Consider the following 113050-nt stretch of genomic DNA (forward strand, 5'->3'; position numbering starts at 1 on the left):
CGTGCCGAGATCGAGAACTCCGACTCGGACTACGACCGCGAGAAGCTCCAGGAGCGCCTCGCGAAGCTGGCCGGCGGCGTGGCCGTCATCAAGGCCGGCGCCGCGACCGAGGTCGAGCTCAAGGAGCGCAAGCACCGCATCGAGGACGCGGTGCGCAACGCCAAGGCCGCCGTCGAGGAGGGCATCGTCGCCGGTGGTGGCGTGGCTCTGCTCCAGGCGACTTCGGTCTTCGAGAAGCTCGACCTCGAGGGTGACGAGGCGACCGGCGCCAACGCCGTGAAGCTCGCGCTCGAGGCTCCGCTCAAGCAGATCGCCGTCAACGGTGGTCTCGAGGGTGGCGTCGTCGTCGAGAAGGTGCGCAACCTGGCCGTCGGCCACGGTCTGAACGCCGCGACCGGCGAGTACGTCGACATGATCGCCGAGGGCATCATCGACCCCGCGAAGGTGACCCGCTCTGCTCTGCAGAACGCCGCCTCCATCGCGGCGCTGTTCCTCACCACCGAGGCCGTCATCGCCGACAAGCCCGAGAAGGCCGGTGCCCCCGCGGGCGGCGGCATGCCGGGTGGTGACATGGACTTCTGAGCCTCGGCTCGGTAAGCCCGGTTACGCGACCGAAGGCGGCATCCCTGACAGGGGTGCCGCCTTCGGGCGTTTCAGCGCGTGGTCACACGGCGACCTCTCGGCCGCTCAGGTCCCGCAGACGTCAGGCGACGCCGGAGCCCGAGATGGTGATCTTGGCCTTGGTGCGGCCGCTCTGCGAGCCGTAGCTCTCGATCTTCTTGACCAGGGCCATGCCGGCCTCGTCGGCGACCTCGCCGAACACGACGTGCTTGCCGTCCAGCCACGGCGTCAGCACGGTGGTGATGAAGAACTGGGAGCCGTTGCTGTTCGGCCCGGCGTTGGCCATCGAGAGCAGGCCCGGCTTGTTGTGCGTGAGCTTGAAGTTCTCGTCGGCGAACTTCTCGCCGTAGATGCTCTTGCCGCCGGTGCCGTCACCGCGGGTGAAGTCGCCGCCCTGCAGCATGAAGTCGGGGATGACCCGGTGGAACGAGGACCCCTCGTACCCGAAGCCCTTCTCGCCGGTGGCGAGCGCGCGGAAGTTCTCCGCCGTCTTGGGCACGACGTCGTCGTACAGGTTGAAGTTGATCCGCCCGGCGGGGGCGTCATTGATGGTGATGTCGAAGTAGACCTTGGTCGTCATAGGGCCATCCTGACATCCCCGGCAGGCGGGGGCACGACGGGCGCCCCGGTCCCCGCGTCGGTGGGCGAGCGATGGCATGGGTGTCCGAGTGCCCGAGGTGCCGAACCGGGGGAGCGGCACGGGCATCTGCCCGGGGAGCTGTCCGGCGGGCAGCGGCAGCGCGTGGCGATCGCGCGTGCGCTGGTCGAGCGGCCCGCGGTGCTGCTGGCCGACGAACCCACCGGGAATCTCGACGAGTCGATGCGCGACGAGATCATGGATCTGCTGGAGGGGCTGTGCGAGGGGCACACCCTGGCCTTCGTGATGGTCACGCACGACTCGGCGCCGGCGCGCAGGGCTCCTCGGCCGACCGTCATCAGCAAGGGACGGGTGACGATCAAGGAGCAGGCGGCGGGGGCGGCGTAGGCCGGGCCGGGGCTCCGCCCCGGACCCCGCTCCTCGATCGCCGGACGCGCGTGATTGTCCGGCGATCGAGGACACGCCCGAAGGGCGCACGGGCATCAGGGCGTGGCCGACGCGGGCTCCTTCGGCGGGGCGGGGGAGCCCGAGGCCACCGGGGACACGGACTCCTCCGGAGCCACGTTCAGCTCCTGGAGCATCGGGCCGGTGAAGCCGAACCAGTACGTGGCCAGGAAACCCACGACGTAACCGACCAGCAGGCCGGCCGCGTAGACCCCGATCGTCTCGCCCGGGCCCTTGTTGCCGTCGAGCAGCGGGAACAGCGCCCAGCCCGAGGGGCCGATCGCCGTGGAGCCGACCTTGTCGCCCAGCATGTTGAACAGCCCTACGAAGCCGCCGCCGAACGCGCCGCCGACGCAGGCCGTGACGAACGGGCGGCCCAGCGGGAGCGAGACGCCGTAGATCAGCGGCTCGCCGACGCCCAGAAAGCCCGCCGGGAGCGCGGACCTGATGGTGCTGCGGATCGAGGTGTTGCGGGGCAGCCGGAGGTAGACCGCGGCCGCCGCGCCGACCTGGCCGGCCCCCGCCATCGCGAGGATCGGGAGCAGGACCGTATAACTCTGCTGCTCGATGAGTGTGGTGTGGATCGGGATCAGCGCCTGGTGCAGGCCCAGCATCACCAGCGGCAGGAAGAGACCGCCGAGGACGAAGCCCGCGGCCGCGCCGCCGCCTGCCAGCAGCCGGTTCGCGAAGTCGCCGATGGCGGTGGAGATCTCACCGGCCACGAACATCACGCCGAAGAGGGTCACCAGGCCGGAGACGAGGACGGTGAGGGCCGGGGTGACCAGGACGTCCAGGGCCTCCGGCACCCAGCGGCGGCACCACTTCTCCACGTACACCGCGAGCAGCGCCGCGCCGAGCGCGCCCAGGACGCCGCCCTGTCCCGGGGAGAGGTGGACACCGAAAGCGGTGATCTTCGCGACGCCGGGGAAGACGATGATCGCGGCGACCGCGCCGCCCAGGATCGGCGTACCGCCGAACTCCTTCGCGGTGTTGTAGCCGACGAAGACCGCGATGAGCGACATGAAGCCGGAGGCGATCGCGGCGATCGCGGGCACCACGGCCGGGGCCCAGCCGAGATTGGTCAGCAGACCGTTGAGTCCGGCGATGATTCCGCAGCCGATGAGGGCCGGGATCAGCGGGACGAAGATGTTCGCGATACGGCGCAGGAAGAGTTTGAAGGGCGTCGAATTCCGCGCCTTCCGGGCCGCCTTGATGGCGGCGCCCCGATCGGCGAGGTCACCGGCGGTCCTGGGGGCCGCTGCCACGAGCGCCTCGAACTGCGGGGTGACCCGGGCGACCGTGCCCGGCCCGAGCACGATCTGGTACGTGTCGTCCTCGACCACGCCCATGACCGCGGGAAGTGCCTTCAGGGCCTCTTCCTGTACGAGGGAGGGGTCGCGCAGGCCGAGGCGGAGGCGGGTCATGCAGTGCGCGACGGTGGTGATGTTCCGGGCGCCGCCGACCAGGGGGAGGATGGCGGCGGCGATGGCGCTGTTCTTGTCCGGGGAGCCCGGGGAGCCCGGGGCGTCGGGGGAGGCGGGGGAGTCCGGGGCGTCTGTTGCCATGGTGCGGAGTGCCTTGCTGTGGGGGGACGTTCGTGCTGCGGGGGATGTTCGGTCGGTGGTTACGGGCGGGCGGACTGCAGTGCCGCGCGCAGATGGCCCCTGCTCTCCGTCAGGAGCCGTGCGGCGGTGGGGCCGTCGACCGATCCGAGGATGGTGAGGATGGCGTTCTTCACCTCACCGTCGGTCGCGGCGAGGGCGGCCTCGATCTCCTCGTCCGACGCGCCGGTGGCGAGCGCGACGATCCGGCGCGAGCGGGCGCGCAGTTTCTCGTTGGAGGCGCGGACGTCCACCATCAGATTCCCGTACGTCTTGCCGAGCCGGATCATCGTGATCGTCGAGATCATGTTGAGGACCAGCTTCTGCGCCGTACCGGCCTTCAACCGGGTGGAGCCGGTGAGCAGTTCGGGGCCGACGACCACCTCGATGCCGTGGTCGGCGGCCGCGCCGAGTGCGCTGTCCGCGTTGCAGGACAGGCCGATGGTGAGCGCTCCGAGGGATCGGGCGTGCTCGACCGCGCCGATCGCGTACGGAGTACGGCCGGAGGCGGAGATCCCGACCACGGTGTCGTCGGCGGTCAGCTTCAGCGCGTCCAGGTCGGCGGCGGCCAGCTCCTTGCTGTCCTCGGCCCCCTCGACCGCCTTGACCATGGCGGACGGGCCGCCCGCGATCAGGCCCAGGACCTCGGCCGGGTCGGTGTTGAAGGTGGGCGGGCACTCGCTCGCGTCCAGTACGCCGAGGCGTCCGGCCGTGCCGGCGCCCGCGTAGACCAGCCGGCCGCCGCGGGACATCCGCCCGGCGGTGTCGTCGATCGCGGCGGCGATCCGCGGCAGCTGCGCGGCGACGGCGGCGGGGACGGTCTCGTCCTCGCTGTTCATGATCCTGGCGATCTCGAGGGTGGGGAGCTGGTCGATGTCGGCGAGCTCGGGCCGGAAAGCCTCGGTGGTGAGGGTGGCCAGCTCGGCGCGGAGTTCACCGTAGGAGAAGGTCATGAAGCGCGGCTCTGCTTTCTCGGTCCGTGGGGGGCGGGTTCGGGCTGCTCGGCGGGGACGAGGTGCTCAGCGGGTGCGGGTGCGGGGGCTGTGCCGGTGGGCGAGCGCCTCGTACGAAGCGGCCAGAGCGGGGGCAGCTGTCTCGTACGTGCGCTGCGCCACGCCTATGAACAGGCAGTCCACGACGAGGAGTTGGCTGGTGCGGGACGACATGGCGGCCGGCCGCAGCTCGCTCTCGCGGGCGGTGGAGGTGGTCAGCACATGGTCGGCGTACTGCGACACGGGACCGTCCGGGCGGCCGGTGATCGCGACCGTCGTCGCACCGCGGTCGAAAGCGACGCGCAGCGGCTCGATGACGTCGCCGGTGGAGCCGGAGTGGGTGATGGCGATGGCGACATCTCCGGAGCGCAGCTGCACGGCGTTGGTGACGGCGAGGTGCGGATCGGTGTGGGCGTGCGCGATCAGGCCGATGCGCAGCAGCTTCTGGGCCAGGTCCATGCCGACGAGGGAGGACGCGCCGGCGCCGTAGATGTCTATACGCCGGGCGGTTGCGGCGGCGGTCACGGCGGCGCCCAGCTGTACGGTGTCGAGCCCTGCGGCCGTGTCGGCGAGGGTCTGCTGCTCGTCGTACGCGAGCTTGGCGACGACATCCGCGATGGGGTCGTCGACGGCGATGTCGGCCGTGACGGCGGGCGCGCGGCCGGACTGCTGGTGGGCGGCGAGCCCGGCGAGGGCGAGCCGCAGGTCGCGGTAGCCGGGATAGCCGAGGAGCCGGGCGGTGCGGACCACCGTGGCCTCGCTGGTGCCGGTGAGCTCGGCGAGGCCGGTGACCGTGAGGGCCGCGCAGCCGGCGGGGTCGTCGGCGACGGCTTCGGCGACCCGCTGCATGGAGCGGGTCATGGACGGCGCGAGGGTCCGGACCTTGGCCGCGAGTGCGGCAGGGGCGGGCGGAGCGTCGCCGCTGAAAATTTCCTTCACTGGATTGGTCACCCTTGAAAGATATTTTCGGTGTTCGTTCATCGTCAACCCCCCTTGGCCCGGCGGGGACCGGCGGCCGGGAGCGGACCGCCGGCCGTCGCCGCAACGGGTGGGGTGACAATGGCTTCATGGACGACGCGAACCCTCTCGAGCAGGCACTGCACGCGGCGCGGGCGCTGGTCCTCGCCGACCTGGCCGCGCGGGATGTGGCCGACGCCGGGGTCGTCTCGCTGGTCGAGGACGCGGTGACGCACCGCCGTTGGTGGGTCGAACAGTGGCCGGAGGGCATCGAGTACATCGCGGGCCTGGTGGCTCAGGACGTCCAGGACGCGCTGCTCGAACGGTACGGCAGATGGCCGCTCTGCCCGGTCTGCGACGTCGGCGACCCGCACGCGCTGGACGTCGAACCGGAGCTCGGCCCGGATCCGCACTGGGTCTGCGCCAAGGCGGGCGTCGTGGTGGCGCCGGTCGGTGGCCTCTCGTGACGGTGTACATCGACCCGCCGACCTGGCCGGGCCACGGCCGGCTGTGGTCGCACCTGGTCAGCGACGTGTCGTACGAGGAACTGCACGCGTTCGCGGCATCGGTCGGCTGCCCGCCGCGGGCCTTCGAGCGGGACCACTACGACGTGCCGTCGCACCGGTATGCCGATGCGGTGCGGGCGGGCGCGGTGGAGGTGTCCAGCCGCGAGGTGGTCGTGCTGCTGACGAAGGCGGGGCTGCGCAGACGCAAGGTTGCCCGGCCCCGGCAGGGCTGATGACCGGGCCGGGCACTCCCGGCCACCGTGCGCTCCCGGCCACCGTGCCCTCTCCCGCGCGGGTCAGGACGCCAGCAGCTTGAGCTCTGTCGCCAGGTTGTGCCGCGCACGCGCCTCCCACTCCCGCTCCCCGTACGGCGTGCGGAACAGTCGCGGCAGGCCGAGCAGCTGGCGCAGCACCGCCGCGCGGCCCTCGCGGAAGGGCTCGTCCGGGACAAAGGCGTACTCCTCCCGTACCGCCGCGCTGTACGCGGCGTACGGCTCCGGACCCGACGCCAGGATGGCCAGATCCGCGTCGCACAGGACCTGGCCGTTGGCGTCGGACTCCTCGGCGGCGTGGGTGACGGTGAGGCGGACCAGGCGGGCGACCTCGGCGGTGGCGGCGGGGGTCAACCCTGCCTCGGGGAGGGCGCGTTCCGCCAGGCGGGCGGAGCGTTCCTCGTTTTCGGAGCGGTCCGGGAGGTAGACCGCGTCGTGGAACCAGGCCGCGAGGCGGACCAGGTCCGGATCCGCGGCGTGCTCCTCCAGTACGTCGATGTGGTTCAGCACCGCCGCCAGGTGATCGACCGTGTGATAGCGGCGCTGCGGCTCCGACCAGCGGGTGAGCAGGTCGTCGGCGTACGGCAGCGGGTCCGGTGCGCTCGCGCCGTGGCGGGCGGCGATGAGGGTCTTGGTCCAGCGTGCGCGCAGGTCCACGGAGTTGTCGGTCATGGGGCGACTCTAGAACGCCCCGATCCGCTGCGGCGCGCCCGCCCCGACGAGCATTTCGCCCTCCTTGCCCGCTGTCCCGGCCGGACGGCGGGCACGGCACCGCCGCTCCTGGAGCGAACGACGAGGAGCTGGGTCTTCTTCGGCTGAAGTGGTGGTGAGGGGCGATAATGGGGGAAAGGGTATGCGTGCCATTCCGGTCCGCGGAGGCAGACATCATGAGCGTCCTGACGTTCGCCCAGAACAGCCCGGTTTCCGACATCGCGGTCGCTGAGCAGCTGAAGGGAGCCGCTCCCTTCATCTTCGGAATCTTCCTCATCGCGCTCCTGGCGGGCGCCATGTGGTGGGACGGCAGACGACGGGAGCAGCAGGTCCCGCCGCGCCCCGAGGAGCAGCCGAAGCGGCCCGATCACCCGGCGCACATCGAAGAGGTCCGCGAGCCGGACGAGGACGACTTTCCGCATGACGGCGGGCGGCTCCTCCCGTACAACCTGAAGACCCACAGCACGCACAGCCCGAGCAGGAAGCCCGAGGCCGCGCCTCCGCCCGGGGAGGACAGCGGCGGCGCGCCCGGAAGCGGCGGCCCGGGCGGCTGAGCCTTGAAGTACCTCCTGGCGGGTATCCGGTCCGGGGTCCTGTCTGTCCCCCGTCCGGATACGACGCACGTGGTGATCCTGTGCGAAAGCCCCGCGCGGAAGCCCGGTACGGCTGCGTTCGTCATACATGCGCATTAGGCTGCGTATTGGACTAGACCTGTATGGGCCGTAGCCGTCTGCCTGGAGGAATGGGGTTCCATGAGTAACCGTGCAGTCCTGGAGGTGATCGCTCTCGACGCCGAGGACGCGGTCGCCGCCCAGTCCGGAGGGGCCGACAGGCTCGAGCTCGTCACCGACATGGCGGCGGACGGGCTGACCCCGACCCGGGAGACATACGCCCGGATCCGCGAGGCCGTCGACATCCCGCTGCGCGTGATGCTGCGCCTCGCCGACGGGTTCGCGGCGGGTGACGTCGACGCGCTGGTACGTGCCGCACGGGAGCTGCGCGTCGAGGGCGCCGACGAGTTCGTGCTCGGGTTCCTGGAGGAGGACGGCACGCCCGACCTCGTCACGGTCGAGCGGCTCGTCGCCGAACTGGACGGCTGCCGGTGGACGTTCCACCGGGCGATCGACCGGTCGGCGGACCGCGACGCCCTGCGCAAGCAGCTCGCGGACCTGCCCGGCCTGGACACCTACTTGACGGCGGGGTCGGCTGCCGGAGTCGACGAAGGCCTGCCGACCCTGCTGGCGGAGGCGGCGCGGCGCGGAGAGCCGGCGTACGAACCGCAGATCCTGGTCGGCGGTGGACTGCGCCTGGACCATGTGCCGGTGCTGCGGTCGGCGGGCGTGGACGCGTTCCATATCGGCGGCGCCGCCCGGCCGGGCGGCTGGTCGGCCCCGGTGGCTGCGCCGGCGGTGCGGGAGTGGCGGGAGGCGCTGGACGCGTAGCGCGGGGCTCAGCCCCCGCTCCTCGACCGCCGGACAGGGACTGAACAACACCCCGTCCGGCGGTCGAGGGTACGCCCGACAGGCGTCCGGGGGCGCGCCGGACAAGGCCGGGGTGGCCCCGCCCTAGCTGCCGAGCTGCGCGGGCAGCGGGGCGGCGTGCAGCACGGTCAGGCCCGACACGGCCCGGGTCAGGGCCACATACAGCCGGCGCAGGCCGGTCCGCTCGTCGGGCTCGCCGTCGACGACCGCGGCGGGCTCGTCCAGTACCACGTAGTCGTATTCCAGGCCCTTGGCGAGCGACGCCGGGACCAGGGTGAGGCGGGACTCGGCGGTCGTCTCGTCGCCGGGTGACAGATACGCGTGGCCGGCCGCCGTCAGGGCCTCGGCCAGCGCCGGGATGCGGGCATCCGCGGCGATCAGGCCGATCGAGCCCTCCTGGCGCAGAGAGTCGGCACAGGCCCTCACCACCGCCGGGTCCAGGCCGGCGACGTCCGTCACCTTCCGTACCTCCAGCGAGCCCGGCGACTCACGGACCGACCGGACCTCCGCCAGGCCCGGTGAGATGTGCGGCAGCAGCCGGGAGGCGTACGCGATCACCTCGCGCGGCACCCGGAAACCGGCTGTCAGCTCCTCCACCACCGCGTCCGCCTTGCCCAGATGCCCGAGCGCGTCGGCCCAACTCGCCGTCGCCCAGGGCGTGGTGCCCTGTGCCAGATCGCCGAGCACCGTCGCCGAGCCCGTCGTGCAGCGCCGGCCCACCGCGCGGTACTGCATCGGGGACAGATCCTGCGCCTCGTCCAGCACGACATGGCCGAGCGAGTGCGTGCGCTGCACCAGATCGTTCGCCTCGTCGATCAGCACGGCATCCGCGGAAGACCATGCGGCGGCCCGCACGCTGCGCGCCGGCTTCGCCCACAGCACCGTCTTCTGCTCGTCGGCAGTCAGCAGCCCCTCCGCGTGCTCGGCCAGGAACTCCGCGTCGGACAGCAGCCGCAGCACCAGCTTCGCCGGGTCGACCGGCGGCCACACCGCCTTCACCGCCGCCTTCACCGCGGGATTGCGCGCCACCGCGTCCTGCACCCGGTCGTCCGGCGCCTCGCCGGCCTGTTCCATCCGGACCAGGACCGCATGCGCGAGCCGCTGCGGAAGAGCCTCGCGCGCCGCGCCGTAGCGGATGTCGCGGTCGAGCAACTCCCGCACGATCTCCTGGAGTTCGTACGCGGGCACCCGCCACCGCCGCGAGCCGCGCACCACCATCAGCGGCTCGGCCGGCATGGTCACATGGGCGCGGACCGCCCGGCTCAGCACCTGAGCCATCCGGGCATCGCCCTTGATGACCGCCGCGTCCGCCGTATCCGTGCCGCGTACCTCCACATGGGCCACCAGGTCGTCGACCGTCGACTGTTTGACCTCCAACTCTCCCAGCGCGGGCAGCACTTGCTCGATGTAGTGGAGGAAGGAACGGTTCGGTCCGATGACCAGCGTCCCGGTCCGCGCCAGCCGCTCCCGGTGCGCGTACAGCAGATACGCCACCCGGTGCAGGCCCACCGCCGTCTTTCCGGTGCCCGGACCGCCCTGGACACACACCGTGCCGCCGAGCCCGGACCGTACGATCTCGTCCTGCTCCGGCTGGATCGTGGCGACGATGTCCCGCATCGGGCCGACGCGCGGGCGCTCGATCTCGGCCTGGAGCAGCTTGCTCGTCCGATGCCCGCCGGCCGAGCCGGAAAACGTCTCGGTGGCCGGGTCGGACAGATGCTCGTCCTCGTACGCCGTGAGGTCGCCGCCCGTGTAGCCGAAGCGCCGCCGCAGGCCGACGTCCAGCGGGTCCTTCTTCGACGCCCGGTAGAACGGCTGCGAGACGGGCGCGCGCCAGTCGATGACCATCGGATCACCGTCCGCGTCGTGGACATGGCGGCGGCCGATGTAGAAGCGCTCTCCCGCCGCACCCTCCGCCTGTTCCGCGCCGACCGTACGCAGATAGTCCAGCCGGCCGAAGAAGAGCGGCGTGTGGGAGAAGTCGGCGAGCGCTTTGATGCGCTCCTCGATCTGCGCCCCCAGGACGGCGGCGTTGACCCAGTTCGCGGTGACATCGCGGATATCGAGTGCCTGGACGTCCTCGCGCATCGCGCGCAGCGCGGCACGCGAATCGGCGAGATGGGCGCGCTCGCGTCCGAGCGGGTCGGCGGAGTCGGGGTCTGCGGAGCTGGGGTCGGCGGGTTCAGGGACGTGCGCGGGCACGGGTTGCCTCCGGCGGCTACGGCGTGGATCAGGATCACGGCATGGATCCCGGCACGGGGCACGGCAGGGATCACGGCATGGCGGACCGGCCGGTTTCCGTCCGGGCGGCGGCGCTCCCCAGGGGAGGCGGGCAAGACGGGCGATTGTAGTCAGAGCGCGGATCGCGGGCGAATGGTTTTTCACCGGGGAGGAGCCGCCGCCGTCCTCCCCGTAGGGGATGACGTATGCCTGGAGTCGTACGCGAGCGGTCTCACGGTTCGGTCCGTGGTCCGATGCGAGGAGCAGGCCCGGAAACCATCATGGAGACATGAGTACTGCAACCTTTACCCCAGGCCACGTCCCCCACCCCGGTCACGGCGCCACGGCCACCGGCGCCGCCCCCCACTCCCCGCACCATGTCGGCAACGCGCTCCGCGCGGTCAAGGTCTTCGCCGGCGCCGTCTTCAGCGTCGCCGTCCTCGGTGAGTACGCCGAGGAGGCCGGAGTCCGCCCGCCGCTGAGGAGCTCCGACCGACCTGATCCACCTGTCCGGCCTGCTCAATCTGCTTGACCTGCCCGGCCCGCTCGACCTGCTCCAGCTGATCCACTAGTAGGGTCGCGGCCGTGAAGTACCGGAACGTGACCCCTCGTTTACTCACCGCAGTATCCGTCGGCGCACTGGCGCTCTCGCTCGCCGCGCTCATCGCGCTCTGCGTCGCCCAGCGCATCCCCGTGGCCGACACCCTCGTGTACCGGGTCGAGGGGGCAGCCGTCGCCAACGGCGCCGATCTTTACGGATTCACCGCCACGGAGTGGCCACTGCCCGCCACCTCTCCGCCCTTCGCCGCGATCCTCTTCGTGCCGACCACCTGGCTGCCCGTCCCGGCGCTCAAGGTGGTCTTCGTCGCCGGGAACGCGATTCTGCTCGCCCTGCTTGTGCGCCTCTCCTGCCGGTTCGCCGGGCTCCCGGCGCGGACCCCGCTGGTCATTTCCGCGATCGCCGCAGGCCTCTGGCTCGAACCGGTCTTCCAGACCCTCCTCGTCGGGCAGCTGAACCTCGCACTCGTCTGCCTGGTGCTGTGGGATCTGTCGCGGGACGAGGAAGCCATCGGCAAGGGCTTCGCGCTCGGCGTCGCGGCCGGAGTGAAGCCGACGGCAGCCGTGTTCATCGTCCATCTCCTGATCACCGGCCGGGTACGGGCAGGGCTCACCGCCCTGGCCTCCTTCACCGGTACGGTGCTGCTGGGCGCACTCGTACTCCCGCACGCCAGCGCCGAATTCTGGACCCGGCGCATCTTCGGGACCGGCCGGGCAGGCCACGCCTGGACGGTCGAGAACCAGTCGCTGCAAGGCCTGTTCGCCCGGGTGCTGCACACCTCGGAGCCGGGCGCGGCCTGGGTGCTCGCCGTCGCGCTCACCGCGGTCGCAGGCCTGTGGACCGCCCGCAGAGCCGCCCCGGAGTGGGGTGTCCTGGTCGCCGCCACGACCGCGCTGCTCGTCTCGCCGGTCAGCCCGTCGCATCACTGGGTGTGGTGCGTACCGCTGCTGGCGGTACTGATCGCGGAGGGCCGGACCCGTACCGCGGCGGTGGTGGCCGCGGTCCTCGTGGTCCGCACGCTCCGGCTGGTCCCGCACAGCGACAGCCTGGACCTCCAACTGCCTTGGTGGCAACAGCCGTTGGCGTCGCCCTATCCGCTCCTTGGACTGGCGCTGCTGGCCTTCGCGGGCTGGCGGACCGCGCCCGCCCTCACTCTCCCCGGGCCCCGCGGTGAGTACCCGCGCACGGACGATCTGAGTACGTCACCGGAGGTGCCGGCCGGACGCCCGGAGGTTGACTGTCGTCCATGACCAACCGCACCGGGACGACCCCCGGCCTCTGGCTCCCCGGCGCTCTGCCGCCGGCGCGCGACCCGCGCACACACGACGGCAAGGCCGTCGTGGTGCGGATCGTCGCGGGCGTCCTCCTCGTCCCCCTGCTGATGATCGACATGTTCTTCGTCGGGCTCTCGCCGATGGCCACCGACAGCTGCGGCCCCGACCACTGCTCGGACGCGCTCAACCAGTCGCTCATCGCCGCACCCGTCTTCTGGCTCGCCGCGGTGGTCATGCTGCTGGTGACATGGGGGCTGCCCGCGCGTCCCCGCTTCCGGGCGGCGCGCGGCTGGCTGGCGGTTGGCTCCGGAGTCAGCGGGCTCGCGACGATCGCCATCCTCGCGAACCTCCCGACCGGCTAGTCGTTCGCCAGCAGCTCGTCCGCGTCCACGATCCGGTACGCGTACCCCTGCTCCGCCAGGAACCGCTGCCGGTGCGCCGCGAAGTCCTGGTCGATCGTGTCCCGCGCCACCACCGAGTAGAAGTGGGCCTGGTGGCCGTCCGCCTTCGGGCGGAGTACCCGGCCGAGACGCTGGGCCTCCTCCTGCCGGGAGCCGAAGGTGCCCGACACCTGGATGGCGACGGTCGCCTCCGGCAGGTCGATCGAGAAGTTCGCGACCTTGGAGACGACCAGCACGGAGATCTCGCCCTGCCGGAACGCCTCGAAGAGCTTCTCGCGCTGGGCGTTGGACGTCTCGCCCTTGATGACCGGTGCGTCCAGATGCTCGCCCAGCTCGTCGAGCTGGTCGATGTACTGGCCGATGACAAGGATCTGCTGGCCCGCGAACCTCCGTACCAGCGCCTCGGTCACCTTGCGCTTGGTCTCGGTCGTCGCGCAGTAGCGGTACTTCTCCTCCGTCTCGGCGGTCGCGTACGCGAGCCGCTCGGCGTCGGTGAGATTGACCCTTACCTCCACACAGTCCGCGGGCGCGATGTAGCCCTGCGCCTCGATCTCCTTCCAGGGCGCGTCGAAACGCTTCGGCCCGATGAGCGAGAAGACGTCCGACTCGCGGCCGTCCTCGCGTACGAGCGTCGCGGTCAGCCCGAGCCGACGCCTGGCCTGCAGATCCGCCGTGAACTTGAAGACCGGCGCGGGCAGCAGATGCACCTCGTCGTAGATGACCAGGCCCCAGTCGCGGGAGTCGAAGAGCTCCAGATGGGGATAGATCCCCTTCCGCTTCGTCGTCAGCACCTGGTACGTGGCGATCGTGACCGGGCGGATCTCCTTGCGCGTACCGCTGTACTCGCCGATCTCGTCCTCGGTCAGCGAGGTGCGCTTCACCAGTTCGTGCTTCCACTGCCGAGCCGAGACGGTGTTCGTCACCAGGATCAGCGTCGTCGCCTTCGCCTGCGCCATCGCACCGGCTCCGACCAGCGTCTTTCCGGCGCCGCAGGGCAGTACGACGACACCCGAGCCGCCGTGCCAGAAGCCCTCGACGGCCTGCTTCTGGTAGGGGCGCAGCCCCCAGCCCGTCTCGTCCAGATCGATACTGTGAGCCTCGCCGTCGACGTAACCGGCGAGGTCCTCGGCAGGCCAGCCCAGCTTCAGCAGCGTCTGCTTGATCTGGCCGCGCTCGGAGGGATGCACGGCGACCGAGTCCGGGTCGATCCGGGCCCCGACCAGCGGCTGGACCTTCCTGGACCGCAGGATCTCTTCGAGCACCGGGCGGTCGGTGGTGGTCAGCACGAGCCCGTGGACGGGGTGTTTGGAGAGGGTGAGCCGGCCGTAGCGGGCCATCGTCTCGGCGACATCGACGAGGAGGGCGTGCGGGACGGGGTAGCGGGAGTACGCCACGAGCGCGTCGACGACCTGCTCGGCGTCGTGCCCGGCGGCGCGGGCGTTCCACAGGCCGAGCGGGGTGACCCGGTAGGTGTGGATGTGCTCGGGGGCACGCTCCAGTTCCGCGAAGGGCGCGATGGCACGCCGACAGGCGTCCGCCTGCTCGTGGTCCACCTCGAGGAGGAGGGTTTTGTCGCTCTGGACGATGAGGGGTCCGTTCACACCTGCGCCTTTCGGTACGGCCAAACCTCCAGTGTGCCGTACGGAGCGGCGGGACCGGAGGGGATGAGTGCGCGCATGTGCCGGTGCGGCGGTGCGGAGCGGTTGGGTGATGGCACGTGGTGGCCCTGCAGACGGGCCATGTGTCGTCGTAACACTGCTGCGTGACCGCGGTGTCCGGGGGCATCCGGGGAGACATGACTGCAGAAACGGAAGACGCAGTGGTCGGCACAGCCCCGGCACGTGCCTCATGGGGCAGAACCGTCCTACGTGTGCTGATCATGGTGGTGGGGTTCGTCGCGCTTGTCGCCTTCTCCGCCGTCCTGGCCAAACTGACCCTCACGCCCTCGCCGGCGTCGGCGGATGTGGCGGGCTCCAACCTCCGGCCGGGGCACTCGCTCCGGCAGTACGCCGAGGACTACACCTTCCTCGCCGCGTGCAAGCAGGTCGGCGGCAATCTGGTGCTCGGAGCGCCGTTCGGGCTGATCCTGCCGGTGCTCGTGCCGCGCAGACTGCGGATGATCCGGGTCGTCGTGCTGGCCGCTCTGGTGATGATCCTCGTGGAGATGGCGCAGGGGGCGATCGTCGAGGGACGCGCCTTCGACGTGGACGACGTCATCCTGAACACCAGTGGCGCGCTGATCGCGTACGTCCTGCTGGGGCGAAGGATCGGACATCGCTTCCACACCCTTGCCGAGCCGGGCCGCCGGGCGCTGGAGCGGCGGGAGCGAGCGGAGCTGGAGCGGGAGGAGCGGGAGCGGGAGGAGCGCAGGCGCGAGCGCAAGGCACGCCGGGCGCGGGGCGGTACCCGCCCATGGGCGGGATGGACGGCATCGCGGACGAAGCTCGCGGAACGGTTCAGGCGGGGTCGTCCGCGAGTTCCGCGACGCCGGTGATGCGGTGCAGCGGGTACGTACGGACCTCGTCCGCGGTGTGGTCGTACGCCGTCACGAAGCCGCCCTCGACGCGCACCGGCGCGATGACGCGCTGGCTGGCCGCGCCGTCCGCGTTGACGTAGCCGATCCACAGGGCGGAGCCGGTCATCGCCGCGGCCTGCACGGTGGCGAGCGTCTCGGCGGAGGTCGTACGGGGGAGCTCGCCGTTCCTGGCCGGTTCCGGGACGGGCTTGCGTACGACGGTGGCCGCGAGGTCGCCCGCCCTGATCGCCTTCACCGCGGTGCCGAGCAGCGTGCCGTGGGGCAGGGGCGGTCCGTCCGGGACCGGGACGGGCGGGGTACGGGGCGGGGTGCGGCGGGCATGGGCGCGGGTGATCAGCACATCGCCCTGCGCGGACTCGGCGGCCGGCGCGTAGCCCATGGCGCGCAGCCCGTCGAGGAGTGTGGCGGGATCGGCATGCGCCGCCAGCACGGTGGGGGCGAGCCGGCGCAGCCGCAGGCCCTGGGACCGCTTGTCGGCGAGGATCTCGCCGAGCAGCGCGTCGTCGTCGCAGCGTACGTAGGCGGAGGCGGAGCCGACCCGCAGATGGCCGTGCCGGCGGGCGACATCGTCGATGAGGTAGCTGAGCGGCTGCGGCACCGGGGTGCGGGAGTGGGTGGCGAGGAAGGTGTGCAGATCGGAGGCGGACCGTCCGGCGTCGAGTGCGCGGCGTACGGAGCCGGGCGTGAAGCGGTAGACCGTCGCGCCGCCCTTGGACTCGATGTCGGCGAGCACGGAGAGGGTCTCGGCGAGCGGCCGGTCCAGGGGCCCGGGGGCGACGGCCGTGAGGTCGGCCTGCAGGAGGACATGATCGAGCGGCGCGGGGAGGAGCGGCGCGAGGGCGCGGGCGGCGGCGTGCATGTCGGGCTCGCCGGTGAAGCCGGGTGTGGCCGTGCCGTGAGTGCCGCTTCCACCGGACGCGCTTTCGGCCGGCGAGGCCGGCGACGCGGGCGACACGGCGTCGTACGGGGCGTTGTAGGGGGCTTGGCGGACGGAGCCGGCGCCTGACGTGCCGCCTGTCCCCGTATCCGCCTCGGCGCCGGCTCCGACGCCCGCCGCGGCCGTTCCCGCGGGCGAAGGGGCCCCGGTCTGCCCGGCGCCGGCCGGCGCCCGGGCGCCGTCACCCGACCCCGCCGGGCCCGCGCCGCCCATCAGCACCCGGCCGTGCGTCGACAGCGCCCCGCGTCCCGTGACGCCCAGCACCTCGGCCTCCATCAGCGTCCACGCCGCGATCCGCGAGCGCAGATCGGTCGGGCCGCCGCCCACCGCGTTCCGGGCCGCGTTCGCATCCTGGCCCGCCGCGCCGCCGCCCCGCAGCGGGCGTTCCCAGCGCAGCCGGGCCAGCAGCGTCTCCGGGTCGGGTGCCGTGCCCTCCGGGAGTGCGGCCAGGAGGTCGAGGACCCGGCGGCGGACCTCCAGTGCCGCCGAGCGGTCCAGATCCGGGCCGAGGGCGGAGAGCGTACGGCCCTTGGTGTCCTGGCTGCCGACCAGGCCCGGTGTGCGGGTCGCCGTGAGCCAGGCCGTGGCGAGGAGCGACCACCGTTCCGCCGACGGGAGGGTCAGCCACTCGTCGTACGCGGGTGTCGGCGCGTACCGCTCGTCCGCCTCGCCGTCGGACGCCAACAGTCCTGCCGCGTAAGAGAGTTCGAGCCAGAACGCGGCCATCTGCTCGGTGGTGTCCAGCGCGGTGGCCGTGCGCTTGAGGTCACGTACCGACAGACCGCCGGACCTGAGCATCGCAGGACCGCCCTCGTGCCAGTCCTTCAGCAGGTCCTCGACCGTCGAGAGCGCGGTGTATGCCTGGCCCGCCGCCGTACTTTCCACAACCTGTGGACGGCCGGCGGTGATCGACGCGGTCGCGGCCGGCGTGACCGGCGGCGGCACCGGCTCCGGAGAGCGATGCGCGCGGCCGGCCCGCAGATGCAGCGCGGCCTCGCGCGGCAGCACGACCGTGCGCGGGGACGCGGGCAGCAGCAGCCCGCGGTCCCGCAGCCACCGCACCGGCGGAGTGGGGTTGGCCGTCACCTCTCCGTACGGAGGGCCCCAGACCAGCCGGTCGAGGACGGTCAGCGCATCGGGCGGTGCGGTGTCCAGCAGCGCCTCCATCCGCGTTCGGTCCGTGAACAGCGAGGTCAGCGCGGCGACCGCGGAGACCGGGTCGTGCGAAGACGGCAGCCCGGCGGCCGCCAGGATCTCCTGCAGCCGGGTCGGCGACATCCCGGCGGTGGCCTCGGCGACGGTCGGCCCCAGGCCGGTCGGCGAGGGACGGGTGGGAGACGGCGTGAGGAGCTCGCGCGCGGTGCGCACCAGCCGCAGCCGGTCGTCGCCGCCCCAGATCAGGGCCTGCGTGCGCAGCACGGCGACCGCGTGCGGCAGAGCCGCCTCGATCTCCGCGTCGCCCTCGTAGCCGGTCAGCAGCGCGCGCAGGGTGTCGTACGGCGCGGGGTCGGGGGCTACGGCCAGCGCCTCGGCGGTCTGCAGCGTGAACCGGTCGAGACGTTCCAGGGCGCGTACGACGGAGGCGCGGGTGCCGGCGCGGGTGGCGAGCTGCCCCAGGTCGTTCGGCACGGGGTTCAGCAGATCGGGGCGGGCGCGCAGCAGTGCGGCGAGCTCCTCGTCGCCGCGGCTGCGCAGGGCTTCGGCGAGCGTGCGCGGACTGCTCGGACTGCTTCCTTCGGGCATGGTCCCCATCCGCCCCACGGTAGTGCCTGGAGCGCTACCGTCGGGGACAGGGCGGGCCCGGGAAGACAGGGCGGCCCGGCAGGGAACGTCAGGGGAACGCCGGTGGGGATCGAGAGCGACCAGCTCGTCTACGACTATCTGAGCCGGGTCGGCGACCTGGCGCAGCAGTATCAGCTGCCGTCCGGCACCCGGATGCGGCTGGTGTCCACGCTGCGCAGCGAGATCGACCGGCAGCGGGCCGGGTTCGGCAGCGACAGCCCGGCCGCCGTACGCCGTATCCTCGGCCGGCTCGGTTCGCCGGACGAAGTGGTCGCGGCCGCGTCGGAGGACGGCGGCGGTTCGGTGCCGAAGCCGCAGCCGGCCGTGCCGCAGGCCGCCGTACCGGAGCAGCGCGTGCGCCGCCGGATCCCGAGACCGCGCAAGTCGCCGCCGGCACCGGGACCGGCACAGGAGGGACCCGGGGCTGTGGACGGCCCGCGGATGACGCCCGGTGCTTCGCCGCCCCATCTCGCAGGGATGGACGAGCTCGGCCCGTCCGGCAGCGAGCCCGACTGGTGGCGGATCGAGCCGGGGCCGTTCGGCGCGGGGGAGAGCGTCGCCGGGTTCGTCGGCGGTGTGGAGATCCCGGAAATACTCAAACCCCCGCCGTCCAAGGAGGAGTTGGCGCGTCGCGCGGAGGAGGCCGAGGACAGGGAGGACACGTACGAGGGGGAGTACGAGGAGGAGTACGAGGACGACGTCGCGGTGGAGGCGGCGGCCGAACCGCGCCGGTGGCTTCCGCGGCTCGGCCGCCGTACCGCGGATGCCGGTCCGCGGTCCGTACGGACGGGCCTCGCCAACCCCTTCCTGCTGCTCGCCGCCGCGCTCCTCGTCGCCGGCGCCGTCCTCGGTTCCTGGCTCGCGCTCGGCGGCGGCTGGCTCCTCGCGTACGCCTCGCGCAGGCTGTCCCGCGCCGAGGCGAAATGGGCCGTGGCCGGCCTGCCGGGAGCGGTCGCGGTGGGCGGGCTGGTCTGGCTGTGGGGCCGGGTGAACGGCCGCTGGGGCGAACCGATCCCGAAGGACGGGATGCGCGACGCGCTCACCGGGACCTGGCCGTGGGTGGTGAAGGGGGCGGCTGTCGCCTCCGCCCTCTACCTGGTGTGGCGGGCGCGCAGGAGGTGACTCAGAACGACGAAGCGCTTGGGCGCGTCGGGCCCCTGGACGGGGCCATGCCCTTCTTCACCGTGTGTGTTCCGCTCCAGGACGAGCCGGTTCCGGGGTCGGTGAGGCCGGCCGGGTCCAGGCATCGGACCTGCTCGGCCGGATGGGCACAATGGCCCCTATGGCTACGCATCCGCTGACGGTCGGCTTCGACCTCGACATGACGCTGATCGACTCCCGGCCCGGTATCCACGCCGCCTACCGCGCGCTCTCGGCCGAGACCGGGGTGTGGATCGACGCCGACCTGGCCGTCACCCGGCTCGGGCCGCCCCTCGAACTGGAGCTGGCCCACTGGTACCCACAGGAGCGGATCCAGGAGATGGGCGACCGCTACCGCGAGATCTATCCCACCTACGCGATCGAGCCGACTCTCGCCCTGCCCGGCGCCCGCGAGGCCGTCGCCGCCGTCCAGGAGCTCGGCGGCCGCGCCATAGTCGTCACCGCCAAGCACGAGCCGAACGCCAGACTCCACCTGGCCCACCTGGGCATCGACCCGGACGAGGCCATCGGCTGGCTGTGGGCGGAGGCCAAGGCGGAGGCACTGCGTGAGCACGGCGCCACTGTGTACGTCGGCGACCACACCGGAGACGTACGCGGCGCGCACTCGGCCGAGGCGCTCTCGGTCGCCGTGCCGACCGGCCCGTGCGACGCGGCGGAACTGCGCGAAGCCGGCGCGGACGTGATCCTGGACGACCTGACGGCGTTCCCGGACTGGCTGCGCGGCTACAGCCGGGATCAGGGCGTGTTCTAGAGCGCGGATCCGGCCTGTCGGCGCTGCGCGGCGATCGAGCGCAGCACACCCGCCGCGGCGATCAGGAACCCCACGCCCATCAGCATGCAGACCGCGTACGCGATCGGGGGAAAGGGCTCGGTGCCCAGGAACAGCGGGGCCACGGTGACCAGAGTGGCCACAGCGCCGACGATGAAAACGATCGCGCCGACGCGCACCAGCCCGTCACCGGGTGCGGGAGGAGTAGCAGTCATCCGGCCAGGGTAGTTCCTTGCGCGGAGGAACCGTCCGGCGACGTCTTGTCACCAGCCCCTGGACCATTAGCCTTGGGGGTGGCGGGTCAGACGACCCGCTGTAGTGCTATCCAGAGCCGTTTTTCGGCACCCGGGTTCAGGTGCCGCCAGCGCCCCAACGAGTACGAGGACGAGGACAGACGTGCCTACCGGCAAGGTCAAGTGGTTCAACAGCGAGAAGGGCTTCGGCTTTCTCTCCCGCGACGACGGCGGCGACGTCTTCGTTCACTCGTCGGTGCTCCCCACGGGGGTCGACGCGCTCAAGCCCGGCCAGCGCGTCGAGTTCGGCGTCGTGGCAGGACAACGTGGTGACCAGGCGCTTTCCGTGACAGTTCTCGACCCGACCCCGTCCGTGGCAGCGGCTCAGCGTCGCAAGCCCGACGAGCTGGCGTCCATCGTGCAGGACCTGACGACCCTGCTGGAGAACATCACGCCGATGCTGGAGCGCGGCCGGTACCCCGACAAGGTGCATGGCAAGAAGATCGCGGGCCTGCTGCGGGCGGTGGCGGACCAGCTGGACGTCTAGACGGTCACGGGAGTGGCTGTACGAAGCTGAGCGCATCGCGGCCGAGGGGCGGTACGAGTCCCTCGGCCGCGGCGCGTGTGAGCAGTCCGCGTACCGCCGCGTGCCCGTCGGCGCCGAGGTCTGCGGTGAACTCATTGACGTAGAGCCCGATGTGCTGGTCGGCCACGGCAGGATCCATCTCCTGGGCGTGCTCGAGTACGTACGGCCGCGAGGCCTCCGGGTCGTCCCACGCCATCCGCACCGAGGCGCGGATGGAATCGGCCAGCCGCTTCAGGATCTCGGTGCCCAGCGACCGCTTGGCGATGATCGCACCCAGCGGGATGGGCAGGCCGGTCGTCGACTCCCAGTGCCCGCCCATGTCGGCGAGGCAGTGCAGTCCGTAGTTCTGGTAGGTGAACCGCGCCTCGTGGATGACGAGTCCGGCGTCCGCCTTGCCGTCGCGCACGGCCGGCATGATCTCGTGGAACGGCATCACGACGACCTCGCCGACTCCGCCCGGGACGATGTCCGCGGCCCACAGCCGGAACAGCAGATACGCGGTCGAGCGCTCGCTCGGCACGGCGACCGTCTTCCCGGTGAGATCGGTGCCGGGCTGCTTCGTGAGCACCAGCGGACCGCAGCCGCGGCCGAGCGCGCCGCCGCAGGGCAGCAGCGTGTACTCGTCGAGGACCCACGGCAGTACGGCGTACGAGACCTTCAGCACGTCCAACTCGCCGCGCTCCGCCATGCTGTTGGTGATGTCGATGTCCGCGAAGGTCACGTCGAGGGCGGGCGCGCCGGGCACCCGGCCGTGCGCGAGGGCGTCGAAGACGAAGGTGTCGTTCGGGCAGGGCGAGTACGCGATCTGCAGGGTCACGGCGACTCCTCGAGGAGTGGGTTGAGCAGCTGGAAGGCGTACCCCAGCGAGTCCAGTGCCTGGCCGATGCGCCAGCCGGCGCGGTCGCGGGGGCCGACGGCGTTGGAGACCGCGCGGATTTCGAGGACCGGTACATCGTGGGCGGCCGCGGCCTCCGCGACGCCGTAGCCCTCCATCGCCTCAGCGGCGGCGTGCGGGTGACGATTCCTCAGCTCGGCGGCGCGGGCGGCGGTTCCGGTCACGGTGGAGACGGTGAGGACGGGCGCGTACACGGCGTCGAGCGTCTGGGCCGTCCGCTTGGACAGCGCGGCCGGCGGACGGTGAATGCTGCGGCCGAAGCCGAGTTCGTCGACGGGCAGATAGCCCTCGGGGGTCTCGGCACCGAGATCGGCGGCGACGATCGCGTCGGCGACGACGAGCGCGCCGATGGGGGCGTCAGGCTGGAAGCCGCCGCCGATTCCGGCGGAGACGACCAGGTCGTAGGTGTCCAGGGCGAGCGCGGTGGCGGTGCCGGCCGCGGCGGCGGCGGGTCCGACACCGGCGGCGAGCACGTCCACGGTGCCGTATCGGGACAGCGCGTACCCGCCGGGTAGCCGGCGCGTGCCGAGTACGGGAGCGGTGAGCCCCGCGGCGACGGAGTCCGCCTCCGCCGCCACCGCGGTCACCACCAGTACGCGCACGGCACGGTCCTTCGGGTCAGGAGTCCTTTTCGAGCTGGAAGTGCCAGATGCCAACGAGCTTCTTGCCGTTGGTCTCGACGATGCTGACCTGCGCCTTGTTCGTGGTCTCACCGGTCTGCGAGGAGAAGAAGGCGTTGCCGGGGATGGTCCGGTACGACTTCTTGTACGGCTCCTGCTCGGCCTGCTGGCCGCCGATGAACAGCGTCCAGCCGTGGTCCGCGATCTCAGGGTCGACGCCGAAGCGGACCTTGTCGTCCATCGAGACCTTGACGACCTTGTCGGCCTTCTTGTTCAGGCAGGCCTGGATCAAGGACTCCTTGATGGGCTTGCCGTCGTTGTAGCAGGTCGCCTCTGTGTGCACCGAGTCCGTCCCGACCGTCACGGTCGCGAGCGGCGTCGGCTTGTCGCAGGCGGAGAGTACGAGGAGCCCGGCGGAGACGGCACCGAGAGCGGCAGCGGCCCGGCGGCGCTTGCCCGAGAAGAACGCAACGGTCATGGTCCGAAGGCTATCGGGCCCCTCGCGCCCCGCGACGCCCGGGTGCGGCGTGCCGCGCGGGATCGCCGGACGGGCCGCGGATTCGGCCCCTGACTGAGGACAGCGGGCCGAGGAGCGCGTGAACGGCAGAGGCGTACGGCCGCGGCACCGGCACGTGGCCACGGCGTACCGCTGCTCACGCCACCCGGGCACGGGGCCTGCTGCCGTGGCGGGCCGCGGTCAGGAGGCCCCTCACCGATGTCAGCGCGCCGAGCGCGACGATTCCCGCCGCGACCGACATCCCCAGCGTTCCGTTCAGCGGCAGCGAGATGCCGATCGCGCCGCCCGCCACCCAGGCCATCTGGAGCAGCGTCTCGGAGCGGGCGAACGCGGATGTGCGCACCTGTTCCGGCACGTCCCGCTGGATCAGCGCATCCAGGGACAGCTTCGCCAGCGCCTGGCACAGACCCGCGGTCGCGCCCAGTACCGCCACCATGCCCGCGCCGAAGAACGCCGCCGCGGCGATCGCCGCGGCCAGTACCACCGCCTGCACCGTGGCGATGATCATCTCCGGGCCACGGGCCTTCAGCCAGGCTCCGACCGTCGTGCCGAGCGCGTTGCCGACGCCGGCCGCCACACCCACTATCCCGAGCGACACGGCCGCGCTCTGCCCGGGCAGCGGATGCTCGCGCAGCAGAAACGCCAGGAAGAAGATCAGGAAGCCGGAGAGCGCGCGGAAGGCGGCGTTCGCCTGCAGCCCGTGCAGCACGGACGGCCCGACCGTACGCAGGCTGGGCTTCTTCTCGCCATGCGTCAGTATGTGCGCCTTGGCCTCGCCCTTCGCCGAATCGACCTTGGGCGGCATCGTGAACGCCCAGTACCCGCCGAGCAGGAACAGCGCGCACGCCCCGTACAGCGGCCACTGTGGGCCGACCTTCTGCAGCCCCACCCCGATCGGTGCCGCGATACCCGTCGCGAGCAGCCCCGCCAGCGTCACCCGGGAGTTCGCTTTCACCAGGGAGAACTTCGGCGGCAGCAGCCGCGGCACGACCGCGCTGCGCACCACGCCGTACGCCTTCGACGCGACGAGCACCCCCAGTGCCGCCGGGTACAGCTCAAGGCCACCCGTCGCCACCGCGCCCGACATGGTCACCGCAAGCACCGCGCGCGTGAGCATCGCGCCCGCCATAGCCGCGCGGCGGCCGTGCGGGATGCGGTCCAGAAGCGGTCCGATGACGGGGGCCAGCAGGATGAAGGGCGCCATCGTGATGGCGAGGTAGAGCGCGACACGGCCGCGCGCCTCGTCCGTCGGTACGGAGAAGAAGACCGTGGACGCCAGCGCGACGGTGATCATGACGTCGCCGGCGCCGTTCACGGCATGCAGCTCGATCAGCTTGCCGAGCCCCGACTCGCCCGCGCCATGCGCATGGGTCGCTTTTCGGATACCGCGCGCCGTCCCGGTGAAGGGCAGATGCAGGGCACGGCCGACCGTCCGGCCTGCTCTTCTGAGCGCACCGACTCCTTCGGACGACCTGACGGCTGCCACCCCGTCATAGTGCCCCAAGCCCTGCCGGGGCGAACCGCGATGCGCCGTTGTTCGCCCCTTGTTGGGGCGGGCAGGTGGGCGTTGAGCGGCGGAGGGGGTAGCGTGCGTAGCGCGCCACCGGCGGTAGTTCTCGGCCGCGCGCCTCTTCGGCATCCCGCAGAATGGATGACGTTAGGTGTGCCCGAGACAGGTTGGTCTGGGCGCGGACGTCGATGCGGCCCCCTGGTCCGCTCCGCCTGCGGCCCGTACCTCGCGAATCGGCCGGCGCACCCGTGAGACGGCGTAGGAGAGAAGCGAGACCTGTGAGTGCAGTGACGACGCGAAGCCGAACCCCCGACCGCCTGTGCGCCGAGGCGGTGGATCTCGCCCGTTCGGCGGCCGAGGAGGCCGCGGCCCCTGGGGTGGTCGGCGAGCATGTATCCGTTGTCTCGGAGGGTGACCGCGTCGTCACGCACTTCTTCGAGGCCAAGGAATCCGGATATCGCGGCTGGCGCTGGGCGGTGACGGTCACACGGGCCTCCCGCGCCAAGACCGTCACGCTGGACGAGACAGTCCTGCTACCGGGCCCCGATTCGCTGCTCGCGCCCGAGTGGGTGCCGTGGAGCGAGCGGCTGCGGCCCGGCGACCTGGGCCCCGGCGATCTGCTGCCCACCGAGGCGGAGGATCTGCGGCTGGAGCCCGGCTTCACGGGCGAGGACGTGCCCCCGCCGAATTCCGTGATCGCCGAGACCGTGCCGCCGTCCCACGACCTGGCCGAGCGGGTCGAGGCGGAGGACGCGGAACTCACCGAGCGCAGGCCCATCGATGCGAGCATCGCCAACGGCCGCGGGGCGATCGCCTCGGTCGCGGAGGAGCTCGGCATGCGCCGGGCCCGCGTGCTGTCCCGGTACGGGCTGCACGTCGCGGCGGACCGCTGGGACGAGTCCTTCGGCGCGAAGACCCCCATGGCGCAGGCGGCCCCCGCGACCTGTGCGAGCTGCGGTTTCCTCGTTCCGCTGGCGGGCTCCCTGCGGCAGGCCTTCGGTATCTGCGCGAACGAGTTCTCCCCGGCGGACGGGCGTGTCGTGTCCTTGTCGTACGGCTGTGGCGCGCACTCCGAGGCGGCTGTGATGCCGAAGCCGCCGAAGCCGGCGCCGCATGTCTTCGACTCGATGGGCACGGACGAGTTCCTGCTGCGTCCGGCCCGTGACAGCGGTTCGGTTTCCTCGGAGCCGGAGGGCGAGTCGGAGGATCTCGGCCACTCGTAGTCCGCTCCGGACGGCTCTCGTGTTCCCGCGCGGTGCTGAGCCCGCCGTTCGCGGTACCTTCGGCCGCATGAGCAGTGGATGGGTCGACAGTGGGCAGGCGGTACGTGGGTCGCGGACGGTGACCCACGGTCCGCACGCAGACTGCGGGCCGACCGGAGAGAGCGGAGTCACAGCGTGAGCGTCAGGACGACCGAGTGGGCCGACCCGTTCGGGACGGCGCGGCTGCGGCGCGGGGTGCTCGACGCGTGGGGGGCCAGTCCCGCCCGCTTCCGTGAGGACGCCAACGCCGAGGAGGATCTGGCCCTCGGCGGCTACCGCGACCGCCTCGTCGTCGAACTCGCGCAGAACGCCGCGGACGCCGCGGCCCGCGCCGGCGTACCGGGCCGCCTCCGGCTGACCCTGCGGCCCGGTACCGGTGACGAGCCCGCCGTCCTCGCCGCCGCGAACACCGGCGCGCCGCTCGACGCGACCGGTGTCGAATCGCTGAGCACGCTGCGGGCATCGGCCAAGCGCGAGGGCCACGAGGCCGCCGTCGGCCGCTTCGGTGTCGGCTTCGCGGCCGTCCTCGCGGTGAGCGACGAGCCCGCCGTCATCGGCAGGCACGGAGGCGTGCGCTGGTCCCTGGCCGAGGCCGGGGGACTGGCCAGGCAGGCGGCCCAGGGGAGCCCCGGGCTCGGCGACGAGCTGCGCCGCCGCGACGGGCACGTACCGCTGCTGCGGCTGCCGCTGCCCGCCGAGGGCACGGCTCCCGAGGGCTACGACACGGTGGTCGTGCTGCCGCTGCGGGACGGCGCCGCGGTCGATCTGGCGGGGCGGCTGCTCGCCGGGATCGATGACGCGCTCCTGCTCACGCTGACCGGCCTGACCGAGATCGTCGTCGAAACCCCGGGCGGCGCAAGGGTGTTGAGGCGCTCCGTGCACGGGGCGTATGTCCATATCGAGGACAGCGAGCAGGGCGACCGGCGCTGGCGGGTGGTGAGCCACGGCGGCGCCGTCGAGCCCGCGCTGCTCGCGGACCGGCCCGTCGAGGAGCGGCTGCGGCCGTACTGGACCGTCACCTGGGCCGTGCCCGTCGACGAGGAGGGCGCGCCGGCCCGGCCGCGTACCGCCCCCGTGGTGCACGCGCCCACGCCCACCGACGAACCCCTCGGCGTGCCCGCGCTGCTGATCGCCTCGCTGCCGCTGGACACCACCCGCCGCCACCCGGCGCCCGGGCCGCTCACCGACTTCCTGGTGCGCAAGGCGGCGCAGGCGTACGCCGAACTCCTCGGCAGCTGGCAGCCGGTGACCGTCGGCACCATCGACCTGGTGCCCGGGGCGCTGGGCAAGGGCGAGCTGGACGGCGCGCTGCGGGCGGCGATCCTTCAGCTGCTGCCGCGTACGGCCTTCCTGGAGGCGGCGGCGCCCCGCGATGTGTCCGGCGAGTGGTCCGGGGACACCGGGCTGCCGGACCGTGAGAATGTCTCCGCCGGGCTGCGGCCGATCGAGGCGGAGGTCCTGGAGGGTGCGGGCGTGGAGACCGTCCGGGTGCTGGCCGAGGTGCTGCCGAGCCTGCTGCCCGCGGGTCTCGAGCGCCGCGTGGAGCTGCGCACGCTCGGTGTGGCGCGGGTGCCGCTGACCGAGGCGATCGACCGGCTCGCGGGTCTTGAGCGTGAGCCCGCCTGGTGGCAGCGGCTGTACGACAGTCTCGCCGGGGTCGACCCGGACCGGCTGACCGGGCTTCCGGTGCCGCTCGCCGACGGGCGTACGACGATCGGGCCCCGCCAGACGCTGCTGCCGCTGGCCGAGACTCCGCCCCACCTGGCGCGGCTCGGGCTGAAGGTGGTCCACCCGGAGGCCGCGCACCCGCTCCTGGAGAAGCTGGGCGCGCTGCCCGCGACGCCGCGCGCCGTGCTGACGACGCCGCAGGTGCGGGCGGCGGTGGCCGGTTCGCTGGACACCGGCGAGGTTTGGTACGACGGCGTCGGGGACGGTGCCGCGCTGGACGCGGACGAGCTCGCCGAGACGGTGCTGGCGCTGGTACGGGATGCGGGCATCGAGCCCGGGGACGAACCGTGGCTGGGCGCGCTGGCGCTGCCGGACGACGAGGGCGAGCTCGCGCCGGCGGGCGAACTGGTACTGCCGGGCAGCCCGTTCGCCTCGGTGATGCGCGAGGACGAGCTGGCGCTCTGCGACGGCGAGCTGGCCGGACGGTGGGGCGAGCAGCCGCTGGCCGCGTGCGGTGTGCTGGCGAACTTCTCTCTCGTACGGGCCACGGATGTGGTTCTCGACCCCGATGAACTGGAGCCCCGCGACGGGGATTACGCCGAGCCCGACGATGCGGGTCTGCTGGACGCGGTCGACGTGTGGTGCGAGGACGTGCTCGACCGGCTGCCGGAGACACCGGTGCCGCCGGTCGCCACCGAGATCGTCGCCGTACGGGATCTGGACCTGGTGGACGACGACTGCTGGCCCCGCGCGCTCGCGCTGCTGGCGCAGCCGCCGCTGCGGGACGCGCTGACCCAGTCCGTACGGATCCTGCTCCCGGACGGGACGACCGAGACGGTGCGCCCGTACACGGCGTGGTGGCTGCGGGACCATCCGGTGCTGGACGGGCGCCGCCCGGCCGGTCTGCGGTCCGCGGGCGGCGATCCGCTGCTGGCCGGTCTGTACGACACCGTGGACGCGTCGGGCTTCGAGGACGTGCAGGTGCTGCGGGCGCTGGGCGTGCGCACATCGCTGGCCGCGCTGCTGGAGGAGCCGGGCGGGGCGGCGGAGCTGCTCGGCCGGCTCGCCGATCCCTCTCGTGAGGTGTCCGGTGCGCAACTCCACGCCCTGTACACGGCGTTGGCGGACCTCGACCCGGAACAGGTCACGCTCCCGGACGAACTGCGGGCGGTCGTCGACGGCGAAGTACGGGTCGTCGACGCGTCGGACGCGGTGGTGGCGGACGCGCCGGACCTGCTCCCGCTGACGGCGGGACTGCCGCTGCTGCCGGTGGCGCCGTCGCGGGCGGCGGATCTGGCGGAGCTGTTCCAGGTCCGGCGCCTGGGCGAGTCGGTCTCGGCGGAGGTGACCACGAAGGGCGAGGAACACGAGGTCCCGGAGTCGGTCCACGTCCTGCTCGGAGCCGGCACGCCCGCGACGTATGTCGAGCACGAGGAGCTGGTGGCGGGCGGCGTCGAGCTCGACTGGCGCCGCACCCCGGACGGCGTGATCCACGCCGCGACCCTGGAGGGCGTGGCGGCGGGCCTGGCCTGGGCGGCGGGCCAGTGGCCACGCCGCTTCGAGGTGGCGGCACTGCTGGAGGATCCGTCCCGCACGGAGGAACTGGCGCGGGACCGCTGGTTCGACTGACCTCGAGGAGCGGGAAGGGGGCGTCGGCCATCGCGGCCGGCGCCCCCTTCCTCGTACCCGTGTCTTCTCTGCCCGTGGCCGCTAGCAGACGTCCACGAAGACGACCGGCGAGGCGGCCGCCCCCACACCGGGCGTGCGGGGCAGCAGCCAGCGCCAGTTGGCGTCGTACACCGCCTTGGGGGCCGACTTGACCGTGCCTGTCGTGTCGGCGGTCACCTTGGCGGCGATGGTGTACGCCGAGGTGCCGGGCTTGCGGAACTCCAACTGCACCGTCTTGCCCGGGAGCGCGTTCCAGCGGCCGGTCGACCAGTCGGCGATCCCGGCGATGCCGGAGACGGCGATTGCCTTGCCCTTGGTCACCGGGGCGGTCGGAGCCTTGATCGTCACCCGGGTCTCGCGCAGGATCTGGGCCGTACCGAGATCTCCCTGATCGGTGAAACTCCGACCGTCGAGGGAGCGGGCCCAGATGGCCACCTTCCACTCACCGGCGAGATCGTTCCGGCCGAGCATGCTGCGTGCGTTGAGCTGGAAGGGCGCCTCGCACGTGGACGTGGTGGCGTCCACCTTCGTGCATTCCGAGGGCCAGGTGCGCAGCACCGCGTCCGGCCGGCCGGGGTCGCTCCGGTGGAGGAGCACGCCTGTGTCCGCGAGGCCCGCCGGGTCGGTGACCGTGTACCGCACGGTGTACGGATCCTTGTTCGGATCGTCGTACATGACCGGCGCGATCACCCTGCCGTTGTTGACGACGACGTTCGTGATCCTCGTGGAGCCCACGGTCTCGTCGGCCGCGGGCGCCGGGCCGGCGAACGCGCGGACCACCGTCCTGCGCACGCTCGATCCCTCGGAGTCCTTGCCGCTCACGCGCAGGGAGATGTAACGCGCGCCCTGCGGGACGGACAGCGCGGCCGAGGCTCGCCCGCCCGAGTCCGCGACGGGCAGGGCGGTCCACGTCTCGCCGTCGTCGGCGGAGTACTCCAGGCCGGTCACGCTCGCCGTCGCCCCCTCCGTACGAGACGTGGCGACCGCCTCCACGGTGACGGGGGCGGCGCCCGCCGCATTGCGGACGTCGAGGCCGTCGACGCGCACGTCGACGTCGGCGAGGGGCAGATTCGTGTTGTAGCCGGAGTAACCGTCGGAGCTGAACGCCCATTCGGTCGTCTGCCGGGTGGAGAGCCGGGTGGGCCGTCCCTTGTGCCGCACCGTGTGGGTCAGCTCGTAAGGGGTCTGCGTCTTCGGGACGGTGGCGGACCACGCCGCGGGCATGTCGAGGTCCTTCACCTCGGCGAGCTTCGTGCCGCGCGAGGTGAGCAGGAAGTCCTGGACTGCCTCGTAGTCGCTGCCCTCGTGGCCGAGCGAGTCGGTGAAGGCCCACGGCTCGTACACCTCCAGCTTGGTGCCCCGCTGGACGGCGCCGGACGGCGGGAAGGAGCGCAGAGCGAAGGGCGCGACACCGAACGTCTCCGGCGGACCGGTTCCCTTGGGCAGGGTGCGGGGTGCCGCATCGAGCCGGGGTCCCCCGTCGTAGGAGACGCCGCGGCCGAAGGCCTGGCCCGGCGTCGCGTACTCCGTGACCGTGGAGGGGAACCGGACCGGGGTCGGGAGGTAGACGCCGGACGAGTCGGTGACGGAGGGGTACGACGAGAACCAGCCGGTGGTGTCGTCGCCCGCCGAACGCAGAGTGGTGACCGTCCTCGCCAGGTCGGCCGTGCGCACCTGGACCTTGGGCAGCGCGGGCACCCCGCCCGGGAAGTTGTGGTAGAGGTCGTACCGGTACGGGCTGGGGCTGTTGGCCGCCGTCCCGTCCCTCACCAGTACGTCGTGGACGCGCAGCGAGGCGCCGGGCAGCGAGAAGGGCGTCACGTAGACCTTGTTGCCCCAACCGCCCAGGAAACCGACGATGTCCCCGTTCGGCATGCGGAGCGACACGGCCGCGGCATAGCGGCGCGCGGACGGTTCGTCTGCCGTGATGGCCGTCTCCTTGGCGAGACTCGGGTCGAACGTCACCGTCAGACCTCGGTCCTTCACCGTGAACGTCTTGGTGAGGATGTGGTCGGGCTGCTGCCAGTTGTTGTACATCCCGACGGTGATGTAGTCGCCGGGCGGCAGCGAGACCTTGCCGGAGCTGCCGAACTGCTCCTCGTCGACCTCGTAGGAGGTCCAGGTCTTGCGGTTCCACACCTGGATGATGGGTCCGAAGTGATCGGTGCCGGTGAGCTGGATCTTCACCGCGTATGCGGCGAGCGCCGCTCGCGGAGCCGGAGCGGACCTCGTCGGCGACCCGAGGCCGACCGTGGTGGCCTTCGCCGGCTTCTTCAGTCCGACGGGCCGCACCTGCAGCTTGCCGTCCAGGACGCTGTACGCATACCGGCCGATCTGTTCGCCCTGCCGTTTCGGCACGACACGGAAGCCGGGCGCCGACTCCCCCCGGCGCGGGACGACTTCCAGCCGCTCACCGGTGGCGAGCGTCGCCCCGGCCGACGGGACGGGAGCTGCCGCGGACGGGACCGACGGCCCCCCGGCTGCCTCACCCGATCCCGGCGCGAGCACGACGGCCCCCGCCGCCAGAGCCCCGACCAGCGCTCCGTATGCGGTTCTTCGACGTTTTCCGGTACGCCGCAGTATCAATGCGGATCTCCCCACCCCTTGTCATCTGGGCGTCTCCCACGCCTCAGATGTCACAGCGATCACTGTGGTGGGCATAGCGTAATGGGGCACCGGGCAGGGGGCCGCCCGTGTCCCGCGGGGCGACACACGGAGCTCCCCTGCGGTCCCGTCAACCGGCCGGCTCAGCTCCGGTGGTCGGCCTTCAATTCGCCCATGAACGCGGCCCAGCAGTCAACCGGGAAGACCAGAGCGGGACGGTTCGGGGACTTGCTGTCACGGACGGGCACGACGCCGGGGAATCCGTCCGCCACCTCGACGCAGTTTCCCCCCTCCTGATTGCTGTAACTGCTCTTGCGCCAAGCGGCGCCGTTCAGATCGGGACGGGACAGTGGCTCCACGGTGGTTGTCCTCCATCACGGATCGGATCATGTCGAGCGACATGAGCGGGGGCAGGGCTGCCGCCCGCAGCCGATCGTAGGTCACCGTGTAGCGCATGACCTCTGCCGGATCCTCAATGAGTTGGCCGTAGTCAGCACCCTCCGTGTAGGCGACTTCAGAGCCGTCCGGCAGCGTCAGAACCGTAAGGGAGCCGCCCATCGCATCATGCGCGCCCTGGTCGAACGGCAGCACCTGCACAGTGATGCGCGCATCGGTATCTGTCGCCAGCAACCAGGCCAACTGCTCCCGCACAACAGCCGGGCCGCCGACCTGACGCCTCAGCACGGCCTCGTCCAGGACGACCCACAGGTCCGGCTGGTCGGGCGATGCGAGCCTCTCCTGCCGCTGCATCCGGGCGGCAAGGCGTTCCTCCAACTGCTCGTCGGTCCTGAGCGTGCGACCTACCCGCAGAACGGCTCGTGCGTACTCCTCGGTCTGCAACAGGCCGGGCACCACATGCGCCGCGTACTCACGGACGGACACCGCCCGCGCCGAGTGCGCCATGAACGCCCGCGACCAGTCGGGGAATGCCTCCCGGTAGACGTAGGGCCACAGATCGACCAGCAGGTTGTCCGCCCCGAGGACCGCGTCGAGCGCCCGAGCCAGCTCCAGCGTCGGTTTCGCCCCCGACGCGCGCTCGATCTGCGTGATCCGGGTGCTCACCACATGCGTCCTGGCACCCAGTTCGGCCTGGGTCAGCCCGGCGGCCGTACGGAGTCTGCGGACGCGTGAGCCGAAGAGCGCGGCCATCGACTCCTCGGGCTGAATTCCTTTGGCCATGGGCTCACTTCCGTTCCTTACCGCTTGTGACGTAAGGCCTTGTCACCTTCCGAGCGTAGGGGCGCCGGACGATGCTTGAGCACGGAACGTCACGATCCGTACACGCTGTGGGTCGTGCGAAGGATCGACGGACTGGGATGGGCGGCACGTGCTGAAGACCATGGCCATGTCGGGCGACGGCCCGGAGCGCGAGACGGAATCGGCCGTAAGGGCGCCCGGAGAGGAAGCGCGCGATTCCGGGGCCGAAGACCGCAAGTTCGCCGCGCAGTTCACCTCGTCAGCCCTTGGGGCGCGGCTCGCTCGATGTCTGGCGGTGCGGCGCATGGAGGAGTGGGGGCTTTCGCCCGCGTCGGACGTGTCCTGCACCGTCGCCCTGTTGGTGGCGGAGCTCGCCACCAACGCCGTGCGCCACGGACGGGTCGCCGGGCGCGACTTCCACCTCTGCCTGAGCCTCGATGCGCGGCGGTGTCTGATCCGTATCGAGGTCTCGGACGCCGCCTCGGAGCGGCCACCGTCCAATGCGGCGACGCCTTCTCCCGACGACGAGTCGGGCCGTGGTCTGTTCCTCGTGGACGTCTTGGCCAGTAGCTGGGGTGCGACGCCCCGTGTCCCCATCGGCAAGACCGTATGGGCGGAGGTGGCGATGGCTCTCTAGGCGCATCGGGACCGCCCGGCGGGCCAAGGCCGCGTGGAAGCCTCTCTGCCCGGGCTGCCACTACCACCAGTACGAGATCGGGCCCACAGCAGGACAGTTGGGGCTCTGGCGAGCCGAAGTCGCGCTGGTCATCGCTCGATTGAGCGATTGATCACTCTTTGCCCACTGATTTCTGCTAATCCTATGACCGGGTTCCGGGCGTCAGCCCGTCGCAGCGCCGGTGCGCTGTCTGGAGGGGATACACGTGAGCACGATTTCACGGGAGACGGTCGTCGCCGGCGAGCAGAAGGCCGTCGACCGCGCCTACGACTGCTACGAGGCGCGCCTCGCGGAGCTGACCGAACAGTCGCCCGTCTCGGCGGCGGCCAGTGGTAAGGACGCCATCGCCGCCCGCAAGGAGGCCGAGGCCAGGGCCGAGGCGTACGGCGGTCTCGGCGGGGAGGCCCTCGTCGTCAGCAGGGTTGACGTGCAGGAGCCGGGCGAGGCGCTGCCGGAGACCTTCTATGTCGGGCGCCGCAGCGTGTCCGACACCCGGACCCGGGACCAGGTGGTGGTCCTCTGGACAACCGAGCTGGCCAAGCGGTGGTACAACGCCCAGCCGGAGACGCCCGGTGAGGTGCTGCTGCGTCGGCAACTGCGTTGCGCGCAGCGCACGGTCGAGGACTACTTCGACGAGATCGCCACGGTGCAGGTGCCCGGTGATCAGGGTGCGGCAGCCCCCGACACCCGCGACGACACAGTGGTTCTGCCGCGTACCGCCGACGACGGGACTCCGGAGAGTGCCCCCGCCGAGGACCCCGCGCCCTCCCGAGTGCCGTTACCTCGTGAAGTCGTTCGCCGGCGGCGGAGGAAGCCGCTACAGGTGGACGAGTTCCTGCTCCGGGAGCTCCACCGGTCCCGCAGCGGACGGATGCGGGACATCGTCGAGACGATCCGGCGGGACCAGATGGCTCTGGTCACCGGTTCACCGGCGGACGTGCTCGTGATCCAGGGCGGCCCGGGCACAGGAAAGTCCGCGGTCGGCCTGCACCGTGTGACGTGGCTGGTCAACAACAACCACTTCCGCGCACAGGACATCCTGGTGGTGGGACCGCATCAGAACTTTCTGGAGTACGTGGGGCGGGTATTGCCCACCCTCGGCACCCGGAACGTCAACGCGGTCCAGCTGGCGCGCCTCTGGGAGGGGGAGGCCGTCGGTACGGACTCCTTCAGGACGAGGCTGGTCAAGTCCGATGACCGGATGGCGACCGTCCTGCGGCGGCGCGTGGAGAGCGAGTGCAGACCGGAAGCGCTGGATGCCCTCACCACCGCCCCCTCGCACGACAAGGACGAGGCGGCCTTCACTGTCGCCATCGGCAGCACGTCGCTGCGCCTGCCTCGCTCAGAGGTGCTCGACCTTCTCCGCCAGGCGCGCGAGGGCGCTGGGGCCTACCGCGCACGCCGGGACCGCTTCCGGACCTTGTTGGTCGACCGCCTTCTGAGCGCACTGGTCCAGCTGGCGCCACGGCGTAGCCGGGACACGACGGTGCGTCGGGATCTCGAGCGCAACCGGCAGGTCACGGCGCTTGTCGACCGGACCTGGCCGGCGTTGAGCCCGGAGGAAGCTCTGCGGAGTCTGCTCAACTCACCCGACAAGCTGCGGGAGTGCGCGTCGCAGGTCCTCGGCGACAGTGAACAGGCCGCGTTGCAGAGGCCGAGGGCCGACAGCGCGGCGGAGGAAGCCTGGACCCTCGACGATCTGGTGTGTCTGGAGGAGCTGCGCTTCCTCATCGCCGGTGAGGCCCCGCAGCGGTACCGTCACATCGTCGTCGACGAGGCGCAGGATCTGACGCCGATGCAGGCGAGGTCGTTGCAGAGGCGTTGTCCGACCGGATCGATGACCGTACTCGGCGACTTGGCACAGGCCACCGGTCCTCACACGTACGCCGCATGGGGCCGGTTGGGCGGGCTCCTTTCAGGCCAGGGCGACTGGCATGTGGCGGAGCTGAACACCAGTTACCGGGTGCCCGCGCAGATCATGGAGTTCGTGGCTCCGCTGGCACAGGCGGTCGCGCCGTCGCTTCCGTACCCGGTCGCTGTCCGCCGGGCCGACGGGGAAGCCGTACGGCTGGTTCCGACGACGCCCTGGGAGCTGTTGGACGAGACGGTGACCCGCACGGCCCAGCTCGTAGGCACTGACGACGGGCGGTCCCTCAGGTCGATCGCCGTCATTGTGCCCGACGACTCCGACTGGCTGGACGAGGTCCGCCTGCGCCTCGACCGGGCGGCCGGCATGACTCCGGAGATGCGTAAGGCCGTGTCCGTACTGGCCGCCGCCCAGGCCAAAGGCATGGAATTCGACCACGTTCTCGTCCTGGACCCGACGACCATCGCGGACCGCGGCCCTGCTGGTCTGCGCCAGCTGTACGTGGCCTTGACCCGCAGTACCCAGACTCTGACCGTTCTCCACACTTCACCGCTGCCGGAGGCGCTCATGGGAGGCCGCGACAATGCGGCTGAAGCCCCTTCCGTTCCCGACGTGCCGGGGGAATCCCACGGCTCCGGAGAGGACGGCACATCCGGCACGTCCCGCCCGCAAGGGCTGGCGGTCGGCGACAACGTCCGGGTCCGGGTACTCGGCCCCGGCCCAGGCTCCCACTGGAGGGTCCAGGCCCTCTCGCCTCCTACGGAGCGCAGGCTTCTCCTCGTACTTCGTCACGGCTCACCGGCTCCCTCCGTCGGATCGAAGCTGGACGCCTGGGTGATCCGCAACGAAGCACGGGTGAGCCTGATCTCGACCAGCGACTTCGGCCGCAAGCCCATCTCGGCCGGCATGGCGGCACGTTACGAGGCGGCGCTCGACGTTCTGGGCTACATCGTTCGCGGCGACACGGTCCCGCCGGATGCCGCGGCCCGGCTCTCGGAGCTGAGAGGCATGGCGAATCGCTGTCTGCGCCGGGACCAGGCCGACTGGCTGAGTGTCTGGCACCTGCTCGGAACTCCGGACGCGGGCCGGCTGGGTGCTCTGCGCGACCTTGCGCAGAGCACTCGTGACGCGGTCATGTCCGGTGACGTCACTCCGGGGACCAAAGCCCTGTCGGACGTCGAGCGAAGCGGCTGGGCGGTCACTCTGTCCGAAGCCCGGGAACGTCTGCGGGGACTCACCGGCACCACGGCAGCAACCGACGTCGTACCTGAGCCTGAGCCTGAGCCTGAGCCCGACCCCGAGCCCGAGCCCGAGGTCGCACGCGACGCACCGTCCGAGCCCGGCAGCCCGCCGGAAACAGAACCTGAGAAGGAGCCCGAAGTGCACGCCACCGCCCCCAGGAACGATGAAGAAGCGACGCCTGGCCGGCGGGCGGGTGAGGAGATCCTTCAGCACGAGTTGACGGTCGCTTCGGAGGCCGACCGCCACTGCAACACCCATGAGGCGGTGCGCCACGAGTTGAAGGCCGCACTGCTCAGGGCAGGGTTGAAACCGTCCGACTCGCCCTTCATCGACGTCAGTCGTTTCGGTCAGGACGGTCTCTTTCTCTACGAAGTCCTTGGTGCCGGACGCTCTGCCTACCCGGACCTCCGTGCCGGAGCCACCCGCCTGCTGGAGATCAACCACACTCTGCCGAAAACCGCCGATCGTCTGTACCTGGTGCTTTCCGAACCGCCCGCCGAAGGCTGGGCGGCCGACACCGTGAGAGGGGTATTCGGGGTCCACGTCGTGTGGAGTACGACGGAGGGCTGGGGCGGAGAGGACAAGGAGATCGCGCTCGGCGCCGGCAACGGCCCGGTGGCGCCCGTGCTCTGAGGCGGCCCCGGTCGGCCGCGAGAGGTCTGACCGCTCTTTTTGCGGCTGGTGTCCGAGCCAGGACTTCGGGGCCGTTTTACGGCGGCTTTGGACGCCCCGGCCTCCCGCCCTTCTCACTATTATCCGACTGGCCAGTCGTTGAAATACCCGCCCGGCGGCGCAGTGAAACAGCGCAATGAAGCAGTGAGGGGATGTGCGAGTCGTAGCTGATTTCCCTTCAAAAATACTCTGCTTCCTTCGGGTTGTCCTCAGCTATGACCATCGAGGCCGAAGTGTGCCCATCATAAGAACAACCGCATGGGCCAATTGCAGCCCTGCAATGACGGGACGGGAGATCACACATGGCTGAAGAAGTCGTGGCCACATTCGCTGGTCCGCTGAACTCATTCTCCATCAACCTCAATCTCAGCAACGCGAGTGGCTCTGAAGTTCAATCGGTGGGCATCAGCGGGCGTACGGCCAAGTTCCCCGTCACCTGGGACAGTATGGGCAGCTTCGCCGGCCCCGCGACGCTCACGAGCACGGCCGGTGTGGACACCGAGGTTGTGGTGGCGAATTTCTCCGGCTTCTCACCCGGGGAGCAGGTGTCGTTCACGGGAATCGATCCAGATTTCACCGGCGCCCCGTCAGCCGGGGTGAGGGTCCTCGACATGGCCGGGGCCCGGGCTTTCGTACAGTTCGCGGACGGTACAACTGGCTTCGGTGAGTTCGAGGCGACCACCGCGGGAACACTCCGCGCGGTCATCTCGAAGTAGCCGAGCGGGCGAGTGGGCCGAGGGGGGATCTCCCCCTCGGCCTTTTTGGGTGAGCGGCAGTTGTCGAGTTCCGCGTCGGCCACTGGCCTCAGGAACGTGAAATGAATCCGGCGCTCGGTCACTTCCGGGATCCCCGTGCGGGACATTGCTGTCACGGACCCGGCACGACGCCGAGCGGCGCCGCGTTATGGACAAAGGCCTTTTCTACACCGCGAACCTCCGGTCCACCACCCGCCACACCACCTCAAGCAGCACCGCCCCCGCCGCCGCGATGCCCACCGCCCCCCACGGCATCGTCGTGCCCACCAGTTTCAGGGCGAAGAATGACTGCAGCCACGGCACCACCAGCACGATCAGGAAGGCGAGCCCCATCGCCGCCACCAGGCACACCCGCCACAGGGTGTACGGGCGGGCGATGATCGCCAGGACCCACATCGAGACCAGGAACAGCGTCAGCGTCGCCGCGCTCGTCTCCGCGTCGAGTGCGCCCGGGCCGCTGTAGTAGTGGCGGGCCAGCAGGTACGTGGCGAACGTCGCCGCCCCCGCGATCACGCCCGCCGGGACCGCGTACCGCATCACCCTGCGCACGAAGTGCGGCTTCGCCCGCTCCTTGTTGGGGGCAAGGGCCAGGAAGAAGGCGGGCACACCGATCGTGAGCGTCGACAGAAGCGTCAAATGCCGTGGCAGGAAGGGGTATTCGACCTGGCTGCACACCACCAGGATCGCCAGCAGCACGGAGTACACGGTCTTCGTCAGGAACAGCGTCGCCACCCGGGTGATGTTGCCGATGACCCGCCGGCCCTCCGCCACCACCGACGGCAGTGTCGCGAAGCTGTTGTTGAGCAGCACGATCTGGGCGACGGCCCGGGTCGCCTCCGAGCCCGACCCCATCGAGACACCGATGTCCGCGTCCTTCAGCGCGAGGACGTCGTTGACGCCGTCACCCGTCATCGCGACCGTGTGTCCGCGGGACTGGAGCGCGCCGACCATGTCGCGCTTCTGCTGCGGCGTGACCCGGCCGAAGACCGCGTTGGCGTCCAGGGCCACGGCCATCCGGGTCTGCTCCGTGGGGAGCCGGCGCGCGTCCACCGTGTTCTGCGCGCCCGGCAGGCCGAGCTTGCCCGCCACCGCGCTCACCGACACCGCGTTGTCGCCGGAGATGACCTTCGCGGAGACGTTCTGGTCGGCGAAGTACGCGAGCGTGTCGGACGCGTCGGGACGCAGCCGCTGCTCCAGCACCACCAGCGCAGTCGGCCTCGCCCGCGCGGCCACATCCGCCGCGTCGAGGTCGCCCGCCGCCCGCGCGAGCAGCAGGACCCGCAGTCCCTGCTCGTTGAGCTGCTCGATCTCGCCCAGTGCCGGGTCGGCCGCCGGGAGCAGCACATCGGGCGCGCCCAGCAGCCAGGTGGAGTTGTCGCCGTCGCCCTCACTGAAGGCCGCGCCGCTGTACTTGCGTGCCGACGAGAAGGGCAGCGACTCCGTGCAGCGCCACTCCTCGCTGTCCGGATACGCGTCGATGATCGCCTGCAGCGAGGCGTTCGGCCGTGGGTCGGACTCGCCGAGCGCGCCCAGCACCTTCCGTACGTACGTCTCGTCCGCACCGTCCAGCGGCCGCAGCTCCGCCACGTCCATACCGCCTTCGGTCAGCGTGCCCGTCTTGTCGAGGCAGACCACGTCCACCCGCGCGAGCCCCTCGATGGCGGGCAGTTCCTGCACCAGGCACTGCTTGCGGCCGAGGCGGATGACGCCGATCGCGAAGGCGACCGACGTCAGCAGCACAAGGCCCTCGGGGATCATCGGGACGATGCCGCCGACGGTCCTGGCCACCGAGTCCTTGAAGTTGTTGTTCTTGACGACGAGCTGGCTGATGATGAGCCCGATCGAGGTCGGGATCATCATCCAGGTCACGTACTTGAGGATCGTGCTGATGCCGCTGCGCAGCTCGGAGTGGACGAGTGTGAAGCGGGATGCCTCCTCGGCGAGCTGCGCCGCGTACGCCTCGCGCCCCACCTTCGTCGCGGTGAACGCCCCGCCGCCCGCGACCACGAAGCTGCCCGACATCACCGGCTCCCCGCGCTGCTTGATGACAGGGTCGGCCTCACCCGTCAGCAGCGACTCGTCGATCTCCAGACTGTCGGCCTCGGCCACCTCGCCGTCCACGACGACCTTGTCGCCGGGCCCGAGTTCGACGAGATCGCCGAGCACGATCTCGGACGTCGAGATCTCGGCCGCCTCGCCGTCCCGCCGTACCGTCGGCTTCGCCTCGCCGAGGACCGCGAGCCCGTCGAGGGTCTTCTTGGCGCGGAACTCCTGGATGATGCCGATACCGGTGTTGGCGATGATCACGAAGCCGAACAGGCTGTCCTGGATCGGCGCGACGAAGAGCATGATCGCCCACAGCACGCCGATGATCGCGTTGAAGCGGGTGAAGACGTTCGCGCGGACGATTTCGGTGGTGGAGCGGGAGCTGCGTACGGGAACGTCGTTGACCTCACCGCGGGCGACCCGTTCGGCGACCTCGGCAGTCGTCAGCCCGGTGGCCCGGACGGCGATCGCGGACCGCGGCAGCTTCATCGGATGTACGGGGTCGAGCTCGGCGCCCGCGTCGATGGTGGGTCCACCGGGTTCGGGGCCGTCCGCGTCGATTCTCGCCCGCTGCGTCATGGTTTCGACGGTACGGCCGCAGGGGCCGGTTCACCCGCCGAGTGTGCCGGAGGTCGGACCCCGATAGGAGGTGAATGGTCCTTCGGCGGTACGGGGGCGGTGCGGGTTACCTGCTCTGGTCGCCCGAGCTCTCGTCGCCCGAGGCGGCGGAGGCGTCCGGTCCGGCCGCCGCGGCGGTCTTCGCGAGCTTGATGGCCGCTTCGCGCCTGCGTACGTACCAGATGCCGATCAGCCCGAGTCCGCCGCCGGCCAGGCACGTCCACACCCACCACATCAGGTCACGATCGTCGAACCAGCTGTAGAAGGGGATCTGGACGAGGAAGAGGACGAACCAGAGGATCGTGCCGCCGGTGATGGTGGCGACGACGGGCCCCTCCAGGGGCTCGGGTGCCTCGTGCTTGGGGGTCCACTTCGCCATGCGCACAGTGTAGGCGGCACGTAATCCGAGGCCGTGGGGCCGGTCGGCAACAGGTGATGGGCCGGGCGGCCCATGGGTCTACGCGCGGAGATAGAAATCTTTGCCTTATGTATTCATACTGAAACCGCTTGCGGCTGACTCGTTTTGTTCGTTGGAACATACAAGTCCGGCCGGTTTTTACTGTCTCTGCCCTTTTCTCGCCCCCGCCCCTCCGTATGACTGAGGTTCCGTATGCCACCCTCGGCCACCCCCAAGGTCGACTCCGCAGACCGGCCCGCGGCTCCCCGCCGGCCGTCCGGCGCTCTGGACCGTTTCTTCAAGATCTCGGAGCGCGGCTCCTCGGTCGCCCGCGAGGTGCGCGGCGGATTCGCCACCTTCTTCGCGATGGCCTACATCATCGTGCTGAACCCGATCATCCTCGGCAGCGCGAAGGACATGTACGGACATCAGCTCGACAGCGGCCAGCTGGTCACTGCCACCGTGCTGACCGCGGCCTTCTCCACCCTGCTCATGGGGGTGATCGGCAACGTCCCGATCGCGCTCGCGGCCGGCCTCGGTGTGAACACGGTCGTCGCCCTCCAGCTCGCGCCGCGGATGTCCTGGCCGGACGCGATGGGCATGGTCGTCCTCGCCGGCTTCGTGGTGATGCTGCTGGTCGCCACCGGACTGCGTGAGCGCGTGATGAACGCCGTGCCGCGCAGCCTGCGCAAGGGCATCGCGATCGGCATCGGCCTCTTCATCATGCTGATCGGCCTGGTCGACTCCGGCTTCGTCTCCCGCATCCCGGACATCGCCAAGACCACCGTGCCGCTGCAACTCGGCGTCGGCGGGCACCTCGTCGGCTGGCCGGTCCTCGTCTTCGCCCTCGGCACGCTGCTCACGCTCGCGCTGATCATCCGCAAGGTACCGGGCGCGATCCTCATCTCCATCGTCGCGATGACGATCGTCGCGATGGTCATCGATGCCGTGGCGACGGTCCCGTCCTGGGGCCTGACCACGCCCCAGTGGCCCGGCAGCCCGGTGGCGTCGCCCGACTTCGGCCTGGTCGGCAAGGTCAGCCTGTTCGGCGGCTTCGGGAAGGTCGGCTACCTCACCGGCATTCTCTTCGTTTTCACCGTGCTGCTGTCCTGCTTCTTCGACGCGATGGGCACGATTCTCGGCGTGGGCGACGAGGCCAGGCTGCTGGACAAGGACGGCAGGCTCCCCGGCATCAACAAGGTGCTCTTCGTCGACGGCATCGCCGTCGCCGCGGGCGGCACGACCTCGTCCTCGGCCTCGACCTGCTTCGTGGAATCCACGGCGGGCGTCGGCGAGGGTGCCCGTACGGGTCTCGCGTCCGTCGTCACCGGTGCGTTGTTCTCGGTGGCGCTCTTCCTCACGCCGATCGCCACGATGGTCCCGTCACAGGCGGCGACGCCCGCGCTGCTGGCGGTCGGCTTCCTGATCCTGGCCGGTTCGGTCCGGGACATCGACTGGGACGATTTCACCGTCGCCGTGCCGGCCTTCCTGGCGATGGTGATGATGCCGTTCACGTACTCGATCACGAACGGCATCGGTATCGGATGCATCAGCTTCAGCCTGTTGCGGCTGGCGGCCGGACGGGGCCGTGAGGTGCCCGTGGCCATGTACGTGGTGTCCGCGGTGTTCGTCTTCTACTACACGATGCCCGCGCTGGGTCTCGCATAGGACAGCTCGGGCGCGGCCTCTCGCGCGGGGCCTCTCAGGTGAGGCCGTAGAACTTCTCTGTCTCGTCGACGGCCGCGTGGAAGCGTTCGTCGAAGTCATCGCGGATGAGCGTCCGGACCACATAGTCCTGGACGCTCATTCCGCGTCTGGCGGCATGGTGCCTCAGCCGGTCGAGTAGCTCACCGTCTATCCGCAGGCTGAGCACTGTCGATCCCATGTCAGCCAGGGTCGCCGGAGGAGCGCCGCCCGCGCGTCGCTTTCCGGATGCGACTCACTCGTACGAGTGACGTAATGATCTTCCGGTCGACACCCGTCGACATCCTGTGTCCGTGCGCGGAGATACGACTGGTCTTTAGACTGGGTAATGAGTTATCCTAACGAACATGCCTGACCTGTCCCATGGTGGCGACGCAGACGTCGCCGCCGTGAATTCCCTGCGCTCGGCCGTGATGCGGCTGGGCCGACGCCTGAAGCATCAGCGCGTCGACGAATCGCTGAGCCCCACCGAAATGTCGGTGCTCGGCACCCTTGCCCGCTGCGGCCAGGCCACCCCCGGTGAGCTGGCCCGCAAGGAGCATGTCCAGCCGCCGTCCATGACCCGGATCGTGGCGCTGCTCGAGGCCAAGGGACTGGTCCGGCTCGAGCCGCATCCCGACGACCGCCGGCAGAAGGTGGTCAGCCAGACCGAGACGGCGGAAGCCATGCTCGAGGAGAGCCGCCGCAAGCGGAATGCCTGGCTGGCCTCGCTCGCCGAAGGGCTGGACGATGACGAGTGGGCCAAGCTGCGCGCAGCCGCCCCCGTACTCGAGAAGCTCGCGCATCTTTGATCACCGCATCATCACCGCACGCCAGAGGAGGCGAACTCTTTTGAGTCCGGGACCCGGAGCAGACTCCGCACCCGCACCAGCTCCTACAACCATGTTCAGCTCGCTGAAGATCCGTAACTACCGGCTCTTCGCCACCGGGCAAGTCGTCTCCAACACCGGCACCTGGATGCAGCGCATCGCCCAGGACTGGCTGGTCCTGACCCTGACCGGCTCCGCGTCCGCGGTCGGTATCACCATCGCGCTGCAGTTCCTGCCCATGCTGCTCTTCGGTCTGTACGGCGGAGTGCTCGCCGACCGGCTGCCCAAGCGCCGGCTGCTGCTGGCCACCCAGATCGCGATGGGCCTGACCGGTCTGGTGCTCGCCGTGCTTACGCTCAGCGGCCATGTCCAGGTGTGGCACGTCTATCTCACGGCCTTCGTACTCGGACTGATCACTGTCGTCGACAACCCGGCCCGGCAGTCCTTCGTCGCCGAGATGGTCGGCCCGGAACAGCTCGGCAACGCGGTCAGCCTGAACTCCGCGAACTTCCAGTCCGCACGTCTCGTCGGCCCCGCGGTCGCCGGTGTGCTGATCACGGCTGTCGGAAGCGGCTTCGCCTTCCTGCTCAACGGTCTGTCCTTCCTCGCGCCCATCGCGGGCCTTCTGCTCATGCGCAACAGCGAGCTGCACAAGGTCGAGCGCGCGCCGCGCGGCAAGGGCCAGCTGCGGGAAGGACTGACGTACGTCGCGGGCCGGCCCGAGCTCATCTGGCCGATCGTCCTCGTCGGCTTCATCGGAACCTTCGGTTTCAACTTCCCGATCTGGCTGTCGGCCTTCGTCAACAACGTCTACCACTCGGGCGCGAGTACGTACGGTCTGCTCAACACCCTGATAGCTGCGGGTTCCCTGGCGGGCGCGCTGCTTGCCGCCCGGCGCGGCACCTCGCGGCTGCGGGTGCTGGTCGGCGCGGCCGTGCTCTTCGGGGCACTGGAGATCGTGAGCGCCTTCGCGCCGCGGTTCTGGATCTTCGCGTTGCTGATGGTGCCGATCGGCATGTTCGGCCTCACCGTCAACGTCACGGCCAACTCCAGCATCCAGATGGCGACGGAACCGGCCATGCGAGGCCGGGTGATGAGCCTGTTCATGATGGTCTTCGTGGGCGGTACGCCCCTGGGCGCGCCTCTCGTCGGCTGGGTCACCGACACGTACGGACCGCGGATCGGCCTCGCGGCGGGCGGCACGGTGGCGCTGGTCGCGGCGATCGGAGTCGGCGTCATGCTCGCCCGTGTGGGCGGGCTGCGCCTCAAAATAGATCTGCGGCCGGGGCGCCGGCATGTGGAGTTCGTACCGAGGGAGCAGCTGGCGACGGCGGCCTGACCGGCAACCGGCATCTGCCGGGCGGCCTGACCGGGGCCTGTCAGGTGCCCTGACCGGTACCTGTCGGGCGGCCTGACCGGTACCCGTCGGGAGCCCCGACCGGTACCTGTCGGACGGCCTGCCCCGGATCCGTCAGGACTGACAGACTCGGATCATGAGACTCTTCGCCGCCGTACTGCCGCCGGCCCGGGCAGTCGACGAACTCGCTCTCGCCGTCGACCGGTTGAGGTCCCTGCCCGGCTCGGACGGGCTGCGCTGGACCGGCCGGGCCGGCTGGCACTTCACGCTCGCCTTCATGGGCGAGGTCGAGGACGGGCTGCTGCCCGAGCTGCACGAGCGGCTCGGGCGGGCCGCCCGCAGGACCCACCCCTTCGCCCTGCGTCTTCACGGCGGCGGGCGGTTCGGACAGCGGGCCCTGTGGGTCGGCGCCGCCGGCGGCCTGGAGGAGATGCGCCTCCTCGCGGAACGCACCGACGCCGCGGCGCGCCGGGCCGGGGTCAGCATGCAGGAACACCGCCGCTATCAGGCACACCTCACGATCGCCCGCAGCCGCGACGAGGCCGATCTGCGCCCGTACGTCGAGGCGCTGGAGGCCTTCGAGGGCACGCCCTGGGAGGTGGCCGAGCTCTCACTCGTACGCAGCAATCTGCCGGTCAGCGGCGTACCGGGCGAGCAGCCGCGGTACGAGACGGTGGGCAGCTGGCCGCTGGGCGACGGGACGGGGTCAAGTCCACTCGAACGGGCGAGTTAACCTCATTCCGTGAACCCCAAGACCAGAAATCAGATCATGGCCGGTGTGCTTGTGCTGATGTTCGCGATCATCGCAGTGTCGGCCCTGGTCGGTCAGTAGCCCCGAGCCCTGACCGACCAGGCCTGTGCCCCTCGGCCCCGACCGACCGCGGGCCCGTCACCAGGCGAAGGCCTCCGGTGAAGGACCCGGCCCCGGGAAGATCTCGTCCAGCGCGGACAGCACCTCTTCGCCGAGCTCCAGCTCTACGGCGCGCAGCGCGGAGGCCAGCTGGTCCGCCGTGCGCGGGCCGACGATGGGCCCGGTGACTCCCGGACGGCTGAGCAGCCAGGCCAGCGCCACCTCGCCGGGTTCCAGTCCGTGCTTGTCGAGCAGGTCCTCGTACGCCTGGATCTGCGCACGCACCTCGGTGTTGGCGAGCGCGTCCGCCGAGCGCCCGGAGGTGCTGCGAGCCGCTCCGCCCTCACGCTCCTTCCGGATCACACCGCCGAGCAGCCCGCCGTGCAGCGGCGACCAGGGGATGACCCCGAGGCCGTACTCCTGCGCCGCCGGGATGACCTCCATCTCGGCGCGGCGCTCGGCGAGGTTGTACAGGCACTGCTCGCTGACCAGCCCGTACAGGCCGAGGCGGCGGGCCGTCTCATTGGCCTGGGCGATCTTCCAGCCGGGGAAGTTGGACGAGCCCGCGTAAAGGATTTTGCCCTGCTGGATCAGGGTGTCGATCGCCTGCCAGATCTCCTCGACCGGCGTATGGCGGTCGACGTGATGGAACTGGTAGAGGTCGATGTGGTCGGTCCGGAGCCGCTTGAGGCTCGCCTCGACCGCGCGGCGGATGTTGAGTGCGGAGAGCCGGTCGTGGTTGGGCCAGGCCTCGCCGTCGGAGCCCATGTTCGCGTAGACCTTGGTGGCGAGGACGACCTTGTCGCGACGGTCGCCGCCCTTGGCGAACCAGCTGCCGATGATCTCCTCGGTGCGGCCCTTGTTCTCGCCCCAGCCGTAGACATTGGCGGTGTCGAAGAGGTTGATGCCTGCGCCGAGCGCGGCGTCCATGATCGTGTGGCTGCCGGCCTCGTCGGTCTGAGGCCCGAAGTTCATCGTCCCGAGGACGAGTCGGCTGACCTTGAGTCCGGTGCGTCCGAGCTGCGTGTACTTCATGGTGCCAGCCAACGCCTTGGAGCGCGCTCGAATCAAGGGTACGAGCCGGTGCGTCGGGGTCAGTCGCGGGGGAACTCGCCGGTGGTGAGGGTGAGCCCGAGGGGCGTGCCGGTGAGGTCGAGCGATGCGCCGAAGTCGACGGTCAGCTCGCTGATGTAGCTCCCCTCCTTGGGCTGGGTGTGGACGTGGCACTTGCCGGTGTACGGGTCGGCGATCAGATAGACGGGGACCTCGGCTGCGGCGTACGCGGCCAGCTTCGGCCCGTAGTCGTTGGCACCGGTGCTCCTGGAGATGACCTCCGCCACGAACCGGACGTCCTCGTACCGCCAGTTGCCCGACTGGGTCTTGACGGCACCCTCGGCCAACAACGTCACGTCCGTCGCGAACCCGTTGAGGTGGCCGGGGTAGTCGATGCGGACGTCGGACTTCAGGCGCTCCCTCGGGTACTTGGACCGCAGCTGTTCGACAATGTCCAGGATGATCTCCCAGTGAGTGTCCCGTTGCGGCGACATGTAGATGGCCCCCTCGACAATCTCGGCCTTGTAGCCCTCGGGGACTGACATCTGCGCGAACATCTCGTCCAAGATCTGCTCGTTGATGTTGTCTGCCATCGTGATCCTGTCGTCAAGAACGCTCACTGTGGCACTCCTCCCCACTGCTGCGTGGCCGCATGCAGTCGCCTCGTACAACGATACGCACGGTGACCGGGGCACGGCGGTGGCAAGAAGGCGTCACGCGCCGCCGAACCAGCCCGCCGCGTCGAGCCGGAACGCCTCCGCCGGGACCACCATGCGCAGCGATTCCTCCATATCGGCCACGCGCCGCGCGCCCAGCGTGCGGGCCCAGTCCGCACGCAGTTCGTCGAAGACCGCCGCCGAGCGGGTCAGCGCGTCGATGCCGTGCGGGGTGAGGCGCACGAGCTTGCGGCGGGCGTCGGCGGGGTCGTCGGCGCGTACGGCATAGCCCAGGGCCACGAGCCGGTCGACCGTCTTGCCGGCCGCCTGCTTGGAGACGCCGAGCCGCCGTCCGATCTCGCTCGCGGTCGCGCCGCTCGCGCCGATCGCCTGCATCGCGAAGCCGTGCGCGGGCCGGACGTCCGGGTGGCCCTGCTCGGCCAGCTCGGCGTGCAGCCGGTCGATGAGCGAGCGGAACCCGGCGAAGAGGAGCAGGGGCAGCTCGTAACCCGGCACGTGCTCGGAGCCGTTGCGCATTTCGACAACCTGGTTTACCTTTTTATCGTCAACCATGTTGTCGATTATAGGAGCCACCGCTTGTTTACCGAACACACCCTGGAATCGGCTCCGGCCGCGTCGCGCAACTCCATGGAGTCGACCATCGAGCACCTCGGCCATCTGCCGCCCGCGGTCGCCAAGCTCGCCGCGTCACCGCATCTGCTGGACGGCTTTCTGAAGCTCAGCGCCCTGTTCGAGCGGACGACCCTGGAGCCGGTCGCGCGCGAGGTGGTCGTCATGACGGTCGCGACGCGCAATGAGTGTCATGTATGCGTCGCCATGCACACCGGCAAGCTGCGTTCGCTGGGCGCGGAGGGGGAGTTGATCGCCGCACTGCGCGAGCGGAAGCCGCTCGGCGACGAACGACTGGAAGCGGTACGGCAGTTCGCGCTGGAGGTGCTGCGTACGGCAGGCGGCGTGGGTGACGAGGAGTTGCGGGCGTTCCTCGCGCACGGCTATACGGAGCAGAACGCGCTGGAGGTCGTCATGGGCATCGGGACCTACACGATGTCGACGTTCGCGAACCGGCTGACGCGGGCGTAGTGGCGGGGCCGCCGCGGGTCACCCGTTCGGCGGCCCCGGCCCTGCGGGCGCGGCGGCCCGTGGCGCATGGTGAGGGAACGGTCCGGTCGGTCGGCCGAGGGAGCCTCACGATGGTGGCAGCAGGATCACGGTCCGCGTACGGGCGGCGTGGCCGTGCGGCCGCGGCTCGCGCGACCGCACGGCTCGACTCGGAGCGTGGCCGGGAAGTGTCAGGACTTGGCGGTGATGGTCGAGCCGCAGTCGAAGCGGCTGGTGGAGCCGTTGACGGTGTTGCCGAGGCAGACGGTCAGCTTGACCGTGCGGTCCTCGACGAGGTCGCCGTGCTTGTAGGTGGAGCAGTTGCCGGCATTCGGGGTGAAGTACCTCTCGAAGCTGCCGGTGTACGGCACGTCGTTGGGGCCCGCGTACCAGGTGGCGGTGATCTTCAGCCAGACGCCCAGGCCGTCCGACTTGGTGTCGCAGGCTCTGAACGTGTCACCGTCGTCCGTGAACGTGCCGTACGCGGTGCCGGAGGTGTGCGCGTAGGCGTACCAGGTGCTCGCGGCCTGGGCGCTGGAGACGTTGCCGAGGGCGATCGCCGTGGCGGCGCCGGCGACCGCGGCGATGCGGATGAGTTTGCGCATGGTGTGGAGCCTTCCTGTGGGCGCTGTGATCGCGTCAGCGTAGTTCCGGCGGCCGGTCTACAACAGGCCTTTTCTGTCAAGGCAGTTGGAGACCGCTTGTCTGTACGGGGGGTGACGATGCCGCGGCCGGATTTGGCCGCTGCCGGTCGGAGTTCATGGGACCGGCCTTGCTTTCTTGAGGTGCACATGCCGCAATGACGACAGTCACTGACTGCCCATCAGGCCCGGAGCACACCCCGGCCCCAGGCGGCGCGTAACGGCAGCCGGCGACGGCATCCCGTACACCCCCACACGAAGGCGGGACCCCATGAAGCACGGCAGACTCGGATTCGGCGTATTGGTGAGCACCGGCGTACTGGCCGCAGGCGCGCTCGTGATGGCACCCGCCGCGAACGCGGTGACGCCGGACACGGCCAGCATCTCCTTCGACTGCGGTTTCTTCGGCTCGGGCACGGCGACGCTCACGGCCACTCAGGACGGCACGGCCGCGACCATCAGCCTGTCCACCTCGGCCATCAAGTCCCCGCTCAACATCTCGGCGAACTCGGTCAAGTCGACCCTGAAGCTGACCAACAACGGCTCCGGCACCTCGACGTTCACCGGCAATTCCAACCCGGCGATCCCCGCCGGGGGCGACGTGTCCACCGGTCCCCTCAACGGGACGGTCGCCGCGGGCGACAGCCTGGAAGCGTCGTCACTGACGGTCGTGGTCTTCGGCATCACCGCGACCTGCAACGCCACGTCCGCGCAGACTCCCGGCCCGTTCGTGTTCTGACGGCCGGACGAGCGACCCGGTGCGGCGCCGCGCGCGTGCGGCGCCGCCCTACTGCGCCGCGTGCGTTCGGTACCTGCCCGGTGTCGTGCCGAACAGCCGGCGGAAGGCATGGGAGAGGGCGTACGGCGAGCTGTAGCCGACCCGGCGGGCGATGGTGTCGAGCGGTTCCTGGGTGTCGCGCAGCAGTGCGGCCGCGCGGGTCAGCCGCCACCAGCCCAGATAGGCCATCGGCGGGCGGCCGACCAGGGCGGTGAATCTGCGCGCCAGTGTGGCCCGGGAGACGCCGACCTGGGCGGCGAGCCGTTCGTTGCTCCACGCCCCGGCGGGGTCCTCGTGCAGGACCCGCAGGGCGGCCGCCACCACCGGGTCGTTCAGCGCGGCGGGCCAGCCGGCGGCGCCGTCGGCTCCGCCGTCCGTCATCCAGGCCCGCACCATGTAGACGAGCAGCAGGTCGAGCAGCCCGGGGACGACCACACCCGTGCCGGGGCGGTGAGCGCCGATCTCCCGGCCGAGCAGGTCGATCGCCGCGCGCAGTTCCGGGTGGCGGCCGACGCGGTTCGGCAGATGGACGACGTCCGGCAGCTCCGCCATCAGCGGGTGTGTTTTGCTGCGGTCGAGCCGGTACTTGCCGCACAACAGCTCGGCCACGGCCGGTGCGTCCTCGGGCGGCGGCGGGGGCGAGGCCATCCGCAGTCCGTGCCCGTCGAGCCACAGCCCGAAGGGGACCGCCTTCTCGATCGTGCCCCGGTCGGCGGGAGCGTCGGCGAGCACATGTCCCGCCCCGTGCGGCAGGAGCACCACATCGCCCGTGCCGAGGGAGACCGCGGAGCCGCGGTCGGGCCGCAGCCAGCAGCTGCCTTCCAGTACGACGTGGAAGCCCGCTCCGTCGTACGCGTCGAAGCGGGAGCACCAAGTCCCGGCCACCCGTACCCGGTTGGACGAGGGGCGCCCGACGCGGACGGCCGAGATCGCGTCACTGACGACATCCATCGCGCCAGCGTAGCGATACGCACCACCGCTGAGTCGTGCGCGTATCCGATTGAGCGGCACAGGCATTGAGCCGCTCATCGCGCCCTTCCTAGGCTCGACCGGGACAGAGCAGCCGATGAGAGGTGGCGACCGTGGACCGCATCATGATGGGTGACGTCGAGGTCATCAGGGTCAGGGAGTTGCAGGGGCCGTTCGGTCCCGCCCGGGAGATAGTCCCGGACTGCCCGGGGGAAGTCTGGAGCGACAACAAGGAGTGGATGGCGCCGGAGTTCTGGGAGCCGGACAGTGACAGCTTCGTCGCCACGGTGCAGACCTGGGTGCTGCGCAGCGAGGGGATGACGGTCCTGGTCGACACGGGGGTCGGCAACGGCCGGCAGCGGCCCGGCGCCCCGCCGTTCGACAACCTGAAGACGGGCTTCCTGAGCCGGCTGGACCGGGCCGGAGTGCGGCCGGAGGAGGTCGACGTCGTGATCAACACGCACATCCACGCGGATCACGTCGGCTGGAACACCGTCGATCAGGACGGCGAGTGGGTGCCCGCCTTCCCGAACGCCGGCTACCTGATTCCGGCGGCCGACTACGCTCACTTCGGCCCGGACGGCCCCGGAAGTGGTCCCGGGCGCCGGGAGATCGAACGGCTGGTGTTCGCCGACAGCATCGAGCCGGTGCACCGCTCCGGCCAGGCGGTGCTGTGGGAGGGCACCCACCGCATCGACGCCAACCTCACGCTCGAGTCCGCGCACGGCCATACGCCGGGCTCGGCAGTGCTGAGGCTGGCGTCCGGGAGCGACCGGGCGGTGTTCATCGGCGATCTGCTGCACAGCCCGGTGCAGATCCTCGAACCGACCTGCAACAGCTGCTTCGACGAAGACGCGGAGCGCGCGGCGGCGAGCAGGAGGAGGGTCCTCGAACGCGCGGCGGATGAAAGGGAGTTGGTGGTCCCGGCGCACTTCGGGGGAGCGGGCGCGGTGGAGGTCCGTCGCGACGGGTCCAAGTTCGCGATCACCCGGTGGGCGGCGTACGCCTGACGGTCCCGATGAGGACGGCCCGGGCGGCGGAACCGAGTGGCGGCGGTTACGGGCCGGCCATGACCGCGCCGTCCGCGGCGTCGACGGCTTCCACGTCGCGATCAAGGTAGTGACGGTGGGCGGTACGCCGGCTTGACGGCGCCGCCGATGCCCCGTACCGCCCGCCGAGCCCCCACGCCTGGTGCATCGCCTCCGCGAAGGCCGCCGCCAGCTTGTGTTCGCCCGTCGGGCCCGGGTGCGTCCCGTCGTACGTGTCCGTGTCGATGGCGTACGAATCCGGCGGCGACGCCAGCAGGATCGGCGAGGTCGGCGAGTCCAGGTCGGCGACCGCCTTTGCCAGGAGCTCGTTGAAGCGGTCGCACTCCGCCGCGAAGGGGGCGTCCGAGCGGGCCCGTATGTTGGGGATGACCGGCAACAGGATCATCCGGACACGGGGGTTGGCTGCGCGGGCCTCGGTGATGAACCGGCGGGCGTTCACGGCGGTTTGGGTGCTGTCCGTGTAGAAGCCGAGGTCTATCAGGCCGAGCGAGACGAGCAGGACGTCCGCCTGTTCCGCGGTCACCGTCCCGCGGATGACGGGGGCCATGTGGAGCCAGCCCTCGCCCCAGCCGGACAGGTGGCGGCGGGCCTCGGAGGGGAAGGCCGGGTCCGCGTAGGTGTGCGACACCGGCGTGTTGGTCGCCGTGTCGTACAGCGCGGTGCGGGGGCCGACGATCTCGTAAGGGCCCTCGAAGGACGCGGCAAGGTGCTGCCACATGCGGTAGCGCCAGCTGTAGTCGCCGGCGCGTCCGATGGTCATGGAGTCGCCGACGAACATGAAACGCATGGGGGTCATCATGGCGGATCAAGCCACGCACCTGCGATGTGAGGCCGGACACGGTGGCAGGGGCGACCGCGGCAAGGGCGACGTCGTCGGCGGCGCGGGCTGATCGCGTCGACGCGAGATGGCAGGCTGGGGGCATGCGTTCGCTTCCGTACGTCACCGGTTCCGCCGTCGCTGCCGCTGCCGCCGTCGTCCTGCTCGCCGCGGGCCCCGCCGCCGCCGACGACTCCGGCTTCACGATCAAGGACCCGAGGATCACGGAGTCGAGCGGGCTCGCGGCCAGTCACGCGTACCCCGGGATCTACTGGACGCACAACGACCAGGACGAGCCGCGCGTCTTCGCCGTCGACTCCAGGACCGGCGAGACCGTCGCGACGGTCACGCTGAAAGGGGTCGGCAAGCCCCGCGACATGGAGGCGATCTCGGTCGGGCCCGACGGGAACGTGTACGTCGGTGACATCGGCGACAACCTCAACGGCAGCTGGGACCACGTGTGGATCTACCGCTTCCCGGAGCCGAAGACCCTCAAGGACGTGACCGTCCGCGCGACACAGTTCACGGTGAAGTACGCGGACGGCGCGCGCAATGCCGAGGCGCTGATGGTCCACCCCAGGACCGGCCGGGTCTACATCGCGTCGAAGAACGAGGACGGCGGCGGACTGTACGAGGGCCCCGCCACGCTCACCGCCTCCGGGACCAATGTCTTCCGGCGGATCGGTGAGGTGCCATGGGTGACGGACGGGGCCTTCTCGCCCGACGGCAAGGAACTGGTGCTGCGCTCGTACTTCAGCGCGCGCGGATACGAATGGAAGAACGGCAAGCTCGGCGCGGACCACCGGGTGAGCGCGCCGCTGCAGGGGCAGGCAGAGTCGGTCACGTACACGCTGGACGGGAAAGCGCTGCTGTTCGGCTCGGAGGGGGAACAGAGCGGGGTGGAGCGGGTCGCGACCGGCAAGGAATCCGACTCGGGCGGGGACAGCAAGTCACCGTCCAGGGGTGGGAGTCCGGCCGTCGGCGATGACGGGGACAAGAGCACCCTCACGTACGGACTGATCGGCATCGTCGGCGTCGGCGCACTTGTCCTCGGCGTGAAGCGTCTGCTGCGGCGCGGCTGACGGCCATACCGCGCCGTGCGCGGTGTGCGGGGTCAGCCTTTCCGGCCGACCGCCCTGCCGCTCTGTCTCCCGACCGGTCATCCGCCGAGCGGGCGTACCTCGTAATGCAGCGTCCGGTCCCGCTTCACCTTGTGCGCGAACGGCACGAGCGCACCGTGCATGAACGGGTACTTGCGCGTGAGCAGCTTCGCCGCGTGCTTGCTCTCCTCACTGCCGTGCTCGAGCAGTCGCGCCCGCGCCTTGATCGTGGGGCCGGTCGGCCTGCCGCGCAGTGTGCACGGCGCCAGCTCGATTTCCGGGTTGTTCCGCATCCGCCGCGCCTTCCAGGCCTTGGCGTAGGTGCGGACGTATGCGTGGTCGCCCTCGACGACGATGCTGACGGGAGTACCGACGCCGGTGCCGTCCCGTTTGTAGCTGGTGAGCAGGACGGTGTACTGCTCGACGAACGGGGTGAGCCCCGGGCTCGCGCTCATACCTCCATGAATGCATGTTCCGGGCGCCGCGTCATCCCGCCGCGACCGGATACCCGTCAAAGGGGTAAGTGGATAATTCTCTTTGATTATCGATTCGGCATTGAGGTATAAAACGCAACACATCAAACATGTGCACAATTGCGTCATTTATAGTTCCCCCGAGTCACACAGATAATTTCTGCACCCCGTCATGAATCGGGGTCATCACCAAGGATGCGGAGGTCCCGTGTTCGGTCTTCGGGCTCGTCAAGTCAGATGCCCCTCTGGAAATCACGGCACTGGTAATTCCGGAAAGAGCTCATGGTGGTCCCGTAAGCGGGCCGCCACCATCGCCCTTACGGCGCTCGCCTCGTTCTCCCTCTTCCCCGCCGCGCCGGCGAACGCCGCGCCCTCGGACTTCCTCTACGTGGCGAACCACGACGACAACAACGTCTCGGTGATCGATACGTCCACCGACACCGTCGTCGGCACTCCCATCACTGTGGGCGCCGGCCCCACAGCGATCGCCATGCTCCCGAACGGCACCAAGGCGTATGTGAGCAATGGGAGTGGCAACAACGTGTCGGTGATCGACACGGCCGACAGGACCGTCACCGCCACCATCGGAGTCGGCGTTAACCCCCGCGGCATCGCCGTCACGCCTGATGGCACGAAGGCCTACGTCACCGACACCGGTTCAAACGAGGTCTCGGTGATCAACACCGCCACCGACACCGTGTCCAGCACGATCAGTGTCGCCGGACAGCCGCTGTCCGTGGCGATCTCCCCCGACGGAGACACCGCCTACGTCGTCAACGTCGGCAACAACACCGTGGCGGTGATCGACACCGCCGCCGACACCGTGAGCACCACCATCACCGTGGGCACCAACCCTTCCGACGTGGTGTTCGCGCCCAACGGGGCCAAGGCGTACGTCACGAACTCCACCTCGGGCACCGTCTCGGTGATCGACACCGCCACCGACACCGTGACTGGCTCTCCCATCACAGTGGGCACCGGGCCGAACGGTCTGGACATCCTGTCCAACGGTTCGAAGGTCTACGTCGCCAACCCCGGTTCCGACAGCGTGTCCGTGATCGACACCAGCACGGACACCGTCGCCACCACCATCACCACCAACATCGGCGACGACCCCCAGGACGCCGTGGCGACGAAGAACGACCAGAAGGTCTATGTGCCCAACCACGGCGACAACAACGTGTCGGTGATCGACACCGCGACGGACACCGCCAGTCCCACCCAGGTGCCTGTCGGACTCAGTCCCGGAGGAGCCGCTGCCTCTCCGAGCCAGGGTGGCGCGGTCGTCACGTTCGAGGTCAGCCCCACCGATGGCCTGACCATCACCGTCCCGGACACCGCCACCCTCAGCAGCGTCGCCCCCGGCGGCACCGCCACCGGACAGCTCGGCAACGTCACCGTCGACGACCAGCGCTCCCTCGCCGACGCCAGTTGGGCCTCCACCGTCAGCCTCAGTCAGGACTTCACCACTACCGGAGGCTCCCCCATCTCCGGCGGCGCCGTGACGTACACACCCGGCGCCCCCGTCGCCCAGACCAACGGACCCTTCACCGCCGGAACCCCCGGAACCCTCGCCAACCCCCGCACCGCCTACAGCAAAACCACCGGCTCCGGCGACAACAGCGTCACCTGGAATCCCACCCTCGACGTCGCCGTCCCCGCCGCCGCCGTCGCAGGCACCTACACCGGCACCTTCACCCACTCCGTGGCCTAGGAAACAACCAGCCACACACGCCGGTCCGCGCAAGGCCGCCGCCGCGAACGCCGCGACGGCGGCCTTGCCGTGTACGTCGCCCAAGCGGCGCATCACGAGATGAAGACCCACAGCATCTGACATACCGTCACTTCATGACGCTTATCGACGGTATGCGGGCACCGATCCGGCGCGCTGTCGTCCTGGCCGGACTCTGCGTCACCCTGGGATACGCGGCGGTCGCAGCCGCTCCGGTCCACGCCGAGGGAACCGGAGACAGAGACAGAGACGACTACAGCGGCAGCGAGGAGTCCGGGGACAGCGGGTACGGGGACAGGGGCGACACAGACGTCTTCTTCGAGGTGGGACCCACCGGCGGGCTCACCGTCTCCGTTCCCTCCAGGGCCACCCTGCCCTGCACGGTTCCCGGCGGCACCGCCCGGGGCCGGCTCGGCGAAGTGGAGGTCGCGGACGAGCGTTCCGCCCCCTACGCCCAGTGGACCGCCATCGTCTCGCTGCGCCGCGAGTTCACCGCCGGCAGCCACGGGAACGACGCCATCTCCGGCTCACGCGTCCGGTACGCCTCCGGCCCGCCGATCCACGCCTTCAACGGCCCCTTCTTTCCAGGATCCCCAGGCAGCCTCGACGCTCCCCGCGTCGCCTTCAGCCATCCTGACGGCTTCGGAAACAACTTCGTCTCGTGGAATCCAGCCCTGGACGTTCACGTGCCCGAGTCCGCGGTGGCCGATCTCTATCAGGGGACCGTTACCTATTCGGTGGCCTGACCCACGGACGCCTGAATCCCCCGACAATTCCACTAATTCAACGTCGAGACACAGGCTCAACATTCCGGATTTCTGCGCAGTTCCGTCTTTATAGTTCCTCCTGGCCATCACACTCCTCGGGCCGGTCGGCTCGGACGGCCCACTGAACATCACGGAAATAGGGTGGTGACCCATTCTGAGGCATAACCCACCACGCGCCTGGTCGCGCACCCGGGCCGTCGCCGTGATCATCGCGGTGGCGGCCTTCCTGTGCGCCACTTCCGACGCCCGCGCCGTGCCTGTCCCCGCTGTGCCCGCGCTCGACTCCGGGCCGGGCCGGTTCGGCGTCCGGCTGGTCGACGCGCCCGTGGCCCGGCGCAACGACCCCCGTGCGCGCATCTATGTCGTGGACCATCTCAAGCCGGGGATGGCCATCAAGCGCAGGATCGAGGTCTCCAACAAGTCGGCGTCCCCTCTTCGTATCGACCTCTACGCCGCCTCGGCCCTCGTCAAGGACAGCAGGTTCCTGTTCGGCCCCGCGCGGACGCCCAACGAACTGACCCGGTGGATCCGGGTCGAGCCCGGCAGCGTGAATCTGGCGGCTCGCACGAAGTCCATGGTCGACGTGGCGCTCACCGTGCCGCGCACCGCGCAGTTCGGGGAGCGCTACGCGGTCGTGTGGGCCGAGAGCCAGGCCCTGCCGGATGCGCGGCACAACGTCGGCAGCATCCACCGCGTCGGTGTGCGCGTCTACCTGGACGTCGGGCCGGGCGGTGACCCACTGGCCGACTTCGTCATCCAGAAGACGATGGGAGCCCGGGACGAGCAGGGCCGTCCGAGCGTCACCGCCGTCGTACACAACCTTGGCAGACGCGCCATGGACGTGACGTCCGGGCAGCTCACCCTGACCGGCGGCCCCGGCGGCGTCAGCGCGGGCCCCTTCCGTATCCCTCCCGGCACCACCTTCGCCGGGTACCAGACGGGCACCATCGCCATTCCCCTCGAATCGCGGCTGCCCGACGGCCCCTGGAAGGCCCGGCTCGAACTGCGCAGCGGCCTGGCCCTGCGATCGGCCTCGGCCACGGTGATGCTGTCCATGCCGAAGCAGCCCCAGCAGCCCCAGCAGCCCCAGTCGTACAAGCGCTGGTATCTCATCGGAGCGGCAGCGGCCCTCGTCCTTGTCGCGCTCGTCACCACGGTGCTGCTGCTCCAACGCAGACGCCGCGGAATCCGCAAGGCCCCGGACACTCCGGAGAGGCTCCGAACATTGCCCCATTGACGCGTATCCGGGTCGTACCCCACGCCGTGCTGTCGCGCCGGCGCGCAGCAGCGAACGCCCCGCACGGACGAGGGGCCCGGGCGCGACACGCGCCCGGGCCCCTCGTCGTACAGGCTTCGGTTACAGCTTCTCGATCACGTAGTCGATGCACGCCGTCAGCGCCTCGACGTCCGCCGGGTCGATCGCCGGGAACATCGCCACGCGCAGCTGGTTGCGGCCCAGCTTGCGGTACGGCTCGGTGTCGACGATGCCGTTGGCGCGCAGCGTCTTGGCGACCGCCGCCGCGTCGATCTCGTCCGCGAAGTCGATCGTGCCGATGACCTGCGAGCGCTTCGCCGGGTCGACGACGAACGGCGTCGCGTACTTGGACGCCTCGGCCCAGCCGTACAGCGTCCGTGAGGACGTCGCCGTGCGCCGGACCGACCAGTCCAGGCCGCCCTGGCTGTTCATCCAGGTCAGCTGCTCGTTCAGCAGGAAGAGCGTCGCCAGCGCCGGAGTGTTGTACGTCTGGTTCTTCAGCGAGTTGTCGATCGCCGTCGGGAGGCTGAAGAACTCCGGGACGTGACGGCCCGAGCCGTGGACACGGGCGGCGCGCTCGAGTGCGGCCGGGGAGAAGACACCGATCCACAGGCCGCCCTCGGAGGCGAAGGACTTCTGCGGGGCGAAGTAGTAGACGTCCGTCTCGGCGATGTCGACCGGCAGGCCGCCCGCGCCGGAGGTCGCGTCGACCAGGACCAGCGAACCCTCGTCCGCGCCCGCGACGCGCTTGATCGGGGCCGCGACACCGGTCGAGGTCTCGTTGTGCGTGAAGGCGTAGACGTCGACGCCGGCCTCGGCCTCCGGGTCCGGGTGCGTGCCCGGGTCGGAGGTGATCACGGTCGGCTCGGCCAGCCACGGCGCGAGCTTCGACGCCTTCGCGAACTTGGAGGAGAACTCGCCGAAGGACAGGTGCTGCGACTTGTTCTCGATCAGTCCGTGCGTTGCGATGTCCCAGAAGGCGGTGGAGCCGCCATTGCCCAGGATCACCTCATAGCCCTCGGGGAGCCGGAACAGGTCGCGTACGCCGTCGCGCACCGCGCCGACCAGGTTCTTCACCGGGGCCTGGCGGTGGGACGTACCGAGGAGAGAGGTGCCGGTGGCGGCCAGGGCGTCCAGCGCCTCCGTACGCACCTTGGAGGGGCCCGCGCCGAAACGGCCGTCGGCGGGCTTGATGTCAGCGGGAATCTGGATCTCAGCCACGTTCGGGAGCGTATACCGGTCCGGCGCCAGGACGGATACGCGGTCCGGCGAATGAGACGGCCGTCTCGGCCGTACGGGGGCCGCTGAGCTGCGTGTCAGCCCTCGGCGGGCAGTGACAGCGCGTGCACGTGCTCGATCAGCGCGAGCAGGACGAATTTGCTGGAGGAGTGGTCCCGCGCGTCGAACTCCACCAGCGGTACCTCGGGCCCGAGAGCGAGCGCCTCGCGGATCTGGTCGTCGCTGTGGAGCGGGCCGCCGAGGTCGTTCACGGCGACGATGAAGGGCGTGCCGTTGTCCTCGAGACGGTCGATCGCGTACCCGGCGTCGTCGAGGGAGCGGGTGTCGACGAGGACGACCGCGCCGAGGGTACCTGCGAGGACGCGGTCCCAGAGGAACCAGAAGCGTTCCTGGCCGGGTGCGCCGAAGAGGTACAGAACGCTGTTCTCGTCGATCGTGAACCGGCCGAAGTCGAGAGCGACGGTGGTGGCGGATTTTTTCCGCACGGGGGTGGTGTCGTCGGGGCTGGGGCCGGCGCGGCTCATCGCCTCCTCCGTGTGCAGCGGACGTATCTCGCTGACGGAGCGGACCATGGTCGTCTTACCGACTCCGAAGCCGCCTACGACGACGATCTTCAGAGTGTTGACAGTCGTCCCGGCGAGCGCGGGGTGGGGCTGCGCCGGGGAGACCGCCCGCGTGACGCGAGTCATCGGTTCTCGTCGGTGCCGGTCATCGAGTGTTGCCTTCCGGGGGTGGCGGTGGCAGTAACTGGAGCCGCTTGTTCCTGATCAAGTGGTCGTCACTATAGGAGAGTTGCCGATCCCATTGGGAATTTCCTGTGGGGTTTCCCGGTGGGAGGTGCGGCGCGGCGGGCACAGCTGGCACGTTTCCTTCGGGTGTGACGAGAGAGACAGGGGCATCCTGAGACACATGGCTGAACAGCGACAGGTACAGCGGGGCAGCCGGAGCGGTCAGGACCGCCGGGAGACGGGCGAACTGGCCCGCGCGCTCACCCGGGCGGTACGCGGCGAGGTGGACTTCACCCCGGCCGCCCGGGCGCTGATGACCATGGACGCGTCCAACTACCGGCGCGTGCCGGTCGGCGTCGTCGCGCCGCGCGACGCCGAGGACGTGGCCGCCGCCCTGGAGGTGTGCCGGCGGCAGGGGGTGCCGGTGGTGCCGCGCGGCGCCGGGACCTCCATCGCGGGTCAGGCCACCGGCATCGGCGTCGTCCTGGACTTCACCCGCCATATGAATGCGGTGGTGGAGGTGGACGCGGCGGCGCGTACAGCGGTGGTGCAGCCCGGTGTCGTCCTGGACACCCTGCGGGACGCCGTACGGCCGCACGGGCTGACGTTCGGGCCCGACCCGTCCACGCACAGCCGCTGCACCCTCGGCGGGATGATCGGCAACAATTCGTGCGGCTCGCACTCGGTGGCGTGGGGCACGACCGCCGACAACATCCGGAACCTGTCCGTGCTCACCTACGGCGGCGCGGAACTGCGGCTCGGACAGGGCTGGGAGGGTGGCGCGCCGACGGGGCTGCGGGACTTGGTCGACCGGAATCTGGCGCTGCTGCGGACCGGGTACCCGGACGGGCTGCCGAGGCGCATCTCCGGATACGCGCTGGACGCTCTGCTGCCCGAGAAGGGCGTGGATCTGGCGCGGGCATTCTGCGGCAGCGAGGGCACGCTGGGCGTGCTGACCGGGGCGAGCGTACGGCTGGTCGATGCGCCGCGCGCACGGGCGCTCGCCGTGCTCGGCTACGCCGACGAGAGCGCGGCGGCGGAAGCGGCCCCGGGCCTGCTGGCGTACCGTCCGCTGACCGTCGAGGGCATGGCCGAGGATCTGGTGCGGGACGCGCAGGGGCTGCCGCGCGGCGGTGCCTGGCTCTTCGTGGAGACGGGTGGCGACACGGCGGCCGAGGCGCGGGCGCGGGCGGAGGGCGTTGTGCGGGCGGCCGACGCGCTGGACGGCACGGTGGTGGACGACCCGGCCGGCATGCGGGCGCTGTGGCGGGTGCGCGAGGACGCGGCGGGGACCGCGACCAGGACCGCCGACGGCGGCGAGGCCTGGCCGGGGTGGGAGGACTGCGCGGTGCCGCCGGCCCGGCTGGGTGCGTATCTGCGGGACTTCCGCGCGCTGCTCACCGAGCACGGTCTGCGCGGTACGCCGTACGGGCACTTCGGGGACGGCTGCATTCATGTCCGTATCGACTTCGACCTGATGAGTGCGGAGGGGGTGCGGGGCTTCCGGCGGTTCTCCGAGGAGGTTGCGGAGCTGGTGGTCGCGCACGGCGGCTCGCTGTCGGGGGAGCACGGCGACGGACAGGCCCGCGCGGAGCTGCTGCCGAAGATGTACGGCGACGAACTGGTCGGCCTCTTCGGCCGGTTCAAGGACCTGTGGGACCCGGCGGGCGGCATGAACCCGGGGATGCTGGTCCGCCCGGACCGCCTCGACGCCAATCTCCGTTTCTCCGTCCTGCCGAAGAAGCCCGTGGATGTCGCCTTCGGCTATCCGCACGACGGCGGGGACTTCTCGGTGGCCGTGCGGCGGTGCGTGGGGGTGGCCAAGTGCCGTGTATCCGGACCCGGTTCGGGTACGGACGTCATGTGCCCGTCGTTCCGCGCCACGGGCGAGGAGGCCCACTCGACGCGCGGCCGGGCCAGGCTCCTGCACGAGATGCTCGCGGGCGAGGTCATCCGCGACGGCTGGCGCTCGGAGGAGGTACGCGACGCGCTGGATCTGTGTCTCTCCTGCAAGGGCTGCCGGAGCGACTGCCCGGTGGGCGTCGACATGGCCACGTACAAGGCGGAGTTCCTGCACCACCACTACGCGGGCCGACGCCGGCCGGCCTCGCACTACGCCATGGGGTGGCTGCCGGTGTGGCTGCGGGCGGCGGCGCCGTTCGCACGGGTGGCCAACGCGGTGGCCCGGGTCCGGCCGCTGGCGGCGCTCGCCAAACGGCTGGCCGGGATCGCGCCGGAGCGCGAGCTGCCGAGGCTCGCACCGGTCACGTTCCGGCGCTGGCTGGGTGAGTACATGGGCGACCGGACGGCGGTCTTCACGACCGGCCGTACGGCCGTGCTGTGGCCGGACACCTTCACCGACCATCTGTCGCCGTCCGTGGGCCGGGCGGCCGTGCAGGTCATGGAGTCGGCGGGCATCGGCATCGTGCAGCCGCCGGGGCGGGTCTGCTGCGGCCTGACGTACGTCTCGACGGGCCAGCTCGACCGGGCCCGTACGGTCATGCGCCACACCCTGGACACGGTGGAGCCGCTGCTGGAGCTGGGCGTCCCGGTCGTCGTACTGGAACCGAGCTGTGCGGCGGCCCTGAAGACGGACCTGCCGGAGCTCCTGTCCGACGACCCGCGGGCGGCCCGCCTGGCCTCGTCCGTCCGCACCTTCGCCGAGGCCCTGGAGGAATGCGCCCCGGACTGGACCCCGCCGAGGATCGACCGGGCGGTGGCGGGCCAGACGCACTGCCACCAGCACGCGGTCCTGGGTGACGCGGCGGACCGCCGACTTCGCGAACGCGCGGGCCTGAAAGGCGAGTTGAGCGGCGGCTGCTGCGGCCTCGCGGGCAACTTCGGCTTCGAGCGGGGCCACTACGCGGTGTCGGTGGCGTGCGCGGAGGACCAGCTGCTCCCGGCGGTCCGCGCGGCGGGCGAGTCCGCGGTGGTCCTGGCGGACGGCTTCTCCTGCCGTACGCAACTGGAGCAGGTGGAGGGGCGGCGGGCGCGGCATCTGGCGGAGGTACTGGCGGAGGGGCTGAACGGCTGACCGATTGTTGGGGCACGACTTGCCGGGGCCGGGCAATGGTGAAGGAATCATGTGAGATGCGACAGAACGCCGATGAATTAAAAGCCCAGTTGCTAGGTTGAGGTGGAAGTTGCCGTCCACCGGACGGGCGTACGGGGACGAGGCGGATAACGGGGAAGGGATCCACCCATGGCGTGGGACGAATGGGAGCAGGTGAAAGCACAGGCGGCCGAGAAGGGCCCCACGGGAACGCGGCTCAATCAATTGCCGGCGGACGCCGGAGGCGGCGGGCAGGGTGATTTCGTCGCCTACCAGGACGACCTGGGCGCCGTCGGTCATGAAGCCTTCATTCTGCATGATCACCTCAGCAAGCAGGCGGACATCGCCGGCGCGAGTATGGACAAGCACGGCGCCGGGTCGACCATGCAGGCCGCCGGTAATCTCAAGAGCCACAACTTCGCCTTTGGTTCCGCGCTGGAGACAACAGTGACCGTGTGGGACACGCAGATGAAGACGCTCCTGCAGGCCTGCGCGCACATCTCCAATCACCTGAACTACTCAAAGAAGACGCAGGCCAACAACGAAGCCAAAATCGAAAACTCGTTCCGTCATCGCGATGGCTCCGTTGTGGCCGTGTCAGAGATTGACAAATACTTCAAGTAAGGGAGACGGCGGTGGCCAGCCTCACTTTCATGGACGTGGCCCAGGTCGACCTAGGAAAGCTCGGCACAGCCGTCACGGACTGGAAGAAGACTGTCGACAATCTGCAGAAACTTGCGAAGAACGCAGATTCTGGCATGGTGGCGAAGTCGGAATCCGCTCGCTGGGCGGGGGAAAACGCGACCGTCACACGAGAGTTCATCAAGAAGACGGCAAAGCAGTTCGACGACGCGCACGCCGAGGCCAAGAGTATCTGGACGCTCCTTGACGACGCCCATACGGAACTCGTCGCGATCCAGAAGAGCATGAAGACCGCAGTCGATGTGGATGCGCCCAACCTGGGTGTCAGGATCGAGGACATCGGCGGCGGGGCAGTCCGTTGGTACTTCCCCCACATACGGGGGGACAGTGACGAACGCACGCAAAAGCAACTCGATGCAGCACAGGAGCTGGCCGACCGGATCACGGGGTTGATAGCTCATGCCGCGGAGATCGACGCCAACATGGCCAGGGCACTCGGCAGAACCAACAAGAACGACCCCCACGATTTCAGCAGCAACAATTACGCATCGCTGGACGACGCTGAGAAGGACCGGGCGCTCGAACTGGCCGGGCTCGGCCGGAAGATGAACGACAAGCAGTTCGCCGAGTTCAACAGCATCATGAAGTACAACACGAAGGACCCCGAGTTCGCAGACGCGTTCTACAGGGGCCTTGGCGGGCCCAAGCAAGCGCTGGAATTCTTCGGTCAGATGTCCATCGACAGCGCCCACGGGGACAACAAGGCGCGTCTGGAGTTGACCAAGGAACTCCAGCGCAACATGGGTCTCACCTTGGCGACGGCCACCGAACCGGATCACAACCCCGGGTACCTCAAGGACTGGGGTGCGCAGTTCCGTAAGCTCGGAACCCAGCAGATTCCGCTCGAGAAATACGGCAGGGACTCACCTCCCTTCGGTTACCAGCTGCTCGGCGGGATCATGCGTTATGGAAACTACGACCCGAAATTCTTGAACCCCATTGCTGAACACGTGATTCAACTTCAGCAGAAGGACCCGATCCTCTTCGCCCACTCGAAGAGCGAGTTCGGTACGAATCTGTACAACCCGTCGGGCAAGGAGGGTGCCGGCTTCGACCCGGTTCCCGGGGTGCTGGAGGCTCTTGGGCACAGTCCGGAAGCCGCGAAGCAGTTCTTCACGGCGGAGCCCACGGCCTACAACGAGGATGGAACCGTCAAGGGCGGAGCTGCCGACCTCGGCAAAGTCAAGAACGAGGCGATCACCAACTACCTGGACTACTTCACCAACGAGGACTACAAGGGATTCCCGGGAGACATCAACGGTCACTTCAACCCGGACGCAATACAAAAGGCCACGAACCACGTGCCCGACGCGCTTGGGCACGCTCTGGAGGCAGCCACCCTCGGGCATGCCTACGACGACCCGACGCCCAAGCTGGTCAGAGACGAAGACTCCGCGGCCATCATGAAGTCCGTTGTCGAAAAATACGGTGACGCCGACCTGCTCGACCGTCAGGAGGTGCTCTCCGACAGTCTTGGCCGGATGGGAGCGGGCTATGTCGACGACATCAACTGGGCGTTGAACGACAACGACTCGACGAGCATGTTCGCACCTCAGCGCGACCCAGCAGATCACGCCGAGTTCGGACGGGACGGTGCGCGGAGCTTCCTCAATGCCCTGGGCAGGCATCCGGATGCCTATGCGGAACTCTCGAACGCCGAGAAGGTCTACACGACCAGCGTGCTCGACGCCCAGGTCGGCGACAACGGAACGATCAACCAGGCCCATGCCCGAGAGGCCGTACGCACCGGGGGTGAGGTGCAGGGCATGCTCGACGAGTCACGTGCTGACCAGGTCAAGGCCGACGGCCTGGCGAAGGACGAGGCCTACAACAAGGCCCTGGAAAAGCGGGCGGGCTGGATCGAGTTCGGCACGGGAGTAGGGATCGCCGCCGGTGCCGCCTTCCTTCCCCCTGTCGCAGCCGCAGGCGTTGCCGCTACCTTGATCCCGGTCATCACGGATGCGGGAACGGGAGCTCTTGAACAGCATCTCGGAAACGTTATCGGCGACTGGAGCGAATCCAAACAGCAAGACAGCGGTGACGACGTCCTGAAGCAGCGAATCGCCATTTACAACGCCGGTGAAGCCACGTCGGAAGCCCCGATGAGAGAGTTCATGAAGGTCCATGGGATCGAGCGCGACAGTCCATTCGGCGGCGACTTGGAGGAAGCGCTGAACAGCGGTTACGACAAGGGGAGTAATCGTGCGGCCCATATGGGCGAATCCTGAAACAGTAGACTCGGTTACGGGCTGAAAGTGGTTCACATGACATTCCCGGTGAGGCAAGTTGGCGCGGTACTACTTGCCCTTCTTGCCCCTCTCGTCCTTGCGGCGTGCGACGAGGGCAAGGATGGGTCGGATCACAGCAAGGATTCGCTGAGCTCCAAGCAGCTCTGCACCGGAGTCCTTTCGGCCGATGCCGGGCAGGCGATCGAATCTGTCTCCGGGGTGAAGAAGTTCTCGCAGCTCTACTCGGAGGGTGACCTGCAAGACGTCGCCAAGAGCCTCGTCGAGGCTTACTCGACCTCGGCCGACGCCTGGGCGAAGGACCACACTCTGTGCGAGGTGTACACCGTCCAGTCCGGTGCGGCATTCGACCTGGAGATCGCCTATTCTCTGGCCGAGGAGAAGAATGTGGCAGCCGGTGGTGAAGATCCCGAATTCACGAATTATAAAATTGGCCGAAAGGCTCTTGTCAAGGCCGACAAAGCCGTTCTGTACAACGAGTGCACAAGCAAGAAGCTGTCAGGCAGCGAGAGTTCTCCGGCGATAATTCGGGGTGAGCTCAAGTATCGTACCGAGCCTGAGGGAAATCCCGAGAAGGTTCGTGAGAACAGTTTGACAATCCTGAATTCAGCTTCCCTCGCACTCGCGAAGAATCTGGGTTGCGAGAAGAACGGGCAGCTCGTGGCCAAGCCCGCCCTGACACCGGCGTCCTGACGGCTGACCGGTTATGGGAGGGGCAGCTCGACGATGTGCGGAGGGTCCTGGGTGAAGTCGCTGTACCGCACCCAGGTCGGCCGCACCCTCACATGGGTGATGCCGGGCCAGGTGAGACGGTCCCGGCCGTCGGGATACGCGGCGAAGTAGCACTGCTGAATGCGTTCGAGCTCGGGGCCGGTGGGGAAGTCCGCGACGCCCTCGAGCTGCACGGTGATCGCGTCGTCCCAGCCGATGACGAGTGCGATACGGGGGTCGGCGCGCAGGTCGAGGCACTTGCGCGTCGTCTCGACGGTGTCGAACACGATCTCGAGCTCGTCACTGACCGCGAATCCGACGACCGCGGCCTGGGGCGCTCCGTCCGGGGTCACTGTCGCCTGGACGGCGAGCTTGTACCGGCGAAGGAACCACATCAGCTCGTCGCGCTTCATGAGCCTTCTCTACCACGGCCGGGACGGCGCAGGGGGCAGCCCGGATCGGGCGTGGTGCGGTTCGGAGCGCATGTCAGCAGGGCGAGGGAGAGGAACGCGGGGCGTTCGAGGTAGAAGCCGAGGGATACGTCGCCGCCCCGGCCGAGCGTCCCGGCAGTGGAGTCGACCAGCGCGGCCAGGCGAGCGACGTCCCGCTCTGCGCCGGAGCCGAACCGGAGCGGCTCCCTGCCCGGTTGCTTGCTGTTACCCAGCGCCCAGGCGTCCTCGCCGATGCGGGCGAGGGTCACGCAGGACTCGCCGTCGTGTGGGTGTTGAGCTCCCGGTTGATCTGCGAACCGTCGGGTCGGTAGTTCAGGTGCACCACGGTCGTCTCGTCGAACATCCAGAAGTCCTGGTTCGGCAGGCCGAAGTCCCGTTCCGTCACGTCCACGATGCGGTAGTCCTCCCCGGCCTCGACGTTTCCCGGGATCGCCCACTCGAACAGATAGCGGCTGTAGTCCGTCAATGGCTTGTGAACCAGCTTGGCCCGGGTCATGGTGCGGCCCGCTGCCGTGTGGCCCCGGATCGTCTGGTGCCACGTTGCATTGAAGCCTTCCGGCTTGGGTTCACCAGCGAGGAAGCTGCCGAGCGTCTCGGCCTCGGCCGGCATGGTGTACACCTGGTGCACTTCAAGCCCTTCAGTCACGTTCTCGCATAGATACGTGGCCGCCGACCACAAGTCATTCGCCCGCCGCAGCCACCTCCCGTGCCAGCTCAACCAGTTGGGGCAGCGCCGGATGCCGCGCCGACTCGCGCCACGCCAGCAGGACCGGTGCCGGTGGCGCGTCCGACAGAGGGCGGTACGTCACGCCCGGGTGCGGGTGCATCTCCGCCGTCGAGGCCACCGACGCTCCCGTGCCCCGGCCCGCCGCGATCGCCGTCAGCCAGTCGTCCGTGTTGGCGACGGTGAGGGTCGTCGTCGGGCGGGTGTCCGCGGGCCACAGGTCCGGTGTCGTCAGGCCGGAGACCGTGTTCAGGATGACCGGCCCGGCCGCCAGGTCCGCGAGGGTCAGGGAGGCGCGCGCGGCCAGGGGGCCGTCCGACGTCACCGCTGCCACCCGGGGCTCGGTGAAGAGCAGTTCGGTGACCAGGCCTGGTGTTTCCACCGGGCCGCGCAGCACCGCCGCGTCGACATCGCCGCGGGTCAGGCCCGCCGTGCGGTCGTCGATACGGAGGAGTTCCAGCGGGGTGTCCGGGTGGTCCTGCTGCCAGCGGCGCAGCAAGGGGGTCGTGTACGGGCCGAGGGCGGACCAGGCGTGCCCGAGCCGCAGCGGCCACCTGCGCAGCCGGCCGGGATTCAGGGCATCGTCGAACGCGGCCACCGCGGCCGCCGCCTTGTCGCGAAAGGCCCGGCCCTCGGCGGTGAGGGCGAGATGGTGCGTGGAGCGGTCGACGAGTCGGATGCCGAGGTGGTTCTCCAGCGCCGCGAGAGCGCGCGAGACGGTGGGCTGGGCCAGGTGCAGCCGGGCCGCGGCCCTGGTCACGCTGGACTCCTCCGCGATGGCCAGGAAGCAGCGGAGATGGCGCAGCTCGATGCTCATGTGTCTGGAGCATAACCGCAGCCCAATTGGCATTTCACGCAGCGCGTCCGCGCCCGTAGCGTGGAGGGGGTCGGCGGCCGGATCAGCCAGGGAGGTTTGCGGTGGACGAAGCGCGCACCACTGTCGTCGCGGGCGAGCTCGAGGCCGCCGCGGCCCTGGATGCCGCCGAAAGCCGAAGCCGAAGCCGAAGCCGAAGCCGAAGCCGGAACCGCGGCCGGAGCCGCAGCCTCGGCCCCGGTGTCGGCAAGGGATCCCGTCGCGCCGTCGGCCCCGTCGCGCTCGTCGTCGCCGGTGGACTCTCCGTGCAGTTCGGCGCCGCCATCGCCGTACTGCTCATGCCGCGCGCCGGAGCCCTTGGTGTGGTCACCCTGCGGCTCGTCCTCGCCGCCGTCGTCCTGCTCATCGTCTGCCGGCCCCGACTGCGCGGGCACTCGCGCGCCGACTGGGGCACGGTCATCGCCTTCGGTACCGCCATGGCCGCCATGAACGTGCTGTTCTACCAGGCCGCCGACCGGATCCCGCTCGGATCGGCGGTCACCTTCGAGGTCCTCGGTCCGCTCGCGCTCTCCGTGATCGTCTCGCGGCGGCCGGTGAACCTTCTCTGGGCCGGGCTCGCGCTCGGCGGGGTCGTCCTGCTCAGCGGCGGCGGCTTCGACCGGCTCGATCCCGTGGGCGCCCTGTTCGCGCTCTCCGCCGGTGCCATGTGGGCGGCGTACATCGTCTTCAGCGCCCGGACGGGACGCAGATTCCCGCAGGCCGACGGGCTCGCGCTGGCGATGGCGGTCGGCGCCGTGCTGAGTCTGCCGCTCGGGATCGCGGAGGCCGGATCCCAGCTGCTCGTGCCGTCCACGCTCGGTCTCGGGCTCGCCGTCGCGCTGATGTCGTCCGTCCTCCCGTACACGCTGGAGCTGCTCGCGCTGCGCCGGCTGCCGGCCCCGACCTTCGCGGTGCTGATGAGCCTGGAGCCGGCGATCGCCGCCACGGCCGGGTTCCTCGTACTCCATCAGGACCTTTCCGTGATCGACGCGCTGGCGATAGCGCTGGTCATCGCGGCGAGCATGGGGGCGGTGCGTACGCAGGTGGCCAGAAAGGCACAGTAACCAAAGCAAGCATGCTTGCTTGTTTCTCCGGGCGCTGCCATGCTCCGGGACACACAACGTCGTGTCCCGAGGGAGCGCACCGTGTCCGACCCGGCCGTCGTACTTGACGACTTGCGCAGTGAAAGTGATGAACTCGACCTGCTGGTAGGGGAGTTGACCCCCGCACAGTGGGCGGGGCCGACGCCCGCGCCGCGCTGGAGCGTCGCCCATCAGATCGCCCACCTCGCCTGGACCGACGCCGCCGCGCTGCTCGCCGTCACCGATCCCGAGGCCTTCGCCGCCCAGATCGAGAAGGCGCTCGCCGCGCCGGACTCCTTCGTCGACGAGGGCGCCGAGGCGGGCGCCGCGCTGCCGCCCGGTGAGCTGCTGGCCCGCTGGCGCGACGGCCGCGAGCGGCTGCAACAGGCTCTGCGCAAGGCCCCGGCCGGAGCCCGCTTCCCCTGGTACGGGCCGCCGATGAGCGCCGCCTCGATGGCGACCGGGCGGCTGATGGAGACCTGGGCGCACGGACAGGACATCGCCGACGCGCTCGGCGCCGTCCGCGAACCGACCGCACGGCTGCGGCACGTCGCCCACATCGGGATCCGGGCCCGCGACTTCGCCTTCGGAGTACGGGGGCTGACGCCGCCGGCCGATCCCTTCCGGGTGGAGCTGACCGCGCCCGGCGGCGAGCTCTGGGCGTACGGCCCCGAGGACGCCGCGCAGCGCGTCACCGGGCCCGCGCTCGACTTCTGTCTGCTGGTCACGCAGCGGGCCCACCGCGACGATCTCGCCGTAGGGGCCGAGGGCGCCGACGCCGACCGGTGGCTGGACATCGCGCAGGCCTTCGCTGGACCTGCCGGACCCGGCCGCGGCTCCAAGGCGGCGTGATGCTGCGGATCGGGAACGCCTCCGGCTTCTACGGCGACCGCTTCGACGCGATGAAGGAGATGCTCACCGGCGGGCCGCTGGACGTGCTGACCGGCGACTATCTCGCCGAGCTCACCATGCTCATCCTCGGCCGCGACCGGCTGAAGGACCGCAGCCTCGGCTACGCCAAGACCTTCCTCAGGCAACTGGAGGAGAGCCTCGGGCTCGCCCACGAGCGCGGCGTGAAGATCGTCGCCAATGCGGGCGGGCTCAACCCGGCGGGCCTGGCGGCCGCGGTACGCGAGCTCGCCGACCGGGTCGGCGTCCCGGTCTCGGTCGCGCACGTCGAGGGCGACGACCTCGCCGCCCGCTTCCCGGGCGCCCTCAGCGCCAACGCCTACCTCGGCGGCGCCGGTATCGCCGAGTGTCTGCGCGCCGGGGCCGATGTCGTCGTCACCGGCCGGGTCACCGACGCCGCCCTGGTCACCGGACCCGCGGCCGCGCACTTCGGCTGGGGGCCCGAGGACCACGACGCGCTCGCGGGCGCGGTCGTAGCGGGGCACGTCCTCGAATGCGGCACCCAGGCCACCGGCGGCAATTACGCGTTCTTCAGCGGCCATGACGTACGCCGCCCCGGCTTCCCGCTCGCCGAGATCCACGCCGACGGCACCTGCGTCATCACCAAGCACGACGGCACGGGCGGCCTCGTGGACGTCGGCACGGTCACCGCCCAGCTGCTGTACGAGACCGGAGGCGCGAGATATGCCGGGCCGGACGTCACCGCCCGCCTCGACACCGTACGGCTGGCGCAGGACGGACCGGACCGGGTGCGGATCTCCGGCGTGCGCGGCGAGGCCCCGCCGCCCCGTCTGAAGGTCGGACTCAACCGGCTCGGCGGCTGGCGCAACGAGGTCGTGTTCGTACTCACCGGACTCGACATCGAGGCCAAAGCCCGGCTGGTGCGGGAGCAGTTGGAGGAGGCATTCGGCAAGTCCCGTCCGGCGGAGGTGCGCTGGGAACTGGCCCGCACCGAGCGGCCCGACGGGGACACCGAGGAGCGGGCCAGCGCGTATCTGCGCCTCGTGGTGCGCGACAGCGACCCGGAGAAGGTCGGGCGCGCGGTGAGCGGCGCGGCGATCGAGCTGGCGCTCGGCAGCTACCCGGGCTTCCATGTGACGGCACCGCCCGGGAAGGGCGCGCCGTACGGGGTCTTCGAGGCCGAGTATGTGGACGCGGCCGAGGTCACGCACACGGCCGTACTGCCGCACGGGCAACGGGTGGCAGTGCGGACTCCCCTGCACACGAAGGAAGTCGGGCACCTGGAAGAGGCCGGTGCACTGCCCGAGGCACTGGACACCGCCGGGCCCCACCGCGCCGCCCCGCTCGGGCTGATCGCCGGTGCCCGCAGTGGCGACAAGGGCGGCGACGCCAATGTCGGGGTGTGGGCGAGGACCGACGACGCCTGGCGCTGGCTCGCCCACGAACTGACCGTGGACCGCTTCCGCGCGCTGCTCCCGGAGACCACGGGGCTGGCGGTCGTACGCCATGTCCTGCCGAATCTGCGGGCCCTGAACTTCACGGTCGAGGGGATCCTCGGCGAAGGCGTCGCGGCGCAGGCCCGCTTCGACCCGCAGGCGAAGGCGCTCGGCGAGTGGCTCCGCTCGCGGTACGTCGACATCCCGGAGGAACTGCTGTGACCGTGCTCGCCTCGGCCCTCGACCCCGCGGGCCCCGAATACGCCGCCCACCGCGACACCATGCTCGGCAAGCTCGCCGCGCTGGACGCCGAGCACGCCAAGGCGCTCGCGGGCGGCGGGGAGAAGTACATCGCCCGGCACCGGGGGCGCGGCAAGCTGCTGGCGCGCGAGCGGATCGAGCTGCTCCTCGACCCCGACACGCCCTTCCTCGAGCTGTCCCCGCTCGCGGCCTGGGGCAGTGACTATCCGGTCGGCGCGTCGATGGTCACGGGCATCGGTGTGGTGGCGGGCGTCGAATGCCTGATCACCGCGAACGATCCGACCGTGCGCGGCGGGGCGTCCAACCCCTGGACGCTGAAGAAGGCCCTGCGCGCCAACGAGATCGCGTACGCCAACCGCCTGCCCTGCATCTCCCTCGTCGAGTCCGGCGGCGCGGATCTGCCCTCCCAGAAGGAGATCTTCATCCCGGGCGGGGCGCTCTTCAGGGACATCACCCGGCTGTCGGCGGCCGGTATTCCGACGATCGCGGTCGTCTTCGGGAACTCGACGGCGGGCGGGGCGTACGTCCCCGGTATGTCCGACCACACCATCATGATCAAGGAGCGGTCGAAGGTCTTCCTCGGCGGACCGCCGCTGGTGAAGATGGCGACGGGCGAGGAGAGCGACGACGAGTCGCTCGGCGGCGCGGAGATGCACGCCCGTACGTCGGGCCTCGCCGACTACTTCGCGCTCGACGAGGCGGACGCGCTGCGGCAGGCGCGGCGGGTCGTTGCCCGCCTCAACTGGCGCAAGGCGCACGCCGATCCCGGTCCGGCCGCGGCGCCCAAGTACGACGAGGAAGAGCTCCTCGGCATCGTCCCCGGCGATCTGCGCACGCCCTTCGACCCGCGCGAGGTCATCGCGAGGATCGTCGACGGCTCCGACTTCGACGAGTTCAAGCCGATGTACGGGCCGAGCCTGGTGACCGGATGGGCGTCGCTGCACGGCTATCCGGTGGGTGTGCTCGCCAATGCGCAGGGCGTGTTGTTCAGCGCGGAGTCGCAGAAGGCGGCGCAGTTCATCCAGCTCGCCAACCAGCGCGATGTCCCGCTGGTCTTCCTGCACAACACCACCGGCTACATGGTCGGCAAGGAGTACGAGCAGGGCGGCATCATCAAGCACGGCGCGATGATGATCAACGCGGTGTCGAACTCGCGCGTCCCGCATCTGTCGGTCCTGATGGGCGCGTCGTACGGGGCCGGGCACTACGGCATGTGCGGGCGGGCGTACGACCCGCGGTTCCTCTTCGCCTGGCCGAGCGCCAAGTCCGCGGTGATGGGGCCGCAGCAGCTGGCGGGCGTGCTGTCGATCGTGGCGCGGGCGTCGGCGGCGGCGAAGGGACAGCCGTACGACGACGAGGCGGACGCGGGCCTGCGCGCGATGGTGGAGCAGCAGATCGAGGCGGAGTCGCTGCCGATGTTCCTCTCCGGGCGGCTGTACGACGACGGGGTCATCGACCCGCGCGACACGCGGACGGTGCTGGGGCTCTGTCTGTCCGCGATCCACACGGCACCGGTCGAGGGCGCGCGCGGCGGCTTCGGCGTCTTCCGGATGTGAGGCAGTGATGATCTCTTCTGTTCTTGTCGCCAACCGGGGCGAGATCGCCTGCCGGGTGTTCCGTACGTGCCGTGAGCTGGGCATCGCGACGGTCGCGGTGTACTCCGACGCGGACGCGTCGGCGCTGCACGTCCGGGAGGCGGACGCGGCGGTACGGCTGCCGGGCACGGCGCCCGCGGACACATATCTGCGCGGCGACCTGATCGTGAAGGCGGCGCTGGCGGCCGGCGCGGACGCGGTGCACCCGGGGTACGGCTTCCTGTCCGAGAACGCGGAGTTCGCGCGGGCGGTGGCGGACGCGGGGCTGGTGTGGATCGGCCCGCCGCCTTCCGCCATCGAGGCGATGGCGTCCAAGACACGGGCGAAGGAGCTGATGGGCGGCGCGCCGCTGGACCCGGCCGCGGTGACGGAGTCGGATCTGCCGCTGCTGGTGAAGGCCGCGGCGGGCGGTGGCGGGCGAGGTATGCGTATCGTCCGCGAACTGTCGTCGCTGGCGGGGGAGCTGGAGGCGGCCTCGTCGGAGGCGGCGTCCGCGTTCGGTGACGGCGAGGTGTTCCTGGAGCCGTACATCGAAGGCGGCCGCCATGTGGAAGTACAGGTCCTGGCGGACGCGTACGGCACGGTGTGGGCCCTCGGCACGCGCGACTGCTCGCTCCAGCGCCGCCACCAGAAGGTCATCGAGGAGTCCCCGGCGCCGGGTCTGCCGGACGCGCTGGTCGCGTCGCTGCACGAATCGGCGGTCGCCGCGGCGAAGGCGGTGGGCTACCGGGGCGCGGGAACGGTGGAGTTCCTGGTCTCGCCCCGGGGCCGGTCCCACTTCCTGGAGATGAACACCCGACTCCAGGTGGAACACCCGGTCACGGAGGCGGTGTTCGGCGTGGACCTGGTGGCGCTCCAGCTGCGCGTGGCGGAAGGCACGGCGCTGCCGGAGACCGGGCCACCGGCGCACGGCCATGCGGTGGAGGCGCGGCTGTACGCGGAGGACCCGTCGAAGGGGTGGACACCGCAGACGGGGGTGCTGCACGAGCTGGCGGTCCCCGGAGCCGCTCCCGGCCCGCGGGCCGGCACCGGCCTGCGCGTCGACACCGGCCTGCGCGTCGACACCGGATACACCGCCGGCGACTCCATCGGCGTGCACTACGACCCCATGATCGCCAAGGTCATCGCCTGGGCGCCGACCCGCCACGAGGCCGTGCGGAAGCTCGCCCACGCCCTGCGGCGGTCACGCCTGCACGGGCCCGTGACCAACCGGGGGCTGCTCGTACGGTCCCTGGAGCACCCCGAGTTCACCGGCGCCCAGCTGGACACCGGGTTCTACGAGCGCAACCTCGACGCGCTCACCGCGCCCGCCGAGGGAGAGCGCTACGCGGCCGTCGCCGCCGCTCTCGCGGATGCCGCGAGCCGTCCCGGCGCCACGGTCGGCGCGCGGCTCGGCGCATGGCGGAACCTTCCCTCCCAGGCCCAGCTCAAGGTCTACGGCGACCACGAGGTCCGCTACCGCCCCACCCGCGGCGGGTTCGAACTCGTCGACGATCCCGGCGTCCGCGTCGTCACCGCCGACGCCCGCCGCGTACGGCTCGAGATCGACGGAGTCGTACGGCACTTCGACGTCACCGATCACGGCGACGGACACGTCCACGTCGACACTCCCACCGGCGCCCACTCCCTCGCCGTACAGCCCCGGTTCGCCGACCCCCAGGACAGGACCCGGCCCGGTTCGCTGCTCGCGCCCATGCCCGGCACCGTCGTCCGGATCGGCGACGGGCTCGCCGAAGGCAGCCGGGTGAGCGAGGGGCAGCCGCTCGTCTGGCTGGAGGCCATGAAGATGGAGCACCGCATCGTCTCGCCCGCCTCCGGCATTCTCACCGCGCTCCACGCCGTACCCGGCCGTCAGGTCGAGGTCGGTGCCCTGCTCGCCGTCGTCAACGAAGCAACGGACGTAGCCACCCAGGAGGACACCGCGTCATGAACACAGAGAGCCAGGAGCACACCGCACTGCGTGCCGCCGTCGCCGCACTCGGGCAGCGGCACGGCCGGGGATACGTACGCGAAGAGCTGTGGGCCGAGGCCGCCAAGCTCGGCTATCTCGGCGTGAACCTCCCCGAGGAGTACGGCGGCGGAGGCGGCGGGATGCAGGAACTGTCCATCGTTCTGGAGGAGTTGGGCGCCGCCGGCTGTCCGCTCCTCATGATGGTCGTCTCGCCCGCCATCTGCGGCACCGTCATCGCCCGCTTCGGCACCGACGAACAGAAGCGCACCTGGCTCCCCGGCCTCTCCGACGGCAGCCTCACCATGGCGTTCGGCATCACCGAGCCCGACGCCGGGTCGAACTCCCACCGGATCACCACCACCGCCCGCAGGACCGACGACGGCTGGATACTGAACGGGCGCAAGGTCTTCATCTCCGGCGTCGACATCGCCGACGCGACCCTCATCGTGGGCCGTACCGAGGACGCGCGCACGGGCAATCTCAAGCCCTGTCTCTTCATCGTCCCCCGCGACGCCCACGGCTTCCGGCGCTCGCAGATCGACATGGAACTCCAGGCCCAGGAGAAGCAGTTCGAGCTCGTACTGGACGAGGTCCACCTCCCCGACGACGCCCTCGTGGGTGGGGGTCCCTCCCACGCCGAAGGCCGTGGGGGAGAGAACGCCGGACTCCTCCAGCTCTTCGCCGGGCTCAACCCCGAGCGCATCATGACCGCCGCCTTCGGCATCGGGATGGGCCGGTACGCGCTCACCAAAGCCATCGACTACGCGAAGACCCGGCAGGTCTGGAAGCAGCCCATCGGCGGCCACCAGGCCATCGCCCACCCCCTCGCCCAGGCCCACATCGAGCTCGAACTCGCCCGCCTGATGATGCAGAAGGCCGCCGCCCTCTACGACGCCGGCGACGACATCGGCGCCGGCGAGGCGGCCAACATGGCCAAGTACGCCGCCGGCGAGGCCTGCGTCAAGGCCGTCGACCAGGCCGTGCACACCCTCGGCGGGAACGGCCTCACCCGCGAGTACGGCCTCGCATCCCTGATCACCGCCGCCCGCGTCGCCCGGATCGCCCCGGTCAGCCGCGAAATGATCCTCAACTACGTATCCCACCAGTCCCTGGGTCTCCCCAAGTCGTACTGAGACGGGAGATTCTGGCCGTCCACACAGCCGAGGGGGCCGCAATGGTGTTCCACAGCGAGTACGCAGATGTTCCCGCCGTCACCGAGCCGATCCACGACGCCGTACTCGGCCGGGCCGCCGCCGAGTACGGCGACACGATCGCCCTGGTCGACGGCGTGAACGGCACCACACTCACGTACGCCCAGCTCGACACCTTCCATCGCCGCATCGCCGCCTCACTCGCCGCCGCCGGCCTGCGCAAGGGCGACGTCCTCGCCCTGCACAGCCCCAACACCGTCGCGTACCCCGCCGTCTTCTACGGGGCCACGCGCGCCGGTGCCACCGTCACCACGGTCCACCCGCTCGCCACGGCGGAGGAGTTCGCCAAACAGCTCCGCGACTCCTCCGCCCGCTGGATAGTCACCATCTCACCGCTCCTCGAGATCGCCCGCCGGGCGGCCGAACTCGTCGCCGGCATCGAGGAGATCTTCGTCTGCGACCGCGCAGACGGGCATGTGAGCATCCTCGACATGCTCGGCTCGACCGCACCCGAGCCGGACATCACCATCGACCCCTCCGAGGACATCGCGGTCCTGCCGTACTCCTCAGGCACCACCGGCGTCCCCAAGGGCGTCATGCTCACCCACCGCTCCATCGCCACCAACCTCGCGCAGCTCTACCCGATGGTCCCGATGGGCCCCGGTGACCGCATCCTCGCGGTGCTGCCCTTCTTCCACATCTACGGCCTCACCGCTCTGATGAACGCCCCGCTCCGCCACGGCGCCACCGTCGTCGTACTGCCCCGCTTCGAGCTCGACACCTTCCTCGCGGCGATCGAGAAGCACCGCATCAACGGCCTGTACGTAGCCCCGCCGATCGTCCTCGCCCTCGCCAAGCACCCGGCCGTCGCGCAGTACGACCTGTCGTCGCTCGAGTACATCGTCAGCGCCGCAGCCCCGCTCGACGCCCGTCTCGCCCAGGCCTGCTCGGAGCGGCTCGGACTGCCGGCGGTGCGGCAGGCGTACGGCATGACCGAGCTCTCGCCCGGCACACATGCCGTACCGCTGTCCGCCGCCGCCCCGCCGCCCGGGGCCGTAGGACAGCTCGTGCCCAACACCGAGATGCGCATCCTCTCCCTCGACGACCCCGGCAAGGACGTCGGCGTCGGCGAGGAGGGCGAGATCGCGATCCGCGGGCCGCAGGTGATGAAGGGCTACCTCGGCCGCCCCGACGCCACCGCGGACATGATCGATGCCGACGGCTGGGTCCACACCGGCGATGTCGGACGCGTGGACGCCGACGGCTGGCTCTTCGTCGTCGACCGGGTCAAGGAACTCATCAAGTACAAGGGCTTCCAGGTCGCACCCGCCGAGCTGGAGGCGCTGCTGCTCACCCACGAAGGCATAGCGGACGCCGCGGTGATAGGGGTGTACGACGCGGACGGGAACGAGATCCCGAAGGCGTACGTCGTACGGCAGCGTGCCGCGGAGGACCTGACCGAGGACGATGTCCTCGGCTACGTTGCCGAGCGCGTGGCGCCGTACAAGAAGGTCCGCCGCGTCGAGTTCATCGGCGGCGTCCCGCGCGCCGCCTCGGGAAAGATCCTCAGGCGTGAACTGAGGGACCGGGAGAGGGAAAACACGTGACGCTGGTCGCCACCGCCCACGAGCGAGGCATCACCACCCTGACGCTGGATTCGCCGGCGAACCGCAACGCCCTGTCGGCGCGGCTCGTCGGCGAGCTGGCGCAGGCACTGACCGACTGCGGCAAGGACGAGACCGTACGGGCCGTCGTCCTCACCCACACCGGTTCCACATTCAGCGCGGGCGCCGATCTGAAAGCCCCGCCCAACCCGTACACCTTCGTCGGTCTGCTGCGGCAGATCGTCACGCTGCCGAAGCCCGTGGTGGCCCGTGTCACCGGCCATGTACGGGCCGGCGGACTCGGTCTGCTCGGCGCCTGTGACATCGCCGCCGGCGCGAGCGCCGCGGACTTCGCCTTCACCGAGGTACGCATAGGGGTCGCGCCCGCCGTGATCTCGCTGCCGCTGCTGCCGCGCCTGGACGCGCGCGCGGCCGAGCGCTACTACCTCACCGGCGAACGTTTCGGCGCGGCGGAGGCGGCGCGCATCGGACTGCTCACACTCGCCGCCGACGATGTGGACGCCGCGCTCGGCCCCGTCGTCGACGGGCTGCGCAGAGCCTGTCCGCAGGGCCTCACCGCATCGAAACAGCTGCTCGCGGCCAGGGTGCTGGAGACCTTCGACCGGGATGCCGAAGACCTGGTCCAGCGCTCGGCCTCGCTCTTCGCGTCGGCGGAGGCACGCGAGGGCATGACGGCCTTCCTCGAACGACGGGACCCCGCATGGGTGTTGTGACACCTCCCAAGCAGGACCGCAGCCGCGCCACCCGGCAGCGGCTGCTCGAGGCCGCGGTGTCCTGCCTCGCCGAGCGCGGCTGGGCGGGCTCGACCGTCTCGGTGGTCGCCGAGCGGGCCGGGGTGTCGCGGGGCGCCGCCCAGCACCACTTCCCGACCAGGGAGGACCTGTTCACGGCGGCGGTGGAGTACGTCGCGGAGGAGCGCTCGCAGGCGCTGCGGGAGCTGCCGACGCAGGACCGGACGGCGGTCGTCGCGGCCCTCGTCGACCTCTACACGGGGCCGCTGTTCCGGGCCGCCCTGCAGCTGTGGGTCGCCGCGTCCAACGAGGAGCAACTGCGCTCGCGCGTCACGGAGCTGGAAGCGCGCGTCGGCCGGGAGACCCACCGGATCGCGGTCCAGCTGCTGGATGCGGACGAGTCACGGCCCGGGGTACGCGAAACAGTCCAGGGCCTGCTCGACATGGCCCGCGGTCTGGGCCTCGCCAACCTCCTGACGGATGACGCCGCGCGCCGTCGGAGGGTGGTGGCCCAGTGGGCGGTGCTGCTGGACGGGGCCCTGGGCTGATCCGTTCCTCCCTCACGGAGGCGGCCTGCCGCGGCAGGGCCCCGCCCTGTGACAGGGGCCACTACCGTCCCGACGGGTCCGCAGTATCCTGGGCCCATGCTTCTGCTTGTACGCCGCCGCCACGTGGACTACGTCCGCGTCACGAGCATGGGCTGTCGGCGCTCCGCCTGACCCAGCCCCCTCTCCACCTCACCCGGTCCCCCCGGCCCCGCCACACCCAGGCGGCCCGTCGGCGGTACGTGTACCCGGCCATCGCCGGGAGCGGCGGCCGGGCCACACCTCAGCGGACGTACCCCATGTCGTACTTGCAGCTTCCTGTCATCGACCTCTCCGCAGCCGACCGAGGCCCCCAGTCCCGCGCGCTGCTCCACGCACAGCTCCACAGCGCCGCCCATGACGTCGGCTTCTTCCAGCTCACCGGCCACGGCGTCGGCGAAGCCGAGACCGCCGCCCTCACCGGCGCGATGCGGGCCTTCTTCGCGCTCCCCGAGGCGGACCGGCTCGCCGTGTCCCACCTCAACTCGCCCCACTTCCGCGGCTACACCCGCACCGGCGACGAACGCACCGGCGGGAGCCGCGACTGGCGCGACCAGCTCGACATCGGCGCCGAACGCCCCGCGCACATCCCCGGACCCGGCGAGCCCGGCTACTGGTGGCTGGAAGGCCCCAACCAGTGGCCCGCCGCCCTCCCGGCCCTGCGCACCGCCGCACTCGGCTGGATCGACCGGCTCAGCGGCGTCGCGCACAAGCTGCTGCACGAACTGCTCGCCGCCATCGGCGCGCCCCCGGACTTCTACGACGAGATCTTCGCCGACCGGCCCCATCTGCACCTCAAGCTGGTCCGCTACCCGGGCAGCGCGGGCGACGGCAGCGAGCAGGGCGTCGGCGCCCACAAGGACTACGGCTTCCTCACCCTGCTCCACCAGGACGAGATAGGCGGCCTCCAGGTGCAGCGCGGCGACGGGCTCTTCCACGAGGTGCCGCCGATTCCCGGCGCCTTCGTCGTCAACCTCGGCGAGCTTCTCGAAGTCGCCACCAACGGCTATCTGCTGGCTACCAACCACCGTGTGGTCAGCCCGGCAGGGGCCACCGAGCGGTACTCCGTGCCCTTCTTCTACAACCCGCGACTGGACGCCCGGATCGCCCCGGTGCCCTTCCCCCACGCGGCGGACGCGCCCGGTGTCACCGCGGACCCGGCCAACCCGCTCTTCGCCGAGTACGGCCGCAACGAGCTCAAGGGCTGGCTGCGGGCCCACCCTCAGGTGGCGGCCCGCCACCACCAGGACCTGCTCGTCCCGGCCTGACCACGGCATGCGAACGGCGCCGGGCCCGCGAACAGGGGCACGGCGCCGTACCGCGGCTGTCCCGGGACGTCGGTCCGCGAGGTCGGTCGGCGACGTCGGTCCGCGAGGTCGGTCCGCGAGCTCAGTGGGCGAGGTCAGTCGGCGATGCTGTCGTAGCCGACGACCTCGCGCGGGTTCCGCGTCCCCGGCCCGATGTACCGCGCGGACGGACGCACCAGCCGGCCCGTGCGCTTCTGCTCCAGGATGTGCGCCGACCAGCCCGCCGTACGGGCACAGGTGAACATCGACGTGAACATATGCGCCGGGACCTCCGCGAAGTCCAGCATGATCGCCGCCCAGAACTCCACGTTCGTCGCCAGGACGCGGTCCGGACGGCGGTTGTGCAGCTCCTCCAGCGCGGCCCTCTCCAGCGCCTCCGCCACCTCGAAGCGCGGCGCGTCCAGCTCCTTGGCCGTACGGCGCAGCACGCGAGCCCGGGGGTCCTCGGCCCGGTAGACCCGGTGCCCGAAGCCCATCAGCCGCTCGCCCCTGTCCAGGGTCCGCTTCACATACGCGGTCGCGTCACCCGTGCGCTCGATCTCCTCGATCATGCCCAGCACACGGGACGGCGCACCACCGTGCAGCGGCCCCGACATCGCGCCGACCGCACCCGACAGCGCGGCAGCCACATCCGCGCCGGTGGACGCGATGACCCGGGCGGTGAACGTGGAGGCGTTCATGCCGTGCTCGGCGGCCGACGTCCAGTACGCGTCGACGGCCTTGACATGCCGCGGGTCCGGCTCCCCGCGCCAGCGGATCATGAAGCGCTCGACAACGGACTGCGCCTTGTCGATCTCCTTCTGCGGGACCATCGGCAGGCCCTGGCCGCGCGCAGACTGGGCGACGTACGACAGCGCCATCACCGCGGCCCGTGCCAGGTCGTCGCGTGCCTGCGCCTCATTGATGTCGAGAAGTGGCTTCAGACCCCACACCGGGGCGAGCATCGCCAGCGCCGACTGCACATCGACACGGATGTCGCCGGAGTGCACCGGGATGGGGAAGGGCTCGGCCGCCGGCAGGCCGGGGTTGAAGGCGCCGTCGACAAGCAGGCCCCACACGTTCCCGAAGGAGACGTGGCCCACCAGATCCTCGATGTCCACGCCCCGGTAGCGGAGCGAGCCGCCCTCCTTGTCGGGTTCGGCGATCTCCGTTTCGAACGCGACGACTCCCTCGAGTCCAGGTACGAAGTCGGACATCAGGCGGCTCCTCAAGATACGTACGACAGATGTGGGTCCGTCACCCCGGTGATGCCCCGTGCGGCAGGTGGTCACCCAACCGTCGGGAAGGCAGGACGATATCCCCTGCTGTATGGAGGCCACAGTGGCCCGACCCAAGATTTTGGCGGGTCCGGCTGATGCGGGGAAGCGTGACATCCGGCACACTGCCCCATTTTGGCCGGGGAGGGTTAGGGGCACTCCGTGCCGGGCAAACTCGCCCACTGCGGCAGGATGGCCCCGTGACCGACTACGCCGCACCGGACTCGGATCCCGCCGCTCCGAACTCGGATCCCGCTGACCCGGAGCCGGATTCCCCCTCTCATGACCCCGCCGTCATGCGGGAGCAGTACCGCTCCACCGCGCTCCTGGAGGGGGACCTGGCGCCCACACCCATGGACCAGTTCGCCCGCTGGTTCCGGGACGCCACGTCCGGCGGTCTGCGCGAGCCGAACGCCATGATCGTCTCCACGGCCACACCCGACGGCCGCCCGTCGTCGCGCACCGTGCTGCTGAAGCAGTTCGACGGGCGCGGCTTCGTCTTCTACACCAACTACGCCTCCCGCAAGGGCGGCGAACTGGCCGCCAATCCGCACATCTCGCTGCTCTTCCCCTGGCACGGTCTGGCCCGCCAGGTCATCGTCACCGGCACGGCGTCCCGCATCGGCCGCGACGAGACGGTCGCCTACTTCCGCACCCGCCCGCACGGCTCCCAGCTCGGCGCCTGGGCCAGCGCCCAGTCCTCGGTGATCGCCTCGCGGGAGGAACTGCTGCGCACGTACGAGGAGCTGGCGGCCCGCTACCCGGAGGGCGAGCAGGTCCCGGCGCCGCCGGAGTGGGGCGGCTACCGGATCGAGCCGGAGACGGTGGAGTTCTGGCAGGGCCACGAGAACCGGCTGCACGACCGGCTGCGGTATGTCCGCCGTACCCCGTCGGGGGCGTGGCGGGTGGAACGACTGGCACCCTGAGGCGATCGCGAGGCTGCGGCCCTGCCCGAGCGCGGGTGGCCATGCCACCGCCGCCGGGATACCGGTCGCCGGGAACTGCACATGGCGGACCGCGCGCTCCCGGTCCAGCACCAGCACCGCCCGCTTCAGCCGCAGGCCCTGCCCGGCCCGGAACGTCCGGCAGCGCTGATCCTGCGGGCGGGGGGGAGGCGCGGGCGCAGCGGACGGGGAAGCTGAGCCTGCAGTGAGGCGACGGCTGCGCCCCGCCTCCTGGGGGCTGCCCGGGAACGCAGAAACCCGCGGGCTCGGGTTCCTCCGGGGAGGAGCCGGCCGGACGTACCGGCGAGCCCACGGGTCGGTGACTGCTTGGGATTTCGGCCGGCGATGTGCCGGCACCGCACAGAATGCGACGACGGGCCGCTAGCCCGCAGTCACCTCACGCGTCCGGAATGCATACATCTGCCGAACCACCTCCCTTCTTGTGTGCACGACACATTAGGAACCTCCAGGCAGCGGATCAACCCCTTTTTTGGTGACCTCTTGCTTGCCGGAGTACGCGTAACCGTCGGCCCGCTGGAGGAGCCGCAGATTCACGTAGGAGACGTTGAAGCGGCCGGCCGGTGTCGTAAGGCTGTGACGGCCCACGGCCCGTACGGAGATCCGACCTGTCCACGTGCCTGTCCACTTACCGGTCGGCACGGTCGCACGGACGAGGTCTCCGGTGGCGAAGCCGTAGTGGCGTTTGCGGCGCGGACGCCGGAGCCGGGGGAAGCCAAATCGGTCGGGGGTGGTGCGGGCGTATACGCCGCGCCCCGTCGCCTTGACGACGCAGACCTGGCGGGGGACGCGGACAATGGCATCCCCGCTCTCATGGCCGAGGGGGCCTACGGAGAGTGCGTCGAGGGTGTGGGTCTTCTCCAGCCCCATGGCGGTGCGGTTCCACTTCGTACGGCCTCCTGACCATGCGTGTACGGGTCTCCCGAGGGTCTTGAGAGCATCGGAGAGCTGCCAGCGGGTCGCGTTCATGGCCGCGGCATCCGGTAGTGGTGCTTTGGCCTGATGGAGGATCGCCGTGAGGCGTTTCGGCCGGTGGGCCAGGAACTCCTCGATGGGAGTGGACCCCTTGACCTGGTTGCATCTGACGCACGCGAGGGTCAGGTTCGAGATGCGGCTGGATCCGCCGCGGCTGCGGGGTCTTATGTGGTCGATGTTCAGCGGTACGCCGGTGGCCCCGCAGTAGGCGCATGTGCGCCCCCATTTAGCGATCAGATACTCGCGAACCTCGATCCCCGCCAGGGTGCCGTTCTGGTACTCGACTGCGGTGAGGCTTCTGCCTTCGCTCATAGCGTGGGTGTCGAAGGCGACCAGTTCGACATGGATCTCGGTGACCGGCGCGTACTGGCAGATGCGGTGGCCGACCGACAGCGTGGTGTCGACTCGATGCCGCAGCGACGGGGGCAGCCAGCCTTGCGAGTGGGTCCGGTTGTTGGATCTGCGGGCCCGGTAGCGGCGGTTGGCCGAACGGCGTCTGTGGCGGTATCCCGCCCGTTGCCCCATGGCCTTGTGGATCTGATGGCCCCGGTGCTGGATCTCGATAGAGGTAAGCCCGCGCCGTACGGCCACGGTTGTGCCGTCCCGACCGGTTTCCTTCTTCGTGTCTGTGATGGCGATGCCGGTGCCTTTGGAGCCCGGATCGATGCGTAGCTGTACGCCGTCCACCTGGGAATCGGAGTGGATGCGGTCCTTGAGGCGGATGGTGAACGGCGCCTGCCGCGCCACCACGGCGCGACCCCTGGTGAGGAGTTCGCGTGCGCGGGCGGGGTGGCACGGCATGAGCGGCTGTCCGTCCTTTGCCAGGACGAACACCCTGCCCGCACCTGTGCCGCCCCGGTAGACCGTGTCCTGTGTGGGGACGTCACCGTCCCCGGCCTCTGCCTGTGCGGCGTGACGCCGACGGGGCCGGGTGCTGCACCCGCCGGTCTCCCCTCGCCCATGTTCCCTGCCGGTGCCCCGCGCGGTGGCGGGGTGTCCGTGAGCCGTTTCGTCCCTGCTCCCAGGGGTGTCTGCTCCCACGGATTCCAGAGCGGGCTGCTGAGGAAGCACAGCCCGGTGGTTCTGCTCACCGAGAGGAAACGTAGCCATCGAAGGCACCCCCTTTGATCTGCCGATCGTGATGACTGGGGCTGGCCACTCGGTCTGCCTCCGTGAAAGGGCCGACCCTGGCGAACCTGTCAGGGAGCGAGTGGCCTCCTTTCACCGTGTGCAGCGGACGTTAGCCAAGGCGCCCTCCGCAGACGGCACGAAGCTGTCCGATTCCGCTCGTATGTGTGTTCACGCCCAAAAACCCGAACAAGTGGAAGTAGTAGATGTAGATCCGTCCCACCGATTTCCTGCAGGCAACGATTTCCGGGAACAGAGTGTGCGCTGCGTCACGTTCCAGTTGAATGATCCGAGGTGCAAAAAGCATGTGTGGATGCGTCCTGCAGGGGGTCCAGGATGAGTGCTTCCAGGAGTGAGACCACCAACGCGCTCGGGCCTGACGAGCCGGAGCGGGACGACGTGGGTCCGCCGGAGCCCGGCCCGGTGCCGGGGGCGGAACTGCTTGCGGCGCTGCTCGACGGGATGGACGCCGCGCTCTGCGCCTTCGACGCGGACGGCACGGTCACCCACTGGAACCGCGAGGCGGAGCGGATTCTCGGCTGGTCGCCCGAGGAGGCGGTGGGGCGGCGCGGGTTTGCCGGGTGGGCGGTGCGGACCGCCGATGCCGAAGAGGTCCAGGGGCGGCTGATGGCCGCGATGGATGTGCCGGGGCGCACCGTCCATGAATTCGCGCTGCTGCGCAAGGACGGCGGGCGTGTTCTCGTACGGACCCAGTCGGCGCGGGTGCTCGGCGCGGACGGCAAGCCGGCCGGGGTGTACTGCGCGTTCAGCGAGGTGCACGCGCAGATCGATCTGGAGCGGGCGATCGCGTTGAGCGAGGCGCTGTTCGAGGACGAGTCCTGGGGGCTCGTACTGGTCGATGTGGATCTGCGGCCGACCGTTGTCAACGGCTATGCGGCGCGGGTGCTGGGCGCCGGGCGCACCTCATCGCTCGGGCGGCCGCTCGGGGAGCTGGTCGTCCAGGGTCTGGAGGAGCTGGAGGGCGCGCTCCACCATGTGCTGGCTGAGGGGGCGCCGCGGGGGCTCGCGGAGTTGTGGGTGACGCTGAGTACGGCCGAGGGGGAGCGGCGGCGGTGCTGGCGCAGTGGGTTCCTGCGGCTGGCCTCACCGCTCGCGGAGGAGCCTGTGCCGCTCGGGGTGGGATGGCTGTTCCACGATGTGACCGAGGCGAAGCTGGCCGAGCAGGAGGCGGACCGGCAGCGGTTCCGGTCGAGCCAGCTGCACCGGGCGGGGCGGGCCGCGGCGGAGTGCGAGGACTCGATGGAGGCGGCGACCGCGTATCTGGACTTCGCGCTCGCGGGCTTCGCCGACCATGCGCTGATCGATCTGCTGGAGGGGGAGGGGGATCGGCTGGTGCGTGTCGCGGCAACGCCTTCGGGTGCGCCGGGCCCGTGTGTGGCGGTGGCGGGTGCGGGCATTCCGGTGCGCTACTCGCAGGGCCATCCGGCGCTCCAGGCGGCGGACCGCATCGGCTCGGTCCGGGCGAGCGCGCCCGCGGTGGCGGGCGACTGGGCGGCGGAGCGCCAGTGGCCGCGGGACGCGGTCCACGCGCTGTGCACGGTGCTGCGGAGCCGGGGCCGGACGCTGGGAGTGGTGACGTTTCTGCGGGGGGCGAGCCGCCCGGCGTTCGAGCGCCAGGACGCGGTGTACGCGGAGAGCGTGGCGGTCCTGGCGGCGTCGGCGCTGGATCTGGCGCGGCTGACGGGCGGGCAGGGGGACGGCTGACGAACGGGACGCGCGGGCGCGCCGAGCGCGGCGGCCGGCTGGACATGTTGCCGCCGCCGCGTGGCGGTGAGCCGTCGCCGTGCGGCGGTCCCGCGGCGGCGTGAAACGGCCGTGCCCGGGGTGCGGGCAGCTACGTCCTAGTGGCGGAAGAAGATCCGGTCCCCGTACTCCGTCATCACGCGACCGTTCCACTCGTGCCCGCCGTCCACGTTCCCCGAGCGCAGCAGCGGCGGCTCGATGCCCCGCTCGACCAGCTGTTCGGCCGCCGCCGCCATCATCGCCTGCATCAGCGCGCTGGTGACGACAGTCGACGCGGGCGCGAAGGGAGCCTCGATGCCTTCGTGGGTGAGCTCCGCGTCGCCGACCGCGATCTTGGAGTCGAGGACGATGTCGCAGTGGTCCTTGAGGAAGGTGCCGGAGACGTGCCGGGATGTGGTGCCCTCCGCGTACGCCACCGACGTCACGCCGATGACCTTGAGCCCGAGCGCGCGGGCGTTCATGGCCATCTCGACGGGCAGTGCGTTGCGCCCCGAGAGCGAGATGATCACGAGTACGTCGCCGGCCCTGGCGGGACTGGAGTCGAGCACGGCGCCCGCGAGCCCGTTCACACGCTCGAGGGCCGAGCCGAGTGTGGCCGGCATGACGTCGACACCGACGACGCCGGGCACGGCGAGGAGGTTCATCAGGGCGAAGCCGCCGGCCCGGTAGACGACGTCCTGCGCGGCGAGCGAGGAGTGCCCGGCGCCGAAGGCGAAGAGGCGGCCGCCCGCGGCGACGGCGTCCGCGATCGCGGCCCCGGAGTCGGCGATGTTCGCCGTCTCCTCGTCCCGGACACGCTGCAGCAGACCGATCGCGGCGTCGAAGAACTGACCGGCCAGCTTGCTCTCGCTCATCGCCGAGCCCTTTCGGGGAGGTGGGGAACCGCGGCTGCACGCGGCTGCGCCGCGGCGGGAATACCCGTGCCGCGGATCACGTTGCGGTCTGGACCATTGCCCTGTCAATACAGCCTTCCGTACCAGCTGTCGTACGGGCTCGGGGAGAGGCTTCCCGACGGCTTACCCCCGGCACGGCACGGTTGTCAGTGGGATGCGTCAGAATTGAGTCAGGGCCAGCGCACGACTGTTTTTCCAGTCACAGCATCGAGGGGCACGTATGTCCGGACTGATCGACACGACGGAGATGTATCTCCGCACCATCCTCGAGCTCGAAGAGGAAGGTGTGGTGCCCATGCGCGCCCGGATCGCCGAGCGGCTCGACCAGAGCGGTCCGACGGTCAGCCAGACCGTGGCGCGAATGGAGCGCGACGGCCTGGTGACGGTCGCCGGCGACCGTCACCTGGAGCTGACCGACGAGGGCAGGCGGCTGGCGACGCGCGTGATGCGCAAGCACAGGCTGGCCGAGTGTCTGCTCGTCGATGTCATCGGCCTGGAGTGGGAGCAGGTCCACGCGGAGGCGTGCCGCTGGGAGCATGTGATGAGCGAGGCGGTGGAGCGGCGCGTTCTGGAGCTGCTGCGCCACCCGACGGAGTCGCCGTACGGGAACCCGATCCCGGGCCTCGAGGAGCTGGGCGAGAAGGCGGAGGCCGACCCGTTCCTGGACGACGGCATGGTCTCGCTGGCGGACCTGGACCCGGGCGCGGACGGCAAGACCGTGGTCGTACGGCGGATCGGCGAGCCGATCCAGACGGACGCCCAGCTGATGTACACGCTGCGGCGGGCGGGAGTGCAGCCCGGTTCGGTGGTCAGCGTGACGGAGTCCGCGGGCGGAGTGCTGGTGGGCAGCAGCGGCGAGGCGGCGGAGCTGGCGGCCGATGTGGCCTCCCATGTGTTCGTGGCCAAGCAGTAGTGGCCAAGCAGTGGCCGGGCAATAACCGGGCACTGACCGCGGCCTGACGGCCCCGCAGCGTTCCTGACCTGGGACGCCCGGGGCCTCTCGGGCGCCCCCCGGACACGCCGTCGGGTACTTCGCGTGGCGCTTTCCACCCGCCGGACACCGTTTTCCGTCCGGAATGGCAGCGCCCGGGCGAATCGCGTGCCACGCTGTGGCGGAGGCATATGACCCCATGGCCGGGGAGGGATCCGGGTGATGCGCCCGCCGTACGTCCAGCGCGCTCAACGCCGCGCCCAGCACGCTCAGCGAGCCCCGCAAGTGCGGTACGCGCATGCCCTGTACGCGTATGCCCCGCGCGCCCCGTATGTCCCGTGCGCCTGTGTCCCGCCCGCCCTGAATCCACAGGAGGGCCCCGGCTCCCACGGGAGCCGGGGCCTGTCCTCCCCTGTGCTGACCCGGAGCCCCGAGCTCCCAGGGTCAATCCCCTCGGACCGTCATCCCCGAGCGGCCCGCCTCCCGCTGAAGATCTTCCCTCGGCCGCGGGCGTCAATCCTTGAGGGCGGTCACTCGAATGAGGGGTGTTGTGCGGCAGACCCGCGTTTTCGAATAGAGGTTCGATAGTCTGGCTGGACTCGACCGAGCAGGACCACCGGGGGAGAGAAGGGGGTGCCAGGCCACATGGTGCGGCGCATCGACGTAACCGGAGCCGACGGCGTACGCCTGGCTGCCTGGGAGTTTGCCGACCCTCCCAAAGGAAGGGGCGAAACGGAGCACGCGCCCGGAGTCTTACTGCTCCACGGATTGATGGGCCGTGCCTCGCACTGGGCCTCGACGGCCCGCTGGCTGGCTGAGCGGCACCGAGCGATCGCACTCGATCAGCGAGGTCACGGCCGCAGCGACAAGCCGGCCGATGGCCCGTTCACCCGCGAGGCGTATGTCGCCGACGCCGAGACCGCCGTCGAACAACTGGGCCTCGCCCCGGTGACCCTGGTCGGCCACTCCATGGGCGCGCTCACCGCGTGGCAACTCGCCGCCAAGCGCCCGGACCTGGTCCAGGCTCTGATCATCTGCGATATGCGCGCCTCCGCGCTCGGTGCGGCCTCGCAGCGTGAGTGGGAGGACTGGTTCCGCTCCTGGCCGGTCCCGTTCGCGACGCTGGCGGACGTCCGCAAGTGGTTCGGCGAGGACGACCCCTGGGTGGAGCGCCACAACCCCGCCCGAGGCGAGTTCTTCGCGGAGGTGATGTCGGAACGGGCGGACGGCTGGCGCCCGGTCTTCTCCCGCCGCCAGATGCTCACCTCCCGTGAAACGTGGGTCCACGACGCCCACTGGGAGGAGTTGGCCCAGGTCCAGTGCCCGACACTGGTGGTCCGCGGTCTGGACGGCGAACTGGGCCGCGCGGAGGCCCAGGAGATGGTGCGGGTCCTGCCCCGGGGTGAGTACGGGGAGGTGGCGGACGCGGGCCATCTGGTGCACTACGACCAGCCGGAGGGATGGCGGACGGCGGTCGAGCCGTTTCTGGATGGTGTGCTGACGCCCTGACAGGAACGATGTCGGGCATGGGAGCCGGGGGATCGCCTCCAGCCGTGGCGGCAACGGCTGGGCGATCGGCGAGGTCGGCAACCGGTCGACCGGTTACTTCATGTGCGCGTGGTGCGGGGGAGAGTTACCGGCCTCGTGAAGCGCGCCTGGAAGGTACGTGACCCGGGGCCACGGGCCGTCAGAAGGCGAAGACCGTGCCCTTGGCCATGCTTCCTTCCATCTCGCACTCGTTGCCGTACGTGACCGACCAGTCGACGTGCTTGCCCTGCCACACCCCACGGGCGCTGAGCACGACAGGATTCCACTGGCGCGTGCACATCTTGTGCGACTTCTGTTCGGCCAGCGCGCTGAACTCGCCGTTGACGATGAGAAGTTCCGTACACGCGGCCGCGGGCGAGGGGTGGCTGCCCCCGGGGCGCGGGGCGCAGGTCAGGGTGACGGCCCGCTCGACCGTGGCGGTCACGGCGTCATCGCCCCTGCCGAAGCTGAGTACGAGTGCGGAGGGCGCGTACAGGCTCTTCGTCTTGGCCGGCTGTGCGGGCTGTGCGGGCCGGTCCTGCGCGACTGCCGTGGCCGTGGTGCCGGTCAGAAGCAGTGCGGATGCCGTGGCGACTGCGGCGACTGTGTTTCGGATGTAACGCATGTGTGAAACTCCTTCATTTGGGGGGCGATTGCGGTCGGGAGTCTTGCGCATGCGGACAGTGAGTGCACGTTGTTCGCTCGTTTCCGGCCGTGTACGTTCGTTCGGGGGCGACCGAATGGTCGTTCGGGCAGCTCGGAGCGGGTGTGGAGGAGTGTCCATCATGTGGATGACCTTCGATGGTGCAACGGAAAACTACCGCCTGAGCTGCACAAACGTCCGGACGGCTCTCGCCGTGCGAGGCCTGCTTCGACTGGAAAACGTCCCCCGCCAAGGGTTTTGGCGGCGACGGCGCGGTCCGCCGTCGGAGGGGAATGTATACACGCGCTAATCGGAAGGCTTTGCTTCGAGGTGGTCATGAGGGCGCCGGGAGTTGCGAACACCGCGGCGAGCGACACCGCGGGTGTGTAGCTCTCGCGTACGTGGATTCCGATGACAATAAGACCTAATAGGACAAGTCGGTACGGTTCCTGGCGGAACGCGGCGAGGGCGATGACGGGCCGTTGATCCGCACCTACCTTGAGAGTTCGAATCTCTCGAGGGAGGGATGCATGGAACGCAGGCGGTTATTGCATGCCGGAGCCGGATTCGCCCTGGCGTCCGTGGCGGGCCAATTGGCTTCCCCGGGCGCTGCGAACGCCGACGCACCCGACATCGCAGGCACGGCCGGTAGACCAGACACAGCAGACAGACCGGACACAGCCGGTACGGAGGACCACTGTTCGGAGCCACCCATCTCCACCTTCGGCGTCGCGTCGTTCACCGCCGCCATAGTCGGAATGACGAAGCTCGACGATCGCCTCTACGTCGTGGCTCGGGGTCAAAGTCCACCCGTACTCGGTGAGATCGACCTTGCGTCGAAGAAACTCGTGAGGGCCGTCCGGCTCGGCCGCGGAGAGGGCGGCTGGGCTGCGACCGTCTCGGGCGGGCAGGTCTACGCCGGGACGTATCCGACCTCGGACATCTACCGTTTCGATCCGGCCACCGGCGAGGTGAAGCTGATCGGCACGGTGGGCCCGGCGGGCGGCTTCGTCTGGTGTCTCACCACGGCGCCCGACGGCACGGTGTACGCGGGAACGTCCCCGCGCGGCGAAGTCTGGGAGTACAAGCCGCAGACCGGTGTCCTGCGCAATCTCGGCGTCGCGGTGCCGGGCGATCAGTATGTGCGTGCGATCGCAGCCGACGAGCGCTTCGTCTACGCGGGGACGCTGCCGCACGGCTACGTCGTCGCCTACGACCGCACCACCGGTGCGAGGACGAACCTCACTCCGACGCCCTACGGCGGCGCGGCCGCGCTGCTCGCGCGCGGTGGCCGGGTGATCGCCGCGCTCACCAAGTCCGTGGTCGACATGGCGCCCGACGGCAGCGACGCACGGGTGATCGCGACGCCCGGCCCGGAGCGGCTGATCGACGCGATGACGATGACGTCCGACGGCACGCTGTACTGCGTCGGCCGCCCGACCGGAACGGTCTACCGGCGGGACGGCGACACCCTCGTGCCGGTCGCCGCGCCGGCGGCCGGGGACGAGCACCGCGCCCTGCTGCCGCTGGCGGACGGCACACTGCTCGGCGGTGCGGGCAGCGGCCGGCTGTGGTGGCTGGATCTGGCAAGCGGCCGGTCGGACATACTCGAGCTGATCGACATCGGCCTGTCCGGACCGGATCCCGTGCAGTCCATGACGTACGGGTCGCACGGGACCGTGCACGTCGGCGGGCACTTCTCGATCACGACCCACCAACCGGCGAAAGGCACGTCCCGGCGGATCAGGATCCCGGGCGAACCGAAGCAGCTGCAACGGGTCGGCGACCGCGTGTACGCGGCGATGTACCCGAGTACCGAGTTGCTGGAGTTCGATCCGGACCGCGGCAAGGTCCGGTCCATGGGCTTCGTCGAGAACGAGCAGCAACGGCCCACGGACATGGTGTACGAACGGGCCCATGATCTCCTGCTGGTGTCGACCGCCCCGGGTGTCGGCCTGCTCAAGGGCGCGCTGACAGTGGCGGACCGGCTGAGACGCAAGCTCAGGGTCTATCCGGATGTGATCGTGGACCAGAGCGTGATGTCGCTCGCGCTGGACGACAGGCCGGGTTTCCGGATCGCGTACCTCGCCGGAGACACCTGGGGCGGCGGCAGCGTGCCGCCGGCCAGGCCGAGCGCCACGATCGTCGCGTTCGACCTGCGGCACCGCAAGGTGCTGTGGGAGGTCGCGCCGGTGGAGGGGTACGCGAGCCTGCAGCACATCGCGGTGTACGACGGTGTGCTGTACGGGGTCTACAAGCGGCTCGCAGGTACCTGGTTCGCCATGGACCTCGAGACCCGCACGGTCCTGCAGACCGGGAAGTTGCCGAGCTACGGAGAGCTCAGCGTCCATCGCGGTCAGGTGTTCGCGTCGATCTTCGGCGGTTCGGTGTACCGGCTCGGACCAGGGCTCGCGGAGGCCGTGCCCATGCTCGGCGGCCTCGGTGACGGCTGGTACAACCCGCCGCAGCTGGCCTGGGAACGGTCGTCCGCGTATGCCTGGGGCGTCGCCGGCCGAGATCTGGCCAGCCTCCGGCTCGACCCGCGGTGCCCGAATGCGGCCGACTCCGGACTCACCTCGCCGAACGAGGACGTTCTGGAGTCCTTGCTGGCGAACTGAGCGTCCACAGGGCGCGAGTGGACAGGGACCCGTCGGCCGGTCGGCCGGCGGGTCTCCTCGCGGATCCCCACCGTCGCCTCCACCGTGCGTTCGGATCGACCTCCGCCGGGGAGAGTTGTGCCGTCCGCGGGGCCCTGCACCCCTTGCTGATCACCCCTTGCTGACCGCCGCCAGGATCTCCGGGAGCCTGCCCGCCGTCTGCGGGGCCGCAACCCGCACTCCCGCCCACCCGATGAGCAGCCCGTACACCGTGCCACCCGGCAGCAGCAGCCACAGTGCCGACTGGGCGTTCGCCGCGTGCAGCCAGATCGTCAGCGCGATCACGGGTGCGCACAGCAGTGCTGCCGAGATCATGCCGCCGAAGATCGAGATCCAGGCGAGTCCGCCCTGACCGGGAGCCACGTTCTTGTACGCGCTGTCCTGCGGGATCGAGTACGGGAAGCGGGCCGACGCCACTGCTCCCGTCGCCAGCATCGCGCCCAGCAGCGCGAACGACAGGCCCACCACCTCCGGCAGAGCCTGCCAGTCGCCCAGCACGGCGGCGGTAAGGACGGTGACGAGGGCGGTGTACGGGAGCGTGATCACCAGCAATGCCAGTGCCCGGGCGCGGAGTTCGACGTACGCGTCCCGGGTGGAGGAGATCGTCAGCGCCACCATCCAGAACGCCGAGGTGTCCTGGCCGAACTGGTTGTACATCTGGATGCCGAGCATCCCCGCCGCAAAGCATGCGAAGTAGACCGAGCCCGTGCCCTGCAGTGCGTTGAACAGCGGCACGATCAGACCGATCGCCAGCGCGGTCACCCACGCCGCCTTCGTCTTCGGGTCCCGCCACACATAGCGCAGGCTGCGCTGCATCACCGTGCTCGTACGGCCCTCGGGCAGCAGCCGGTGGAAGCCGGTCGTGGACTCCTTGCGGGTCGGCTCCGAGGCCGCGGCCAGCGTCGAGCCGTCCGGGGTCGTCATCAGCTTCGTCAGGCTGCGCTGCCAGGACCGCAGCACAAGCAGCAGAGCGGCCGCCGACAGCCCCAACTGTCCGACGGCCACCGCGTACGAGCCCTCGCTCGCCGAGTCCACCGCGCCGATCGCCGACGCAGGTGGCAGCCACCGTACGATTCCCGCCACCGGATCGAGCGCCGAGAGTCCGCCGGCGTGGCCGAGTCGCTGTGCACCGAAGTTGACGACCTGGATGCCGACCGCGATCACCAGACCGCTGAGCAGCGCCAGGTCGCGGCCCTTGCGAGAGGTCAGCAGGCGGATGTTGGCCGCCGCGACCGCCCGCGCCAGCGCCACGCACACCAGCAGCGTCAGAGGGACGGCGACGACGGAGACGAGCAGTGCCGCGGCGCCGTGGGACAGCGCGATCGCCGAACCCACCGCCAGGCAGAGTGTGAACAGCGGGCCGATGCCCACCAGCGACGCCGCCAGCAGCGCCCGAACCAGCGGGCCCGGTCGCAGCGGCAGCATCACCAGACGGGTCGGGTCCAGTGTTTCGTCACCACTCGGGAAGAAGAGCGGCATGACTGCCCAGCCCAGGGCCAGTACGGCGGTCAGCAGCACCACGACCGAATCCGCGTGATCGTTTCCACGCAGTGCGATCAGGCCGATGAGCTGGAGCGCGGCGAAGAGCAGCGTGACGACGATCGAGGCGATGTACGCGGCCCTGCGCCCGGACGACTGGCGCAGCCCGTTGCGCAGCAGCGACAGCTTGAGGCGGATGAAGACCGGGGTGAGGTACGCGCTGTTCAAGGCGTTCACGGCGCTCAACGGGTACCGCCGCCGAGCCAGTCCAGCGAGTGCCCGGTGTCCCGGCCGTTCGCGCCCACCAGTTCCAGGAACGCGCTCTGCAGGGACGGCGCATCGCCCCGTACCTCCGCGAGCGGGCCCTGCGCGCGGATCCGGCCCGCCGCCATCACCGCCACCCAGTCGCACAGCGACTCCACCAGCTCCATCACATGGCTGGAGAAGACGACGGTCGCGCCCGAGCCGGTGTACCGCTCCAGGACGCCGCGGATCGTCTGCGCCGAGACCGGGTCGACGCCCTCGAACGGCTCGTCCAGGAACAGTACTTCGGGGTTGTGGAGCAGGGCCGCCGCGAGCCCTATCTTCTTGCGCATGCCCGTGGAGTAGTCGACGACCAGTTTGTGCTGTGCGCCCGCCAGGTCCAGTACGTCGAGGAGTTGAGCAGCGCGCTTGTCGACCTCCTCGCCCGGCAGGCCCCGTAGCCGCCCGCTGTAGGCGAGGAGTTCGCGGCCCGAGAGCCGCTCGAAGAGGCGCAGGCCCTCGGGAAGTACACCGATGCGGGACTTCACCTCGACCGGGTCGCGCCACACGTCGTGGCCCGCCACCTCCACCCGGCCGTCGTCCGGGCGCAGCAGGCCGGTCACCATCGACAGGGTCGTCGTCTTGCCCGCGCCGTTCGGGCCGACCAGGCCGATGAACTTGCCCGCGGGGAGAGTGAGATCGATGCCGGCCACCGCGATCTGCTCGCCGAACCGCTTCCACAAGCCCTCAACACGAACGGCGGGCGGCGCCGATCGCGCCCCGCCCGCCTCTGTGGCTCCCATCGCCTGGTCCGGCATGGTGCCCCGCCTTTCGGTGTCCCCGTATGTACGGGCCCACCTTAGGGGCCGCCCCCTGCGCCATGGGCCGTCTTATGCGCGACGGATCCGCTGCGCGGCCGCCTCCCGCCCGCATGCGTACGCCAGCGGGCTGATCAGCTCGTCCGCGTCCGGCAGCCACCGGTTGGCGGTGGTGGGGCGGCGGGCCCACTGCACCGCGCCATGGCCGCCGATCCGTGTCGGCGGCGCCGCCACGTAGTGGCCCTCGCCGCGCGCGACGAGGTCGATGGCGTCCGGCATCCAGCCGAGGGTGCGGACCAGGTCGGAGGCTTTGAGTGCCGCGCCGGGCAGTACGAAGAACAACATCCGGCGGTCGGGGGTGCAGGTCACCGGGCCGAGCGGGAGGTTCATCCGCTCCAGGCGGGCCAGCGCCAGGAAGCCGGCCGACTCCGGTACCTCGAGAGCGTCGAAGGTACGTCCTGTCGGCAGCAGGATCGACGCTCTCGGCTGCCTGGACCACAGCCGCCGCGCGGCGACCGCGCTGCCGGTCGCCTGGTTCGCCCAGTCCGGCCTGACCGGGTGGGCGCCGGGCACGGCGCAGGCGATGTCGCCGCACGAGCAGCGTTCCTTGCCCTCCACCGGCTCCAGCCAGGTGCCGGGGAACACGTCCCAGTGCCTCTCTTCCGCGTACCGCACGGCACTGTCCAGCAGCTGCTCACCTCGCTGCTGGGGGATCTGCGCGGCTTCCATGACTCCGATGGTCTCTTCCACGACACACTCAACTCCCGCCATCACCTTGGGTTACGGGCGTCCCACGGGTGGCGCGTGGAGCATCGATCCTGCACACGGGGCGCATGGGTGCACGGGTGGGGGCGCGCGTGCGGGTGCGCCGCGGTGGGCGGGTAGCCACAGGCAGTGGCGTCATTGCGAGGGGGAGGTCGCGATCCGGGAGGGCGACGGCGGCAGACGTCGTGGCTTCCGGGTGCGTGCAGGCGGCCGCCTTGCGGAAGGCCCTTTCAGGACTCTTCCTGGAAAAAACCACCAACTCGGACCAAGTCTGCATTCTCCGTATATCAGCCGGGCACTGATCAGTTCATGGATCATCGCGGCATCAGGGGGTTAGTCATGGCAGCCAGGCCTCTCGTCGTCCGACAGCCGAACGAACGGTTGCAGGCGCTCATTCAGGAAGCCGGGTGTTCCAATGCGGGGCTCGCCCGTCGCGTCAACATGGTCGGTACGGAGCGTGGGTTGGACCTGCGCTACGACAAGACCTCGGTGGCACGGTGGCTGCGCGGGCAGCAGCCGCGCGGCCGGGCGCCGGGCATCATCGCCGAGGCACTGGGCCGAAAACTCGGCCGTACGGTCACGATCGACGAGATCGGCATGGCGAACGGCAAGAACCTCGCGTCCGGCGTAGGTCTGCAGTTCTCGCCGACCGTGCTCGGCGCGATCGAGCAGGTCTGCGAGCTCTGGCGCAGTGACGTCGGCCGCCGTGACTTCCTTTCCGGGTCGGCGGTCGCGGCCTCCGCGCTCGTCGAGCCGAGCCGCGACTGGCTGATCACGGGCGCGGACACGCAGGTCGCGCGTACGGCCGGAGCGCGGGTCGGCGTCTCGGACGTCGAAGCGGTACGGGCGATGACGCGTGCGCTGACCGAGCTGGACCACCGCTTCGGCAGCGGACATGTCCGGCCGGTCGTCGTGCACTATCTGAACAGCGTGGTCTCCGGTCTCCTTTCGGGCTCGTACCGCGAATCGGTCGGCCGTGAGCTGTTCGCGGCGGTCGCGCGGCTCACGGAGCTCGCGGGATACATGGCCGTCGACACCGGCCAGCCGGGGCTCGCCCAGCGCTACTACATCCAGGCGCTGAGACTGGCCCAGGCGGCCGGGGACCGGGGGTACGGCGGCTATGTGCTGGCGGCTTCCATGAGTCATCTGGCCGCTCAGCTCGGCAATCCGCGGGAGATCTCGCAGCTGGCGCGGGCGGCGCAGGAGGGCGCCCGGGGCAGGGTCACACCGCGGGCCGAGGCCATGTTCTACGCCGCGGAGGCGCGTGGGCATGCCCTGCTCGGGGATGCCCGCACCTGTCACGAGGTGGCCGGCAAGGCGATCGCCGCGCTGGAACTGGCCGAACCGTCGGCGGGGGACGATCCGGACTGGATCGCCCATTTCGACCACGCGTATCTCGCGGACGAGCTGGCGCACTGCTACCGCGACCTGGGGCAGGCCGAGGTGGCGGCGAACCATGCCTCGAACGCGCTGGACGGACACCCGGAGTCGCGGGCCAGGCGGCGGGCGATCGGTCTTGTGCTGCTGGCCACGGCGCAGGTGCAGCAGCGAGAGGTGGAGCAGGCCTGTCACACGGGCACGCGTGCGGTGGAGCTGCTGGGGAGATTGCGTTCGAGTCGGGGCGCGGAGTATCTGGACGATCTCCAGCAGCGCCTGGAGCCATACGCGGCGGAGCCTTCGGTGCGCGAGTTCGGGGCGCGGCTGGAGATCCAGGCCGCATAAGGCCGGGAGTCCCGTTAACAGCGACTTGAGTCCGCATCTTGTTACTGCTTCCGCGCGTGTGTGCGGAGCGGCTGAGTCACCGGGTAGCGTGAACCGACGGTTCCGTAGGTCCATACGTAGGAGTCCCGGTGACGCAAAGCGGACAGGGCGACGAGCAGCAGCTTCCTGCTGCGCGGCCCGCGCACGAAGGCGTCGTGCTGCCCGCCGACGGAAGTGAGCCCTGGATTCCAGGTGTCTCCGACCCGCAGGTGGCGCCGGCGGGCGGACAGCCGTGGGGCGAACCCTGGGGGCCGCAGCAGCAGCCGGGGCAGCCCGGCCAGGGCGGGCAGCCCGCTCAGGGCGGGTACGGGGACGTGCCGCAGGGCGGGTACGACGCGCAGGGCGGATACGGCCCGCAGGCCGGTTACGGCGAGGCTCCGCAGAACGGGTACGGCGAGGCTCCCCAGAGCGGGTACGGCGAGGCTCCGCAGAGTGGGTACGGCGAGGCTCCGCAGAGTGGGTACGGCGAGGCTCCGCAGAGTGGGTACGGTCCGAAGGCGGGGTACGGCGCGCAGGCGCTGCCCCCGCAGGGGCCGCCTGCGGGGGCTCTGCCGCCGCAAGCCCTGCCGCCGCAAGCCCTGCCGCCGCAGGCTCTGCCCCCGCAAGCTCTGCCTCCGCAGGCGCCCGTCATGGGTGCCTCCGACGCGACGCAGTACATCCCGCCGGTGACGGCCGCGGGGCCCGGAGCCCTGCCGCCGGAGACTCCCGCCGAGTCCACCCAGTTCCTCGGGACCGTGCCCGGTGCCATGCCCGGACCCGTATCGGGACCGGACGCCGAGGCCACGCAGTTCATCGCGCCCGTACCGGCCGGCTCCGTCCCGCCCGCGCCCAACGCCGCGCCGTTCGGGATACGGCCCGGGGCGCCCGGCGAGCGGCAGCCGCCCGCCGAGTTCGACAGCCTCTTCCGTACGGACGGGCCCGGGGCCCAGCCCGCGGACGCCACGGCCCAGATGCCCCGCTTCGAGGGTCCGCTCGGCGGCCAGCGGACGCGCCGGCAGCCGTCACACCAGCAGCAGCATCAGCAACCGCAGTACCAGCAACCGCAGTACCAGCAGCCGCAGGGCCATGAGCCCGAGCCCGGTCGGCGCAAGTCCTCGCACGTACCGCTGATCGCCGCCGTCGTGGTCGGCTGTGCCGTCCTCGGACTCGGCGTCAGCGCCTTGATGTTCGGCGGCGGGGACGACGACAAGAAGGACCCGGGCGCCGGCAAGAACGTCGCCGCGACCTCCGACGCCCCCAAGAACAGTTCCGAGGCCGCCGCCGATCCCGCCAAGCAGCAGGCCGAGGCGCTCGACAAGCTCCTCGCCGACAGCAACAACAGCCGTGCCACGGTCATCCGTTCGGTGGAGAACATCAAGCGGTGCCAGAACCTGGACCAGGCATCCACCGACCTGCACGGCGCCGCGGTGCAGCGGCGCGGTCTGGTGACCAGGCTCGAGGGCCTGACTGTCGACAAGCTGCCGGACAACGCGGCACTGGCGGCTTCGCTCACCAAGGCATGGGAGGCGTCCGCAGCGGCCGACGACCACTACGCGGCCTGGGCCAAGCAGGTCGAGGGCAAGAAGGGCTGCAAGGACGGCAAGGCCCGTAACACCGGCCAGGCCGGCCAGGCCGCCCGCGCCAGCGGTGACGCCACCAAGGCCAAGAGGGAAGCGTCCGGACTGTGGAACGCCATCGCCCGTAAGTACGAGCTCACGGAGCGGCGCAGCGACCAGCTGTAGCGGTCAGCCGGCCGGTCGGCCGGCCGACCGCCCCCCGTTCAGCCCGAGGTGGCCGAGCCCGACAGCGTCTTGCTGACGTCCACGAAGCCCGGCTTCTGGGCAACCAGGCGTCCGCCGCGCACCACTTGGAAGGTCACGGCCCGGTTGACCACGCGTGGGAAGTCGGGCGTACCGAGCATGTCCTCGAACTCCCAGCGCAGGATCGGTGTGAGGCCGCCGGTCGAAACACGCACCCCGCCGTCGAGGGCCCGCGAGATCTTCCCCGGGGTGATCCTGTTGTCGTGTATCGACTGGATGACCGTCTTCAGCACGGTGTACGCGATCCAGGTGGTCTGCACACCGGCGTCGGCCGGGTCGATGTCGTTGTCTCCGAAGGCGTGCGCACGGATGATCTTCTGCATCTCCTCCCAGCGCGCATCGCCCGCGTTGGGGTACCAGCCGGTGATGTACGCGCCCTCCAGCGGGCCCTTGCGGCCGCCGGTGCGGTCGACGAGCGGCTGGCCGACGCTGCCCATGACGGAGGAGATCCGTACCTTCCGGTTGTCCTCGGGCAGCCGCCGGAAGGAGTCGACAAACGTCTCCGTGCGGTCACCGAGCGCGGCCGTGACACAGCCGGGCCGGTCGTCGCTCCCCGTCCCGAAGCCGCTCCGGGCGCCTGCCTTCCTGCGCGCCTGCTCGGCCTGAGCGGTGTAGTCGGTCGCGTCCTCCGCCGCCAGGATGTCCGTGGATTCGTGCCGACTGCCTTCCGCGAGGCCGGAGTTGAGGAGCACGGGCATTTCGTCGCCGGCGAGTGAGTTGGGCCGTACCAGCGAGACCCGTTGGCAGACGTCGGCGAGCTGTTTGCCGTTGCCGGCGAGGAGCGCCGCCTGGCCGCCGTTGACCGGGTAGGAGAGATAGCTGGTGAACTCCTCCTCGGAGATCCCGTATCCGCCGATGAAGGGGATGCCCGCGGCCTCCAGCGGAGCCATGAAGGCGTCGCCGTGCTGGCTGTACGAGCCGACGACCGCGACCACGCCCTCCTTGACCGCTCGCCGGGCGCAGAGGGCGGCGCCGGTGGAGGTGTTCTGTTCGTTGCAGGTGATGACGCGCAGCTCGTGCCCGTCGATACCGCCCTGCGCCTTGACCCAGCGTGCGTAGGCCTTCGCCATGGCGGGCATTCCGGGCATGTTCGTCGCGGGGGTCTCCTCCGGGGCGAAGGTCATCACCGTGACGGGCTCCCGGGACCCCCCTGTGGACCCGGAGAGCGCGCCGCAGCCGGTGACCAGCGACGCTCCGACCGCCGCGACGGCCGTAGTGATACAGACGGCGCGCATGCACGCGGTCCGTGAGGGGCGGGTCCTTGAGGGGTGGGGTGAGGAGGAACGTCGCCGACCGGTCATGGTTATGCACGTTTCCGCCTCCCGGGTAACGGCGGTGTGAGCATTGTTCAACGGTGGGTGACATCGAAGTGAATTGAAGGGGGCTGGGGGACCCCGCGGCGGGGGAACGTACGATCGACGGCGTGCAGCAAGGTTCGGACAACCCTTCCCGTCGCGGCCGTCGCTCCTCCACCATGGGCGGCATGCCGCTCAATGACATGCCTTGGTGGCGCTGGCGCTGCAATGTGCGCTCGGCGCTGCACATGCTTTCCGACCCTGTCTTCCACGAGGAGTGCTGGCTGGCCGGCCGCGAGGGGTACGGCGACGTCACCGACGCCGTGTACCGCCTGGTCGAGGACACCTGGCTGGACAACTGGTCCGCGGAGAAGTACGTCGGGACGATCTTCCGCGACTCGGGCGAGGCCGCCCTTGTCGATGTCGCTGTCCTGCGCGTGCTGCGCATCATGCACCAGGTGGGTGCGGACGCTCCCGTGTCCGCCTACCTCGAACACCACGGCTGGCCCGAGGCTGTACGGGCCGCCCGCGAGGCCCACGTACGGCTGTCGGCCGGCGACGGCGAGGACCCGGACGCGCCGCCGCGTTCGCTGGATGTGCTGCGGATCATGACCCGGTCCGCCTGAGATCTTCCTGAGTTCCGCCCCAGGTCCGCCTGCCGGACCGCATCCGGCCGGGACCGGCGGGTGTGGCACTCTACGAGGATGACTGACCAGTACGTCCTGACGCTCTCCTGCCCGGACAAAAAGGGCATTGTGCACGCCGTGTCGAGCTATCTCTTCATCACCGGCTGCAACATCGAGGACAGTCAGCAGTTCGGGGACCGGGACACGGGACTGTTCTTCATGCGGGTCCACTTCTCGGCCGAGCAGCCGGTGACCGTGGAGAAGCTGCAGGCCAGTTTCGCCGCCGTCGGGGACTCCTTCCAGATGGACTGGCAGATCCATCGCGCGGAGGAGCGGATGCGGATCGTCCTGATGGTCAGCAAGTTCGGCCACTGCCTGAACGACCTGCTCTTCCGCTCACGGACCGGCGCACTGCCGGTCGAGATCGCGGCGGTTGTCTCCAACCACACGGATTTCGCCGAGCTGGTCGCCTCGTACGACATCCCGTTCCATCACATTCCGGTCACCAAGGAGAACAAGGCCGCCGCCGAGGCGCAGGTCCTCGAGCTGGTGCGCGCCGAGAAGGTCGAGCTGGTGGTCCTCGCCCGCTATATGCAGGTGCTCTCGGACGACCTGTGCAAGCAGCTGAGCGGCCGGATCATCAATATCCACCACTCCTTCCTGCCGAGCTTCAAGGGCGCTAAGCCGTACCACCAGGCGCACGCCCGGGGTGTGAAGCTGATCGGCGCGACGGCGCACTATGTGACGGCCGACCTCGACGAGGGGCCGATCATCGAACAGGAAGTCGAACGCGTCGGCCACGAGGTCACCCCGGAGCAGCTGGTGGCGATCGGCCGCGACGTGGAGTGCCAGGCGCTGGCGCGCGCGGTCAAGTGGCACGCGGAACACCGGATTCTGCTGAACGGCCGCCGCACGGTCGTCTTCGCCTAGGTCACACACCGCCGGCCGGCCGTCTACGGCGAGGGGGCGACGGGGTTGTCGCACAGATCGTCCAGTGCGAACGCCCTCTCCCGCTGTTGCAGGACCCGTTCCGCCTCCAGCTGTTCGAGCAGCCGGGTGAGCAGGTCCTGGTCCCGTGGGTGGCCCAGGAATTCCAGTACGGCACGGTAGAACGCCTCGCGCAGGGTCGGCGGCATCGCGTCCGAGGCGTCCAGGCAGATCTGGCCGGCTCCCGCGAGCAGCTTCTGGATGTCGCGGGTGCCCGGCGACTGCGGCAGGGTGCCGAAGGTGCCGCCCGGGAAGTACGGCCGCTCCCCGGGCTTCGCCGCATTCGCCCAGTCGTCGCGGGCGGCGCGGGAGGTGAGCCGGCCGAGCAGGTCCCAGGCGGCGGCGCTGGGTTTGAACACCGCGGCCATGTCGCCGGAGACCTCGAAGGCGTTCGCGCCGGATCCCCCAGTCCTTCCTGGCTCTCCAGCGCTACCGGTCCCGCCGGACTTACCGGACTTACCGGGCTTTCCGGACCTGCCGGAACCGAGGAAGCGCGCGGTGGGAGTGGGCAGCACATCCTCGGTGTAGTGGCGGCGGATGAAGGAGCCCTGGTGCTCATGGGTGCACTTGCCGCTGTTCAGCAGCCCGTATCCGCCGTTCTCGAGCAGCTCGAACCCGTTCTCGAGCCCCTCCTTTCCGAGTTCCCCCCTGTTCGCGGCGATTATGGCGGCCCACTCCTCCCAGGCCGGCCTGGTCTGCGGCCACGGGGTCTTGCCGGTCGCCCAGCTCTCGTACGCGGCCGGTCCCTGCCGCTGCAAAAGCAGATCCTCCACCCAGTCGGTGCCGGGCCAGCCCGAGGTGGCGCCCGAACCCACGCCAAGACACCAGTCCGGGGTCTTGGCGGTATCAGCCGCGTGGCTCCACACGATCGACTTCAGGTCCAGCCGCACCGGCGCCCAGTACGCGTGCGTACGGGCCTCGCCGTCCTTGGTGTCGAAGGTGACGGCCGGCGCCCACGGCGGAACCGCGGCACCCGCCACCCTTTCGGGCAGCGGCTGGGCGTCCCCGGCGCGGGCGTACTCCACCAGATCGCCGGGGCTGCTCAGTATCGCCACATCCGGCGGCGCACCGGCCTGGAGCTGGGCGACCAGGGTCTCGCGCAGGGAACGGGTGCCCTTGTAGACGTAACTGTGTCCGGTCCGCTTCTCGATGCCCCGCAGCGCCACCAGGAACGGCTTCTCCTCGCCGTCGGTCCACGGGCCGAGGACGACCAGCGTCCGTTCCTCCTCCGTGCCGGAGCAGCCGCCGGCCGTCACGGCGGCAGCGGCGAGCAGACAGCCGGCCAGCACAACCCTCAAGCACCTCATGCGGCCCCGTACTTCCGTAGGGTGCGGCCGGCCGGATACGGGCGGCCGTAGAGGAAGAGCGTCACGCCGCAGGCGAGCGCACCCACCCCGCCGGCGGGGACGGCGATGCCCGCGGTCATCGACCAGCCGTCCGGATGTGTGCCGCGCATCACGGAGGCCGCGCCGAGCGCCGTGGACTCGATCCGCCGGGGGGCCGTGTCGCGATCCGCGCCCACCCGCTCCAGGGCACCGACGGCCGTGCGGACCCGCTGCTGCGCACCGTGCTCCTGCGCGCCGCCGACGGCCAGCAGCACGGGGGTGAGGAGCACCGGCACCGCGGCCACCGCCAACTGCAGGCTGATCAGCCGCAGCCGGTCCCGCAGGAAGACCGAGGTGCCGACGAGGACGAAGGCGAAGAGCGCGGCCGCCAGCGCGGCGGCGCCCGCGGCCGTCAGCGTCAGGGGACTCCAGGCCACCAGATCCCTGTTCTCGTCGCGCAGTTGGCGCTCCAGCTCTCTGATGCGGTCCAGGATGGTGGTCGGATCCCGCGGTGCGCTGCCGGCTGTCGTGCCCGTGGGGCTGCCCAGCATTGCGGCGGCGTAGCCGACCCCGGCCGTGCGCAGTACGTCGGTCGTACGGTGCCGGTCCGCCCAGGCGATCTTGTCCCCGTAGGCGACGACCAGACCCGACACCACCCGCAGTTCCTGCTCCTGCCCCTTGCGCAGGGCCCTGGACTGCGCCACCTGGTTGAGGCTCTGCGAAGCCTCGGTGAGCAGCGAGCGGTAGGTCTCGCCGAGCTCGACCAGTCCGGGCTTCCCGGGGGTGTTGAGCAGCCGGGACACGGCTTCCTCCTGGGCCAGCTGGAGGGAGGTCCGGGCCTCGGCCAGATCCACCAGCGCGGGTGCGCAACGGTCCCGCAGCCGTTCCGTACGGCCGTGGATGTCGCTGTAGGCGGCGGCGGAGAGGGCGAGGGCGACCACGGCGAGTGCCGGCAGCACGAGCATGCGGCGGCGCAGGAACGCGGCGGTGGGCCGGCTGCCCTCGGCGGTACGGCCGGTGGCGCGACGCCACAGTGCGGGGAAGAGGCGGCGCAGCGCGGGGAGTGCGCGGGACAGAGCCGCGGAGAGGCGGTTCGGCGCGTTCATCCGCGCTCCCCCGAGCCGGGCCGCAGCGAGCGCGGCAGCCAGGCGGCCGGCGGCCGTGGCCTACTGCCCTCGCGTCTCTCCCGGTCCTTCCGCCGGTCCCGCTTCCGGTCGCGGTCCCGGTCGTGCTTCAAGCCGAGAGGACGGGTCCGGTAGGCGTTGTCGAGGAGCGCCTCGGCGAGAGCCGCGTCCTCGGCCCGGTCGGTGCGCGGCACCTGCTTGGCCAGCTGCCGGTAGCTGGCGGAGAGCTGCTCGCGGAGTTCGCGTTCCGTGGCCGGGACTTCTATCGCGGAGGGCAGCGAGGCACGCAGCTCGGCCGGCGGATCGGCATTCCCGCCCTTCTCCCGTGCGGCGTGTACCAGTTCGAGGAGGAGCTCGCGCAGCTCGGCGGTGAGCCGTTCCTGGGACTGCCGGTCGGTGAGGCCCTCGTGGCTGACCAGCCGGTGCAGCGCGGCGTACGCCCGCACCGCCGATGCCACGGTCGGCGGCGTGCCGTCGGCGGGCAGGCTCGCGTGGATGCGCACCATCGCCGTACGCGCGGCGGTGCGGTGCCGGGAGTCCGGCGGGACGCCGTCGAGAGAGGCGAGCGCCCGTTCCGGGCTGCGGCGGGCGAGATGGATCCGGGCGAGGCCGAAGGCGGCGCTGCCCAGCGCGTGGTTGCGCCGCCAGACCGTCTCGTAGAACTGCATGGCCTGCTGCTCGTGCGCCTCCCGCGCCTCGGCGGCCGGCGGGGAGCCGTCGTCCCCGGCGGCGCGCCACTCGTCGGCCAGCTTCTCGTGGCAGTAGCCGAGCGCGAGCTTGGGCGCGAACTCGCCAGGAATGGCCCGGTAGACCTCGTCGAAGGAGGTCAGGGCGGGACGCAGCCGGCCGTGGGCGAGCTCGGTCAGACCCTGGTGCCAGTTCAGCCGCCAGTCGTAGCGGGCCCGGTCGCCGAGGACGCGGTGGGCACCCTTGAGCTCCCTGGTCGCGGCTTCCAGTTGCTCGGCCCGTTGCCGCAACTGGTCGCGGGCGAGCTCAAGATGGAGCCGGCAGCGCAGCAGATGGAGTTCGGGCGACTCCAGCCACTCGCCGCTGAGCTGCAGCAGTCCCACCGGGTCGTCGTACGAAGTGCGCTGCAGCTCTTTCCAGTTGGGGTCCTGCTGATCCGCCTTGGGCACGGGCAGGGCGACGGCGGCCTCGGCAGGTCCCGGCACCTGGGCGCCGAGACGGTAGCTGCGGCTGCTCTCCTCCCGCCAGCGGTCCAGCGGCGGGGCCTTGCCCAGCTGCCCGTCCAGTGCCGTGGCCGCCCGGTCGAAGAGCGGCGAGGGCTCGAAGGTCTCGACGCCGAGGCGCAGGGAGCGCAGTTCGCGCAGGACTCCGCGGAGCTGGAGGGCCATCTCCTGGGCGGAGGCGTACCGCTGCTTGGGATCGGGTGCCATGGCCCGGCGCAGGGCCCGCTGCAGCGACTCCGTGCCGAGGTCCGCGGGCGGCGCCGGGGCTTTGGCGAGGAGCTCGCCGAGGACGGCGCCGACGGTGTAGAGATCGCCCGCGGTGGTCATCTCCCCACCGGCTCCGGTCTCCGGCGGCCGGTGGCTGACCGGTCCCGGTGCGCCGGGCTCCCGTACGCCCGCCACGTCGATGAGCTTGATGCCGTTGCCGCAGTGGAGGACGTTGGTGAGGGAGAGGTCGCCGTAGACGAGGCCTTCCTGGTCGTGCAGATAGCTGAACGCGTCCAGGATGCGCAGCCCGTAGGCCACGATGAACTCACGCACCCGCGGTCCCGAGAACGGCGGATCGTGCCGGGCGATACGGGCCGCGACCCACTCCAGCGGCGCGCCGTCGGCGAACTCCATCACGATGAACTCCGCCGAGGACGACGGATGCCGTGCGTAGTTGACCACCCGGATGACGGACGGATGGTTGAGACTGACCAGCCGCAGCCGCTCCTGGTGCGCCTGGAGAACGGCGGCGGGATTGCCCGGGTCGAGGATCCCCTTGAGCGCCACGGGCCGGTTCTCCAGCAGGAGGTCGCGGGCGAGATACACCTGCCCGTGGCTGCCCCGGCCGAACGGGCCCACCACCTCGTACTGCTGGTGCAGCCGGTCGCCGCTCGCAAGGTGGTGCCCGGCCGGGGCGGTGACCATGGCATCCGGATCGCGTACGGCGACGACCGGCAGATCCGTGAGTCCTTCGCCGGGCGGTTCCACGACGAACTCGTGCGGGCCCAGCGGACCGGTCAGCGCCCGCTCGGCGCTCTCGGCCTCCAGCAGGGCCGTCTCGATGTCGACGGCGAGCCGGAACAACGCGTGCGGCAGCGCGGGCGAGTCGAACAACGGGCTGCCGCGCCGCAGCTGTTGGAGCTCACGGCGAAGCCCCGGCGTCCGCGGCTCGGGCCGTCGCGGCGCGGGTCGGCCGCCCGTGGCCGGGTTCGCGGGCAGTTGCCGTAACCGCTGTTCGGTCTCGGCCAGCCGGGCGATGCGCGTCCCGAGCCGGTCCGCGCGGCGGTCGGGCCACTCGGGCTCGAGGAGCTCGGCGCGGACCTGCGCGAGCAGCGGGGAGCGCCGGTCGCTGAAGACCAGGAGCAGCCGGCTGCCGTTGCGCGCGCGCAGGGCCCGCAGCAGCGCCGTGATCTCGGCGTCCGTGGAGGCGGACCGATCGACGGCGAGGAAGGCGGCGAAGAGCGGCGGGCTCTCGTCGGCGATCCGGGCGAGCAGTGCCTGGTGCGGCGTACGGAACGGCGCGCCCGCGTCCTCCGGCTCGGGACAACCGGACGGCGCATCGTCCGGCTCTGGAGAACGCAACGGTGGGTCGTGCGGCTCGGGAGAACGCGACGGCGCGTCGTCCGGCTCGGGCGTGCTCGACGGTGGGTCGAGGCCGATGCGGCCCGCGGCGTATACGGCGAGGTCCTCGACGCTGCGGTTGGTGGCGTCGACGGCGATGTCGATGCTGCCCACCTGCGGCTCGCCCGCCGAACTCCCGGACGCGGACGGCGGGCTCTGCTCCCGGTCCGCCAGCGTGAGGGCCGAGCGGATGGTGTGCAGCAGTTCGTGCTCACCCTCACCCGCGAAGGCCAGCTCGACCGGGTCCGTGTCCGGTGCGCCGTCCAGCCAGCGGGTCAGCCGGCGGTGCAGCCCCGGCACCCGGCCCGATGCGGTCCTGTCGGGGGCGACGGCGACATCGTGGGAGACGGCCCGGTGCCCCGTCACCGTGAGCCCCAGCCGCTCCAGCGGCAGATGCTTCAGTACCGTCTCGGTCGGGATCATGTACGCGTGCTCGCGCCGCACGGGCGCCTCCGGGGTGCCGAACTGATGGGCCACGATGCCGATGAGGCGACGCGAGCGGCTCTGGACGACCCCGGCGCCGCTGTAGCCGCGCCGGACCACGTACGCCGAGCCCTCGGTGTCCAGCTGCACCCACTCGGGCGTCGGCGAGGGCCCGCCGCGCCCCATCAGCCGGGCGTCGAGGTGCTCGCCGCCAGGCAGGTCCTCCGGGTAGCCGGTGAAGTGCACCGGTTCCTTGCGCGCGGGGATCTGGCGGTGCAGTACGGCATGCGCCACGGGCGGCTCCTCGTCCAGCTTGAGGAGGGCGAGGTCGCCGCTGAAGTGCGGGGTGGGCAGCACCAGATACTCGCGCAACAGCCGGGCGGGCAGCGGTTCCAGGGCGCCGCCGGAGGGCGCGGCGTGCGGGACGTCGACGTAGACGGTGTCGAACGGGGTGCGGATGCCGGCCCGGTCGGGGCGGGACAGCACCGTATGGGCGCAGGTGAGCACGAGACCCCCGGGGAGCAGCACCCCGGCCCCGAGCGGGCGTCCGGACCGGTCCTGCCCGCGGAGCAGACAGACTCGCCAACTCTCCTCATGCGACGCTGAGTTGGACGTGTGCAACGGCTCCCTCATACTGCTCAACGATAACTACAGGAGGCGAGGTGCGCGATGGCTGAGCGTGACGATACCGCGGTGGCCGGGCTGGCCGAAGTGATCGGCCAGGTCCGGGACGAGCTCGAGCGGGCGCAGCGGGACGGGGAGGGACGCGACCTCAAGTTCAGTGTGGAGAAGGTGAATCTGGAGTTCGCGGTGCAGGTGCGGCGGGAGGGCAGCGGCCGGGCCGAGCTGCGGATCGGGGTGGTCACGGCGGGCGGCGGCGGTTCGGCGGCGCGCGACCGCACCCACACGATCCAGATCGAGCTGAAGCCGCAGGGGCGGGACGGCAACCCGAACATCAGCGTGGGCGGGGAGTAGCCCACGTCGTCCTAGAGCCTGCTCAGTGACGCCGCCGCGAACAGGACGTCCCGGATCGCCTCCCGGTCGCCGTCCTGGCCCGCCGCGGCCTCCTGCGGGGAGACGTGGCCCGCCACCAGGCGGCAGAACTCCACACCGTCCAGTGCGACTTGGGCAACCGCGTGGTCCGCCGAACCGACCGCGGCCGGGGAGTCCAGGGCGATGTACCAGTTCCCGCCGCCCGAGCCCTCGACCTCCAGATGCAGCGACCGGCCCGGTGCGCCGGCCGCGACCAGCTGTCTGGCCGGTCCGGCGAGGCCCGCACGCCGCCGGTCGGCGAGCGCGGCAGGCAGCAGCCGGGCGGCCAGATCGATCATCCGGTGCAGATGGGCGCCGCTGGGCGGCTCGTACGGATAGTCCACGGCGTCCGCGATGTCGCCCGCGTGCATCCAGCACTCGAAGGCGCGGTCCAGCAGGGAGTCCCGCAGCGGAAGGTCGAAATCCCCGTACGAGACGGCCAGTTCGGCGACGCCGTGGCCGGCGAAGGACACGGTGCGGATCAGTGTGTGGCTCTGGTCGCGCCAGGGTTCCCGGACGGTACGGGTGGGCGGCAGGTCCGCGGTGCGCCAGAAGACCTCGGTGCGCTGGGTGGGCACTCGCGGCGCGTCGGATCCGAGGGGATCGTCCAGGCCGAGCGCGCCGGCGACCAGTCCGTCGACGGTCATGAGATGCCCGATGACCCCGGCGACGGTCGTTCTGCGGCTCACCTGCTGCTCGCCCTCGAACCATTTGAGGCGTACCGGCGCATGCCATTCCGCGTCGCCGATGTCCCGCAGCAGCGCGTCGAGCCGCGCCGTCTCGGCGTCGTACGGAGTCGCCCAGACCGGTACCGGGATACGGGCGGGCCTGCGGCCCAGGCAGTTCTCGAGCACCCGGAAGCGCAGCAGCGGGTCGAGGTCCAGGTCCCGGTCGGTGTGCAGCAGAGCGACGGCGTCGCGCAGCCGCAGGGCCTCCTCCGCGCAGGGTGCGCAGTCGCCGAGGTGCGCCTCGACTGCCGCGGTCTCCTCGGCGGAGCAGGCGGACAGTGCCCAGGCGCCGAGCAGCGACTTCAGCACGCTGTGCGAAGGCCCGAGCGAAGGCCCCTCCCCGTCGCCGCCACCGGGTCCGCCGCCGTACTCCCCGGTCCGGCTCTCCGGCTCGGCAGGCGGCTCAACAGGCGACTCGGCGGGCACAGGCGGCTCGGCGGGCACAGGTGGCACGGTCGGCCGCGGGACGATGCGCGCCGGCGGATCCAGATCGTCCGCCGCCCACCGCGGTCCCGGTATACGCGGCACGCCACGCCTCTCGTCGCGGCCGTCGTCGTCGGCGCCGCGGCCGCCGTCCAGCGGCCCGTTCACAAGGAGTGTCCGTATCGGGGCGGGGACGAGCCCTCCAGCGGGCGGGTCTGGGCGGTGGAGAGCAACTGCAGGCCCAGTCGCAGCCGGCGCCTGGCCTCGTCCTCGGTGACCCCGAGGTCGGCCGCGGTCTGGCGATAGTCCCTGCGCTGGAAGTAGGCGAGCTCCAGGGCGGCCCGCAGCGGCGCCGGCATGGAGGTGACGATGTAGTCGGCTCGGGCCGCGACCGCCGCCCTGCGGACCTTCTGTTCCAGTTCCTCCGTGGTGCCCTCGCCGCCTTCCGCGAGCGCGGCGGCCTCGGTCTCGCGCAGCCGGTGGACGGCCTGGCTGTTGGTGAGTCTGGCGACCCACGACCGCATCGAGCCCTGCTTGGGGTCGTACGCGTCGGGGTTCTCCCAGATGTAGCCGAAGACCTCGCGGGTGACCTGGTCGGCCGCCGTGTCGTCGTCGAGCACCCGGTGGGCGAGCATGTGCACCAGCGAGGCGAACCTGTCATAGAGCTCGCCGAGGGCAGCGGCCTCTCCCCGCGCGAGCCGCTGCTGCATCTTGCGGTCCCATCGCGGTGGTGTGTCCTTTGCCATACGGCCCCCAAGCGTGCGCCCCTGTGCCTGTCGCCCCTTCGAATGTAGTGGGCGGGGCCCGGAAAGCACGCTCCTTTGGGGCAAGTGTGCGCCGGAGGATACGCGGAACGCAGGAAAAAACAGATGGTGGTGAGCACCGTGTTTCCGCTGCGAGCGTCGTGTTTCATGGGTGAGCGGGTTGGGCAGCCGCGAGAGGAAGGACAGCTTCCGGATTTCCTGTCCGCCGGTCGGCTTCTGCCGCCCGGCGGTCGCGTGGCTCCGGATCGGCAGGAGGAGAGGTCCGGTCGTGATGCTCAAGGTGGACGAGACCCGGCAGGGTGCGTGGACCGTGCTGCACGTCTGTGGCGAGCTGGACCTCATGTCCTCGCCCGTGGTCCGTCAGCATGTCCACGACGCGGTCGCGGTCGGCCACCGCGATCTCGTGCTCGACCTCTCCGAGGTGTTCTTCTGCGACTCCAGCGGCGTCGGCGTGCTGATCGCCGCCCGCCGGCTGCTGCGCTCCTGCCAGGGCCGGTTGCGGCTGATCCTCCCCGCCCGCGGCGCGGAGGACGGCTCGCACGTCAACCGGGTGCTGGCCGCTCTCGGCGTGCGCCGACTCTTCGACGTGTACGCGGACGCGGGCTCGGCCGTCGACGAGGAGGCCCAGCCGCTCTCCGCC

General features: G+C 70.5%; 97 protein-coding genes and 2 pseudogenes (2 of these 99 cut by a window edge). 54 read left to right on the top strand and 45 right to left on the bottom strand.

Annotation, left to right across the window (positions count from 1 at the left end):
• On the top strand, positions 1 to 582 hold the final stretch of the coding sequence (groL, locus tag ACWDZ6_RS15335; RefSeq protein WP_326650787.1) for a chaperonin GroEL. Its footprint begins 1041 nt before the window's first position; 582 of the gene's 1623 nt are visible here — the last part of the coding sequence; its start codon lies off the left edge, out of view; the stop codon is at positions 580 to 582.
• Positions 583 to 703: 121 nt separating this feature from the next.
• On the opposite strand, the gene ACWDZ6_RS15340 is transcribed toward groL, so the two are convergent.
• Entirely contained in the window at positions 704 to 1201 is a 498-nt protein-coding gene (locus ACWDZ6_RS15340) for a peptidylprolyl isomerase (RefSeq protein WP_451503215.1), read from the bottom strand.
• Positions 1202 to 1309: 108 nt separating this feature from the next.
• Between ACWDZ6_RS15340 and ACWDZ6_RS15345 the strand changes: the two are divergent.
• Positions 1310 to 1606: pseudogene (locus ACWDZ6_RS15345) on the top strand (ATP-binding cassette domain-containing protein); the annotation flags it as partial.
• 95 nt (positions 1607 to 1701) lie between these two features.
• Here the strand turns inward: ACWDZ6_RS15345 and ACWDZ6_RS15350 are convergent.
• The 3 genes from ACWDZ6_RS15350 to ACWDZ6_RS15360 all read right to left on the bottom strand — a co-directional run bounded on the left by ACWDZ6_RS15350 (position 1702) and on the right by ACWDZ6_RS15360 (position 5207).
• Positions 1702 to 3228, bottom strand: a complete 1527-nt coding sequence (locus tag ACWDZ6_RS15350; protein WP_451503216.1) for a PTS transporter subunit EIIC — start codon at positions 3226 to 3228, stop codon at positions 1702 to 1704.
• A gap of 59 nt (positions 3229 to 3287) precedes the next feature.
• A complete protein-coding gene (murQ, locus tag ACWDZ6_RS15355; RefSeq protein ID WP_451503217.1) occupies positions 3288 to 4217 on the bottom strand; it encodes an N-acetylmuramic acid 6-phosphate etherase in 930 nt (309 codons plus the stop codon).
• 66 nt (positions 4218 to 4283) lie between these two features.
• Entirely contained in the window at positions 4284 to 5207 is a 924-nt protein-coding gene (locus ACWDZ6_RS15360; protein WP_451503218.1) for a MurR/RpiR family transcriptional regulator, read from the bottom strand.
• A gap of 116 nt (positions 5208 to 5323) precedes the next feature.
• On the opposite strand from ACWDZ6_RS15360, the gene ACWDZ6_RS15365 reads away from it, so the two are divergent.
• Both ACWDZ6_RS15365 and ACWDZ6_RS15370 read left to right on the top strand, forming a co-directional pair.
• The gene (locus tag ACWDZ6_RS15365; RefSeq protein ID WP_451503219.1) at positions 5324 to 5680 is read left to right on the top strand and encodes a hypothetical protein; all 357 of its coding nucleotides are present in this window, start codon (positions 5324 to 5326) and stop codon (positions 5678 to 5680) included.
• Positions 5677 to 5952, top strand: coding sequence for a DUF4031 domain-containing protein (locus ACWDZ6_RS15370; RefSeq protein ID WP_451503220.1), 276 nt, complete (start codon positions 5677 to 5679; stop codon positions 5950 to 5952). Before ACWDZ6_RS15365 ends, ACWDZ6_RS15370 begins: the two co-directional genes overlap by 4 nt.
• Positions 5953 to 6015: 63 nt before the next feature.
• Here ACWDZ6_RS15370 and ACWDZ6_RS15375 read toward each other — a convergent pair whose 3' ends face one another.
• Entirely contained in the window at positions 6016 to 6663 is a 648-nt protein-coding gene (locus ACWDZ6_RS15375) for an HD domain-containing protein (protein ID WP_451503221.1), read from the bottom strand.
• A gap of 215 nt (positions 6664 to 6878) precedes the next feature.
• Here ACWDZ6_RS15375 and ACWDZ6_RS15380 point away from each other — a divergent pair, with 215 nt between their 5' ends.
• The gene (locus tag ACWDZ6_RS15380) at positions 6879 to 7256 is read left to right on the top strand and encodes a DUF6479 family protein (RefSeq protein ID WP_451503222.1); all 378 of its coding nucleotides are present in this window, start codon (positions 6879 to 6881) and stop codon (positions 7254 to 7256) included.
• A 198-nt stretch (positions 7257 to 7454) separates the two neighbouring features.
• Positions 7455 to 8144 (top strand): copper homeostasis protein CutC, encoded by a 690-nt coding sequence (locus tag ACWDZ6_RS15385; protein WP_366730845.1) that lies wholly within the window; start codon positions 7455 to 7457, stop codon positions 8142 to 8144.
• A gap of 123 nt (positions 8145 to 8267) precedes the next feature.
• Here the strand turns inward: ACWDZ6_RS15385 and ACWDZ6_RS15390 are convergent, their stop codons facing one another.
• The gene (locus ACWDZ6_RS15390) at positions 8268 to 10385 is read right to left on the bottom strand and encodes a HelD family protein (RefSeq protein ID WP_451503223.1); all 2118 of its coding nucleotides are present in this window, start codon (positions 10383 to 10385) and stop codon (positions 8268 to 8270) included.
• A gap of 307 nt (positions 10386 to 10692) precedes the next feature.
• Here ACWDZ6_RS15390 and ACWDZ6_RS15395 point away from each other — a divergent pair, with 307 nt between their 5' ends.
• From ACWDZ6_RS15395 to ACWDZ6_RS15405, 3 genes are read left to right on the top strand one after another with little or no spacing between them, the layout of a single operon-like run.
• Entirely contained in the window at positions 10693 to 10935 is a 243-nt protein-coding gene (locus ACWDZ6_RS15395; protein WP_366730847.1) for a hypothetical protein, read from the top strand.
• A gap of 53 nt (positions 10936 to 10988) precedes the next feature.
• On the top strand, positions 10989 to 12212 hold the full coding sequence (locus tag ACWDZ6_RS15400) for a glycosyltransferase 87 family protein (RefSeq protein ID WP_451503224.1): 1224 nt from the start codon (positions 10989 to 10991) through the stop codon (positions 12210 to 12212).
• Complete coding sequence (locus ACWDZ6_RS15405) at positions 12209 to 12598, top strand: hypothetical protein (protein WP_451503225.1); 390 nt, start codon at positions 12209 to 12211, stop codon at positions 12596 to 12598. The genes ACWDZ6_RS15400 and ACWDZ6_RS15405 overlap by 4 nt, the downstream gene beginning before the upstream one ends.
• On the opposite strand, the gene ACWDZ6_RS15410 is transcribed toward ACWDZ6_RS15405, so the two are convergent.
• Positions 12595 to 14238, bottom strand: a complete 1644-nt coding sequence (locus tag ACWDZ6_RS15410) for a DNA repair helicase XPB (RefSeq protein ID WP_451503226.1) — start codon at positions 14236 to 14238, stop codon at positions 12595 to 12597. The two genes, ACWDZ6_RS15405 and ACWDZ6_RS15410, sit on opposite strands and share 4 nt — an antisense overlap.
• A 278-nt stretch (positions 14239 to 14516) precedes the next feature.
• Between ACWDZ6_RS15410 and ACWDZ6_RS15415 the strand changes: the two genes are divergently transcribed.
• The gene (locus tag ACWDZ6_RS15415; RefSeq protein WP_451503307.1) at positions 14517 to 15131 is read left to right on the top strand and encodes a VanZ family protein; all 615 of its coding nucleotides are present in this window, start codon (positions 14517 to 14519) and stop codon (positions 15129 to 15131) included.
• Here ACWDZ6_RS15415 and ACWDZ6_RS15420 read toward each other — a convergent pair.
• On the bottom strand, positions 15094 to 17862 hold the full coding sequence (locus tag ACWDZ6_RS15420) for a helicase-associated domain-containing protein (RefSeq protein ID WP_451503227.1): 2769 nt from the start codon (positions 17860 to 17862) through the stop codon (positions 15094 to 15096). The genes ACWDZ6_RS15415 and ACWDZ6_RS15420 overlap by 38 nt on opposite strands.
• Before the next feature lie 93 nt (positions 17863 to 17955).
• On the opposite strand from ACWDZ6_RS15420, the gene ACWDZ6_RS15425 reads away from it, so the two are divergent.
• Entirely contained in the window at positions 17956 to 19014 is a 1059-nt protein-coding gene (locus ACWDZ6_RS15425; protein ID WP_451503228.1) for a hypothetical protein, read from the top strand.
• A 151-nt stretch (positions 19015 to 19165) separates the two neighbouring features.
• Positions 19166 to 19804: an HAD family hydrolase gene (locus tag ACWDZ6_RS15430; protein ID WP_451503229.1), complete on the top strand. Its 639-nt coding sequence runs from the start codon at positions 19166 to 19168 to the stop codon at positions 19802 to 19804.
• Here the strand turns inward: ACWDZ6_RS15430 and ACWDZ6_RS15435 are convergent.
• Positions 19801 to 20037: a hypothetical protein gene (locus ACWDZ6_RS15435; protein ID WP_326650767.1), complete on the bottom strand. Its 237-nt coding sequence runs from the start codon at positions 20035 to 20037 to the stop codon at positions 19801 to 19803. The genes ACWDZ6_RS15430 and ACWDZ6_RS15435 overlap by 4 nt on opposite strands.
• Before the next feature lie 181 nt (positions 20038 to 20218).
• Between ACWDZ6_RS15435 and ACWDZ6_RS15440 the strand changes: the two genes are divergently transcribed.
• Positions 20219 to 20602, top strand: coding sequence for a cold-shock protein (locus ACWDZ6_RS15440; protein ID WP_326650766.1), 384 nt, complete (start codon positions 20219 to 20221; stop codon positions 20600 to 20602).
• Between the two features lie 4 nt (positions 20603 to 20606).
• Here the strand turns inward: ACWDZ6_RS15440 and ACWDZ6_RS15445 are convergent, their stop codons facing one another.
• From ACWDZ6_RS15445 to ACWDZ6_RS15460, 4 genes are all read right to left on the bottom strand, one after another.
• Entirely contained in the window at positions 20607 to 21458 is an 852-nt protein-coding gene (locus ACWDZ6_RS15445) for a 1,4-dihydroxy-6-naphthoate synthase (protein WP_451503230.1), read from the bottom strand.
• Positions 21455 to 22138, bottom strand: a complete 684-nt coding sequence (locus ACWDZ6_RS15450; protein ID WP_451503231.1) for a futalosine hydrolase — start codon at positions 22136 to 22138, stop codon at positions 21455 to 21457. The genes ACWDZ6_RS15445 and ACWDZ6_RS15450 overlap by 4 nt, the downstream gene beginning before the upstream one ends.
• A 16-nt stretch (positions 22139 to 22154) precedes the next feature.
• Positions 22155 to 22634, bottom strand: a complete 480-nt coding sequence (locus tag ACWDZ6_RS15455; RefSeq protein WP_451503232.1) for a DUF2771 domain-containing protein — start codon at positions 22632 to 22634, stop codon at positions 22155 to 22157.
• A 175-nt stretch (positions 22635 to 22809) separates the two neighbouring features.
• Positions 22810 to 24159 (bottom strand): MFS transporter, encoded by a 1350-nt coding sequence (locus ACWDZ6_RS15460; RefSeq protein WP_451503233.1) that lies wholly within the window; start codon positions 24157 to 24159, stop codon positions 22810 to 22812.
• Between the two features lie 302 nt (positions 24160 to 24461).
• Here ACWDZ6_RS15460 and ACWDZ6_RS15465 point away from each other — a divergent pair, with 302 nt between their 5' ends.
• Complete coding sequence (locus ACWDZ6_RS15465) at positions 24462 to 25406, top strand: DUF3027 domain-containing protein (RefSeq protein WP_366730858.1); 945 nt, start codon at positions 24462 to 24464, stop codon at positions 25404 to 25406.
• A gap of 174 nt (positions 25407 to 25580) precedes the next feature.
• Positions 25581 to 28742: a sacsin N-terminal ATP-binding-like domain-containing protein gene (locus tag ACWDZ6_RS15470; RefSeq protein WP_451503234.1), complete on the top strand. Its 3162-nt coding sequence runs from the start codon at positions 25581 to 25583 to the stop codon at positions 28740 to 28742.
• 81 nt (positions 28743 to 28823) lie between these two features.
• Here ACWDZ6_RS15470 and ACWDZ6_RS15475 read toward each other — a convergent pair whose 3' ends face one another.
• From ACWDZ6_RS15475 to ACWDZ6_RS15485, 3 genes are all read right to left on the bottom strand, one after another.
• The gene (locus ACWDZ6_RS15475) at positions 28824 to 31289 is read right to left on the bottom strand and encodes a hypothetical protein (RefSeq protein ID WP_451503235.1); all 2466 of its coding nucleotides are present in this window, start codon (positions 31287 to 31289) and stop codon (positions 28824 to 28826) included.
• 239 nt (positions 31290 to 31528) lie between these two features.
• The gene (locus ACWDZ6_RS15480) at positions 31529 to 31657 is read right to left on the bottom strand and encodes a DUF397 domain-containing protein (RefSeq protein WP_451503236.1); all 129 of its coding nucleotides are present in this window, start codon (positions 31655 to 31657) and stop codon (positions 31529 to 31531) included.
• Complete coding sequence (locus tag ACWDZ6_RS15485) at positions 31620 to 32534, bottom strand: helix-turn-helix domain-containing protein (RefSeq protein ID WP_451503308.1); 915 nt, start codon at positions 32532 to 32534, stop codon at positions 31620 to 31622. Before ACWDZ6_RS15485 ends, ACWDZ6_RS15480 begins: the two co-directional genes overlap by 38 nt.
• A 178-nt stretch (positions 32535 to 32712) precedes the next feature.
• On the opposite strand from ACWDZ6_RS15485, the gene ACWDZ6_RS15490 reads away from it, so the two are divergent.
• The 3 genes from ACWDZ6_RS15490 (at position 32713) to ACWDZ6_RS15500 (ending at position 37755) form a co-directional block, all read left to right on the top strand.
• Positions 32713 to 33219, top strand: coding sequence for an ATP-binding protein (locus tag ACWDZ6_RS15490; protein WP_451503237.1), 507 nt, complete (start codon positions 32713 to 32715; stop codon positions 33217 to 33219).
• Positions 33220 to 33463: 244 nt separating this feature from the next.
• Positions 33464 to 37000: an ATP-binding domain-containing protein gene (locus ACWDZ6_RS15495; protein ID WP_451503238.1), complete on the top strand. Its 3537-nt coding sequence runs from the start codon at positions 33464 to 33466 to the stop codon at positions 36998 to 37000.
• Between the two features lie 341 nt (positions 37001 to 37341).
• On the top strand, positions 37342 to 37755 hold the full coding sequence (locus ACWDZ6_RS15500; protein ID WP_451503239.1) for a hypothetical protein: 414 nt from the start codon (positions 37342 to 37344) through the stop codon (positions 37753 to 37755).
• 204 nt (positions 37756 to 37959) lie between these two features.
• Here ACWDZ6_RS15500 and ACWDZ6_RS15505 read toward each other — a convergent pair whose 3' ends face one another.
• Both ACWDZ6_RS15505 and ACWDZ6_RS15510 read right to left on the bottom strand, forming a co-directional pair.
• A complete protein-coding gene (locus tag ACWDZ6_RS15505) occupies positions 37960 to 40419 on the bottom strand; it encodes an HAD-IC family P-type ATPase (RefSeq protein WP_451503240.1) in 2460 nt (819 codons plus the stop codon).
• Positions 40420 to 40525: 106 nt separating this feature from the next.
• Positions 40526 to 40837 carry a DUF2530 domain-containing protein gene (locus ACWDZ6_RS15510; RefSeq protein WP_451503241.1) on the bottom strand — a complete coding sequence of 104 codons (312 nt, stop codon included), beginning with the start codon at positions 40835 to 40837 and terminating at the stop codon, positions 40526 to 40528.
• 231 nt (positions 40838 to 41068) lie between these two features.
• On the opposite strand from ACWDZ6_RS15510, the gene ACWDZ6_RS15515 reads away from it, so the two are divergent.
• Complete coding sequence (locus ACWDZ6_RS15515; RefSeq protein WP_451503242.1) at positions 41069 to 42523, top strand: NCS2 family permease; 1455 nt, start codon at positions 41069 to 41071, stop codon at positions 42521 to 42523.
• A gap of 34 nt (positions 42524 to 42557) precedes the next feature.
• Here the strand turns inward: ACWDZ6_RS15515 and ACWDZ6_RS15520 are convergent, their stop codons facing one another.
• Positions 42558 to 42740, bottom strand: a complete 183-nt coding sequence (locus ACWDZ6_RS15520) for a ribbon-helix-helix protein, CopG family (RefSeq protein WP_326650751.1) — start codon at positions 42738 to 42740, stop codon at positions 42558 to 42560.
• Between the two features lie 166 nt (positions 42741 to 42906).
• On the opposite strand from ACWDZ6_RS15520, the gene ACWDZ6_RS15525 reads away from it, so the two are divergent.
• From ACWDZ6_RS15525 to thpR, 3 genes are all read left to right on the top strand, one after another.
• Positions 42907 to 43350, top strand: coding sequence for a MarR family winged helix-turn-helix transcriptional regulator (locus tag ACWDZ6_RS15525; RefSeq protein WP_326650750.1), 444 nt, complete (start codon positions 42907 to 42909; stop codon positions 43348 to 43350).
• Positions 43351 to 43390: 40 nt separating this feature from the next.
• Positions 43391 to 44707 carry an MFS transporter gene (locus tag ACWDZ6_RS15530; protein ID WP_451503243.1) on the top strand — a complete coding sequence of 439 codons (1317 nt, stop codon included), beginning with the start codon at positions 43391 to 43393 and terminating at the stop codon, positions 44705 to 44707.
• A 154-nt stretch (positions 44708 to 44861) separates the two neighbouring features.
• Positions 44862 to 45458 carry an RNA 2',3'-cyclic phosphodiesterase gene (gene thpR / locus ACWDZ6_RS15535; protein ID WP_389181497.1) on the top strand — a complete coding sequence of 199 codons (597 nt, stop codon included), beginning with the start codon at positions 44862 to 44864 and terminating at the stop codon, positions 45456 to 45458.
• Positions 45459 to 45614: 156 nt separating this feature from the next.
• Here thpR and ACWDZ6_RS15540 read toward each other — a convergent pair whose 3' ends face one another.
• From ACWDZ6_RS15540 to ACWDZ6_RS15550, 3 genes are all read right to left on the bottom strand, one after another.
• Positions 45615 to 46610, bottom strand: coding sequence for an aldo/keto reductase (locus tag ACWDZ6_RS15540; protein ID WP_451503244.1), 996 nt, complete (start codon positions 46608 to 46610; stop codon positions 45615 to 45617).
• 59 nt (positions 46611 to 46669) lie between these two features.
• On the bottom strand, positions 46670 to 47248 hold the full coding sequence (locus tag ACWDZ6_RS15545; protein ID WP_451503245.1) for a Uma2 family endonuclease: 579 nt from the start codon (positions 47246 to 47248) through the stop codon (positions 46670 to 46672).
• 93 nt (positions 47249 to 47341) lie between these two features.
• Positions 47342 to 47857: a MarR family winged helix-turn-helix transcriptional regulator gene (locus ACWDZ6_RS15550; protein ID WP_451503246.1), complete on the bottom strand. Its 516-nt coding sequence runs from the start codon at positions 47855 to 47857 to the stop codon at positions 47342 to 47344.
• A 75-nt stretch (positions 47858 to 47932) separates the two neighbouring features.
• On the opposite strand from ACWDZ6_RS15550, the gene ACWDZ6_RS15555 reads away from it, so the two are divergent.
• Positions 47933 to 48385: a carboxymuconolactone decarboxylase family protein gene (locus tag ACWDZ6_RS15555; RefSeq protein ID WP_451503309.1), complete on the top strand. Its 453-nt coding sequence runs from the start codon at positions 47933 to 47935 to the stop codon at positions 48383 to 48385.
• Positions 48386 to 48594: 209 nt separating this feature from the next.
• Here the strand turns inward: ACWDZ6_RS15555 and ACWDZ6_RS15560 are convergent, their stop codons facing one another.
• Positions 48595 to 49008: a hypothetical protein gene (locus ACWDZ6_RS15560; protein ID WP_451503247.1), complete on the bottom strand. Its 414-nt coding sequence runs from the start codon at positions 49006 to 49008 to the stop codon at positions 48595 to 48597.
• A gap of 307 nt (positions 49009 to 49315) precedes the next feature.
• On the opposite strand from ACWDZ6_RS15560, the gene ACWDZ6_RS15565 reads away from it, so the two are divergent.
• A complete protein-coding gene (locus tag ACWDZ6_RS15565; RefSeq protein ID WP_451503248.1) occupies positions 49316 to 49783 on the top strand; it encodes a hypothetical protein in 468 nt (155 codons plus the stop codon).
• 48 nt (positions 49784 to 49831) lie between these two features.
• On the opposite strand, the gene ACWDZ6_RS15570 is transcribed toward ACWDZ6_RS15565, so the two are convergent.
• Positions 49832 to 50773: an AraC family transcriptional regulator gene (locus tag ACWDZ6_RS15570; protein ID WP_451503249.1), complete on the bottom strand. Its 942-nt coding sequence runs from the start codon at positions 50771 to 50773 to the stop codon at positions 49832 to 49834.
• 143 nt (positions 50774 to 50916) lie between these two features.
• Here ACWDZ6_RS15570 and ACWDZ6_RS15575 point away from each other — a divergent pair, with 143 nt between their 5' ends.
• Positions 50917 to 51801, top strand: a complete 885-nt coding sequence (locus ACWDZ6_RS15575; protein WP_451503310.1) for an MBL fold metallo-hydrolase — start codon at positions 50917 to 50919, stop codon at positions 51799 to 51801.
• A gap of 46 nt (positions 51802 to 51847) precedes the next feature.
• Here ACWDZ6_RS15575 and ACWDZ6_RS15580 read toward each other — a convergent pair whose 3' ends face one another.
• Positions 51848 to 52627: a GDSL-type esterase/lipase family protein gene (locus ACWDZ6_RS15580; RefSeq protein ID WP_451503250.1), complete on the bottom strand. Its 780-nt coding sequence runs from the start codon at positions 52625 to 52627 to the stop codon at positions 51848 to 51850.
• Positions 52628 to 52761: 134 nt separating this feature from the next.
• Here ACWDZ6_RS15580 and ACWDZ6_RS15585 point away from each other — a divergent pair, with 134 nt between their 5' ends.
• Positions 52762 to 53739: a WD40 repeat domain-containing protein gene (locus tag ACWDZ6_RS15585; RefSeq protein ID WP_451503251.1), complete on the top strand. Its 978-nt coding sequence runs from the start codon at positions 52762 to 52764 to the stop codon at positions 53737 to 53739.
• Positions 53740 to 53816: 77 nt separating this feature from the next.
• Here ACWDZ6_RS15585 and ACWDZ6_RS15590 read toward each other — a convergent pair whose 3' ends face one another.
• Positions 53817 to 54212, bottom strand: a complete 396-nt coding sequence (locus tag ACWDZ6_RS15590) for a PPOX class F420-dependent oxidoreductase (protein ID WP_451503252.1) — start codon at positions 54210 to 54212, stop codon at positions 53817 to 53819.
• Between the two features lie 406 nt (positions 54213 to 54618).
• Between ACWDZ6_RS15590 and ACWDZ6_RS15595 the strand changes: the two genes are divergently transcribed.
• From ACWDZ6_RS15595 to ACWDZ6_RS15605, 3 genes are all read left to right on the top strand, one after another.
• Positions 54619 to 55944 carry a beta-propeller fold lactonase family protein gene (locus tag ACWDZ6_RS15595; protein WP_451503253.1) on the top strand — a complete coding sequence of 442 codons (1326 nt, stop codon included), beginning with the start codon at positions 54619 to 54621 and terminating at the stop codon, positions 55942 to 55944.
• Between the two features lie 134 nt (positions 55945 to 56078).
• Positions 56079 to 56708, top strand: coding sequence for a hypothetical protein (locus ACWDZ6_RS15600; protein ID WP_451503254.1), 630 nt, complete (start codon positions 56079 to 56081; stop codon positions 56706 to 56708).
• A gap of 223 nt (positions 56709 to 56931) precedes the next feature.
• The gene (locus ACWDZ6_RS15605; RefSeq protein ID WP_451503255.1) at positions 56932 to 57966 is read left to right on the top strand and encodes a peptidase; all 1035 of its coding nucleotides are present in this window, start codon (positions 56932 to 56934) and stop codon (positions 57964 to 57966) included.
• A 120-nt stretch (positions 57967 to 58086) separates the two neighbouring features.
• Here ACWDZ6_RS15605 and serC read toward each other — a convergent pair whose 3' ends face one another.
• Together serC and ACWDZ6_RS15615 are read right to left on the bottom strand one after the other, a co-directional pair.
• Positions 58087 to 59205 carry a phosphoserine transaminase gene (gene serC / locus ACWDZ6_RS15610; RefSeq protein WP_351446651.1) on the bottom strand — a complete coding sequence of 373 codons (1119 nt, stop codon included), beginning with the start codon at positions 59203 to 59205 and terminating at the stop codon, positions 58087 to 58089.
• A gap of 95 nt (positions 59206 to 59300) precedes the next feature.
• Positions 59301 to 59912 (bottom strand): GTP-binding protein, encoded by a 612-nt coding sequence (locus ACWDZ6_RS15615; protein ID WP_451503256.1) that lies wholly within the window; start codon positions 59910 to 59912, stop codon positions 59301 to 59303.
• A 220-nt stretch (positions 59913 to 60132) separates the two neighbouring features.
• Here ACWDZ6_RS15615 and ACWDZ6_RS15620 point away from each other — a divergent pair, with 220 nt between their 5' ends.
• From ACWDZ6_RS15620 to ACWDZ6_RS15635, 4 genes are all read left to right on the top strand, one after another.
• A complete protein-coding gene (locus tag ACWDZ6_RS15620) occupies positions 60133 to 62985 on the top strand; it encodes an FAD-binding and (Fe-S)-binding domain-containing protein (protein ID WP_451503257.1) in 2853 nt (950 codons plus the stop codon).
• A 168-nt stretch (positions 62986 to 63153) separates the two neighbouring features.
• Entirely contained in the window at positions 63154 to 63627 is a 474-nt protein-coding gene (locus ACWDZ6_RS15625; RefSeq protein WP_451503258.1) for a hypothetical protein, read from the top strand.
• 11 nt (positions 63628 to 63638) lie between these two features.
• Positions 63639 to 65933 (top strand): hypothetical protein, encoded by a 2295-nt coding sequence (locus ACWDZ6_RS15630; protein WP_451503259.1) that lies wholly within the window; start codon positions 63639 to 63641, stop codon positions 65931 to 65933.
• Positions 65934 to 65969: 36 nt separating this feature from the next.
• Positions 65970 to 66644 (top strand): hypothetical protein, encoded by a 675-nt coding sequence (locus ACWDZ6_RS15635; protein WP_451503260.1) that lies wholly within the window; start codon positions 65970 to 65972, stop codon positions 66642 to 66644.
• An 11-nt stretch (positions 66645 to 66655) separates the two neighbouring features.
• On the opposite strand, the gene ACWDZ6_RS15640 is transcribed toward ACWDZ6_RS15635, so the two are convergent.
• From ACWDZ6_RS15640 to ACWDZ6_RS15655, 4 genes and pseudogenes are all read right to left on the bottom strand, one after another.
• A complete protein-coding gene (locus ACWDZ6_RS15640) occupies positions 66656 to 67075 on the bottom strand; it encodes a pyridoxamine 5'-phosphate oxidase family protein (RefSeq protein WP_451503261.1) in 420 nt (139 codons plus the stop codon).
• Positions 67076 to 67257: 182 nt separating this feature from the next.
• Positions 67258 to 67362 (bottom strand): annotated as a pseudogene (locus ACWDZ6_RS15645) (DUF397 domain-containing protein); the annotation flags it as partial.
• Entirely contained in the window at positions 67359 to 67724 is a 366-nt protein-coding gene (locus ACWDZ6_RS15650; RefSeq protein ID WP_451503262.1) for a DUF6879 family protein, read from the bottom strand. The pseudogene ACWDZ6_RS15645 and the gene ACWDZ6_RS15650, both read right to left, overlap by 4 nt.
• Positions 67725 to 67794: 70 nt before the next feature.
• Entirely contained in the window at positions 67795 to 68655 is an 861-nt protein-coding gene (locus tag ACWDZ6_RS15655; RefSeq protein WP_451503263.1) for a LysR family transcriptional regulator, read from the bottom strand.
• Positions 68656 to 68756: 101 nt separating this feature from the next.
• On the opposite strand from ACWDZ6_RS15655, the gene ACWDZ6_RS15660 reads away from it, so the two are divergent.
• From ACWDZ6_RS15660 to ACWDZ6_RS15705, 10 genes are all read left to right on the top strand, one after another.
• A complete protein-coding gene (locus tag ACWDZ6_RS15660) occupies positions 68757 to 69755 on the top strand; it encodes an EamA family transporter (RefSeq protein WP_451503264.1) in 999 nt (332 codons plus the stop codon).
• An 81-nt stretch (positions 69756 to 69836) separates the two neighbouring features.
• A complete protein-coding gene (locus tag ACWDZ6_RS15665; protein ID WP_451503265.1) occupies positions 69837 to 70625 on the top strand; it encodes a TIGR03084 family metal-binding protein in 789 nt (262 codons plus the stop codon).
• Positions 70625 to 72301, top strand: a complete 1677-nt coding sequence (locus ACWDZ6_RS15670; RefSeq protein ID WP_451503266.1) for an acyclic terpene utilization AtuA family protein — start codon at positions 70625 to 70627, stop codon at positions 72299 to 72301. Before ACWDZ6_RS15665 ends, ACWDZ6_RS15670 begins: the two co-directional genes overlap by 1 nt.
• A complete protein-coding gene (locus tag ACWDZ6_RS15675) occupies positions 72298 to 73896 on the top strand; it encodes an acyl-CoA carboxylase subunit beta (protein WP_451503267.1) in 1599 nt (532 codons plus the stop codon). Before ACWDZ6_RS15670 ends, ACWDZ6_RS15675 begins: the two co-directional genes overlap by 4 nt.
• A 7-nt stretch (positions 73897 to 73903) precedes the next feature.
• Complete coding sequence (locus ACWDZ6_RS15680; protein ID WP_451503268.1) at positions 73904 to 75865, top strand: ATP-binding protein; 1962 nt, start codon at positions 73904 to 73906, stop codon at positions 75863 to 75865.
• Positions 75862 to 77019 carry an acyl-CoA dehydrogenase family protein gene (locus ACWDZ6_RS15685; protein WP_451503269.1) on the top strand — a complete coding sequence of 386 codons (1158 nt, stop codon included), beginning with the start codon at positions 75862 to 75864 and terminating at the stop codon, positions 77017 to 77019. The genes ACWDZ6_RS15680 and ACWDZ6_RS15685 overlap by 4 nt, the downstream gene beginning before the upstream one ends.
• 41 nt (positions 77020 to 77060) lie before the next feature.
• On the top strand, positions 77061 to 78644 hold the full coding sequence (locus ACWDZ6_RS15690) for a 4-coumarate--CoA ligase family protein (protein WP_451503270.1): 1584 nt from the start codon (positions 77061 to 77063) through the stop codon (positions 78642 to 78644).
• Positions 78641 to 79375 (top strand): enoyl-CoA hydratase family protein, encoded by a 735-nt coding sequence (locus tag ACWDZ6_RS15695; protein WP_366730896.1) that lies wholly within the window; start codon positions 78641 to 78643, stop codon positions 79373 to 79375. Before ACWDZ6_RS15690 ends, ACWDZ6_RS15695 begins: the two co-directional genes overlap by 4 nt.
• Positions 79363 to 79941, top strand: coding sequence for a TetR/AcrR family transcriptional regulator (locus ACWDZ6_RS15700; RefSeq protein ID WP_366730897.1), 579 nt, complete (start codon positions 79363 to 79365; stop codon positions 79939 to 79941). The genes ACWDZ6_RS15695 and ACWDZ6_RS15700 overlap by 13 nt, the downstream gene beginning before the upstream one ends.
• Positions 79942 to 80237: 296 nt before the next feature.
• Positions 80238 to 81245, top strand: a complete 1008-nt coding sequence (locus ACWDZ6_RS15705) for an isopenicillin N synthase family dioxygenase (RefSeq protein WP_451503271.1) — start codon at positions 80238 to 80240, stop codon at positions 81243 to 81245.
• A 134-nt stretch (positions 81246 to 81379) separates the two neighbouring features.
• Here the strand turns inward: ACWDZ6_RS15705 and ACWDZ6_RS15710 are convergent, their stop codons facing one another.
• Entirely contained in the window at positions 81380 to 82480 is a 1101-nt protein-coding gene (locus ACWDZ6_RS15710; protein WP_366730899.1) for a citrate synthase 2, read from the bottom strand.
• A 260-nt stretch (positions 82481 to 82740) separates the two neighbouring features.
• Here ACWDZ6_RS15710 and pdxH point away from each other — a divergent pair, with 260 nt between their 5' ends.
• Positions 82741 to 83466, top strand: coding sequence for a pyridoxamine 5'-phosphate oxidase (gene pdxH / locus ACWDZ6_RS15715; RefSeq protein WP_389181422.1), 726 nt, complete (start codon positions 82741 to 82743; stop codon positions 83464 to 83466).
• A gap of 474 nt (positions 83467 to 83940) precedes the next feature.
• On the opposite strand, the gene iscB is transcribed toward pdxH, so the two are convergent.
• Complete coding sequence (gene iscB, locus ACWDZ6_RS15720) at positions 83941 to 85311, bottom strand: RNA-guided endonuclease IscB (protein WP_451503272.1); 1371 nt, start codon at positions 85309 to 85311, stop codon at positions 83941 to 83943.
• A 630-nt stretch (positions 85312 to 85941) separates the two neighbouring features.
• Here iscB and ACWDZ6_RS15725 point away from each other — a divergent pair.
• Positions 85942 to 87330 carry a PAS domain-containing protein gene (locus ACWDZ6_RS15725; protein WP_451503273.1) on the top strand — a complete coding sequence of 463 codons (1389 nt, stop codon included), beginning with the start codon at positions 85942 to 85944 and terminating at the stop codon, positions 87328 to 87330.
• Positions 87331 to 87467: 137 nt separating this feature from the next.
• Here the strand turns inward: ACWDZ6_RS15725 and ACWDZ6_RS15730 are convergent, their stop codons facing one another.
• Positions 87468 to 88223: an SIS domain-containing protein gene (locus tag ACWDZ6_RS15730; RefSeq protein ID WP_366730901.1), complete on the bottom strand. Its 756-nt coding sequence runs from the start codon at positions 88221 to 88223 to the stop codon at positions 87468 to 87470.
• Positions 88224 to 88482: 259 nt separating this feature from the next.
• On the opposite strand from ACWDZ6_RS15730, the gene ACWDZ6_RS15735 reads away from it, so the two are divergent.
• Both ACWDZ6_RS15735 and ACWDZ6_RS15740 read left to right on the top strand, forming a co-directional pair.
• Positions 88483 to 89175 (top strand): metal-dependent transcriptional regulator, encoded by a 693-nt coding sequence (locus ACWDZ6_RS15735; RefSeq protein ID WP_389181416.1) that lies wholly within the window; start codon positions 88483 to 88485, stop codon positions 89173 to 89175.
• A 663-nt stretch (positions 89176 to 89838) separates the two neighbouring features.
• Positions 89839 to 90702 (top strand): alpha/beta fold hydrolase, encoded by an 864-nt coding sequence (locus ACWDZ6_RS15740; protein WP_451503311.1) that lies wholly within the window; start codon positions 89839 to 89841, stop codon positions 90700 to 90702.
• Positions 90703 to 90880: 178 nt separating this feature from the next.
• Here the strand turns inward: ACWDZ6_RS15740 and ACWDZ6_RS15745 are convergent, their stop codons facing one another.
• Entirely contained in the window at positions 90881 to 91345 is a 465-nt protein-coding gene (locus tag ACWDZ6_RS15745; protein WP_451503274.1) for a subtilase-type protease inhibitor, read from the bottom strand.
• 776 nt (positions 91346 to 92121) lie between these two features.
• On the opposite strand from ACWDZ6_RS15745, the gene ACWDZ6_RS15750 reads away from it, so the two are divergent.
• Complete coding sequence (locus ACWDZ6_RS15750) at positions 92122 to 93981, top strand: hypothetical protein (RefSeq protein WP_451503275.1); 1860 nt, start codon at positions 92122 to 92124, stop codon at positions 93979 to 93981.
• Positions 93982 to 94131: 150 nt separating this feature from the next.
• On the opposite strand, the gene ACWDZ6_RS15755 is transcribed toward ACWDZ6_RS15750, so the two are convergent.
• The 3 genes from ACWDZ6_RS15755 to ACWDZ6_RS15765 form a co-directional block, all read right to left on the bottom strand.
• The gene (locus ACWDZ6_RS15755) at positions 94132 to 95736 is read right to left on the bottom strand and encodes a transporter (protein ID WP_451503276.1); all 1605 of its coding nucleotides are present in this window, start codon (positions 95734 to 95736) and stop codon (positions 94132 to 94134) included.
• 5 nt (positions 95737 to 95741) lie between these two features.
• Positions 95742 to 96560, bottom strand: a complete 819-nt coding sequence (locus ACWDZ6_RS15760; RefSeq protein ID WP_451503277.1) for an ABC transporter ATP-binding protein — start codon at positions 96558 to 96560, stop codon at positions 95742 to 95744.
• Positions 96561 to 96632: 72 nt separating this feature from the next.
• Entirely contained in the window at positions 96633 to 97331 is a 699-nt protein-coding gene (locus ACWDZ6_RS15765; protein ID WP_366730907.1) for a bifunctional DNA primase/polymerase, read from the bottom strand.
• A gap of 333 nt (positions 97332 to 97664) precedes the next feature.
• On the opposite strand from ACWDZ6_RS15765, the gene ACWDZ6_RS15770 reads away from it, so the two are divergent.
• Together ACWDZ6_RS15770 and ACWDZ6_RS15775 are read left to right on the top strand one after the other, a co-directional pair.
• A complete protein-coding gene (locus tag ACWDZ6_RS15770) occupies positions 97665 to 99047 on the top strand; it encodes a transcriptional regulator (RefSeq protein ID WP_326650712.1) in 1383 nt (460 codons plus the stop codon).
• Between the two features lie 128 nt (positions 99048 to 99175).
• A complete protein-coding gene (locus ACWDZ6_RS15775; protein ID WP_451503278.1) occupies positions 99176 to 100807 on the top strand; it encodes a hypothetical protein in 1632 nt (543 codons plus the stop codon).
• 38 nt (positions 100808 to 100845) lie between these two features.
• Here ACWDZ6_RS15775 and ACWDZ6_RS15780 read toward each other — a convergent pair whose 3' ends face one another.
• A complete protein-coding gene (locus ACWDZ6_RS15780) occupies positions 100846 to 102186 on the bottom strand; it encodes an ABC transporter substrate-binding protein (RefSeq protein ID WP_451503279.1) in 1341 nt (446 codons plus the stop codon).
• A 173-nt stretch (positions 102187 to 102359) separates the two neighbouring features.
• Here ACWDZ6_RS15780 and ACWDZ6_RS15785 point away from each other — a divergent pair, with 173 nt between their 5' ends.
• Together ACWDZ6_RS15785 and purU are read left to right on the top strand one after the other, a co-directional pair.
• Positions 102360 to 102806, top strand: coding sequence for an SCO4402 family protein (locus ACWDZ6_RS15785; RefSeq protein ID WP_366730982.1), 447 nt, complete (start codon positions 102360 to 102362; stop codon positions 102804 to 102806).
• 78 nt (positions 102807 to 102884) lie between these two features.
• Entirely contained in the window at positions 102885 to 103736 is an 852-nt protein-coding gene (gene purU, locus ACWDZ6_RS15790) for a formyltetrahydrofolate deformylase (protein WP_366730910.1), read from the top strand.
• Between the two features lie 23 nt (positions 103737 to 103759).
• On the opposite strand, the gene ACWDZ6_RS15795 is transcribed toward purU, so the two are convergent.
• The 3 genes from ACWDZ6_RS15795 to ACWDZ6_RS15805 are packed head-to-tail and all read right to left on the bottom strand — an operon-like array spanning position 103760 to position 109991.
• Positions 103760 to 105100 (bottom strand): extracellular solute-binding protein, encoded by a 1341-nt coding sequence (locus ACWDZ6_RS15795; protein ID WP_451503280.1) that lies wholly within the window; start codon positions 105098 to 105100, stop codon positions 103760 to 103762.
• A complete protein-coding gene (locus ACWDZ6_RS15800; RefSeq protein WP_451503281.1) occupies positions 105097 to 106224 on the bottom strand; it encodes a hypothetical protein in 1128 nt (375 codons plus the stop codon). Before ACWDZ6_RS15800 ends, ACWDZ6_RS15795 begins: the two co-directional genes overlap by 4 nt.
• Positions 106221 to 109991 (bottom strand): tetratricopeptide repeat protein, encoded by a 3771-nt coding sequence (locus ACWDZ6_RS15805; RefSeq protein ID WP_451503282.1) that lies wholly within the window; start codon positions 109989 to 109991, stop codon positions 106221 to 106223. Before ACWDZ6_RS15805 ends, ACWDZ6_RS15800 begins: the two co-directional genes overlap by 4 nt.
• 141 nt (positions 109992 to 110132) lie before the next feature.
• Here ACWDZ6_RS15805 and ACWDZ6_RS15810 point away from each other — a divergent pair, with 141 nt between their 5' ends.
• Complete coding sequence (locus tag ACWDZ6_RS15810; protein WP_327324337.1) at positions 110133 to 110438, top strand: trypco2 family protein; 306 nt, start codon at positions 110133 to 110135, stop codon at positions 110436 to 110438.
• Between the two features lie 11 nt (positions 110439 to 110449).
• On the opposite strand, the gene ACWDZ6_RS15815 is transcribed toward ACWDZ6_RS15810, so the two are convergent.
• On the bottom strand, positions 110450 to 111814 hold the full coding sequence (locus ACWDZ6_RS15815) for a zf-HC2 domain-containing protein (RefSeq protein ID WP_451503283.1): 1365 nt from the start codon (positions 111812 to 111814) through the stop codon (positions 110450 to 110452).
• Entirely contained in the window at positions 111811 to 112392 is a 582-nt protein-coding gene (locus ACWDZ6_RS15820) for a sigma-70 family RNA polymerase sigma factor (protein ID WP_366730916.1), read from the bottom strand. Before ACWDZ6_RS15820 ends, ACWDZ6_RS15815 begins: the two co-directional genes overlap by 4 nt.
• Positions 112393 to 112678: 286 nt before the next feature.
• Here ACWDZ6_RS15820 and ACWDZ6_RS15825 point away from each other — a divergent pair, with 286 nt between their 5' ends.
• On the top strand, positions 112679 to 113050 hold the 5' portion of the coding sequence (locus tag ACWDZ6_RS15825; protein ID WP_326650701.1) for an STAS domain-containing protein. The gene runs 3 nt beyond the window's last position; 372 of the gene's 375 nt are visible here — the first part of the coding sequence; its start codon is at positions 112679 to 112681; the stop codon falls past the right edge of the window.

It is taken from the genome of Streptomyces sp. NPDC002926, assembly GCF_053591755.1.

Excerpts from the sequence above, each read along its gene's own strand:
- ACWDZ6_RS15800 (WP_451503281.1), bottom strand. The coding sequence starts at position 106,224 with ATGAACGCGCCGAACCGCCTCTCCGCGGCTCTGTCCCGCGCACTCCCC.
- ACWDZ6_RS15515 (WP_451503242.1), top strand. The coding sequence starts at position 41,069 with ATGCCACCCTCGGCCACCCCCAAGGTCGACTCCGCAGACCGGCCCGCG.
- ACWDZ6_RS15555 (WP_451503309.1), top strand. The coding sequence starts at position 47,933 with ATGGAGTCGACCATCGAGCACCTCGGCCATCTGCCGCCCGCGGTCGCC.
- ACWDZ6_RS15600 (WP_451503254.1), top strand. The coding sequence starts at position 56,079 with ATGACGCTTATCGACGGTATGCGGGCACCGATCCGGCGCGCTGTCGTC.
- ACWDZ6_RS15565 (WP_451503248.1), top strand. The coding sequence starts at position 49,316 with ATGAAGCACGGCAGACTCGGATTCGGCGTATTGGTGAGCACCGGCGTA.
- ACWDZ6_RS15745 (WP_451503274.1), bottom strand. The coding sequence starts at position 91,345 with ATGCGTTACATCCGAAACACAGTCGCCGCAGTCGCCACGGCATCCGCA.
- ACWDZ6_RS15560 (WP_451503247.1), bottom strand. The coding sequence starts at position 49,008 with ATGCGCAAACTCATCCGCATCGCCGCGGTCGCCGGCGCCGCCACGGCG.
- thpR (WP_389181497.1), top strand. The coding sequence starts at position 44,862 with ATGAGACTCTTCGCCGCCGTACTGCCGCCGGCCCGGGCAGTCGACGAA.
- ACWDZ6_RS15750 (WP_451503275.1), top strand. The coding sequence starts at position 92,122 with ATGACGAAGCTCGACGATCGCCTCTACGTCGTGGCTCGGGGTCAAAGT.
- ACWDZ6_RS15340 (WP_451503215.1), bottom strand. The coding sequence starts at position 1,201 with ATGACGACCAAGGTCTACTTCGACATCACCATCAATGACGCCCCCGCC.
- ACWDZ6_RS15500 (WP_451503239.1), top strand. The coding sequence starts at position 37,342 with ATGGCTGAAGAAGTCGTGGCCACATTCGCTGGTCCGCTGAACTCATTC.
- ACWDZ6_RS15785 (WP_366730982.1), top strand. The coding sequence starts at position 102,360 with ATGGGCGGCATGCCGCTCAATGACATGCCTTGGTGGCGCTGGCGCTGC.
- ACWDZ6_RS15635 (WP_451503260.1), top strand. The coding sequence starts at position 65,970 with ATGACATTCCCGGTGAGGCAAGTTGGCGCGGTACTACTTGCCCTTCTT.
- ACWDZ6_RS15740 (WP_451503311.1), top strand. The coding sequence starts at position 89,839 with ATGGTGCGGCGCATCGACGTAACCGGAGCCGACGGCGTACGCCTGGCT.
- ACWDZ6_RS15505 (WP_451503240.1), bottom strand. The coding sequence starts at position 40,419 with ATGACGCAGCGGGCGAGAATCGACGCGGACGGCCCCGAACCCGGTGGA.
- ACWDZ6_RS15685 (WP_451503269.1), top strand. The coding sequence starts at position 75,862 with ATGAACACAGAGAGCCAGGAGCACACCGCACTGCGTGCCGCCGTCGCC.
- ACWDZ6_RS15780 (WP_451503279.1), bottom strand. The coding sequence starts at position 102,186 with ATGACCGGTCGGCGACGTTCCTCCTCACCCCACCCCTCAAGGACCCGC.
- ACWDZ6_RS15415 (WP_451503307.1), top strand. The coding sequence starts at position 14,517 with ATGGTGGTGGGGTTCGTCGCGCTTGTCGCCTTCTCCGCCGTCCTGGCC.
- ACWDZ6_RS15525 (WP_326650750.1), top strand. The coding sequence starts at position 42,907 with ATGCCTGACCTGTCCCATGGTGGCGACGCAGACGTCGCCGCCGTGAAT.
- ACWDZ6_RS15770 (WP_326650712.1), top strand. The coding sequence starts at position 97,665 with ATGGCAGCCAGGCCTCTCGTCGTCCGACAGCCGAACGAACGGTTGCAG.
- ACWDZ6_RS15550 (WP_451503246.1), bottom strand. The coding sequence starts at position 47,857 with ATGGTTGACGATAAAAAGGTAAACCAGGTTGTCGAAATGCGCAACGGC.
- ACWDZ6_RS15435 (WP_326650767.1), bottom strand. The coding sequence starts at position 20,037 with ATGACTGCTACTCCTCCCGCACCCGGTGACGGGCTGGTGCGCGTCGGC.
- ACWDZ6_RS15705 (WP_451503271.1), top strand. The coding sequence starts at position 80,238 with ATGTCGTACTTGCAGCTTCCTGTCATCGACCTCTCCGCAGCCGACCGA.
- ACWDZ6_RS15670 (WP_451503266.1), top strand. The coding sequence starts at position 70,625 with ATGCTGCGGATCGGGAACGCCTCCGGCTTCTACGGCGACCGCTTCGAC.
- ACWDZ6_RS15735 (WP_389181416.1), top strand. The coding sequence starts at position 88,483 with ATGTCCGGACTGATCGACACGACGGAGATGTATCTCCGCACCATCCTC.
- ACWDZ6_RS15485 (WP_451503308.1), bottom strand. The coding sequence starts at position 32,534 with ATGGCCGCGCTCTTCGGCTCACGCGTCCGCAGACTCCGTACGGCCGCC.
- ACWDZ6_RS15420 (WP_451503227.1), bottom strand. The coding sequence starts at position 17,862 with ATGGGGACCATGCCCGAAGGAAGCAGTCCGAGCAGTCCGCGCACGCTC.
- ACWDZ6_RS15640 (WP_451503261.1), bottom strand. The coding sequence starts at position 67,075 with ATGAAGCGCGACGAGCTGATGTGGTTCCTTCGCCGGTACAAGCTCGCC.
- ACWDZ6_RS15430 (WP_451503229.1), top strand. The coding sequence starts at position 19,166 with ATGGCCCCTATGGCTACGCATCCGCTGACGGTCGGCTTCGACCTCGAC.
- ACWDZ6_RS15650 (WP_451503262.1), bottom strand. The coding sequence starts at position 67,724 with ATGCCGGCCGAGGCCGAGACGCTCGGCAGCTTCCTCGCTGGTGAACCC.
- ACWDZ6_RS15820 (WP_366730916.1), bottom strand. The coding sequence starts at position 112,392 with ATGGCAAAGGACACACCACCGCGATGGGACCGCAAGATGCAGCAGCGG.
- ACWDZ6_RS15580 (WP_451503250.1), bottom strand. The coding sequence starts at position 52,627 with ATGCGTTTCATGTTCGTCGGCGACTCCATGACCATCGGACGCGCCGGC.
- ACWDZ6_RS15510 (WP_451503241.1), bottom strand. The coding sequence starts at position 40,837 with ATGGCGAAGTGGACCCCCAAGCACGAGGCACCCGAGCCCCTGGAGGGG.
- murQ (WP_451503217.1), bottom strand. The coding sequence starts at position 4,217 with ATGACCTTCTCCTACGGTGAACTCCGCGCCGAGCTGGCCACCCTCACC.
- ACWDZ6_RS15810 (WP_327324337.1), top strand. The coding sequence starts at position 110,133 with ATGGCTGAGCGTGACGATACCGCGGTGGCCGGGCTGGCCGAAGTGATC.
- purU (WP_366730910.1), top strand. The coding sequence starts at position 102,885 with ATGACTGACCAGTACGTCCTGACGCTCTCCTGCCCGGACAAAAAGGGC.
- ACWDZ6_RS15385 (WP_366730845.1), top strand. The coding sequence starts at position 7,455 with ATGAGTAACCGTGCAGTCCTGGAGGTGATCGCTCTCGACGCCGAGGAC.
- ACWDZ6_RS15520 (WP_326650751.1), bottom strand. The coding sequence starts at position 42,740 with ATGGGATCGACAGTGCTCAGCCTGCGGATAGACGGTGAGCTACTCGAC.
- ACWDZ6_RS15690 (WP_451503270.1), top strand. The coding sequence starts at position 77,061 with ATGGTGTTCCACAGCGAGTACGCAGATGTTCCCGCCGTCACCGAGCCG.
- ACWDZ6_RS15620 (WP_451503257.1), top strand. The coding sequence starts at position 60,133 with ATGGCTGAACAGCGACAGGTACAGCGGGGCAGCCGGAGCGGTCAGGAC.
- ACWDZ6_RS15725 (WP_451503273.1), top strand. The coding sequence starts at position 85,942 with ATGAGTGCTTCCAGGAGTGAGACCACCAACGCGCTCGGGCCTGACGAG.
- ACWDZ6_RS15680 (WP_451503268.1), top strand. The coding sequence starts at position 73,904 with ATGATCTCTTCTGTTCTTGTCGCCAACCGGGGCGAGATCGCCTGCCGG.
- ACWDZ6_RS15760 (WP_451503277.1), bottom strand. The coding sequence starts at position 96,560 with ATGCCGGACCAGGCGATGGGAGCCACAGAGGCGGGCGGGGCGCGATCG.
- ACWDZ6_RS15380 (WP_451503222.1), top strand. The coding sequence starts at position 6,879 with ATGAGCGTCCTGACGTTCGCCCAGAACAGCCCGGTTTCCGACATCGCG.
- ACWDZ6_RS15375 (WP_451503221.1), bottom strand. The coding sequence starts at position 6,663 with ATGACCGACAACTCCGTGGACCTGCGCGCACGCTGGACCAAGACCCTC.
- ACWDZ6_RS15730 (WP_366730901.1), bottom strand. The coding sequence starts at position 88,223 with ATGAGCGAGAGCAAGCTGGCCGGTCAGTTCTTCGACGCCGCGATCGGT.
- ACWDZ6_RS15455 (WP_451503232.1), bottom strand. The coding sequence starts at position 22,634 with ATGACCGTTGCGTTCTTCTCGGGCAAGCGCCGCCGGGCCGCTGCCGCT.
- ACWDZ6_RS15585 (WP_451503251.1), top strand. The coding sequence starts at position 52,762 with ATGCGTTCGCTTCCGTACGTCACCGGTTCCGCCGTCGCTGCCGCTGCC.
- ACWDZ6_RS15710 (WP_366730899.1), bottom strand. The coding sequence starts at position 82,480 with ATGTCCGACTTCGTACCTGGACTCGAGGGAGTCGTCGCGTTCGAAACG.
- ACWDZ6_RS15655 (WP_451503263.1), bottom strand. The coding sequence starts at position 68,655 with ATGAGCATCGAGCTGCGCCATCTCCGCTGCTTCCTGGCCATCGCGGAG.
- ACWDZ6_RS15615 (WP_451503256.1), bottom strand. The coding sequence starts at position 59,912 with ATGACTCGCGTCACGCGGGCGGTCTCCCCGGCGCAGCCCCACCCCGCG.
- ACWDZ6_RS15570 (WP_451503249.1), bottom strand. The coding sequence starts at position 50,773 with ATGGATGTCGTCAGTGACGCGATCTCGGCCGTCCGCGTCGGGCGCCCC.
- ACWDZ6_RS15405 (WP_451503225.1), top strand. The coding sequence starts at position 12,209 with ATGACCAACCGCACCGGGACGACCCCCGGCCTCTGGCTCCCCGGCGCT.
- ACWDZ6_RS15625 (WP_451503258.1), top strand. The coding sequence starts at position 63,154 with ATGGCGTGGGACGAATGGGAGCAGGTGAAAGCACAGGCGGCCGAGAAG.
- ACWDZ6_RS15350 (WP_451503216.1), bottom strand. The coding sequence starts at position 3,228 with ATGGCAACAGACGCCCCGGACTCCCCCGCCTCCCCCGACGCCCCGGGC.
- ACWDZ6_RS15795 (WP_451503280.1), bottom strand. The coding sequence starts at position 105,100 with ATGAGGTGCTTGAGGGTTGTGCTGGCCGGCTGTCTGCTCGCCGCTGCC.
- ACWDZ6_RS15590 (WP_451503252.1), bottom strand. The coding sequence starts at position 54,212 with ATGAGCGCGAGCCCGGGGCTCACCCCGTTCGTCGAGCAGTACACCGTC.
- ACWDZ6_RS15700 (WP_366730897.1), top strand. The coding sequence starts at position 79,363 with ATGGGTGTTGTGACACCTCCCAAGCAGGACCGCAGCCGCGCCACCCGG.
- ACWDZ6_RS15575 (WP_451503310.1), top strand. The coding sequence starts at position 50,917 with ATGATGGGTGACGTCGAGGTCATCAGGGTCAGGGAGTTGCAGGGGCCG.
- ACWDZ6_RS15365 (WP_451503219.1), top strand. The coding sequence starts at position 5,324 with ATGGACGACGCGAACCCTCTCGAGCAGGCACTGCACGCGGCGCGGGCG.
- ACWDZ6_RS15395 (WP_366730847.1), top strand. The coding sequence starts at position 10,693 with ATGAGTACTGCAACCTTTACCCCAGGCCACGTCCCCCACCCCGGTCAC.
- ACWDZ6_RS15540 (WP_451503244.1), bottom strand. The coding sequence starts at position 46,610 with ATGAAGTACACGCAGCTCGGACGCACCGGACTCAAGGTCAGCCGACTC.
- ACWDZ6_RS15765 (WP_366730907.1), bottom strand. The coding sequence starts at position 97,331 with ATGGCGGGAGTTGAGTGTGTCGTGGAAGAGACCATCGGAGTCATGGAA.